Genomic DNA, 115,343 nt, shown 5'->3' on the forward strand with positions numbered 1-115,343 from the left:
AAGATCTGCCAATATTACTTAAAAGCACTGATTGACTATCTAAAAGTCCGTAAATCATTTGAGATATGAATTTAGTTTTAGGTTTTGATAAACCTTTTGATATTTTTTTAGAGAAATTACTTACTTTTCGTTTAATTTCATAGATTAATCTGGTATAATTAGTCACGGTGAAACAACTCCTTTTGGTGTTTTTTGTCTGCAAACTAATTATACCAAAAGAAGGAGCTTGTTTCACCTTTTTTACGTAATCTGTGGATAATCTATTTTAAGGGTTTCTAAGAGCTAATTATCCACAATTTTGACTGTTGATAACTTTGAGTTTTTGCTATTTTAAAAAATGGGGAAACTCATTTTAATTTTTTCTTGCATAGAACAATTTTATGAGATAGAATTATTATGTATGAAAAGAGGTGTTAATAATGGAAAAAGAATTAAAAAATGAACTTGGTAAGATTATAATTGATGAAGAAGTTATAGCTAAAACAGCAGGTATTGCTGTTATGGAGTGTTATGGCCTGGTTGGCATGTCTTCGCGGGGAATGCAGGATGGATTAGCTGACTTGTTAGGCTGGGATAATATAAGTAAGGGTGTAGGTGTAAATATTAATGGTGAAAAAGTTCATCTTGATTTAAATATTATAGTAGAATATGGTACTAATATTCATGAAGTAGCTCATAATGTAATGGACAGAGTCCGCTATACCCTCCAGAATAAAGTTGGAATAGAAGTTGTAACAATAGATGTAAATGTAAGGGGAGTGAGGGTTGGCGATGCCAATTAATAATCAAGAAAAGCTAACTAAAGTTAATTCAAAACAATTTATAGATATGATGAATACTGCTCTTTACTGGTTAAAAGAGCAGAAGTCATTTATTGATTCATTAAACGTATTTCCAGTTCCAGATGGTGATACAGGTACTAATATGTATTTAACTTTTAAAGAAGCCGTTTCTTCTTTAAAAGGGAAAGAAACAGCCAATGTTTCCCAATTAGCAGCAGCTTTATCTAAAGGTGCATTAATGGGAGCACGTGGTAATTCAGGAGTTATTCTTTCTCAGTTAATCAGAGGTCTTTCTCAGGCTTTAAAAGGCAGAGAAGATCTAGACAGCAGATCTTTAGCTGAAGCTCTTAAAAAAGCTTCAGAAGTGGCTTATCATGGAGTATTAAAGCCAGTTGAAGGAACAATTTTAACTGTTTCTAGAGAAGCAGCTGCTGAAGCAGAAAAAAAAGCAAAATCTGGCCAGGGTGTAGGAGAGCTGCTTGAAATAGTAATTAAAGAAGCTAAAGCTTCTCTAAAAAGAACACCTGATTTACTTGCTGCTCTAAAAGAGGCGGAGGTAGTTGACGCTGGAGGTCAGGGCTATGTAACTATTTTAGAAGGAATGTTAAAAGGACTGCGGGGAGAAGAAATTACTTCTGCTGAGGTTGAAGCTGAAAAAAATACTCAAAAAAAATCAGAGCCTGCTGCTGATATCAAATTCACTTATTGTACACAGCTTTTAATTGAAATTGATAGCAGAATTAATGATTTAGATACTGTAATTAATAAGACTAGAAAAGATCTGCAGGATTATGGTGACTCAATTATGGTAGTTGGTAGTGATGAAATTATTAAAATTCATGTGCATACTAATCATCCTGGTGTAGTGCTCGAATATGGTCTTAAAAAGGGTAAAGTCTTTGATATAAAAATAGATAATATGCGTAAACAAAATCAAGAAAAAGTTAGGCGAGAAAATGACGAGTTTTTTGATCATTCTCAATTTCATCCTAATCAGGCTGCTCATGATTCGGCTGAGTCACAGCAGGATAATGATTCTATAGCTAAAACATCTGATTCTGATCAAGAATCTGTTTCTAAACAAGCAAAAATTACAGTAGAAAAAAATACTGGTATTATCTCCGTAGCTAATGGAGAAGGTATAATTAATATTCTGCATGAATTGGGAGTTGATTATGTAATTGAAGGTGGTCAATCTATGAATCCTTCTACTAATGACTTCTTAGAAGCAGTCAAAAAGTTGAGCAGTAATCAAATTATAATTCTACCTAATAATAAAAATATAATTTCAGCGGCTAAACAAGTTGCTGAACTAACTGATAAAGCAGTTGCAATTGTTGAAACTAAATCTATTCCTCAGGCAATAACTGCAATGATGGCTTATAATGATGATTTGAAGCCAGTTGAACTAAAAGATGAAATGGAAGCTGAATTAACTTACGTAAAAACATTAGAAATTACTCGAGCTGTTAAAGATTCTAAGGTTAATGGAATGCAGATTAAGCAGGATAATTTTATTGGCCTTTGTGAGGGTAAAATAGTAGTTACTGCAACTAATGAAATAGAAACTATTCAGCAGCTGCTGCAGCAAACAGCAGCAGATGAAGAGTTAGTTACAATTTATTATGGAGAAGATGTTACAGCTGAGCAAGCAGCAGAAATCAAAGAAATTATTACTGCAGAATATGATTTTGATGAAGTTGAACTTTACTCTGGTGGTCAGCCATTATATCCGTTTATAATTTCTTTAGAATAAGGATGTGTTATTATGATTGCTCTAGTAACAGATAGCACCTGTGATTTGCCGACCGAAATTCTAGCTAAATATGAAATAGAAGTAGTTCCACTTACAGTTCAGGTTGGTGAGGATAGTTATTTTGATAAAGTTGATCTAACAGCTGATCGTTTTATTGAATTGATGGAGACTTCAAGGCAGTTGCCTACTACTTCACAACCAGCTGTGGGAGCTTTTTTACAGAAATATCAGGAGCTAGCTGCACAATATGAGCAGGTTATTTCTCTTCATATTTCGGCTGCTTTAAGTGGAACTTTCGAATCTGCTAAATTAGCAGCAAGTCAGGTTTCGGATCTAGAGATTTCAGTAATTGACTCTACCTCTACAAGTACTGGGCTCGGCTTTTTAGTTGTACTGGCAGCTAAATTAATTAAACAGGGCAAAAAATTAACTGAAATTGAAAAAGAAGTTATTGCTGCTCGTCAAAATTTACAGATTTATTTTACTGTAAATGAACTGACTTATCTTGAAAAAGGTGGCAGAATTGGTAAAGCACAGGCTTTTTTAGGAACAATTTTTAACTTTAATCCTATTTTAGAGCTGGCTAAAGAATCAGGTAAGATACTACCTAAAGATAAAGTAAGAGGTTATAAAAAGACCAATTTAAAATTAGTTGAATTAGTTAAAGATGCTGTTTCTGAACAGAGTAGAGTTAATTTAGCTTGTATATATGCTAAAAAAAGTGATAATTATCAGCAGTTTAAAGAACTATTAACTGCTGAACTGAATAATCAGGAGCAGCTTACTTATAAATTGTTTGAAAATAAGATTGGAAATGTATTGACTTCACATACAGGTCCACTCGTATATGGAATTGTGATTTATAAAGGAGAGTTATTAGACTAATGGCAGCTCAATTAGCAGATGAGGTACAATTTATTAAAGGCGTAGGTCCCAGGTGGTCTGAGCGCCTTGCTAATTTAGATATCAAAACTGTGGCTGATCTGCTTTATTATTTTCCCCGTGAATATGAAGATAGAAGTCAGATAACAGAAATCAGATTTGCCAGTCCAGGTCAAACAGCAACTTTTAAAGCTAAAGTAATTAAAATCGATTATCATCGAATTAGAAATAATTTTGATATTTTGAAAATAAGTTTTAGTGATGATACTGGTGTGATCAATGGCGTCTGGTTTAATCAGTCATATTTACGTGATAAATTTAACGAGGGTGAGTATTATTTATTAAGTGGTAAAATCAGCGAGAAAAATTGGCGTAAATATAAGAGCAAAGATATTAATAATCCAGTTTATGAGAAGTTAACTGACCAAAACTCAGTTTTAAATACTGGTAGAATAGTACCTGTTTATCCACTTACTGAAGGAATAAACCAGCGCCGTTTAAGAAAAGTAATTGCTAATGCACTAAAAAAATATCTACCATTGGTAAAAGAAATTTTGCCTGATTATATTTTAGAAAAACACAAATTTCCTGATCTTAAAACTGCAATTTTAGGGATGCATTATCCTAAAAATTTTACTCACCAAAATAGATCTCGCCAGAGATTGGCTTTTCAAGAATTTCTAATTTTTCAACTTTATTCTTTGGCTGAAAAGAAAGCAATGGCTGCCCAAACTGGAATTCAGCATAAATATCAGGAAAATCAGATCAATCAATTTTTAGCTGAATTAGATTTTGAGCTTACTTCTGCCCAAAAAAGAGTCTGGCAGGAGATTCGTCAAGATATGGAAAGCAATCGAATAATGGCAAGGCTGCTGCAGGGAGATGTTGGTTCAGGTAAGACTGTAATTGCAGCCCTTTCTTTATTAGAGACAGTTGCTAATGGCTATCAGGGGATTTTTATGGCTCCCACTGAGATTTTAGCAGAACAGCATTATCTTAATTTTAAGGAATTATTTAGTGATTTTGCAATAAATATTGAGCTAATTACTGGCAGCTTGAAAGCTGCGGCCCGGAAAGAAGTTGAGTCAGGTATTAAAGACTCTACTATTGATTTAATAATTGGTACACATGCCTTGTTTCAGGATAAGCTAGAGTATTATAATCCAGGCCTGGTTGTAATTGATGAACAGCATCGTTTTGGGGTAGAACAGCGCCATACTCTTAAGGAAAAAGGTAATAATCCAGATTTATTGATTATGACAGCAACTCCTATTCCACGCTCTATGGCGATGCTGCTGTATGGTGACCTTGATTTATCAATTATTGATGAACTTCCACCTGGACGTAAAAGAATAGCAACTTTCTGGAGGCGTAAAAATAGACGTAAAAAAATTTATCAATTTCTGTTAACTAAACTTGCGGCAGGGCGTCAGATTTATATAGTATGTCCGTTAATTGAACCTTCAGAAGAATTACCTGATTTAAAATCAGCTGAGCAATTATATCAAGAACTAGTTAAAGGTATCTTTAATGATTATCAAGTTGCTCTAATTCATAGTTCAATTAAGTCAGCAGAAAAAAAAGAAATTATGGAAAAATTTCGCCAGGGAAAAATTCAGGTTCTAATAGCAACAACTGTAATTGAAGTTGGGGTTGATGTAAGCAATGCTACAATTATGGTAATTGAAAATGCAGAAAGATTTGGTTTAGCCCAGCTTCATCAGCTAAGAGGTCGGGTTGGTAGAGGTAGTAAACAATCTTTTTGTATTTTGATTTCAGATGCTCAGGGACAAGAAGCTAAGCAGAGGCTTGATATAATGGTCAAAACAAATGATGGATTTAAGATTGCAGAAGCTGATCTAGAGTTAAGGGGTCCAGGAGAATTTTTTGGAACAAGACAGCATGGAATTGCAGATTTAAAAGTTGCTAATTTAATGACAGATCATGATTTGCTAGCTAAATCTAGGCAGGAAGCAGCTGCTTTGCTAGATAATAATAATTGGCAGAATAAATATCCCCGGCTTGCTGAGCGAGTTAAAAAATTGGAGGTAAAGGTATAATTAATTTTAAATTTGGAATTAATTGGAGGTAATTAATGCGTATTATAGCAGGAAAAGCGGGAGGAATTCCCCTTAAAAGTTTAAAAGGAAGAGATGTTAGACCTACTCTTGATAGAGTAAAAGAATCAATGTTTAATATTATTGCTTTTTATTTGCCGGGAGCAATAGTGCTTGATTTATTTGCTGGTTTTGGTAATTTAGGTATTGAAGCTTTAAGTAGAGGCGCTGTTAGCTGTCAATTTGTTGAAAAAAGCAGCTCTCATTTGCAAATAATTCGAGAAAATCTTGAAAAAAGCAAATTAATGACTGGAGCAAAATTAGAGCAGCAGGATGTATTTGCTTTTTTAAAACAAACACAGCAGAAATATGATCTTATCTTTATGGATCCTCCTTATCAGCAGGGACTGACTGAACAAGCAGTAGAGTTAATTCAGGCTCAAAAGTTACTTAACGAAAATGCGTTAATTATTTCAGAAAGATCTGCTGCAGAAAAAGCAGTTGAGTTTAGTGATCTAACTATAATTAAATCTAAAAAATACGGTAATTCATTATTAACAATCTATAAATCAAATTAATGTTATAAGAGGGAGTTAAGATGATGAAAAAAATTGTTTATCCAGGAAGTTTCGATCCAGTCACAAACGGCCATCTTGATCTTGTTAAAAGAGCTGCCAATATTTTTGATGAAGTAGTAATTTCAGTTTTTTGTAATCCTAATAAAAAACCAGTGTTTTCGATGTCAGAAAGAGTTGAAATGCTTGAACAGGCAACAGCTGATTTTAAAAATGTAACTGTAGATTCTTTTTCTGGTTTGACTACTAAATATGTGAAATCAATTGGTGCAGGCGCTATTTTACGTGGTTTGCGAGCTGTTTCTGATTTTGAAGGAGAATTTCAGATGGCTTCTATGAATAAACATCTTGATCAGGAAATAGAGACTATTTTTTTAATGACAGATACTAAATATGCTTTTTTAAGTTCCAGTGTAATTAAAGAAGCAGCTTATTTTGCTGGCGATATTAAAGAATTAGTGCCAGATTTTGTATATCAGAAATTAAAGATTAAATTTAAAAATGATTAAAATAATTTAAAAATTAATTTTATAGATTAAACTAACTAAATTTTATTTTATGGTGATAAAAATGACTCCTAAAGTTTTCTTAGAATTAGTTGAATTAAGAACTAAAATAGCAAGTATGACTCCATTTTTACTGGCCAATGCTTATGTACTTTATCATTATAAAGGTTTTAATTTGCTTAATTTTATTTTAATGTTGATCTCCTTATTGGCAGTTGATATGGCAACAACGGCTTTAAATAACTTTCAGGACTATTTAACTGCTAAAAAAAAGCATGGTTTTAATTATGAAGTTCATAATGCAGTAGTAAAATATAATCTAGCCAGTAGAACTGTTTTCATAACAATTATAATGCTTTTCTCAATAGCAGTAGTAAGTGGTTTGCTGCTTTATTTGCGAACTGATTTATTAATTATCTTATTAGGTGCATTATCATTTTTAGTTGGAATTTTATATACTTCAGGTCCAATTCCAATTTCCCGAACACCGTTCGGAGAAGTTTTTTCAGGTTTTTTTATGGGATTTGTAATTACTTTCTTAACAATTTATATTCAAAAATCTGATCTAATTAATTTAAGTTTAATTGGAGCAAAGCTTAATTTAACAATAATATACCCTGACTTAATTAGAATATTTATTTTTTCTTTTCCTCTTATTTTAGAAATAGCTGCCATTATGCTGGCTAATAACATTTGTGATATCAAAGATGACTTATCAAATAATAGATATACTTTAGCAACATATTTGGGTAAAGAAAAAAGTTTAACTATTTTTAGCTGGTTATATTATTTTAGCTATCTTAGTGTATTGGCTGCAATCTTATTAAATATTGTACCAGTTTATGCAATAATTGTTTTTATAAGTTGGCCCTATTTAAGAAAAAATATTAATATTTTTAAGCTAAAGCAGAACAAAAAAGAAACTTTTGTTTTAGCGGTTAAAAATTTTACAATCTTTAATTATCTTAATTTATTAGCTTTTTTACTGGCTTTTATTTTTTAATTATTTTAATTCTAATACCTTATTAATTAAATAAAATTAGCAGAGAGGTGTTGGCAAAGTGTTAATTGAAAACTGTGCTCTTGTCCTGGAAGGTGGTGGGATGAGAGGAGCTTTTACAGCTGGAATAATTGATTATTTTTTAAGTAATAATATTTATTTTAATTATACTATTGGTGTTTCTGCTGGTGCAAATAATGGTGCTAATTATACTAGTAGGCAGCGTCTTAGAAATAAAAAGATTTTTACAGAGTTAGTTACAGATGAAAGATATATGGGATTTAAAAATTTGATTAAAGATGGTAACTACTTCGGAATGGATTTTTTATTTCATGAACTACCGCATGAGATATTACCTTTTGATTATGATAATTTTAAAAAGTCAACAACTAAGTTAACTGTTGCAGCAACTGATTGTCAGAGTGGTGAAATTAAATATTTTAGTCCTCAGTCTGGCTCTAATTTAGATATAATAGATAAAACTTTTAAAGCTTCCAGCAGTCTTCCGCTTGTTTCCAGTCCAGTTCAAATTGGAGATAGACTTTACCTGGATGGTGGGATAAAAGACCCAATTCCGGTTAAGAAAGCTTTTAGTGATGGTTTCGAAAAAGCTGTTGTTATTTTAACTAGAGAAAGAGATTATCAAAAAGAAAAAGTTAAAGGTAAATTTTTATTAAATTTATTTTTACGCAATTATCCTAATTTAGTTGATGATATTTTACACAGACATCAAGTTTATAATAATACCTTAGAGCTAATTGAAGCTCAAGAAGCAGCTGGAAAAATTTTTGTTTTTCGGCCAGTCAACCTGGAAATTGACCGATTTAGCAAAGATGTTAAACAGCTGGAGAGACTTTATAATTCAGGCTTAAAAATAGCAGAGAATCAAGCTGCAGATTTATTAAATTGGCTGCATAATTAAATAAGGAGTAGGCTTAATGAAACTTTTTTTAAACAGTGAGTTAACTAATAAAGCAGTTAAAGCAATTGCTGAATTTGATTTAATTAAAGCTGGAGATCGAATAGCTGTCGGATTATCTGGGGGCAAAGATAGCAATTTCTTGCTTTATGTGTTGAGATTATTACAGCTTAATTTTAAAATAGATTTTAATTTAACAGCTATCCATGTTGAACCTGGTTTTAAAACAACTTTTCTTAATAAATTAAGTGATTTTTGCCAGCAGTTAGGTGTTGATTTAACAGTTATTGAAACTAAAATTGCTGAATATATTAATCAAACAACAGATAATAGTCCCTGTGCTAAGTGCTCTTATTTTAGAAAAGGGGCAATAATTAATCATTTAAATCAAAATAATTTTAATAAAGTAGCTTTTGGACATCATCTTGATGATGTTGTAGAAACTTTTTTGCTTAGTTTATTCTATTCTGGTCAACTTAAAACTTTACAACCTAATCGTTATCTGGATCAAAATCGGGTTAGTATTATCCGTCCTTTAATTTATTTAAGAGAAGAAGAGATTAAAACAGCTGTTAAAGCTAAAGGAATAGAAGTTTTAGCAAGTAATTGTCCCTATGATAAAAAAACTACTCGAGCTAATATTAGAAATGATTTTGCTAAGTATTTTACTGATCAGCTATTGTTTGCTAATCTAATTTCAGCAATGAGGAATAATCATAATTCAGAACTATGGCCTGAAGAAATGGATTATAATCTTTTAAAAACTAAGATGAATAATTATTGGCATTAATCTGCCGGGGGGTTCCAAAGATGTCAGCAAAAAGTAATGATTTTTTACTTAAAAAATTGAATTTTACTAAGAAAAGATTAAATTCTATTTATCAACAGTCACCACTTGCTTTTATCTCCTGGAATCGAGCAGGGGATATAATTGATTTAAATAATGCAGCAGTTAAACTTTTAGGCTGGCGAAAAAAAGAATTAATAAATAGAGACTTTATTTCAACTATCATTGCTGAAGAAGATCGTGATGTCTGGCGTAACTGGGAAAATGGTACCCTTGAACAGCTGCCAGCAGATTTAGTTAGTAAAGCAGTTCAAAAAAATGGTGAATTAATTACCTGTACCTGGAATAATGCCATTATTGAAGAAGATAATAATGTTGAGGAAGTTATTTCTATTGCTGAAAATCTGAGTAATGAACTGGAAAAAGAATTTAAAATGATGAAATTAGTTAAAGCAATTAATGAAACTGATAATTGGGTAGTCATTACTGATCAGAATGGAATAATTGAGTATGCAAATACAACTGTAAAAGATATAACTGGTTATGAAAATGAAGAGTTAATTGGTAAAAATCCTGTTGTTTTTAAATCGGGCAAGCATCAGCAGGAATTTTATGCTAATCTCTGGCAAACTATAAAAAGTGGTGAAGTCTTTAATGATGTAATTATCAATAAAAAGAAAAACGGGGAATTATTTTATTCTGAACAGACGATAACTCCGATCAAAGATCACAATAATAAAATTATCAATTATATTTCTGTGGGCAGGGATATAACTCAGAATGAAAAATTAAAAAGAAAGATTGAATATCTGGCTAATTATGATATTATTTTTAATATTCCCAATCGAAAAGCTCTTAATGAAAAAATTGATAATTTAATTACACTTAATAATGACTCTGAACATAAGTTAGCAGTACTTGTAGTCAATATTAATCGGATTAAATACTTAAATGATATTTATGGCCAGGAAGATGAAAAATGCTTAATTAGTTTAGTTACAAATTTGATGAATCAACAAATCAAAAAAGAAATTAATAGCATTAAACTAGATAACGATAATTATGTTTCTTATCTTGGCGGCGATAATTTTGCTATGCTGCTTAATGTAAATCGGAATGCTAATTTAATTTATAAGTTTGCTGAAACTATTTTAGGCCTTTTTGTTAATGCTCTTACTTGTAATAATGAACCATTTATGCTAAATGCTAAGATAGGGATTTCAATTTACCCTGATGATTGTATAAGTTCTAAAAGTCTGGTTTCAAATGCAGAGATAGCTCTAATTAATATTGAAGAAAATGATTATGCTTTTTTTGATGAAGAAATGAACCTTGAAATTAAGGCTTACACTAGATTAGAAGCCAAGCTGGATCGAGCAATTAAGAATGATGAATTCATAGTTTATTATCAGCCATATTATACTGGGAGTGGAAGGCTTTTTGCAATGGAGGCGCTTCTGCGCTGGCATGATCCTGAACGTGGGATTATTGCACCAGCTGAGTTTATGCCTATTTTAGAAAATTCTTTACTTATTAAAAGAGTTGGTTTAATAGTTATAAAGAAGGTTACTTTTGCAATTAAACAATGGCTGGAAAAAGGATTTCCAGTTGTTCCTGTTTCAATTAATCTTTCTACTAAGCAGCTGGAAGATTTAAATCATCTCCATAAAATTTATAAAATTATTAAAAAAAGTTTAATTAAAAATGAGCTGATAAAATTTGAAATAACTGAGTCTGGTGTAATGCGAGATGTAGATTACAGTTTAAAAATAATGGAACAAATGAAGCAGAAGGGTTTTGCTATTTCAATAGATGATTTTGGCACAGGATACTCTTCTTTTAGTTATTTACAAAAATTTCCGATAGATTACTTAAAAATTGATCTTAGTTTTATTAGAAATATGACTTTAAATACTGATAGTAAAAATATTGTAGAATCAATTATAAATATTGCTCATTTATTAAACTTAAAAACTATTGCTGAAGGTATAGAAAAGGAACTTGAATTAGAATTATTAAATAAAATGGGAAATGATTATATTCAGGGTTATTATTTTAATCCACCAGTAGCAGAAGCTAAGATAACTGAATTTTATCAGCAGAATAATTTTTAAATAAGTAAAATGTTATTTAATCAAACTTTAATCTGTTAAATTTTTAGTCGAATTTATAGAATAATTAAGCCTCTTCCAATTTTTAAAATTGGAAGAGGCTTTTAGATTTATATTATTATATTGTACAACTAGCTATGCTTCAGCTTTTTTACCAAAGAAATTAACTATTAAATAAAGAACTATAAGTGCAACTGGTAATGAATAAAAAGCAGGGACACCAAAACCAGCTGGGAGAAAGCCAAATAAAGCAGCAACTGCTCCTACAGTTAAAGCATAGGGCATTTGAGTAGTAACATGATCCATATGATCAACTGCTGAAGCAGTTGAAGACATAATAGTTGTATCAGAGATAGGCGAACAGTGATCACCCATTACTCCAGCAGTTAAAACTGCTGCAATAGTTGGCAGCATAGGAATTCCAATTGAATTAGCCAGAGGAATCGCCAATGGCATTACAATTGCTACTGTTCCCCAGGAACTACCGATAGTAAAGGCGATAAAGGAAGCCATTATAAAAAGGAGTGCCGGGACTATTTGGGGCATAATATTTCCCTGCAGCAGTGAAACTAAATAATTAGCAGTACCAAGATCATCAGTAACACTACCAATTGACCAGGCAAGAATTAAAATTAAACAGGCAATAAACATTGACTTTGCTCCATCAATCCAACCTGCAACTATTTCTTCAATTCCAATAATTCTTTTAATAAGAGCTAATCCACCAGCTAGGAAGCTCCCTATAATAGAAGCCCAGAGGAGAACAACACTAGCATCAGCATTACCATATGCATCCTGAATTGAAACACCGGTTTCCAGACCTCCTCCATTATACCAGAGACCGATAATTGTAACAGCAATTACCCCAAGAATTGGCACAAAAGAATTAAAGAAGCTAAAGCTTTTACCTTCCGGTTGCTCTATTTCTTCCATTTCTTTAGAAACCATTGGAGTAGAACCAGGACGTAATGTTTCTCCAGTTTGGCGAGCTCTTTTTTCTGCTGCAAGCATTGGGCCAAAATCTTTACCAGTAAAAATAATAATTAAGGCAAATCCCAGGGCAAGTATACTATAGAAACGAAAAGGTATTGTCTGTACAAAAGTAGAGTATGCACTTGCCTGAATTCCTAATGCATCAAACCCATCTTTAATTAAGCCAACTTCGAAAGCAATCCAGGTAGAAATTGGTACAATACTAGAAACAGCTGCAGCTGTTAGATCAACTATAAAAGCTAATTTTTCTCGAGAAATTTTCATTTTATCTGTAATAGGACGCATAGTATTGCCAACAATTAAAGTATTTGCATAATCATCAAAGAAAATTAAAACTCCCATAATCCAGGCTGCTAATTTTGTTTTAAGAACAGAGTTAGCGCGTTCAGCAACGTATTCTCCAATGGCAATAATGCCGCCGGATTTATTGATAATTCCAATCATACCTCCCATTGCAAGTAGGAAAAGAATTATACCTGCATTCCACGAATCAGCCAGTGAAGCCAATACATAATTATCCAGTGTGTGCATGAATGCAAGGATGGGGTTATAATGATTAATAACCAGTGCTCCTGAAAAAATACCTAAAAATAAAGACAAAACAACCTGTTTACTCCACCAGGCAAGTAAAATTGCCAGCAGAGGTGGTAAAAGTGAAATAAGACCGTAACTATCCATTAATTTATTACCTCCAAATTATTAATTCCAGACTAGATTACCATTTACAACAGTTCCAGCAACCTCAATATCTTTAATTTTTGTTTCGGATATTTTATATGGATTGCCTGCTAAAATAGTAAAGTCAGCCAGATAATCTTCTTTAATCTGACCAATTTCGTTTTCTTTAAAACAATTATAAGCTGCATTTTTAGTATATAATTTTAAAGCATCAGTAAGGGTAAGTTTTTGCCAGGGTAACCAACCTCCTTCAGGTTTATTATTTTTATCCTGCCTATTGACTGCACAGGAAATTCCCCAGAGAGGGGCAGGAGTTTCAATTGGGCAGTCAGATCCACCAGCAGCATTAATTCCTAAATCAAACATAGTTTTCCAGGCATAACTTAATATCTCGCGTTCTTTACCAACTCTCTTGGCAACTATTTGCCAGTCTGTTGCTGTAAAAGCAGGTTGAATATCTGCTGAAATATTTAATTCAGCCATTTTATTTAATAACTTATAGTCACTAATTTGACAGTGCACAATTCTATTCCTAAGCTGCTGATTAAATTTTGGCTGTAATTGACCAAGAATAGCTAAATAAACTTCTAAAGTACGATCACCGATTGCATGGCAGGCAACCTGTAAATTATTTTTAAAGGCTGTTTCAATCAAATTATACATCTCTTGATAACTATATGCCAGTTTTCCTTTGTTATTGGGTTGATCATGATAATTTTTTCTTAAAGCTGCTGTGCCAGCACCTAAAGAACCATCAGCTAAGATTTTTAAAGGACCAAGTGTTAAATAATCACTATATTTACTGAGTGAATTTTTGGATAAAAACTCTCTTATTTCAGCAGGTGTTTTAAGACGCAGCTGTAAGTTGAATTTAATCGGTAAATTATTTTCATCAGCTAGTTCATAATAAGCCTGCATAACTTTTTGATAACCGGCATTTGTACTGGCTAAATCGTCTGTCTGGACATGAGTAAGCCCCATTTTTCTGAGCTTTTTAGCAGCTTTTAATATGTGAGACTTAATTCCAGATACATCAAGATTATCGCGCCATTTATAAACTAACTCGAGAGCATTTTCAGCAAAGATACCAGTTAAAGAACCTGATTCATCTTTACCAATTTTACCACCAGTAACTTCTGTTTTAGCAGATATATCTAATAAATTTAAAGCTTTAGAGTTTACTACTGCAAGATGACCACAAGTTCGTGTAAGAACAATGGGAATCTGTTTACTTGCCTGATCAAGATCAAATCTATTTGGCATTCTTTTTTCTTTAAAAAGTTCTTGATTCCACCCCCAGCCAAAAACCCATTGCTCAGCTTTAACATCATTTTTAGCAAGATAGTTTTTGGTTAACTCTATTAACTCAGCAATTGAGCTAACACCATTTAAATCAATTATGTTGAGATTCATACCAAAATTAAGTACATGGAGATGACTATCATTAAAGCCAGGCAGCATTGTCTTACCAGCCAAGTTGATTAACTCAGCTTCTGGGGCTGATTCAACATTTAAAGCTATTATTTTGTTCGCTTCTATTAAAACATTATTGGCAATGGGCTGTTCAGCTGACATTGTATAAATATTTCCATTATAAAATAATTTTTTTTGCAATCTAATCATCCTTTTTTATGAGGGTCTAAATAATCTCTAATACCATCACCCATTAAATTTAGACCTAAAATTGTTAAAACAATTGCTATACCTGGATAAATCATAATCCAGGGGGCAGTCCAGATATAATCTTTTCCATTACTTAACATTGTACCCCAGCTTGGAGTAGGTGGTTGAGCACCAATCCCCAGAAAACTTAAACTTGACTCAATTAAAATAGCTGAAGCAACTCCAAAAGTTGCTATAACAAGGACTGGACCAATGATGTTAGGTAATATATGTTTGAAAATAATTCTTTTGTTAGAAGCTCCTAATGCTCTGGCAGCAGAGATAAATTCTTTTTCTTTAATAGCTAAAGTTTGAGCTCTAGTAACTCGACATGTGTAAGTCCAGAGAGTAAAACCAAGTGCAATAAAAATATTAATTAAACCCGGACCAAGGACTGCCATAATTGCCAAAGCAAGTATTAAAGACGGAATTGAAAGCATTAAGTTAGTAATATTCATAATTAGATCATCTATTTTTCCGCCAAAATAGCCAGCTATAAGCCCCATTAAAACTCCAACAAAAGTATTAATTATTTGAGTAACCAGACCAATTGTTAAAGAAATTCGTGCTCCATAAATTATACGACTAAAAATATCGCGTCCCTGTCTATCAGTTCCAAAGATAAACTGATCTCCTGGTTGCTCAAGACTATTAAGAAGATTGGCATCATCAATCGGATCATATGGCGCCAGTAGAGGAGCGAAAATAGCTGTTAGAATTACGGCTGCTGTGATAAAAACTCCTAAATATAATTGCGGATTCTGCTTAAACTTAATTGTTAAGACCTCCCTTATAAGTAGATTAACTAAATTTAATAGCTAGAGTTGAAATAAATTGCAAGATAAATTTAAGAATATGATATTCTGGGATCTAAAAAAGCATAAAGGAGATCAACAGTTAGATTAATTACAATAAAGCCAATTGCAAAAACTAGAATACAGCCCTGCATTGCTGGAATATCTCGTTTGAAAATAGAATTAACAACTAAAACACCAATTCCTGGCCAGGCAAAAACTTTTTCTACAACTACAGTATTAGCTAAAATTGTACCAAGCTGCAGACCAATTATTGTAATAATTGAAGTTAAGGCATTTCTTAATATATGTTTAAAGTTTACTTTTAATTGAGAAATTCCTTTTGCTTTAGCTGTTCTAACGTGATCATGATTTATTTCATCTAGTACAGCTGATCTAGTTGTTCTGGCAATAAGAGCTATCATTGGAATACTTAAAGTTAAAGCAGGTAAAATTAAATAAGTAAAAGCGCCATTACCAGTTCCAGCTGCAGGTAAAATATTTTTAATAACAGCAAAATAATACATTAACATTAGTCCTAACCAGAAACGAGGCATTGAAATACCTAATATTGCAATTACCATTAATATAATATCAAGTAGTTTGCCGCGATTTAAAGCTGCAATAAAACCAAGAGAAATTCCTACAATTACTGCTAATAAAAAGGCAATAAAGACTATTTTTAAAGTATTAATTAATTTAGGGAATAATAATTTAGTAACTGCTGTTGAAGTACGATATGAAGTTCCTAAGTCACCATGTAATAGATTTTTTATGTAAGTGAAATAACGAATTGCTAATGGCTGATCAAGTCCCCATTTAGCTCTAATATTAGCAATTACTGCTTCATTTTTAGCCATTCTTAAATCACCAGCCAGTAAAGCTGCATCACCGGGAAGGACATTCATGACAAAAAATAAGATTGTTAAGAGGACAAAAATTGTAATAATTGCCTGGATAATTCTTCTGCTAAAATACTTTAACATTTTAATTTCCAGAAACAGCCTTTAGGCTGTTTCTGGGATACACCTCCTATTTTCGGGGACTGGAACTGTTCAGCCAGATCTTTGCAAAAGGCTGATAAGTCATTTCTCTAGCGTTACCTACGATTCCATTAACCCATGGCTTTCTAATCATAACTGCTTTATTATAATTAAAAAACCAGGCAGCAGCATCATCAACTAAAACTTTTTCAGCTGCCTGAACATATTTTATTCTCTGTTCTAAGTCAACTGTATTCAAAGCTTTTTCAATTAGTCTATCAAATTCTTCATTTTTATAATTACCATAATTAGTAGCTGTTCTTGGTATTTCAGACCAGAAGAAAAGAGACATTTCTTTAATTGGCGAAGTTTCTCCTCCTAGTGAAAAGATAAAAGCATCAAAATCTCCTTGCCGAGCTCTGGTTGACCAGGTTGCCCCATCTACTACTTCAGTAGTTACTTTAAAACCAACATTTTTTAGATAAGGCATAGCTGCTTCAATAACAGGGATACCCCAGGCGGGATTATTAGTTCCAATGATATTAATTTCTAGAGGATTTTCTGGTGTATAACCTGCAGCCTGCATTAATTCTTTAGCTTTTTCAGGATTAAATTCATATCCTTTTAGCTCAGGATTATAAGCAATATTGCTGGGAGGAAGCCAGCCAGTTGCTGCAGTAGCTTTACCATTTAATAGTTTTTCTACAATTAATTTTTTATCAATTGCATAATTAAAAGCCTGTCGAACTCTTTTATCCTGAAATTTTTCTAAATCTAGATTAAAAATAACCGTTCTAACCCATACTTCAGGTACCTCTACCAGGAGATCTTTATACTGAGGATTATTTTTATATGTCTTATATTGAGCAGCAGAGACTAGATCAACATCGAGTTCATCTGATCGGAAAGAAGCTGTCCTTGTAGCTGCTTCTGGCATAACAATAAATTGAATTTTGTCTAGATAGGGACGTCCAGCATAATAATCTTTAAAAGCAGCCACTACTACTTTTTCATCCTGGCTTAATTCGACAAATTTAAAGGGACCAGTTCCAACTGGCTCCATACCAAAATCATTACCAACTTTTGTTACATAATCTTCAGGTAAAATTGCTGCTTTTTCATTGGCTATTAAATCTAGAAAGCCAACATCAAGACTGGCTAAAGTTATTTTTATTGTATAATCATCAATAATTTTTATGCCTGTTAAATGATCTGTTTTACCAGCTATGTAATCTGCTGCACCAGCAATATTTTGAGCAATTGGAGTAGCTACAGAAGCTTGTTTAGGATCTAATATTCTTTCAAAAGTAAAGCGAACATCTTCTGCTGTAAAAGCCTCTCCGTTATGAAAAGTAACTCCGTGTCTTAAGTTAAAGATGTAGTTTAAACCATCTTGACTAACCTGATAAGATTCGGCTAAATCAGGAACTATTTTACCACTTGCTTCATCTACTCTGACCAGGGTAGAAAAAATTGCTTTAGTTACAATACTCTGAGTTACATCATTTGATTGACCAGGCTCCAGGGTCGATATACTCTGTGGATAGGGTAAAGGATAATTTAAAGTCCCCCCATATTCAGCCTCTTCAGCTGCCAGAACACTAAAAGAACAGGCAGTTATTAATAAAAAGCCCAGACTCATAAAAAATACTAACTTACTCACTACTTTTTTCATTTCATCACTCCTAATTTTTATTAAATAATAAAATTTTGAACTACTATGGAGTTTTAGTAGTGAATTTTTGATAAATAAAAAAACCCTGGCGATAATTGCCAGGGTTACATGCAAAATCACCTCTACTAAAACTTTTAAGATAGCACAACATTATAATTAATAATTATAATGACAGTCCTGTATATATTTTATACAGACCCAGCAAATTATCCAGAAAACCAGCTGAACAATTGCTTCGGCGATAAAACCTTTCCTCATTAACTAAACTCTATAAAAGCAGCAATTTGGTTTTATTTCTATTATAATGATTACTAATTTTTACCGCACCTCTACCTCATCAGTTTAAGATGAGGCTTTTCTAGTCAAAGACTATATTCTATTATTTTTATTTGTTAAGAGTATATCATTAGTCCCTAATTTATGTCAAGGAATACATGTGTAATTTAGAGCTAAGTAATTTTTTGCATTTAACCATTAGTTTAAGATATAATATATTCGTTGTCCAGCATTCATTAGTCCGAAAATAAGCTGGTAAATTAATTATTTATTGAGCTTAAAAAATAATAAATTAAGGAAGATGATAATGAAACGTAAAAATCGCTCTCGATTAAGTTCAAAGTTAATTGGTATTATTTTTATTTTATTTGTTTTAAGTCATTTTATTCCAATCCCTTATCAGGTGATGGCGCCAGGAATTGCAGCTAGATTAGCGCCGATGGTAGAGGTAGAAGGAGCTAAACCTGCCGCTGGAGATTTCTTTTTAACAGCAGTTAGTACCAGACGAGCAGTTGCCTGGGATTTTATCGAAATTAAACTTTTTAAACCAGAAGATAAGGAACTTACTGCTGTCAGTGATCAGCTGCCTGAAGGAATGGATATGCAGCAGTATCTTGATATTATGGCAAAATTAATGGAAGAAAGTAAACTTCAGGCTCAGGCAGTAGCTTTTCGCAAAGCAGGCTACCAGGTTAAAATAACTGGTGAAGGAGTAGAGGTCGTTGAAGTAATGAAAGATGGTTCTGCACAAGGTAAGCTTAAGGCTGATGACTTGATTACAGCTATTGATGGACAAAAAGTAGAAATGGCAGCTGATGCAGTTAACTTGATTAAAGATAGAGAAATTGGTGATTTAGTTAAAATTACTGTTAAACGCGCTGATCAAACTTTAAATTTTGATTTGCCGACAGTTGAATTAGAAGGTAATAAAGGGAATCCTTCAATCGGAGTTTTGATTACTTCAAAAGGCTTGAATTATGATATCCCGAAAAAAGTTATCTTCCATACAGAAAATATTGTAGGCCCTTCGGCAGGAAGTATGTTTACAATGGAAATTTATAATCAGCTCACACAGCGTGATCTTACAGGTGGGCTTAAAATTGCTGGAACTGGAACCATAAACCTTGATGGTAAAATTGGCAGAATAGATGGAGTTAAATATAAAGTTATGGCAGCAAAGAAAGCGGGAGCTGATCTTTTTATAGTTCCAGTTGAAAATTATGACACAGCTGCCAAATATGCAGCTGGATTAAAACTATTAAAGGTTAAAACTATTGATGATATAATTAATTATCTAGCTCAGCAGAGAACTTAAACTTTAAGCAGAGGCTGGTGGTAGTCTTTTCTTGCCTGCTGCCAGCTGTGATTTTGATAAAGTAAGCAATAGAGATCACTAGCTAAAATATCATAGCTTAAAGCTAGCTGTAAAGGATCTCTATTATGATACGATGGTTCTCGCAGAAAAGCAGCAGGATTAGTAATTATAGGTAAAGAAGCCTGTTGGGTTAATTTTTTGAGTAGTTTTTCCTGGCCCTGTTTGATACCAATTACTCGCAGATAAGAAGGTCCATTTTTATCTAATAGTGATAATTTAGCTTCATTAAGTTCAAAATAAATTTGCAGTAAATTACGTTTTAATCTTGTTTCAGTATAATTCTTTGCTTTTAAATTTTGCATAAAATTATCATTTTTAGTATAAAGAGCTGTTTTTAAGAGGCGGCTAGCTAAATCCGTATTTATTTCAGGGTAAGCTGTTAATTCAGCAATTGTTTGCCGTCTGATTAAATCAAGTTGTTTAATTAAAAGTGATTTTTTACCGGAGTTGCCTACATAACGTCCCTGCTTAATTTCCTGCTCCAAAATTTGGTAGGCTGATTTGGGAACTAGCTCTTTGATATTCGTTTTATCTAATTGATTCTGGTTGAATATTTTTTCCCTCAGCAGAGAAGCGCTGGCAAATTCACCTGCTGTTTTTTGGCTGTGATAGCTGCTGCCTACTCTCTTAATTGTAAATGGCCTTAAATTTAAATTTAAGCGATCAATAGCTTTTAAATATTCAATAGCAAGAATATTATTCGGGGAGTTTAGAACATTTTTTATTTCAGTAGCTGAAAAATTTTTAAATTGTTTATATTTGTGATAAGATGCTAACAGTGCCTTTTCTCGAGCAAGGGGATAATTTAACCCCTGATTGAGATAGCTGCTCAAATTATTTTTGAAATGCTTGTTTTCATTGTTAAAGGCCTCAGCTACTGCCTGCAGCAATTTCAAATCACCTGATTCACTGCCGAAAACAATATTATCAATCAGCTGGCTTTTCTGGATACTCTGGACTGCAAAATAAGCAAAGTATTCAGCACTGCGAATATTATAGACGAAAGGTAATTCAAGAACAAGATCTGCACCACATTTTAGAGCCTGACTGGCCCGGGCCCATTTATTAAGTAAAGCAGGTTCTGCTCGCTGGGTAAAATTACCGCTCATAATTACAATTATATAGTCTGCTGATGTTAGTTTGCGGCTTTGTTCGAGATGATAAAGATGGCCATTGTGAAAAGGGTTATATTCTGTTATTAATGCTGTTATCTGCAAAAAAAACACCTCAATTTAAGCATAAATTATTAATTTTATTAAAAAGTTTTACTTTTCGAACTTCTTTAAATAATAAAGGAATAAAAGCTTTAATATAGTATTATAATAACAGAGAAATAAAAAAACAACAATAAATATCTAAAATTTCGGGGGAGGAATTAAAAATGGATGTCTTGAAAAATTTCAAAGAAAAAGCAGCAGCTGATTTAAAAAGGATTGTTTATGCTGAAGGATATGATGAAAGAATTGTTCAGGCAGCAGCCCAAGCTACAACAGAAAAAGTAGCTGCAGTAACAATTTTGGGTAAAGAAGCTGAAATAAAGGCTACTGCCAAAGAAACAGGAGTTGACTTAACTGGAGTAGAAATAATTGAACCGGAAAACTCTGCTTACATAACAGAATTTACCGATAAATTTTATGAGTTAAGAAAACATAAAGGAATTAGTAAAGCAGATGCTGAAAAAGCAATAAAAGATCCGCTTTATTTTGGAACAATGATGATTTATACTGATAAGGCTGATGGTATGGTAGCTGGAGCGGCTAATGCTACTGGCAATGTACTTCGTCCTGCTTTCCAAATTGTCAAAACTAAACCAGGTATTTCTACAGTTTCCAGTGCAATGATTATGGTCTTAAAGGATAAGTCTTTTGGTCAGGACGGTATTATGGTCTTTTCTGATTGTGCAGTTAATCCGGCTCCTAATTCAGAACAGCTGGCAGAAATTGCTGCTACAACAGCTGATACAGCAAGCACACTGGTTAATATTGACCCTCAGGTAGCAATGCTGTCTTTTTCAACCAAAGGTAGTGCTAGACATGATAATGTAGATAATGTTGTTCGGGCAGTTAAGCTGGCCCAGGAAAATAATCCTGACTTAAAGGTAGATGGAGAAATGCAGGCTGATGCAGCTTTAGTAGCTGCAGTGGCCCAGAAAAAAGCTCCTGGTAGTAAAGTTGCCGGTCAGGCAAATGTTTTAATATTCCCTGACTTACAGTCAGGAAATATTGGATATAAACTTGTTCAGAGGCTTGCTGGTGCAGAAGCTGTTGGGCCAATCTTACAGGGATTAGCAGCTCCTATTAATGACTTATCTCGGGGATGCTCAGTTGAAGATGTCGTTAATTTAACAGCAATTACAGCAGTGCAAGCACAAAATAAATAATATTTCTAGGAGGAAAAAAATGAAAATTCTTGTTATCAATAGTGGTAGTTCGTCAATCAAATATCAACTAATTGATATGACAGATGAATCAGTATTAGCAGTTGGTTTGGTAGAAAGAATTGGTATCGATGGAGCTCGTTTAGAACAGGAAGTCTCAGGACATGAATATGTGATTGAGCAGGCTATACCTGATCATGAAGTAGGGATGGAATTGGTTATTGCTGCCTTAACTGATGAAGAAAATGGTGTTATCAGCAGTGTTGATGAAATAGATGGTGTTGGTCATCGAGTAGTTCAGGGTGGTAAATTTTTTGATAAATCTGTTTTAGTTGATGATGATGTAAAAGCTAAAATTAAAGAGTGTGCTAAAATTGCCCCTCTACACAATCCAGCGCATTTAATGGGAATTAATGTTTGTGAAGAATTAATGCCTGAAACAAAACAGGTTGTTACTTTTGATTCTGCTTTCCATCAATCTATGCCAGAAGAAGCATATATGTATGCTCTTCCTTATAAATATTATGAAAAATATGATATTAGAAGATATGGAGCTCATGGTACTTCTCATAAATATGTAGCTCAATTAGCAGCTGAGCAGCTAGGTAAAGCTGTTGAAGAAACAAAAATAATTACTTGTCATCTTGGAAATGGGGCTAGTATTACAGCTGTCAAGAGTGGTAAATCTTATGATACAAGTATGGGTTTAACTCCTTTAGAAGGATTGGTAATGGGTACTCGTTGTGGAGATATTGATCCAGCCGCTATTCCTTATATCATGGAAAAAGAAGACCTTAGTCCTCAAGAAATGGACGATATTATGAATAATGAAAGTGGATTTTTAGGTATAACTGGTATCAGTAATGATACTCGTGATATTGAAGAAGCAGCTGAAGAAGGTAATCAAAAGGCTCAACTAGCTTTAAAAATGTTTTCTTATAGAGCTAAAAAATATATTGGCTCTTATGTAGCAGCTATGAACGGTGTTGACGCAGTAGTCTTTACAGCCGGAATTGGTGAGAACGGAATTGAAATGCGAGAAGATATTTGTCAGGATCTTGACTATCTCGGCATTAAAATTGATACTGAAAAAAATAACGTACGCGGTAAATTAACCGATATTACAGCAGCAGATTCAAAAGTTAAGGTTTATGTTATTCCTACAAATGAAGAATTAGTGATTGCACGGGACACTCTAGCGCTTGTTGCTGAATAAATTCTCCTTGACAGTTAAAGCTCCTTTCTGTATAATAAAACGTGGCTATTTACAGGGGTGATCTAATAAATTGTATATTAACCTCAGTGATTTAAAGGAAATCGGTGGTAAAAAAGAATTCAATCAGGAACTAGAACTCAACAGCTTAAAATTTGCAGAAAGAGAAATTGAAGTTGCTGACTTAATTGAAATTAATCTGGAAGTTTTTAATACAACTGATTCTTTTCTAGTTAAGGGAACAATAACAAGTAAGTTGAAATTAAACTGTAGCCGCTGTTTAAAAGAGTTTATAGAACCGATTGAATTAGCTATTTCTGAAGAAGTTTTAAAAGAGGAAATGGAAGATCAATCAGAACTATTTATTGATGAGATAATTATTGATAATATTATTTTATCTTTACCAATGAAAGTTCTTTGTTCTGATGATTGTAAGGGTTTATGTCCTCAATGTGGACAGAACTTAAATGAAGGTGAATGTGACTGTGAAATTGATACTATAGATCCTCGCCTGGCTAAGTTAAAGGAGTTTTATGATAAAAAAGATAGTTAAAGGAGGTGGAGAATGTGGCTGTACCAAAGAAACGGACTTCTAAAACACGTAAGCGTAAAAGACGTACCCATAAAAAATTAAGCACTCCGAATCTGGTAGAATGTTCTAACTGCCATGAAAAGATTTTACCTCATCATGTATGTCCTGAGTGTGGACATTATGATGGTAAAAAGGTGAGCGCTAATTAAATTATTGTCTTAAACAGAGATCTCTTTAATCGAGATTCTCTGTTTTTTTCTTGTCCTAAACTTGCATTTGACCGACGGTTGAGATATAATGTTTTGCAAATGATAGCTTATCTATATTTTTTTGTTTTTTTCTTTCTGGGAGGCGGCAATATTGGATAAAATAGCTGTTGATATAATGAGTGGAGAAAATACCCCTGCTGAGCTTTTAAAAGGGGTTATTAAGGCGATTAATCAGGATTCGAAGCTAGAATTGACCCTGATAGGGGAATATGATATTATAACTCAGGAGTTAGCTGAATTTAATTATAATCAGGCTCAAATTAAAGTCGAGAATGCTGATCAGGTGATTACAATGGAAGAGTCTCCTGTCAAGGCATTACGAAAAAAGAAAAATGCAACAGTTAATGTAGGAGCTAATCTATTAAAAACAGGTCAGGTAAATGCTTTTATTTCACCTGGTAATACTGGTTCAGTTCTGGCGGCTGCTTTATTAAGGGTAGGCAGAGTGAAGGGTGTTTTAAGACCCCCTATTGCTGCTAATTTCCCAGCTAGTAAGGGGAGTACTCTTGTCCTTGATAATGGAGCTAATACTGATTGCAGTCCGGAAAATTTACAGCAATTTGCTTTAATGGGACAATTATATGCAGAAAAAGTACTTAATATTAAACAACCCAGAATTGGTTTGCTTAATATTGGGTCTGAAAGTAATAAAGGAAATAAACTAGCTAAAGAAAGTTATCAAGTTTTAGCAGCTGATCAGAGAATTAAAAATTTTATTGGCAATGTTGAAGGCCGCGATATTTTTAATGATCGATGTGATATAATTGTGACTGATGGATTTATTGGAAATATAGTTTTAAAGACAACTGAAGGAGCTGCTTCTTTTTTTCTTGATTTACTAAAAGAGAGTTTTCGGGCTAATTTATTGACTAAGCTGGCGGCTTTAACTTTAAAACCTTACTTAAAAAAAGTTATGCAAAAAATTGATTACCGTCAGTATGGAGGTGCTCCTTTATTGGGAATTGATGGCATTGTTATTATAAGCCATGGTAGTTCTGATGCAACTGCTATCTATAATGCTATTAAAACAGCCCAGAAGGCCCTGCAAGAAGATATAGTTGACCAGATTAAACTGGAAATTGAAGCAGATGAGGAGTTGAAATAATTAATGGCCTTGAAAACTGAATTGTGTGATTTATTAAATATAGAAAAACCGATTATCCAGGGTGGTATGGCCTGGGTTGCAACTGGAGAGCTTGCGGCAGCAGTTTCTGCAGCTGGAGGATTGGGAATTATTGGAGCTGGGAATGCTCCTGCTGATGTAATAAAAAAAGAAATTGATAAAGTACGTAAGCTTACTGATAAACCATTCGGGCTAAATATTATGTTGTTGTCACCATTTGCCGAGGAAATAATTGAACTGGCAATTACAGAAAAAATTCCAGTTATTACTACTGGAGCAGGAAATCCTGGTAAACATGTCAAAAGGTTTCAGGCAGCTGGCAGTAAAGTTGTTCCTGTTGTACCTTCGGTTGCTTTAGCAAGAAGAATGGAAAGACTGAAGGTAGATGCAGTAATTGTTGAAGGAACTGAAGCTGGGGGACATATCGGTGAGCTGACTACAATGGCTTTAGTACCTCAGGTTATTGATGCAATTTCCATTCCGGTAATTGCTGCTGGAGGTATTGCAGATGGACGTGGTTTAGCTGCAGCTTTAACTTTAGGAGCAGCTGGTGTTCAGATGGGAACACGCTTTGTTTGTGCAGCAGAATGTACAGCAGCTGAGGAATTTAAAACAGCAATTTTAAAAGCTCGAGATCGAGATGCTGTTGTTACAGGAAGAAGTACTGGACATCCGGTGCGTAATTTAAAAAATACTTTAACTAAAAGGATTGCCAAGTTAGAGCAAGCAGGAACTGCTACTCCTGAAATAGAGGAGCTTGCTACAGGTAGATTGCGTGCAGCAGTTATTGAAGGTGATGTTACAGAGGGCAGTGTAATGGCAGGTCAGATTGCAGGATTGATTGCTGATATTTTACCTGCAGCTGAAATAATTGAAAATTTGATCCAGGATGCAGAGATTGTTATTAAAAATAATTGTAATAATTTACTGAATTGAAATCATTAAGTTAAATTTTGAGTTCAAAAGGAGGGCAAAGTTTGCTAAACCTTACTGATAAAAAAGTTTTGATTACAGGAAGTTCCCGGGGAATTGGAGCTGCAATAGCCAGAAAAATGGCGGCTTTAGGTGCAATTGTAACTTTAAATTATGCCAATTCAGAAACAAATGCTTTAGAATTACAAAATGAACTAGAAGCAAGTGGGAGCAGAGCATTTGTCATTCAGGCTGATGTTGGTGATTACAATGCAGCAGCTACTTTGGTTAAAGCAGCTTATCAAAAAATGTCAGGTTTAGATATCTTGATTAATAATGCCGGGATAACCAGAGATAAACTATTATTGAGGATGAAAGAATCCGACTGGGATCAAGTAATGAATATTAATCTAAAAGGTGTTTTTAATTGTACTAAAAACGCAGTTAGATATTTACTTAAATCTGAACAGGGAAGAATTATAAATATTTCTTCTGTGGTTGGAATTAATGGCAATGCTGGCCAGGCAAATTATTCAGCAGCAAAAGCAGGTATTATAGGATTTACTAAGTCTTTAGCTAAAGAATTAGCTGCCCGGGGAGTTTGTAGTAATGCGGTTGCACCTGGATTTATTACAACTGATATGACAGATGAGCTGACAGATCAGTTAAAAGAAGAGATCTTAAAGCAGATTCCACTTGCCAGGTTAGGCAAAGCAGAAGAAGTTGCTAATTTAGTAGCTTTTCTGGCTTCTGATCAAGCTGCCTACATAAATGGAGAAGTAATTAAAATTGATGGTGGAATGGGTGCTTAGCCAGCCTAGTGCGAAGGGCTCACTGCCCTAGTGCTAGGTCGACCACTGTGTTTATAAAAGAAGACAACTAGTGCGAAGGGCTCACTGCCCTAGTGCTAGGTCGACCATTGTGTTTATAAAAGAAGACAACTAGTGCGAAGGGCTCACTGCCCTAGTGCTAGGTCGACCACTGTGTTTATAAAAGAAGACCTAGTGAAAGGAGGTGAATGGAGTGGACAAGATTAAATCAAGAGTAATCGAAATTGTAGCAGAAGAGTTAGCTGTTGATGTTGATGAAATCAATGAGGACTCTTCATTTATAGATGATTTAGGAGCAGACTCTCTGGATGTTGTAGAATTAGTTATGGCATTTGAGGAAGAGTTTGATGTAGAAATTCCTGATGAGGATGCAGAGGACATTCGCACAGTTGATGATGCTGTAAATTATCTGGAAGATATTCTTTAATCTTTAAACAATAATCAGGATGAAGCTCCATTTGGGGCTTTCATCCGTTTTTATTTATCTGAATGGATGGTGATATAAAGAAGATGAGTCAGTTATTTAATCAAAGGAAATTAATGGAGTTTGAAAAAAGTCTGCTGCTTGATTTTAAAGATAAGCTGTTGATTCAACGGGCTTTAACTCATAAGTCTTTTCCTAATGAAAATAGACGTTTGCATTTGAAAGATAATGAAAGATTGGAATTTTTGGGAGATTCAGTTTTAAGCCTGGCCATTAGTACTTATTTATTTACCCGCTTTTCTAATTTGCCAGAAGGAGATCTTGCTAAAATGCGAGCAGTAATAGTAAGCGCTCCTATTTTAGCTGGTGCAGCTAAAAGAATTGAATTAGGTCAATTCTTATTCCTGGGTAAAGGTGAAGAAATGACTGGAGGCAGGGAAAGAGATTCTATTCTTGCAGATACTATGGAAGCAATTTTTGGTGCTTTATATCTTGATCAGGGATTTGAAACAGCAAGCGAACTTATTTTAAGATTACTTAAACCAGATATTATTGATGTTGTGGAAGGTAATCATATTCAGGACTACAAGACTATGCTTCAGGAAGTAATTCAAGAGAATGGCAACATTCGACCAGAATATGAAGTTATTGGAGAAGAAGGTCCTGACCATAATAAAACATTTAAGGTTGCTGTTAAGTTAAAAGAAGATAATCTTGGTTCTGGTTGTGGATCAAGTAAAAAAGAAGCTGAACAGGAAGCAGCAAAAGTTGCTTTAGATAAACTTAATAAATTAAATTAAGCTGGAGGGAAATTGAATGTACGCACTGCGCGGAGCGATTAGCGTTGAAAATAACAAAGCAGAAGATATTCGAATTGCTACACAAGAACTCATGCAGGATCTTATGCAGGCAAATGAGCTTAATGAATCTGAATTGATCAGTATTATTAGTTCTGCTACTAATGATCTAGATCAACTTTATCCTGGCAAAGCTATTCGTGAGCTTGGATATCAAAATACGCCTATTTTATGTCTTCAAGAAATGAAAGTTGAAAATAGTAGTCCTAAAATGATAAGATTATTAATACATGTAGATGGTTCAAAAGAATCAGCTTTATTAAAACATAGTTATTTAAAAAGAGCTAAAAATTTAAGACCAGATCTTATCAAATAATTTTTGAAGGTGATGTGAGCTTAATGAAAAACGTAGTAGCAATTGATGGCCCAGGTGGTGCTGGTAAAAGTACTATTGCCCGTTTATTAGCTGAAAAATTAAATTATCTGCATCTAGATACAGGGGCTATGTATCGAGCTGTTACTCTTGCAGCTTTAAATAAAGAGATTGATTTTGATAATAAAACTAAACTGGTTGAATTAGCTAAAGAAATTAAAATTGAATTTGATTTAACTGGTAAAGTCTTTTTAGATGGGGAAGATGTTAGTCAGGAAATAAGATCAGAAAAAGTAAATGAATTTGTTTCCAAAACTGCAGCTGTTAAAGGGGTACGGGAAGTTTTAGTAAAAAAACAGCAGCAAATAGCAGCCGTAAATAAAGTAGTTATGGATGGACGTGATATTACTACAGTTGTTTTGCCGGATGCTGAATATAAATTTTTCTTAACTGCATCTCTAACTGAAAGAGCTAAGCGCCGATATGAACAATTAAAAAAACAGAATAAAGAGGCTAATTTGGATGAAATAAAAGCAAGTATAGCCAGAAGGGATAAATTTGACAGTGAGCGGGAACATTCCCCTCTCACAATAGCTGATGATGCTGTAGTTATTGATACAACGAAACTTGATATCCCTAATGTGATTTCTGAAATTTTGAAAATTATGTCAGGTGATAAATAATGAAAGATATTATCTATCAGGTAATTAGAGTAATTCTCTTAGCTGTTTTTAAGCTGTTTTTAGGCATAGAAGTGAAGGGAAAAGAAAATATTCCAGCTCAAGGAGGAGCAATTATAATGTCTAACCATATTAGTGCTCTTGATCCTCCATTATTGGCAGCAATTTTCCCCCGCCCCGTTAGATTTATGGCTAAAAAGGAACTTTTTGATAACATCTTGCTGCGGTTTGTGCTTTTTCTAGCTGGATCTTTTCCAGTTGATAGGGGGAAAGTTGATATTAGTGCCGTTAAAAATGCGCTTCAAGTTATTAAAGATGATCAAATCTTAGGCATTTTTCCGGAAGGAACTCGTCGTCCAGAAGGAAAACCTGGACTGCCTAAAGCTGGCTCTGTCATGCTGGCAATTAAAAGTAAAAGTCCGATTTTGCCAGTCGGGATTAAAAATATTAATCGGGCAGGTAGAGTTACGGTTAGTATTGGGCAGCCATTTACAATGGAAGAGTTTACTGATCATAAATTAACTTCTGCTGAGAAAAAAGCTGCAGCTAAATATATTAAAGATAAAATTGTAGCACAAATAAATTTATAGTAATTCATTCCTTTTTTATAAAAAATCTAGTTTTTTTAAAATTTTTTTGGATATAAAGAAGGAATTCAAAGATTAATAGAGAAAAAAGTTTAAGAGGTACCCTTTTATTTTTGATGGGTGCCGTGTATTTGTTGGTGTTGTTCTGGAAGGAGGTGAAGGTTCTGGAGGTTATTACTGCAGAAGAAGCTGGGTTTTGTTTTGGGGTAGAAAGAGCTCTTGATATGGTTTTAAAAGCAGCCAAAGATAATGAAGGGCTTACCGTTTATACCCTGGGACCATTAATTCATAACCCACAGGTTGTGCAGAATTTAGAAGCAAAGAATGTTAAAGTTGCTTCTTCGCTTGCTGAAATTGATTCTGGAATTGTAGTTATTCGCTCTCATGGAGTGTCTCCAGATATTTTAGAACAAGCAAAAGACAAGGATCTTATAATTATAGATGCTACTTGTCCATTTGTAAAAAATGCTCAAAAATATGCTCGTAGGTTGGTCGAAGATGGTTATCAAACTTTTATTTATGGTGACTACGATCATCCAGAAGTTAAAGGAATTTATGGAGCGAGTTTACAAAAGGCAACTATAATTAAGCAAAAATCTGATCTCGCTAATATTAAATTGCGGGCTAAGGTTGGCTTTGTAGCACAAACTACTAAATCTCCTGAGTCTTTTCGGGAAATAATAGCTTCAGTAATAACTGAAGTCAAAGAATTAAAAGTTTATAACACTATTTGTAATACTACAGATATTAGACAATCATCAGCAAGAAAGCTGGCTGAGGATGTAGATGTTATGTTTGTAATAGGGGGTCATAATAGTGCTAATACTACAAGGCTGGCAGAAATATGTTCAGCCACAAATACCCCTACTCATCATATAGAAACAGCCACTGAAATTGATAAAAAATGGCTGCATGGAAAAAATAAAGTTGGAATTACAGCTGGAGCATCAACTCCAGACTGGTTAATAAGGGAGGTTGTTCAGTTAATGAACGAAGAAAACAAAGATGTAAATGTTGAGTCAACTGAAAATTTAGAGGAAAGTGAAGAAAAGGTAGTAGAGGAGGTAGAAGAGACAGCAGCAGAAGCTGCAACTGAAGCTGAAAACAACGAGGAAGAGGCTGAAGCTACTGAAGCAGAAGCTGAATTTAAATATAGCGATAATGATATTGCTGATTTAAGAAAAGGACAAAAGGTTACAGGTACTGTAGTTGAAATCAATGATAATGGTGTCTATGTTGATGTCAATTACAAAACTGATGGCTTTATTCCTTTGCGTCATCTCAGTCATCGTCAGGTAGAAGATGCTAATGAAATTGTTAGCTTAGATGAAGAAGTTGAGGTTGTTATCTTGACTTTAGAAGACGATGAAGGTAATATGATTTTATCTAAAAAACAGGCAGATTATGAAAAAGCCTGGGAAAAAATTGTAGAAGCTTATGAAAATGAAGAAATTATTGAAGCTGAAGTTACTAAAGAAGTTAAAGGCGGACTTGTTGTAGATGTTGGAGTAAGAGGATTTATTCCTGCTTCTCATGTTGCAATTGGTTATGTAGATGACTTAAGCGAATATGTTGGACAAACTTTACGTTTAAAAATCATCGAAGTCGAAAGAGATAATAATAATGTTGTTTTATCAGCTAAAAAAGTTCTGGAAAAAGAAAGAGAAGCTAAGAAATCAGAAACTCTCGCTTCTTTAGAAGAAGGCCAGACAGTAAAAGGTAAAGTAACAAAATTAGTTGATTTTGGTGCTTTCATTGATCTAGGTGGAATAGAAGGTTTACTCCATATTTCTGAAATGTCATGGGGCAGAATTGAAAGCCCGGCAGAAGTTCTTGCTGAAGGTGAAGAAGTAGAAGTTAAAGTTTTAGGTGTTAACAAAGATGAAGAAAGAATTTCTCTTGGCCTAAAACAATTACTACCAGATCCCTGGGAAGAATTTGCTGAAAAGCATTATGAAGGCGAAATTATTGAAGGTAAAATTACAAAATTAGTTGATTTTGGTGCCTTTATGGAAGTTGAAAAAGGAATTGAAGGTTTAATTCATATTTCTCAACTTTCTCACAGACATGTAAAAACTGCTGACGAAGTAGTTAGTGTTGGTGAAGTTAGAGAAGCTAAAATTATTAATATTGATGCTGATCAGGAAAGAGTTGGCTTAAGCTTGAAAGAGTTAGAAGAAAAGCCTGAACCAAGACCTGAAAGCAGCAAAAAATCTAATAATAACAATAGTAAATCACAAAATAAATCAGAAGATAATTCTTCTTCTGGTGGAGCAACTATTGGAGAAATTGTTGGAGATATTTTTGGCAAGGGTGAATAATTAAAAAAGCACCCGCTGTCCTTTTCAGGACGGCGGGTTTTTTTAATGTTAGCAGGCTGGATTATATACTATCTTTTTAAGCTATTATTTTATTGCTTAGTTATTTTAAATATGATATTATCAAGCTGGCAGGGGGCTGGTAACTATGATTAAAATTAAAAACATAATTTCTGGTTCAACTGCAGATAAAGCAGGCATTAAAGCTGATGATAAAATTGTTAAAATTAATGGACAGGAAATTAAAGACTATATTGATTATTTATATGAAATATCTGAGCCTTTTATTTCTCTACAGTTAAAAAGAAATAATGGACAGATTGAAGAAATAGAGATTGAGCGTGAACTAGGTAAAGAATTAGGGATTGAATTTAAAGAAATTATTTTTGATGGACTAAAACAGTGTGCTAATAACTGCATTTTCTGTTTTGTTAAACAGCAGCCTCAAAATTTAAGAGCTTCCTTAAACCAAAAAGATGATGATTATCGTTTTTCTTTTTTACAGGGAAGTTTTATAACTCTAACAAATTTGAAAACTGCTGAAATTGAAAGAATAATTACTCAAAATTTAAGCCCACTTAATATTTCAGTTCACACCACTAATCCTGAACTGAGAGTTGCAATGATGAAAAACCCCCGGGCAGCTGAAATAAAAAAATTGCTTACTATTTTAGCTGAAAATGGAATTGAGTTTCATACTCAGATTGTCTTATGTCCTGGTTATAATGATCAAAAAGAATTAGATAAGACTTTATCTGATCTGCTTAATTATTACCCGGCATTACTTTCTATAGGAATTGTTCCAGTAGGTTTAACCTGCCATCGTCAGGGACTGGCCGATTTAAGAATACTAACTAAGCAGGAAAAAAGAGCAGCTCTAAAGCAAATAAAATATTGGCAGAATAAAGCCCGGACCAGGTATGGTGAGAACTTAATTTATGCGGCTGATGAATTTTATCTAGAAACAGAAACTAAGCTGCCTGGCCTTGCTGAATATAATGGATTTCCACAGCTGGAAAATGGGATTGGGTTAACAGCTCTTTTAGAAAGTCAATTTGCAAAACTTAATTTGCCCAACAATCTTACTGCTAATTTAGATACTTTACTGTTAACATCTAAATTAGGGAAAAAATCAATTATTAATATAGTCAATAAATTAAATGAAATTAATAATTTTAAGCTTGAATTGGCGGTAATTAGCAATAGATTTTTTGGTGATACAGTTACTGTAACTGGTCTTTTAACAGCGCAAGATATAAAAAATAAATTGCTAAAAATTGATCCTCAAAAATATGATAAAATATTTATACCTGCGAAAGTTTTAAATGATGATCAGAAGTTTTTAGATGGAGTTACTAAAGCAGATTTTTTAACTGAATTAGCTGACTATCAGCTTAAGTTTATTAATAATTTTGAAGAATTAGTGGAGGTGATAAAAAATGGCTAAAACAACTGTGGCAATTGTGGGGCGACCTAATGTTGGAAAATCAACTCTTTTTAATCGTTTAGTTGGCGGTAGAAGAGCTATTGTTGAGGGTGAGCCTAATGTTACCCGAGATCGGATTTATGGTGAATCAGAATGGACAGGCAGAAAATTTAATGTAATTGATACTGGTGGAATAGTTTTGCATGATCAGGATAAAATAAAAAACCAAATTAAATATCAAGCTGAATTAGCTATGGAAGAAGCTGATGTTATTTTATTTGTAGTTGATGCTAGAGATGGTTTAACTGGTGTCGATGAAGAAATTGCTCAATTATTATATAGAACAAATAAAGAAGTTATTCTGGTAGTAAATAAAGTTGAAGATTTTTCTCATCAGGAGGAAATTAGTTGGGAATTTTATTCACTTGGTTTTGGAGATCCAATTCCTATTTCAGCTGAGCATGGTAAAAATACTGGTGAATTACTTGATGTTCTAGTTAGTAAATTACCAGAGGTTGAAACTGTAGAAGAAGATTCTGATCAAATAAAGGTAGCTGTAATTGGTAAACCAAATGCAGGAAAGTCAAGTTTAATTAATTATCTATTGGGCCAGGAGAGAGTTATTGTTAGTGATATGCCTGGTACTACCAGAGATGCAGTTGATACTTTGATCGAATGGAAAGAAAATAAATTTAACTTCATTGATACAGCTGGTCTGCGCAGAAAATCAAGAGTAAAAGAAGATATTGAATATTACAGTAATTTAAGAGCATTACGCTCTATTGACAGAGCAGATGCTGTTTTAATGATGATTGATGCTGAAAAAGGTGTTACAGATCAGGATAAAAAAATTGCTGGTTATGCGCATGATGAAGGTAAAGCAATGGTAATAGCGGTTAACAAATGGGATTTAATGGATAAGAATTCTAAAACAATGCAGAATTATACTGATGAGGTATATTTCCAGCTTAAATTTTTAAACTATGTTCCGGTAACTTATATTTCTGCTCTAACAGGTGAAAGGATTGAAGAATTATTATCTTTAGTTGAATTTGTAGTAGATCAAAGTAATTTAAGAATTAAAACTGGTATTTTAAATGAGGTAATCTCCGAAGCAGTTCAGCTGAGAGAACCACCAAGTCGTAAAGGTAAAAGGCTTAAAATTTATTATGGAAGCCAGGTTGGAATTAAGCCTCCAACATTTGTCTTCTTTGTTAACGATCCTAATCTAATGCATTTTGCCTATCAAAGATATCTTGAAAATGTTTTAAGAGAGGCTTTTGGATATGTTGGAAATCCAATGCTATTTAAATTAAAACAAAGAAATTAAGGAGGTTAAAATGAGTTTTATTTTTGCCGTACTTTTAAGTTATCTGATTGGTTCAATTCCATCTGGTTTTTTATTAACTAAATATTTAATGAAAAAAGATGTACGTAAATATGGTAGTGGTAATATAGGAGCAACTAATGTGGCGCGAGTAATGGGCCTGAAATCTGGTATTATTGTGGCTGTTTTTGATATTCTAAAAGGATATTTAGGTGTATTAGCTGCTCAGTTAATTCTAGCTAATTCAGCTCCAATCTGGGTTTTAATAGCTGCTGTAGCTGCCATAGCGGGTCATAATTGGTCAGTTTTCCTCGGCTTTTCTGGTGGTAAAGGAGTTGCTACTACTTTTGGAGTTATTTTAAGACTTTATCCGCTAGCTTTTTTGATTTATGGTTTAATCTGGCTGGCTTTTGTTTTGAAAACAAGATATGTTTCATTAGGTTCGATAATTGGCGCTATTTCTCTTCCTTTTACACTTTATTTTAGTGGTTTTGCAGCTCAAGACATAATTTTTGCCTGTCTTTTAGCTCTATTTGTAATATATACTCATCGCGAAAATATTAAGCGCTTACTGCATGGTAAAGAGAATAGAATGGATCCAGATAAATTAGGAAAGAGTGGTAAAAAATAATGAAATTTAAGATTGCAGTAATTGGGGCAGGCAGCTGGGGAACAGCTTTAGCTAATTTATTAGCTGAGAATGGTCATCAAGTTAATATATATGCCCGTAATCAAAAAATTGCCGCTTCTATTAATAATCAACATCTTAATCATAAATATTTCCCCAACTATATTTTAGCAAAAAATATTAAAGCTTACTCTGATTTGGCTGAGACTGTGGCAGAAGCTGAACTGATAGTTATTTCTGTGCCTACCCAGGCAGTTGCTGAGCTTAGTAACAAATTAAATGATTTGCTACCAGATGAGACCATAGTTGTTTCTACAGCAAAGGGAATTTCGGAATTTGATTTTAAAACTAATTCACAATTAATTGCTGGAGCAGGTTTTACAAATATAGTTGCTTTATCAGGGCCTACTCATGCAGAAGAAGTTATGGAAAAATTACCAACAGCAATTGTGGCTGCATCCCAAAATAAATCTGCAGCTGAACAGGTTCAATCCATTTTTATGTCAAAATATTTTAGAGTTTATACTAACCCAGATCTGCGGGGAGTAGAGCTTGGTGGTGCTTTAAAGAATGTTATTGCTCTGGCCAGTGGTATTTGTGATGGTCTTAATTTTGGCGATAATACACGAGCTGCTTTAATTACCAGAGCTTTAATGGAAATGAATCGTTTTGTTGAGTACCAGGGTGGTAAGATAATTACTCTGGCTGGTCTGGCGGGTATGGGTGATCTTGTTGTAACCTGTACCAGCATGCATAGCCGCAATCGTCGTTTTGGGATTGAAATTGGTAAAGGAAAAACTTTAGAAGAGGCTAAACGAGAGGTAAAACAAGTTGTAGAAGGAGTTAAAACTTGCCGGGCCATTTATAATTGGCTTAAAGATAATAAAATTAATTTGGAGATGCCGATTACAGAAAAAGTTTATCAGGTCTTATTTAATGGGGAAGATCCTTATCAGGCTGTTGAAGAGCTAATGCTGAGAAGCAAAAAACATGAGATGGAAGAAATTGTTGATAATTCACTCTGGGCTCAAGAATAAATTTGATATTTTTTCGTTTAAAAAGCAGGAAATCGCTGTTATAGCGAGAATAATAAATAATGACCGACAAAGCCTACAGTTTAAAGGGGGTGAATTTTCATGACAAAGAATGAACTTATTGATGCTGTTGCAGAAAAAACAGGTGTCACTAAAAAAGATACAGGTGATGTAATTAATGAGACTATCGAAACAATTATGGCTCACTTAAAAGCAGAGGCCAAAAAAGATGAAGCTAAAAGAGACAATGTTCAGCTAATCGGTTTTGGTACCTTTGAAGTTAAAGATAGAAGTTCAAGAAAAGGCCGTAATCCTCAAACAGGTGAAGAAATTCAGATACCAGCACGTAAAGTGCCTGTCTTTAGAAGTGGTAAATCTTTTAAAGAAACAGTTGATATTTAAATTTTATCCTGTAACATATGTTATTTTGAAGAACTGGTTAATCCCGGTTCTTCTTTTTTTATACCTAAAAAAGCTCGAAATAAAGTTATTTAGCTGCTATTTTAAATATAAATTAAACATACTTAAAAGCAGGAAATAAACTAAAGAGACAGAAATTAATAATTAACTAGCGGTTTAATAGCTAAGATTACTATTAATTAATCTAAATAAGGAGGAAAAAAATTGAATCAAATTACTGAAGGTTTGCAGGCGACTATTGCTAATTATGGAATGAAATTAATCTTATCGTTAATTTTACTAATTATTGGTTTGTGGATTATAAAGTTTATTATAAAGGTATTAGAAAAAAATATTAGAAATAGATTTGAAAAAACTTTAAGTGGTTTTTTGCTTTCGATTACCAGAGCAGCTCTGCTTGTTTTATTGTTTATTTCTACTGCTTCAACTCTGGGTATTGAAGTAGCTTCCTTTGTAGCTGTTTTAGGAGCAGTTGGTTTTGCAGTTGGCTTTGCTCTTCAGGGAAGTTTATCAAATTTTGCCGGTGGAGTTCTCCTGCTTATTTTTCGTCCATTTACAGCTGGTGATGTTATAGAAGTAGCTGGCTATAAGGGGAAAGTACAAGAGATAGAAATTTTATATACTATTTTAACTACTTTTGATAATAAAAAAATATATATTCCAAATAGCAGTATCTCTACTAATAGTATTGTTAATTATTCAGCTATGGAAACAAGAAGAGTGGATTTAACATTTGGTATTGGTTATGATGATGATATTCATCAGGCAAAAGAAGTGTTAAATCAAGTAGTTAAGGAACATCAATTAATTTTAAAGGAGCCCGAGCCTTTGATTAGATTAGCTGAGCATGGTGGAAGTTCCCTGAACTTTGCAGTTAAAGTATGGGTAAAAGGTGAAGACTACTGGACTGTTTACTATGATCTGCATGAAAATGTAAAAGATGCCTTCGACCAGGCAGGAATTGGAATTCCATTTCCACAATTGGACATTCACTTTGATCAAGGAACAAAACTTTGTTAGTTAATAAAAAAAGAATTCATCAGGTTAATCAGGCAGAAGTTAAGCGAAATTCATATGTGGCTTATTGGATGCAGTCTGCTCAGCGCTTAGAATATAATCAGGCACTTGGATTTGCAATTGAAAAAGCTAATCAGTTAAAGCAGCCTTTATTAATATTCTTCTTAGTTGATCTAGATTATCCAGAAGCTGAATTTGGCCATTTTGAATTTATGTTCACAGGCCTAAAAGAGTTACAAAAAAAATTAAAGCAGGCTGATTTTAATTTTTATATATTATCTTATCATAAGCCTGAACAGTTAAAAAAAATTCTGGATGATGCCTCGCTTTTAGTAAGTGAAAAAAGTTATTTGAAAAATTTACAAAGCTGGAAAAAAAGCATTGCTGATTTACTGACAGTTCCTTTTTATCTAATTGAAACTAATTTAATTTGTCCAATAGGTGAAGTTAGTTCTAAAGAAGAATATGCAGCTTATACAATTAGAAAAAAGATCAATGCTGTTAAAGCTGAATTTTTACAAAAATATCAGCTGCCAGAACTCCTTAATAAAACGAAAGTTAAAACAACTGCTTTTAATGATTTAATAATTGCTGATCTTGATCAAATTCTAAGAGAACATGACTGGCATGAGCAAAATAGTTATAGTAAATTTTTTAAAGGTGGATATCAGTCGGCCCGGAGCAGATTGGATAACTTTATTGATAATAAACTGGCAGACTATGCTGAAAAACGTAATCAACCTGAATTGAATTATCAATCTAATTTGAGTCCCTATCTTCATTTTGGGCAGATTTCTGCACTTGAAGTTGCTCTAGCAGCATTAGATTCTAATCATGATGCTGCTGATTTTTTGGAAGAATTAATTGTTAGAAGAGAATTAGCATTTAATTTTGTTTATTACAATCAGAAATATGCTACCAGTCTAAAAGATATTTTACCAGATTGGGCCTATCAAACATTGTTAGATCATAGAAGTGATCAGCGCAGCTATAATTATTCTCTGCAAGAACTAGCTGCTGCTGAAACCCATGATGAATATTGGAATGCTGCTCAGCAAGAACTTTTAATAACTGGTAAGATGCATAATTATCTGAGAATGTATTGGGGAAAGAAAATATTAGAATGGACTTCTGATCCTGAAGCGGCCTATCAGACTGCTTTAAAACTTAATAATACTTATTCCCTAGATGGACGTGATGCAAATAGTTATGCAGGTGTAGCCTGGTGTTTTGGCAAACATGATCGAGCCTGGCAGGAAAGAGAGATATTTGGTAAAGTAAGATATATGAATTCAAATGGTCTGGAACGTAAATTTGATATGCAGGCTTATTTTGATAAAATTAATAGCTTTAGAGAGCGCTAAGTCAGTTAATTCGGCTTAATAAACTGACTAGGAAGTGCATTTTTTAGATTTAACTTGTTAATTTTAATGCAGGATATTAGCTCTAATTGTTGAATAATTAATAAAGAAAGGGATAAATTTTAACAATTCACAGGAGGTAGATAGTTATGTTGAATGAAAAACTTGAAGAAGCGCTAAATGAACAGATAAATGCAGAACTTTACTCAGCTTATTTATATCAAGCAATGGGTGCTTATTTTGCTAATAAAGGTCTGGCAGGATTTGCTACCTGGATGGATCTGCAGACAGATGAAGAAATGACTCATGCCCGTAAAATTTATGATTATGTTAATGAAAGAGGTGGCAGAGTTATTTTAGAAGCTATCGATAAGCCAAAATCTGACTGGGAATCTAACCTGGAAGTATTTGAAGAGGCTCTAGCTCATGAAGAAAAAATAACTGCTAAAATAAATGACTTAGTAACTTTAGCCAATGAAGAGCAGGATTATGCTACTAATTCCTTTTTACAGTGGTTTGTGGATGAACAAGTTGAAGAAGAAGATTCTGTAGGGGATGTAGTTGATAAGCTGCGTATGGTAGGCGAATCAACTCAGGGAATTTTTATGATGGACGAAAAATTAGGTTCTAGAACAGCTGCTGCTGATACAACAGCTGAGTAGTCTAGTCTATTTAATAAAAGTTTAAAGATATGCCAAAAAAGTGCATATCTTTAAACTATTTAACTTTTTAGATTTTCTAACTAAAGGAGGCTTGCTGGTAATGGGTTTACTGGCTACACTTAAAAATATTTTTATGGGCTCTAATAATAATGGCGGTAATTTAATTACTATTTATGTTAAAGATAATAAATGTGGTAATAAAATGAAATTGTTATTTAGAAAAAGTTATGATATTCAAAAAGTTTATGAAGATGAACGTGATGCTGCTTTTGAAATAAAAAAAGTAATTGTATGTGATAATTGTTATAATAAGCTGCAGCTTGAGCTTGAATTTGATCGTAAATATAATATAATTAAACAAAAATTAGAAAATGGTGAAATTATCACTGAAGAAGAATATCAAGAAATTTAGTCCTGGAGTGATTAATTTGTTTACTATCCCGAACTATATAACATTTTTAAGAATTATTTTAATTCCTTTTTATTTATTTTTTTTCACTCAGGGAGATATTTTTACTGCAGCTGTTTTATTTTCTATTTCAGCTTTGACTGATTTTCTGGATGGCTTTATTGCACGTAAATATAAATTACAGTCTAGTTTTGGCAAACTGCTTGATCCTCTAGCAGATAAATTGACAATTGTTAGTATTTTATTTGTTTTAATTCATTTAAAACTTATTTCAGGAGCAATTGCTTATATAATTTTGGCCCGCGAACTTTTTATTTTATTTTCGGGAATTATTACTTATATTTTTGGACTTAATTTTATCAACCCTACTTTAATCGGTAAACTATCAATTGCTTTATTATATCTAGCTATTTCATTACGGGTATTAAGGGTAGATTATTTTGGTGATGCTTTTTTCTATCTGGTTATTCCAGTAACTATTATTTCAGCTATTGATTATTCGTTTAAAGCCTATAAGAAAATTTTTAAGTAGTTATAATCTATTTAGTTAAATTATTTTTAAATGATTTAAATTAAATTTAGAGATTATTTTTGAAATTTTATTTAATGTCCGGCAGAAAGGATGTTAGTTTTGAAAACTTTAATTAAAAATATTGCTGAACTATATACTGGTCAGCAGGCTGAATCACAAAAAAGTCAATTTATACTTATTGATGACAATTATATAGAAAAGATTGCTCCAATGGCAGAATTAACTTTAGCAGATGAGTATGATCGGGTTATCGATGCAGCTGGGAAAATGGTTCTGCCCGGTTTAATTAATACCCATACCCATTCTGCAATGACTTTATTAAGGGGCTATGCTGATGATATGCCGCTTGATAGTTGGCTGCAGGATAAAATATGGCCATTTGAAAGTGAAGTTAGTGCAGATGATATTTATTGGGGAACTGCTCTGGCAGCAATTGAAATGATTAAAACAGGAACTACTACTTTTTCTGATATGTACTTTGCTATGCCGCAAGTTGCAGAATTAGTAGCAGATAGTGGTATGAGAGCTGTTTTAGCAGAAGGGTTAATTGAAGCAAATGACGGCCAGGCCGGTCTGGAAAAAGCACTTGAGTTTGCCTGTGAGTATAATAATACTGCTGAGGGAAGAATAACAACTATGCTTGCTCCCCATGCTCCTTATACCTGCAGTGAAGAATATTTAGCTCAAATAACTGATCTGGCTGCAGCAAATGATCTAGCTGTACATATTCATATTTCAGAAAGTAAAAAAGAGTTAGCTAACTTTCAAAAAGATCAGCAGCGATCCCCGATTAAATTTTTAGCTGATATTAATTTTTTTAAAAATCATGTAGTAGCTGCTCATTGTGTTCATTTAGCTCCAGGTGATCTGGAAATTTTCCGCAAGAATAAAGTCAATGTATCACATAATCCGATGAGCAATGCCAAATTGGCTAATGGAATTGCTCCAGTCGTAGATTATTTAAAAAATGAAATTAATGTTGGTCTGGGAACCGATGGTGTATCTAGTAATAATTCATTGGATTTAATTAAAGAAGCTAGAATGGCTGCTTATCTGCAAAAAATTAAATATTCAGATCCAACTGTGTTGCCGACTGACCAGTTGCTAGCAATGCTAACTCAGCATGGTGCCCGGGCTTTAAATTTAAATAATGTTGGGGAACTAGCGGCAGGGAAATTGGCTGATCTAATTATAATTAATATTGATCAAACAAGTTTTTCAATTCCACGTCATAATAATTTATCTAATCTGTTTTATGCTGCTGATAGCCAGGTTATAGAATCAGTTATGATAAATGGCAGATTAGTTTTAGATTCTGGAGAATTAAAAACACTCGATCAAGAAAAAATATTTTATGAAGTTGAAAAAAGAGCATTTAAAATAGCAGATAAATTGAAAGGGGTTTCGAATGAGTAAAACAATTAAACTTTTGCTTTCAATTTTAGGTATAGCAATTGTTGGATTTTCTATTTTAATATTGGCAGGAACTAATATTTACACAGATTGGTCCTGGTTTCAAGAGCTTGGACTTACCAAAACATTTACTATCATGTTCATTTCTAATTTTATTCTCAGGTTAATTATTGGAGTAGTTTTTGCTGCTTTAATTTATTTAAATCTTCATTTTACTAAAAAACCAATTTTAAACTTTATTAACATTAATTCTGATAACCGTGTAGAAAGTTTATTTGGTGATGAAAAAAGCCAGATTTTTAACTGGTTAAATAAGAAAAGATTGAACTTGATTTATCTTGCCAGCAGTTTGATTTTTGGTTTTTTGTTTAGCTCAGTTTCTAATGACAGTTGGAAGATGGTACTTAAATTTATCCACCGAACTCCTTTTAATAAAGTTGATCCTATTTTTAATCATGATATTGCTTTTTATGTTTTCACTCTGCCATTTTTAAGCTTTGTTAGAGAAATGCTGATGGTAATTGTAGTACTTGCTTTAATCATCGTTGGAGCAATTTATATTATGTTTACAGGTGTTCGCTCTATAAATGAATTTTCAGTTAAATTAAGCAGTAGAGCTAAAAAACATATGGCAGTTTTAGTATTTGCATTTCTTTTATTAAAAGCCTGGGATTATCGCCTAAAAATGTATAATATTTTATTTTCTCCAACGGGAGTAGTTTTTGGAGCAGGATATACTGATGTCCATGCTAATTTATTGGGATATAAAATTTTATTTGGAGTTGTTCTTTTTGTTGCACTAGCAGTTCTTTATAGCCTGTTTAAACGTAATTATAAGCCACTTGTCTGGGGGATTTCTGCCTGGATAGTCCTGGTTATTATTTTTACAGGTGTTTATCCAGCTTACATTCAAAAGTTTAGTGTTGAACCAAATGAAATAAATCGTGAAAAACAATATATCAAAAATAATATTAATTTAACTCAACAGGCATATAAATTAGATAATGTAGAAACAAGAGATTTTGAAATTTCAAATGATAGATTAAGTTATAATGATTTAATGGAATATAAAACTGTAGTTGATAATGTTAGACTCTGGGATTATCGACCTTTACAGCAAACCTATTCTCAGTTGCAGGCACTTAGACAATATTATACTTTTCCTGATATAGATGTTGATCGTTACCAATTAGGAGATAGTTATACTCAAGTTATGTTAGGAGCAAGAGAACTTGATCAATCTGCTCTGGCCCAGCAGGCTCAGACCTGGGTTAATAAAACTTTAAAATATACTCATGGGCTGGGAATAACTATGAGTCCAACTGGCAAAATTAAAGAAAATGGCCAGCCAGAGTTTATTGTTCAGGATATTCCGCCTCGGGTTAATAATGACAATTTACAGCTGGCTAATAATTCAATTTACTATGGAGAAAAAACTAATAATTATGTAATTGTTAACACTGCTGAAACTGAATTCCATTATCCAATGGGATCAGAAAATATTTATACTCAGTATGAGGGTACAGGTGGAGTAAAGATGAATAATTTATTAAAAAAGATTATTTACTCACTGCACTTTAATACTACTAAGATTTTGCTTTCAGATGATATTAATAATGAAAGTAGAATTATGTATAATCGTAATATTCATCGCCGGGTTAGAAAAGCAGCTCCATTCTTAAAATATGATAGTGATCCTTATATGATTACTGCTCAGGGAAAGTTATATTGGATTTATGATGCTTATACAACTACTAATCTTTATCCATACTCACAACCATATAATGGTCGTGATAATTATCTGCGCAATTCTATTAAAGTAGTAGTTGATGCCTATAACGGAACAATGGATTATTATATAGTTGATCAGAATGATCCAATTGCAGTTACTTACAGCAAAATTTTTACTGATTTATTTAAACCGTTTACTGAAATGCCAGCAGCAATTAAGGCTCATTTACGTTATCCTCAAGACTTATTTAAAATTCAAGCACAGATTTATAGTACCTATCATATGCAGGATCCAGTAGTTTATTACAATAGAGAAGATGTCTGGAATATTCCAACTGAAAATTATCAGGGATCAACTATTGAAATGGAACCTTATTATATTATTAATAATCTTCCTGATGAAGAAAAGGCAGAATTTATTTTAATGACTCCTTTTACTCCGGCTAATAGAAATAATATGGTAGCCTGGATGGCAGCTCGTAATGATGGAGAACATTATGGAGAATTATTTACTTATCAATTCTCTAAAGATCAGCTTGTTTATGGTCCTAATCAGATTGAATCAAGAATTGATCAGGAATCAAAAATATCACAGCTTTTATCACTCTGGAGTCAGCGTGGTTCCCGGGTAATTAGAGGTAATTTGCTGGTTATTCCAATTAAAAATAGTGTTATTTATGTAGAACCAATCTTTTTACAGGCAGAAACAGGTGGAATTCCTGAACTAAGAAGAGTTATCGTAGCTTATAAAAGTGATATTGTAATGAGAGATAATTTAGCAGAAGCTCTGCAGGCGATGTTTCAAGAAGAAGCAGAACAAGCTGTGCCAGAATTGGATAATCAAAATTTAAATCAAGATAGCAGCCAGGATAGTATTTTAGGAGAATTATCAGAACAACAATCTCAAGAAAATAGTTCAGCTGCTGAAGCAGAATCTTCTGCGCTGGATAATCTAGCTCAAAGTGAATTGATAAATCGAGCTAGTCAAACTTATCAGCGGGCACAACAGGCTTTACAAAACGGTGATTTTAGCATCTATGGTAGATTAATTACAGAATTAGGCGATATTTTAGACCAATTAACAAAGACAGGGGAGTAATTTTTGATGAATGAACAGCAGTTTAGTAATATTGATGGTCGTTTTAATTTACACTATTTAGCAACTGATAAATTTAAGACAAATTTAGTTCAGATCTATTTCATGCTGCCTCTACGAACTGAAAAAGAGGCAGCAATGAATGCTCTGATACCTGCTATTTTAAGAAGAGGTTCAGAAAACTATCCCGACAATCAGTTAATTAAAACAGAGCTAGAAAATTTATATGGTTCAGCAATTAACTTTAATATTTTAAAAAGAGGAGAAAATCAGCTGTTAAGATTTTCTCTAGAAATGGTAAATGAAAAATTTCTAAGTCATCGTAGTGATTTGACTAAAAAAGCTTTTCAATTGTTAAATGATTTAATTTTCCGTCCAGTTCTAGAGAATAATAAGTTTAAGCAGAAATATTTTGAGCAGGAAAAAGAAGTATTAAAAAATAATATTGAAGCCCTTATCAATGATAAATATAGTTATACCATTGAAAATTGTATAAAAAAAATGTGCAGCCGGGAAAAATATGGGATTTATAAGCTTGGTTCTATAGAAGAACTGGCTAAAATTGAAAACGAAGAACTTTTCGCTCATTATAAAAAAATTATTAAGCAGGCAAAAATGTCATTATTTTTAGTCGGTAATTTTAAACGCAAATTTATTGATGATATTTTTGAACAAAGTCTTCTACCTGCTAGTAGTGAAATTGTTGATGATAATACAGAATTACTTTATCGAGAAAAAGAAGCAGAATATTATCAAACCGAGTTAAAATTAAATCAAGCTCGTTTATCTATGGGGTATAGAACTGGAATAACTAGAAATTCAACTGCTTATTATGCTTTGTTGGTTTTCAATAGTTTATTAGGTGGTTCAACCCATTCAAAACTTTTTCAGGAAGTTAGAGAAAAAAGAAGTTTAGCTTATTATGTAAGTTCTTCTATTGAAACTACCAAAGGTTTACTGTTTATTAATAGTGGTATTAATTCAGCTAACAGTAAAAAAGTAGAAAACTTAACTCAAGAACAGCTAGCAAAAATAGCAGCTGGTGATTTTAGTGAAGAAGAATTTAGTCGATCTAAAAAAAGCATTATTAATAGTCTGAAACAGGATCTTGATAGCAATAAGGCACTGGCAGCTCATTTTCTGCTTAGTTTAATTAATAATAAAGAAGAGTCGATTAATGCGACTATTAAACAGGTAGAACAGATTAAAAGAAGTGATTTAATTAAAGTAGCAAAAAAATTAAGACTTGATACAATATATTTATTAAAAGGTAAGGATGATTAATTTGGAGACTATCTATAATCAGAATATGGATGAAACATTAGTTAAGGCACAGTTAGATAATGGCTTAAATGTCTATATTTTTACCAAGCCAGATTATGTTAAACAATATGCAATGTTATCAGTAAATTTTGGCTCAAATGATTTTGAATTTATTGATGTTAAAAATGGTCGTAAAAGATTAATGCCGCTGGGAGTTGCTCATTTTCTGGAACATCAGTTGTTTGAAGATAAGGAAACCAGTATTTTTGACAAATTTGCTGATTTAGGTGCTTCGGCAAATGCTTATACAAATTTTGATAGTACTAATTATCTTTTTTCCAGTACCAGTAATTTTGAAGAATCTTTAATTAATCTAATTGAATTTGTACAGGAACCATATTTTAGTGATGAAAATGTAGAAAAAGAAAAAGGAATTATTATTCAAGAGATTAAGATGTATCAAGATAATCCTTACTGGAGATCATATTTTAATCTCTTATCTGCTTTATATATTAATCATCCTGTTAAAAATGATATTGCAGGAACTGAAGCTAGTGTAAATGCAATTACACCAGAAGACTTATATATTTGCTATTATAATTTTTATTTACCTTCTAATATGGATTTGATTTTAATCGGTGATCTGGAAGCTGAAAAAATAATTAGTTTACTGAAAGATCATCAGGCATCTAAACATTTTCCTGAATTTAAAAATCCAGTTAGAATTAGAAAAGATGAGCCAGCAGCTGTTGCTAAAAAAATAGTTAAAGAAGAAATGGATATTTCTCGACCAATGGTTCAGATTGCTTTTAAAGATCCAGCTGTAAGTGAATTGCCTGCCGAAACTATTCGCAGAGAATATCTAATTAATATTTTACTTGATATAATTTTTGGTCGAAGCAGTAAAAATTATAATCAACTTTATGATCAAGGTATAATTGATAATAGCTTTTCTTGCTCTTATCATAAGAAACCTGATTATGCTTATGTCCATTTATATGGAGAAAGTAATAAGCCTGATTTAATGCGAGAAAAAGTAAAACAAAAACTGGTGAATATTGATCAGGCAGAAATAGAAGCCAATTTTGAAAGGATTAAACGCAAATATCAAGGAAGTTTTATTAGATTATTTAATAATTTTGATCATCTGGCAGCTGAATTTATTGAGTATCGTCGGCTGGGAATAGATATTTTTGATCTGGCAGAAATAATAAATAATATTTCCTTAACAGATTTACTCAGCTACTCGGATAAAATATTTAATAAAGATCTGATGGTTGAATCAATTATTCTTAATAAGGACTGATTCTTTTGACCTTTAAACTATATAACTTCATTTTTTATATCTCGATGGCTGCTTATGGGTATTTCAATATATTTTTTAGGGAAGCTGGTCTGGATTCTTTTCAAATAGGACTGGTTAATTCTATACCGAGAGTATTTGCTTTACTCTTATTACCAATCTGGGGTTTTTTAACTGATTATTTTCAGGAAAATAAAAAAGTGTTAGCTATTACAATTACTGGAAGTTTTCTTACTGTTATAGCCTTTCCGTTTGCAGCTTCAATGAAGTTATTAATGGTTTTAATGTTTTCTTATACCCTTTTTCAAAATCCAATTATTCCACTTTCAGATAGTCTGCTGCTTGATCATCTTGGTGATAGAGCCTATCTTTATGGTAAATATCGACTCTGGGGTTCAGCAGGATATATGACTTTTGTTTCTTTAATTGGGCTTTTTCTGGAAAAGACTGAACCAGCTAATTTATTTTATATTTATGCAGTAGTTTTATTATTAACTTTAATTTTACTTAAATTCTTGCCGCAAGGAGAAAGAAAAATTAAAGTTATTGCAACTTCAGACTTTAAAAAGATATTTCAAAAAAAGTCACTACTATTTTTCCTCTGTTTTGTTTTTATATTGCAGAGTTCAATGAATGCTAATTATGGCTATTTCCCCCTTTATATAGTTGACCATGGTGGTGGAGAATTTTTATTAGGGATTGCTTTAACTATAGCTTCCGCTAGTGAATTAGCAGCATTTTTCTTTTCTGATAAAATAATCAATAGTAATAAATTCAGTCGATTGACTTTATTAATTAGTTTTGCTTTTACTTGTCGCTGGCTATTGCTTGCTTTTTTTCCGCATCGAATAATTATTTTACTAGCTCAAGCTTTACATAGTCTAACTTTTGGTCTCTTTTTTGCAGTAGGTGTAAATTATGTCAACAAAATTAGTGGTGAAAAATTTAGAGCAACTGGTCAGAATATTTATGCTGCTGTTTTTACTGGTATGAGTGCAATTTTTGGTAATCTAATTGGTGGTAAACTTTATCAAATGTTAGGAGGAGAAAGAATGTATTTTTTACTGGCGATTGCTACTATCTTAACTGGTTTAATTTATAGTTTTTATTTATCATTAGAGGAGAGGGAATTAAAAAGAATTGTTGAAAAATAAAATCATTAAAAATGTTGCCTATCAAAATGGGTTAGATATTTGTAGAATTACAGATGGAAATGAATTAATAGCAGCCAGAGAAAAGTTACAGGCCAGAGCTGAGACTGAATATTGGCCTCAACCACTTGCAAATCAGAATATTACTGAGCTTACAACTCCTTCACTTTTCCTGACTAATTTAAAGTCAATTATTGTGCTGGGAGTTAATTATTATAATCAGGGAGTTTTTAATCAAAAATTATCTTCTTATATTACAGCAGTAGATTATCATAATTATTTACAAAACAAATTAGAAAAATTAGTTGAACAGTTAAAGCTAAAATTTAACTTCGATTTTAGCTATAAAATATTTGTTGATACAGCACCTTTTTTAGAAAGAGAAGTTGCTCGTAAAGCTGGAGTGGGTTTTATAGGCAAAAATACAATGTTAATTAATCCCCAATATGGATCTTACCTTTTTTTAGCAGAAATTTTGACTGATTTAGAAATTGAAATAGATTATCCCCTGACGAATAATTGCGGCAGCTGTCAGATTTGTCTTAATAATTGTGAGGGAGGCGCTTTAAAAGAAGAATATTTACTGGCCGGAAAAGATTGTATCTCTTATTTAACTCAAAAAAAAGGAATGTTAACTGAAGCAGCAAGAAAAAAAATTGGTACTCATTTTTGGGGGTGTGATATTTGCCAGCAAAAGTGTCCTTATAATCAGCAGCTTAGTTATAACAAGCAGGCAGAATTACAATTTTTTGCTAAAGATTTAAGTTATTTTTTAGAGTTAGAACGAAATAATTTACCAGCAGAATTAGAGAAAACTGCTCTTAGCTGGCGGGGAGCTAGAATTTTGCAGCGTAATGCATTGATTGTGGCAGCTAATTTGCAAGAAGAAAAATATTTTGAGCTTATTCGCAAATACTTAACGGATAATTCACCAATTATTCGCTGTTATGCTGTCTGGGCTTTAAGCAAACTAGATTATGCTAGATCAGTAGATTTACTTCAGAAGCAATTAGTAAAGGAAAATGATAGGCTGGTAAAAAAGGAAATAAAAGCAATTTTATTTAATGGAGGAGACAGAATAAATGAATATTCTAATTGATCAGGAAGAATTAAAAATTATCGAAAAAAGTACGATTGAAGAGATAATTGCTGCCAGTAGTATTGAAAATAAAAAAGATGTAATGGCGGTCATTATAGATAATCAAGTTTATGATTTAAGTGAGGAAATTGATGAAGATGCAGTTATTAAGACTATCCAGATCAAATCTGAACCAGGAAATAGAATCTATCGCCGCAGTCTCTTTTTAGTAATGGCTAAAGCTGTATATGAACTTTTTCCAGAAACAACTTTAAGAATAGAAATTTCGATTAGTAATGGAATTTATTGTGAGCTGGTTAATAAAAAAAGTCTCAGTCAGCTTGATCTGGTTAAGATTAAGAAAAGAATGCAGGAAATAATTGCTGCAGATTTAAAAATTGTTAAGCATAAATTTAAACGGGCTGAAGCTAAAGCAATTATTAATTCCCAAAATTGTTGTTTTCGGTCTGATTTAATTGATGAGCAGGATAAAGATTATTATACTCTTTATGAACTAGATGGCTATTATGATTATTTTTATTATAATATGGTGCCAGCAACCTCATATTTAAAAGAGTTTGAGCTTCACTTAAGAATTCCAGGATTTGTCCTTTTAGTACCTAAATTTTTTGGCAATAAAAAATTACCCAAATTTATTGAGCAGCCAAAACTGGCTAATGTTTTTCTTGATTATGAACGATTTGGCGAAATAATTGGAGTTAATAATGTTTCTGATTTGAATAAAGTAGTTAGAGAAAAAAAGCAGGGAGAATTAATTAGAATTGCTGAAGCATTACATGAAAAGAAAATAGCCCAGATTGCTGATCAAATCAAGGGAGGAATGCCCAGAAATAAAATAATTTTAATTGCAGGACCATCTTCTTCTGGTAAAACAACTTTTACTCATCGTCTTGCAACTCAGCTTAAAATTAATGATCTGCGTCCAATTCAAATTTCTACTGATAATTATTTTGTTAACCGGGAAGATACACCTCTAGATGGAGATGGTGAGCCAGATTTTGAATCTATTGAAGCAATTAATCTGGATTTATTTAATGAACATTTATTAAATTTAATTCAGGGGGAAGAAGTTGAACTTGTTAAATTTAATTTTGCTCAGGGAAAAAGAGAAAAAACCGGTAAGACTCTGCAGTTAGAAGAAGATCAACCTATTTTAATTGAGGGAATTCATGGACTTAACAATCATTTAACAGAAACTATCCCACATAACTTAAAATTTAAAATTTATATTAGTGCTTTGACTCAGCTAAATATTGATTGCCATAATAGGATTCCTACTACAGATACCAGATTAATTAGAAGAATTGTTAGAGATAATCAATATCGAAATTTGCCAGCAGCTACTACTTTAGATATGTGGACGGGGGTTAGAAGAGGAGAAGAAAAAAACATTTTTCCTTATCAGGAAAATGCAGATGTAATGTTTAATTCAGCTCTTGTCTATGAACTGTCTGTTTTAAAAAATTATGTAGAACCATTGCTAAAACAAATTGATAGAACAAATAAAAACTATTATCAGGCACAGCGTTTACTGGAAATCCTCAGCAACTTTAGAGCTATACCTGATAATGAAGTACCTTTTACTTCAATTTTAAGAGAGTTTACCGGACATAGTGTATTCCGCGAGGAATAATTCTATCTGTTTGGTTATTTCCGACCAGTTATTAACTCTTTTAATTTTAGCTGTTGTTTTAAAATCAAAGTTATGATATTGGTTAACCAGCAGGACTGGAATTCCTGCTGCTGCCAGGCTAAGAGCATTTTCTTTATTATCATCAATAAATAAGTCTATATTTTTAGTGAGAGCTAAAGGAGCTTTGTCATGTTCATGATAAAGCTCATGATAAGGAATTTTATTTTCTGCTAGCCAATTTTCAGTTAAGTGACGAAACTTTTTATCACGAGCTGTAATTAAAATTAGTTTATGGCCTTGCTCTTTTAGATTTAATAAAGTAGAAGCAGCCTCTGCAGCAGGAACTGCATTTTTATAAACATCAGGTAACTTTTTTTCTATAAATCCAATTAATTCATCTTCAGTTAGTCCAAAAGCCTGCTGTAGATTATAAGTGAATTCCTGAAGTTCTACCTTACGATCTAAATAACTGCTTATATTTTTCTGCCAGACGCTGTCTGTATGTGGACCTTCGTCTGTTAAAACACCATCAATATCTATACCAAGATTTAATTTCATTTTAACACCTCACATTTTATAATAAACTGAATTGCTGACTTAAAATTTAAAGTGTTCCAAGCCAGCTTTTAGCTAATAGTATCATTTTTTTGAAATTAAGTCCAGAATTTAGCTCTGAGTAAATCTACCCTTTATTTTTTGATTGATATCAAGTAAAATAAAATTAAGCATTATTTAATTGGGAGGTTTTCACTTGTCAACCAAGAAAATGTCAAAAGAGGATAAAGTATCAGCCTTGCTTAAACTTTTTGCTGAATATTATCCTAATCCAAAAACATCATTAAATTTTAAAACACCATTTGAATTATTAATTGCAACTATTTTATCGGCTCAGACGACTGATATTCAGGTTAATAAAGTAACAGCTGAATTATTTAAGAAATATAATACACCAGCTGCTATTTTAAAATTAAGTCAATCTGAATTAGAAGAAAAAATTAATAGTATCGGTCTTTATCATAACAAAGCTAAATATATTTTAAAGACTTGTCAGATTTTGCTTGATCAATTTGAAGGACAGGTACCTGAAACAAGAAAAGATCTATTAAAACTATCTGGGGTTGGCAGAAAAACAGCCAATGTTGTTCTGGCTAATGCTTTTTTTAAAGCTGCCTTTCCTGTTGACACCCATGTTTTTAGAGTTTCAGCTCGTCTGGGCTTGAGTAGTGGAAAAAATGTCAGTAAAACTGAGCAGGAATTAACTGAAATATTGCCTCGTGATTGCTGGATCGATTTTCATCACTGGTTGATTGAACACGGGCGAGCAATCTGTAAAGCTCAGAATCCTGATTGTGAAAATTGTTTTGCTAGTTATCTTTGTGATTATTTTCAAGCTTAAAAATTATTCAGAAAGAAGGCAGGAATAAAAATGGCTAAAAAATTAACGAAGTATGACGTAAAGAATACTTATTTGTTAAGACTGGATAAAGGTGACGATCTGTTGGAGACTTTAACTGAAATTGTAAGAGAAAATGAAATCAAATTAGCTACAATTAGTGGCTTAGGTGCAGTTTCTAAAATTGTTTTTGGCTATTATGATCAAGTTGATTGGGAATATAATTTTATAGAAAGAGAAGGTCAATTTGAAATTTTAAGTTTAAATGGTAATGTTTCATTAAAAGATGGTAAACCAATGATTCATGCTCATATTATGTTAGCTGATGATACTGGTGATGCTTTTGGTGGCCATCTTGCTGAAGGAACCAAGGTTTTTGCTTCTGAAATTGAAATTCAGGAACTTACTGAAGCAGATAAAGTTAGAAAATATGATGAAGATACAGGCTTAACACTCTGGTAAAAAATAAGCTTTATAGGAGGCAATAGAGTTGAAAAAAATATTTGTTCTAGATACAAATGTACTCTTAAATAATCCTTATGCTATTTACACTTTTGAAGATAATGAGGTAATAATCCCACTGGCCGTTCTGGAAGAAATTGACAGCTTAAAAACTAAAAATTCTGATCTTGGTTTTAATGCCCGGGAAACATCACGAATTTTAGAAGAAGTTAGAACTCAAGGCAATCTTCACGATGGGGTTAAGCTTGAGAATGGTGGAATTATAAAGATATTTATTAATGGTAAATTGCGTTTACCTGAAGGTCTTAGTTCCAGTAAAATGGATAATAGAATAGTTTCAACTGCTCTTCATATCAAAGATGAAAATCCAGCTAAAGAAGTCATTATGATTTCAGATGATATTAATTTACGATTGATCTGTGATGCCTATGAACTTAAAGCTGAAGAGCATAATTCTACCCGCTTAAAAGAAGAAGATATTTATTCTGGATTCAAAGAACAATTTTTACCAGCTGAATTAATTGATTTATTTTATCAGAATGATCATTTAACTGCTGCTGATTTAGCAGATTCAAAATTAGATTTTGAACAATTATATGTTAATGAGTTTTTACAGTTAACAGCATCAGATCAGAATAAAAAAACAGCTTTAGCTCGTTATGATGGCAAAGAACTTGTTAAGCTGCGTTATAATGAACAGCAGCCGGCTAAAATTAGAGCTCTTAATCGAGAACAGCAATTTGCTTTTGAGCTTTTACTTGATGATGAAATAAAATTGGTTACAATTTCTGGCCAGGCTGGAACAGGTAAAACCTTAATTGCTCTGGCTGCTGGGTTAAATAAAGTTGTTGATCAGGGTAATTATTCTAAACTTTTAGTTGCGCGCCCGATAATTCCAATGGGCAAAGAATTAGGATTTTTGCCCGGTGATTTAGAAGAAAAAATGGCTCCCTGGATGCAGCCCATTTTTGATAATCTTGATTTTATTGTACATCGTAATAAGGACAGTAGATTTGCTTATCAAAATCTACTTAATTCAGAATTAATTCAAATTGAAGCTCTGACTTATATTCGGGGACGTTCGATTCCAGATCAATTTATTGTTATTGATGAAGCTCAAAATCTTTCTTTACACGAAGTTAAAACTATTGTTACTAGAGCTGGGGAAGGAACTAAGCTGATTTTTACTGGTGATCCTAATCAAATTGATAATCCTTATTTAAATTTGCATAAAAATGGACTAAATTATCTGGCACATAAATTTCATGAACAGAAAATTGCCGGTCATATCACTTTAAAAGAAGGAGAAAGATCGGAGCTTGCAGAAGTTGCAAGTCAACTGCTTTAGATCAGGAGTTGTATTAGATGAAAAAATTTTTTCGAGTAATTATACTGGCAGCATTATTATTAGGTTTAATGCTGCCAGTATTTGACCATTATTTAGTAGAAAATAAATCGACTGAAATCTCTGTTGCTCAAGAAAGTAAGACGAGAAATATTCAGGAATTATTTAAATTAGCCAGAGAATCTTTTTATCAAGCTAATTATCAATCAGCAGAAAATTATTATCTGGAAATTATTAAGCTGGCACCATTCAATTTAGAAAGCAGAAGAAATTTAGCTGCTTTATATACAGATAATAACCAGCTTGCTGCTAAAAGTGAGATATTAGTCAAAACTGCGATTTTAAGTGCTGATCAAAATGATTATCTTGCTCTGGCTGTTAATCTTTATAATCTGCACAAATACAGGAGTTCTAACTATATACTCCAGAATTTAGTTAGCGCTGAGTTGAGGCAGCCAGAAAATTTATTTCAGCGTTATTATTATTTAGTAAAAAACAGCTTAAAATTGGGACAATTTAATCTGGCAGAAGAGTATTTGATGAAGATTACTAATTTAAAATCAAATCAGGCTCAAGTATATTTATTAAGTGCTGAGCTAAATCAGGCTCAGGCAAATTATTTGCAGGCTTTTAATGATTATCAGAGTTCTTATCAGAAAAATCGAACTCAGACTTTTTTATTTAAAGATATGGCTTTAATGTTAGAAAAAGCTGGCCAGGAGATAAAAGCTTATAATTATTGGCAAAAAACCCTTGCTTATGGCTGGTTTGAAGAACTTGCATATCAAAAAATTAATTTTTATCAGCAAAAGCATCCAGAACTAAAGCCAGAACCAGCCTCTCAAACAGAGCCGGATCAGATTAATCCGTTTACTTTGACAGCTGATTGGCAAAAAATAGAGGAGCTTGATACAGTAGAGAATAATAAAAAATTGAGAATTGGGTTGCAGGAAAAGAATCAACATTTATTATTTCAATATGCTGATTCGTTTGCTATTATTAAAGCAGGTAAAATAATTTTCCGTGGTCAAGCAAAGAAAAATTATTTGCTGCAGCTAGAATCAAACCGGCTTATGATAAGAAGTTCTACCCAAAAAATTTATTTAGGTGCAGCTGATGCTGAATATGAATTTAATAGCACAAGTAATCTTCCTTCATTTTATGTTTTTAATATAAAGTATGGTCAGGGCTATTTCTGGCAGGGAAGTGCCGATCGACAATATCGGGGAGAGATGATTATTCATGGCACAGGTCAAGATTTCACCTTAATTAATCAAGTTGGTCTGGCTTCCTATTTGATTTCTGTTGTTCCTTCTGAAATCTATGCTAGTTGGCCAGTAGAGGCCTTAAAAGCACAAACTATTGCTGCACGCAGTTATACTCTAAGTAATCTAGATAGGCATAGTAAAGCAGGGTATGATCTTTGTTCCAGTGTCCACTGTGCTGCTTATAATGGTGTTGGCAGTGAAAATAATAAAACTACGCAAGCAGTACTGGCTACTGCAGAGGAAGCTGCTTATTTTGACAATAAAATTATCGAAGCTGTATTTAGCAGTAATAGTGGTGGTTTTACTGAAAGAAGTGATCAAATTTGGACAGCTGATCTCTTTTATCTTAGAGGGGCTAATCAGATGAAAACAGATGATTATGAATTCCCACTTCCTCCCGGCAAGCTTTATAATTGGATATTCCTCAGTGCTCCTTCTTATTCTAAAGATTATGGTCAAAATAATTACCGTTGGCAGGTTACAATTCCAGCTTCAGTAATTAGTTATCAAAGTGAATTGGGGAAAATAACTAGAGTTGAGGTGCTTGCAAGAGCACAAGGAGGTACAATAACTTCTCTGCGCCTGGTAGGAGAAAAAGGTAAAAAAGAATATAATAGTTCCCGAATCAGAAGAGTTTTAGGTGGTCTTAAAAGCAGTCGTTTTACTTTTAGCAGTAGTTATGATGAAAATGGATTTTTAGAAGAACTTTATATTTATGGTAGTGGTTGGGGCCATAATTTAGGAATGGATCAATCTGCAGCAGCAGGAATGGCAGCTGATAATTGGAACTATCGTGATATAATAGAGCATTTTTATCCAGGAGTAATAATTAAAGACTATAACTAAAAAACTTGCTTTTTTAGTTATGATTATTTATAATATAATTAACAAACTAATAGATTATCTTCAGGGTATGGTGAGTTATCAAGTTTGATAATAAATCCAGACCGGTGGTAAAAGTCCACGAGCTCAAGCTGAACTGGTGTAATTCCAGTACCGACGGTAAAGTCCGGATAAAGAAGATCGTAAATTAAAGGCCCTGTTCAACAGGGCCTTTTTTTATACCCTGTAAATTCAAAAAAGGAGAGTTAAAATGGATACACGAAAAATTACTAATATTGCAGTTTTAGCGGCTATTGCTCTAATTTTAATGATTTTAATTCAAATTCAATTTGCTTTTTTAACCTATGAACCAGGCGATATTCCAATTTTAATTATTGCTTTTTTATATGGACCGGCTGCTGCAATTGGAGCAAGCTTTATTCTATCATTTTTAATGGCAATTTTTACTGGCCTGGGAGGTCCATTTGGTGCTTTTATGCATTTTCTAGCTACAGGTGTTTTTACTGGCTTAGCTGGTTATTTTTATCACAAAAATCACAGTAAAATTGGGGCAGCAAAAGGATTAATTATTGGGTCGTTGGCGATGACAATTATTATGGTTATTGCTAATTTATTATTGGATCCTATTTTTTATGGAATTCCCCGGGCTCAGGTAATGAACTTTTTGTTTCCAGTTATAATCCCTTTTAATTTAACTAAAGGCTTGTTGAATTCTGCAATTACAGTTTTAGTTTATAAAAAATTGGCTAATTTTTTACGAGCAAAATCATTAATTAGCTCCCAGAAGACTATTTAAATATGTTTGACAAAACACCTCTCCTGAGATAAAATTTTGAATGAAGGGAGAGGTTTTCTTGCAGATTACATTTTTGGGGACAGGAACTTCACATGGGATTCCTGTAATCGCCTGTGATTGTAGTACTTGTCGGTCAAATAATCCAAAAAATAAAAGAAATAGAACTTCTATTTATGTTGAAACAGCAGGCTATCATATTTTAATTGATACACCTCCCGAAATGAGACTGGAACTGCTTAAAAATAATATAAAAGAAGTTGATCTCATTTTAATGACACATGCTCATGCAGACCATTTAATGGGATTTGATGATATTAGAGCTTTAAACTGGTATCAGGGTAAAGAGATGCCCGTTTATGCAAATAGTGATACAATTTCACATATTAAAAGAGTATTTCCTTATATTTTTGCTAAAAATAATCCAGGTGGGGGCGTTCCGCAGGTTATTCTAAGGGAGAGCAAATCTAAAATAAAGTTAGCTAATCTTACTATAACGCCGATTCCAATTTATCATGGTAATAATTTAATTTTAGGATATCGAATTGGAAAATTTGCTTATCTTACTGACTGCAGTAAGATTCCGGCTGCTTCTTATCCATTATTGGATGGGGTAGAGTATGCTGCAGTTGATGCACTTCGTTATCGAGAGCATCCTACTCATATGAACGTTGAGCAGGCTGTAAATTTAATTAAAAAATTACAGCTTAAACACGGCTATTTAACTCATCTTTCTCATCGTTTAGAGCATGAGAGACTTAGTAATTCTTTACCTGACAATATTTCAGTAGCTTATGATAATCTAGTCATAAATATATAGTCTAATTAAATTAATTCTAGTAAGTTAGACTAAATAAAAGTAATTATTTTTAAAAATATGTTGGACGATAAAATCTAAAATTAGTAAAGGTGATTTGATTGAATATTGTACTTGTTGAACCAGAAATACCGCAAAATACAGGCAATATTGCTCGAACCTGTGCTGTAACTGATTCTAGTTTACATTTAGTGAGACCACTTGGCTTTTCTACTTCTGATAAATATTTAAAAAGAGCTGGCTTGGATTATTGGGATAAACTTGATATTTATTATTATGATAATTTGGATGATTTCTTTAGGAAAAATGAAGGTGCTAATTTTTTCTATTCTACAACTAAGGGAGCCAATACTTACTCTGATTTTGAATATCAGCCAGATGACTTTTTTCTCTTTGGTAAAGAAACTGCAGGTTTGCCCGAAGAGTTATTAGCAGATAACTTAAAAAAATGTATTAGAATTCCAATGAAGGAAAGTTTACGCTCTTTAAATCTGGCAAATTCAGTTGCTATTGTAGTTTATGAAGCTCTCCGACAAAATAATTTTCTGAATTTGAATGAAAAAGGTAATTTAACAAAGGAATTTTAACTTTAATCTTGAATTATATATATTAGAACAAGATATAGAAAGGAGGGGAGATATGGAGAAAAAGCACCACCTGGGAATATTTATTCTTGTAATTACACTTCTTTTGACAATGCTTACTCCAAGTGCTCTAGCTTTTCAGGTTAAGTTACATGATCGGGGTCACAATGTTATTGAAGTCCAGAAATATCTGGCTGGTCTGGGTTATCGTGTTTCAGCAGACGGAATTTTTGGCAAAGAAACTGAAGATATGATTAAAGATTTTCAACAGCAAAATAAGCTGAAAGTTGATGGCATTGTTGGAGAAACTACTTTTCAACTAATGAAAAAATTGATTTCTGAAAAAGTGTCTTATGAATTATACATAGTTGATAAAGGAGATACTCTGTCAGGAATTGCGAAAAGCAGAGGCATAAGTGTCAGGGCAATTAAAAACTTTAATCATTTAGGATCAAGCAGAATTAGAGTTGGTCAGGATCTCAAAATTCCCCGGCAAGAATCTGCTCAAAATGTTAAAACTTCTTCTCCAGAAGTTACTAAAGTAGAGAAGATTTATTATAAAGTTAAAATTGGAGATACTCTTTCTGGAATAGCTGCTAAAAGAAATTTACCGGTTGAAGAAATTATGAATGCAAATCAGATGAGTTCTGATTTTATTAAAGCTGGTCAGGAAATTGTGCTGCCAATTACTAATTTCAAAGAAAAAGCAGTTAGCAGTAAAAATTCTGCTTCTGGCAGCAAGCAGAGTAATAAAGCCAGTGATAAAAAAGAAAAAGTAGTTTATCAGGTGCGTAGAGGCGATGCTTTGAGTACTATTGCCAGAATGTATGGAACTGATGTTGATACAATTAGAAGAAATAATAATATTCAGGGTGATAAAATATTTGCTGGTGATAAATTAATTATTACAAATTACAGCAGAGGACCATTTAGTCTGCAAAAAAATTCTTTAAGTTGGCCTGTACGTGGAAGAATAACTTCACCTTTTGGTTGGAGAAAGCATCCAATAAAAAATAAAAGACTTTTTCATAATGGTATTGATATTGCTGTCCCTAAGGGTACATCTGTTACAGCAGCAGCGGCTGGTAAAGTTACCTATAGTGGCTGGATGAATGGCTTTGGTTATACTGTAATTATTGATCATGGCCAGGGTATCGAAACTCTTTATGGACATAATTCTCGTGTACTGGTTAAAAAAGGAGTTACAGTACAGCGTGGTCAAAAAGTGGCTCTTTCTGGTAGTACTGGTTTAAGTACTGGCCCACATCTTCATTTTGGTGTGTTAAAAAATGAAAAACCACTTAATCCCATGAATTTTTTACCATAGTTTTAAACATATTTATTTTAAATTAGTCTGTAAAAAAATTGAATAGACTAGTTATTTTAGTAGAAAGAATTAATTTAGTTAATAAATATGATTTAATTAAGAGTAGATTGAGAAATCTACTCTTTTTTTATTATTTTCCTTGACAAAGTGTTGAATTGTTGATATTATAGAAAACGTCGCAAGGAAATGGGCCATTAGCTCAGGTGGTAGAGCACCTGACTTTTAATCAGGTTGTCGGAGGTTCGAATCCTCCATGGCTCACCATTTTAACGCGGGGTAGAGCAGTCCGGTAGCTCGTCAGGCTCATAACCTGGAGGTCATCGGTTCGAATCCGGTCCCCGCAACCATTTTTAATTTACATATTAGGTGGGATAGCTCAGTCGGTAGAGCAGAGGATTGAAAATCCTCGTGTCGACAGTTCGATTCTGTCTCCCACCACCACTAAAGGAATTAAGCCAGGCAGTAGCCTGGCTTTTTTTATTTTTCTTCCACTGGTTATTTAATTGTTAAATTATTTTTAATTAAAGATTTGGTCAGCTTCGTTTAGGATATTGGCTGGTATTGCTAAACCAATTTTTTCAGCAGTTTTTTGATTGAGATATAGTTTAAGATCCTGGGAGGATTGAATAGCCATTCCAGATGGATCTTTTCCTTTGAGTACTTCAACTGCCATACGAGCTGTTTGACGACCTAATTGATAATAATCTATGCCCAGAGTAGCTATTGCCCCCTGTTCCACTGAGTTATTCTCAGAGGAAAAAACCGGTATTTTTTTAGCAGATGCAATTTGCAAAACTGTTGGCATAGCTGAGACAATAATATTATCTGTTGGGACATAAATTGCAGCAACTTTGTCTACTAGAGAAGCCGCTGCTAAGCTTACCTCGCTGCTGTTGCTAACAGTAGCTTCTACTAGATTAATTCCCATTTTTTTAGTTTTTGCTTTGACTAAATCAATCTGAACTACTGAATTTACTTCACCTGAATTATACAATACTCCTAGATTTTTTATATCTGGTAAGATTTCTTTGATTAACTCTAATTGTTTAGCAACTGGATTCATATCAGTTGTTCCTGAAACATTGCGGCCTGGTTCTTCCAGACTGGCTGCTAAACCAGCGGCAACTGGATCTGTTACAGCTGTAATTAAGATTGGCGTATTTTTAATTATATTAGCAGCAGTTTGAGCAGATGGAGTTGCAATGGCAAGAACTAAATCAGGTTGACTTTGCTTTATTTTTTGAGCAATAGTTTGAGCTGTAGCAAAATCTGCCTGTGCATTCTGAAAGTCGATTGTTAAATTTTCTCCCTTTTTATAACCTAGTTGAGCTAACTGATCAATAAAGCCTTGCCGTGCTTTATCAAGTGAAGGATGCTCTACAAATTGTGAGATTGCAATTTCATAATCAGCAGCTTTTCCCACCCCACTTAAGATTAAAATAATTAATAAACACCCTGTAATAAAAATAGCTAAGCTAGTGCTAGTTAAACTTTTTTTCATTTAATCCTTCTCCCTTCTTTTTGAAGCCTAAATTAATTTTAATTAATTATATAATCAATTGCTTTTAGCTGTCAATTACTTGAACTAATTAGCTGTAGTTAAGTTTGATTAGTTTAATTTATCTTAAATTAAGTTGATTAGTTTAATCCTAAAGAAATAAAGGGCCTTAAATTTGTATTTTTAGCTTTAATTTAATATAATTAAGGAAGTGAAAATCTAATTATTTAAGGAGAGGTGTTTTAATGAGTAAAAATCCAGAAGTAACAATTACAATGACTACTGGTGAAGAAATTAAAATTGAATTATTGCCAGAAAAGGCAGAGAATACAGTCCGTAATTTTATTGAGTTAGCAGAAGCCGGTTATTATGATGGGCTTAAATTTCATCGGGTTATTCCTGGCTTTATGGTTCAGGGAGGTTGCCCAGATGGTACTGGGATGGGTAATCCAGGTTATGCAATTAAGGGTGAATTTAGCAGTAATGGATATGATAACGATCTCGCTCATCAAAGAGGAATAATATCAATGGCTAGAAGTGCACAGCCAGATTCAGCTGGTTCTCAGTTTTTTATAATGCATCAAGATGCACCACATCTTGATGGCCAGTATGCTGCTTTTGGTCAGGTTATTTCTGGGCTGGAAGTTGTAGATCAAATTGCTGCTGTAGAAACTGACCATAGAGATATGCCTAAAATAGATCAAATTATGGAAACTGTGACAGTAGAAACTTTTGATCAAGAATATGAACCAGCTGCTAAAATTAATTAGTTTAATAGATAACTGAAGCCGGCAGCTTACCGCCGGCTTTTTATTTTATTTAATAAATTATTTCAGAGAGGAAAATGATTATGGAACCATTATATCGTAATAAATTATCTTCTCCTAGATTGGAGCTGCGAGTGCTTAAACCTGCTCAAGCGGACTTAGTTCTAGATTATTACCAGAGAAATAAATTATTTCTAAAAAAATGGTCAGCAGAAAGAGAAGCTTCTTTTTATACTATTACTGAACAGCAGAATCAGCTGGCCGCTGATTTAACTTCTATTAGAAGAGGTCAGTTATATAGAGTCTGGATTTTTAAAAAGGCAGATCCAGCAAAAGTTATTGGGAGCATTTCATTTAGTAATATTGTGCGCGGCTGTTTTCATTCCTGTTTTTTAGGTTACCAGCTGTCTCAATCAGAAGTTAAGCAGGGTTATATGACTGAAGCTTTGAAAACAGCTATAAATTATGCTTTTTCTGATTTAAGGTTGCATAGAATAGAGGCTAATATTATGCCTGAGAATAAAGCATCTCTGCGAGTTGTAGAAAAATTAGGTTTTTATTGTGAGGGGTTGGCTAAAAACTATTTAAAGATTAATGGCAGTTGGCAAGACCATTTACATTTAGTTTTACTAAATCATAATGTAGAATAATCAGATAATTAAAAGAAAATATATTAGTAATTTGCCAAAAAAAGGGATTGGACAATGGCTGCACAAATTCTTGTTGATAGTGCCTGTGACTTACCAGATAGTCTTGTAGCTGATTAGTCCAGAAGAATTTATAAATAGTTTTATTACAAGTGCTGCTAAAGGTGAAGCCTGTCTTTATCTTAGTTTTTCTTCGCAAATGTCAGGTGCTTATCAAACTGGTTGACCATCTATTTATGCTGGATAATTTGAAGGCTCTGCAAAAGGGAGGTCGAATTAGTAAGACTAAATATCTGTTAGGTAATGTTTTACAGATAAAGCCAGTTTTAGATGTAGAAGCAGGAAAGATTGAAGTTATCGAGAAAATACCGGGTTCTAAAAAGGCTATTAATATAATGACCGAACTATTTAAAGAAAAGAAGTTATAATTTAGATAAATAGCTAATTGCTATTACTCATGCAAATGATAGAGAAAAGGCTGAGGATTTAAAGCAAGAAATTGAGGCATCAGGTGGTCAAGTGTTTTTGGTTAAGCTAATTAGCAGTGTTTTGGTTAGCCATCTTGGTCAGGGTGGAATTAGAATATTTTTTTGAAGCAGTATCTTTTTTAAACTTAAAAACCCCCAAGAAACCTGAATTACCAGGGTAAACTTGGGGGTAAATTATCTTATTAAATTTAAATGGTGCCGAGGGCGGGATTCGAACCCGCACGGTCTAAGCGACCACTAGCCCCTCAAGCTAACGCGTCTGCCAGTTCCGCCACCTCGGCATCACAATTATAAATTATACCATAAAAAATAATTTTGTCAATATTTTTCTTTAATTATCTTTTTAAATCAAAAAATAAGAAAAAGAATTAAATTTATTTTAATTGCTTATCCTCTAAATTACTCTTTCTTTTGCAGGAATTGCAATTATAATCAAGAATATAAATTTAGAGAGGGAAATAGGGGAGGCAAATACAGTGTCAGAAGAAAATACTAATGATTCTAAAAAAGGTTATAAATGGATTGGGGCTATTTTAATTGTCCTGCTTTTAATTTTTATTGGTATTGCCGGTTTTTATCTGGAACATGATTTTGGCAGAGTTAATAAAAATTCAGTTGAGCAAAGTGAAATAATTCAGCAGGGAGATCAAGAAACTGAAAATCAAAGTGAGCAGTCTGGAGCAGATAGCGGTGAGTCAATTTTAAATGATAATTCTGCAGTTCAATCTCAATCTGATTTAAATCTAAATAAAAATTCAGCTAATGACGTAATTAAAACAGATACAAGTACCAATGAAATAGAATCTGAAAATAGTAAAGATATTACATCAGCAGCAAAAGATGTTAAAAAAGAAAAACTGGCTGAAATAATTGAGCAGAATGAAGCTGGAAGCTTAGAGAGTGAAATTCTAAATCCAGAAAAAGTTAAATTAAAAGAAGATTTACAGAATAAAGATTATGAAATTCAGCATTCTTCGAATCAATCTGATCAGGAAACAGATAATCAAAGTGAAAAATCAGTAAATAATTCTGATCTTGTTGAAAATAATAAAACTGAAGTTAAACAATCATTATTTGATCGTTTAATGAGTATAATTGGTTTAAATGAAGCAGAATTTGAACAAAATTTAAATATTCTATTTGTTGGGTTTGATGATGAAGCAAGTGTTTCGCTAGGCACTGTAGAGGCTGATTCGATTATGCTTGCTTACTTGCGACCTAATGAGCATAAAATATTTTTAAAAAATATTGATCAAGATTTAATCTATCAAAAAAGAGCTTTAAAAGATTATCCAGAATCTGAGCTTAAAGAAGTGGTTAGAAATAATTTTGAATCTGAATTAAATAATTATGTTTATGTAAATTACCAGGGATTTGAAAAAGTAATAGATGAACTTGGTGGAATAGAGTTAAAATTAGCTGAGCCTTTGAAAATATCAGCGCTAGGACTTAATTTAAAAGCTGGTTCTAATATGTTATCAGGCAAGGAAGCTTTAAACTTTACCCGCTGGAAGGGAGGTAGTAAGTCAGATCGTTTAGCAAGGCAGAAAAAGGTAATTAATGCCGTGCTAGCAAAGTTAAGATCTAATAGTGTCTTATTTAACGTTAAAGATCTTTATAATACTATAGTTAATAGTTATAATTCTGTTGAGACTGACATTGATCCAGTTCTGGCAGCCGAAATTTTTAACTATATTCATAAAAATAGTGATTTAAAGCTTGAATATATTGAATAAGCTGGCGAATAAAGCTTGTTAAGAAAAAAATAACTGCAGTTGATTTTAGAAGTATTTGTGAGGATTAAGAATTTAAATTAGCTTAATAACTGATATCAACTAATATTTGTTTTTGACTTCAAGCAGCATTTTATATATACTAGTTATTGCTGACGCGGTAATTATAAATTTAATTTACTGCAGAGGGCGAATAGCTCAGTTGGGAGAGCACCTGCCTTACAAGCAGGGGGTCACAGGTTCGAGCCCTGTTTCGCCCACCATTTTATTTAAGTCAGTTACAGTTACATATGGAAGTATTAGTAACTTCCCAGGAAAGTGGAGGTGTAGCGTAGCGGTTTAACGCGCCGGCCTGTCAAGCCGGAGATCGCGAGTTCAAATCTCGTCTCCTCCGCCATTATGGTGGGATAGCTCAGTCGGTAGAGCAGAGGATTGAAAATCCTCGTGTCGACAGTTCGATTCTGTCTCCCACCACCATTTTTTGCGGGAATAGCTCAGTGGTAGAGCATCACGTTGCCAACGTGAGGGTCGCGAGTTCAAATCTCGTTTCCCGCTCCATTTTTTTATTTGCAGCCTGGGCGGCATAGCCAAGTGGTAAGGCAGAGGACTGCAAATCCTTTATTCATCGGTTCAAATCCGATTGCCGCCTCCATAATACTTCGTGATCTAACAGCCATTTGGGCTGTTTTTTGTATTTTGGGGTAATTATTTTTAGAGATTTTTAGTTCTGTATTGATATAAGTTTTAACTTAGTAGATTGTTAAATTAATGTTAAAGACTAATTTAAGGCTTGACTGGACTAACTTTTAAAGCTATTATATGATTATAATCGAATATAATAATATAAGGATGAAAATAATGGATCTAATGAAAGTTTTAAAAGCATTATCTCATCAAAATAGAATTAGGATTTTAAACTTATTACAGAAACAGCAGCTTTGTGTCTGTGAAATAGAGAATATTATGCAGATAAATCAGTCAAATGCTTCTCGCCATCTTAATAAGCTAAAGCAGGCTGGGCTTATTTATAGTAACCAGGCAGCACATTGGGTATATTATTATTTAAACAATAAATTAATAGCAGAGCATACGTTTCTTAATAATTTATTTACTGAAGAAACTCTTAATTTAGAAATTTGTCAATTAGATGAACTTCGTTTACAAAAATATAATAAAAGTAACTTAACTTGTGTTAATTTAAGTAATGATACTTCTATTTTAGATAAAATATAGAAAATAATGTTTTAGCTTATACTCAATAAATATTTTAAAGGATCAGATAAGAGGAGTGATAAATAATGAAATATAAAGTAGCTTTTGTTTGTATTGGTAATTCTTGTCGTAGTCAAATGGCAGAAGGCTTTGCTAGGCATTATGGTAGTGATGTTTTAGAAGTTTACAGTGCAGGTACAGACCCAGCAGATCAGGTAAAAGAAAATGCTATTAAAGCAATGGCAGAAGTGAATATTAATATTAATAATCAATATCCAAAATTATTGGCTGATATACCAGATGAACTTGATATTTTAATTACTATGGGTTGTGGAGTAGAATGTCCTTATATTCCTTGTAAAATAAGAGAAGATTGGGGCTTAGATGATCCAGCTGGTAAGCCAATTGAAGTATTTAGAGAAACAAGGGATGTAATTAAAGAAAAAGTAAAAAAATTAATTGCTCAGGCCAGACAAGAAGATATCTAGACTATAAAAATATATTTTAATTTTTGCTTGCCATTTACTATTTTTTATGATATATTTATTTATGGCTCAACAAACTGAGCTTTTATTTATGCTTTGTTTTTTTGCTGTTTGCAGAAAAATATTGTTATCGTAGACCATTAGCTCAATTGGCTAGAGCACCTGACTCTTAATCAGGGGGTTCAGGGTTCGAGTCCCTGATGGTCTACCATTTCAACAAGCTTTTGGCGATAAATTTGTGCTTGACAAAGTATTGGACGATTGATATAATACAAAATGTCGCAACAAAAACTTTATTTTATACCAGGCCGGGGTGGCGGAATTGGCAGACGCATCGGACTTAAAATCCGGTGGGAATTTATTCCCGTGTCGGTTCGAGCCCGACCCCCGGCACCACTTTCCACATTTTTAGTGTGGTTTTTTTATATTAAAAATTAAACTAAAAAATATTTGACATTTAAGCTGAATAAGACTATAATTATAAAAAATAATAATTAAATGCATTGAGGGAGAAGAGTAAATTTAGTAGATAGTTAACAGAGAACTGTGCCGGCGGCTGAAAGCACATAACCAATCACTGAATTGAAAACCACTCCTGAGCAGGCAGAAGGAACCAAGTATTTCTGCCCGGATAAACCGTTACCTTATCATTAAGTGAATAATAGAGTTGAAATTTAATTAAATTTTCTGTAGTAATTATTTTAATTTTATTATTAACTAGAGTGGAACCACGATATCCTTCGTCTCTATATTTTGAGATGAGGGATTTTTTGATTTTTTATAGTTTGTGTACTTAAAAGTTTAATTAATTTAAATAATTTAGCATAATCTTAATAGGAGGGAAATACAATGGAAAAAGTAAAAGTTACTCTGCCTGATGGTTCAGTTAAGGAATATGAGGCTGGTACTACAATCGAAGAAGTTGCTTATTCAATCGGTAAAGGGTTGGGAAGAGATGCTATTGCAGGTGTAGTTGATGGCAAACAGGTTGATGTTTATTATCCAATTGAAAAAAATATTGAACTGGCGATCATTACAATTGATAGTGATGAAGCTCTGGAAATAATTCGTCATACTACTTCTCATGTAATGGCGCAAGCTGTTAAAAGAGTCTATGATGATGTACAGGTTGCAATTGGTCCAGCAATAGATGATGGTTTTTATTATGACTTTGATTTAGCTGAGACAATCAATGAAGATTCTCTGGTTGAGATTGAAGCTGAAATGGATAAAATTATTAAAGCAGATCTTGAAATTAGACGTAGAGAATTACCACGAGCTGAAGCAGTTGAATTAATGAAGCAGAGAAATGAAAAATATAAATTAGAATTAATTTCTGAACTTGATGATGAAATGATTAGTCTTTATTTTCAAGATGATTTTGTAGATCTTTGTCGGGGCCCACATCTGCCTTCAACTGGTTATATTAAAGCTTTTAAACTGCTTAATGTAGCTGGCGCTTATTGGCGGGGAGACGAAAATAATGAAATGCTGCAGAGAATTTATGGTACAGCTTTTGCCTCTCAAAAAGAGCTAGATAAATATTTGGCCAGAATTGAAGAGGCTAAGAAAAGAGATCATCGTAAAATTGGTAAAGAGCTAGATTTATTTAGTTTACAAGATGAAGGTAAGGGCTTTCCTTTCTTCCATCCTAAAGGAATGGCTATTAGAAATGAACTGGTTAATTTCTGGCAGGAAGAACATCGTAAAGCTGGTTATCAAGAAATTAAAACACCAATTATTTTAGATGAATCGCTCTGGCACCGCTCTGGTCACTGGGATCATTATAAGGATAACATGTACTTTACTACTATTGATGATGAAGCACATGCGGTTAAACCAATGAACTGTCCTGGTGGTATTTTAGTTTATAAAAATTCTATGCATAGTTATCGTGAAATGCCAATTAGAATGGCCGAAATGGGTCTAGTTCATCGACATGAAATGTCAGGAGTTCTGCATGGCTTAATGAGGGTCAGGAGTTTTACCCAAGATGATGCTCATATATATTGCCTGCCCGAACAAATTGAGGAAGAATTAATTGGAGTAATGGACTTAGTTGATACGATTTATAGTACTTTTGGTTTTAAATATAAAGTTGAACTAAGTACAAAACCAGAAAAAGCAATGGGATCTGATGAGCTCTGGGATCAAGCCACTGCTGCTCTTAAAAATGCAATCGATAAAAATGGACTTGAATATGAGATTAATGAAGGTGATGGTGCTTTTTATGGTCCTAAAATTGATTTTCACCTCGAAGATTGTCTTGGTCGGACCTGGCAGTGTGGAACAATTCAGCTTGATTTCCAGATGCCGGAAAGATTTGAAATGACATACATTGGTCAAGATGGCGAAGAACACCGTCCAGTAATGATTCACCGGGCTATCTATGGTAGTCTGGAAAGATTTATGGGGATTTTAATTGAGCATTTTGCTGGTGCTTTTCCAACCTGGCTGGCTCCTGTTCAAGTTGAAGTTATTCCTGTTTCTGATGATCAGCTTGACTATGCTTTTAAAGTCAAAGCAGCTCTCAGTGAAGCTAAATTGAGAGTAGAGGTAGATGCCCGGCCTGAAAAAGTAGGCTATAAAATTAGAGATGCTCAAGTTAAACAAGTTCCATATATGTTGATTGTTGGCAGTCGAGAAGAAGAGGACAATACTGTTTCAGTTAGAGAGAGAAGGGAAGGCGATCTTGGGACAAGTACAGTCGCTGAATTTAAAAATAAAATTATTGATGAAATCGCTAATAAAGAATTTACAGTAGAAGATACTTTGAGCTAATTAAAATCATTCTGAAAAAATTATTGACAGCTAGTCTGACATATGCTATACTTATTTAGAAAAAGAAAGTAGAGACACCTGTTTCTCACCAGTTAAGACTGGTTAATATCAGTTTATTCTGCTGTTGCTTAGTTGGCAGAATTTAATCGCTATCTATTTATGTCTATTGAATAGATAGGCTGTTGTACTGATTAATTTGATTTCAAACGGGTGGTTTCTACCATCCGTTTTTTGTTTTTTCTATATCACTCAGGAGGTGCATAAATATCGTTAATGAGTTAAGAACTAATGATCGGATTAGAGCAAGAGAGGTTCGTCTGATCGATCAAGATGGAGAGCAAATTGGTATTAGGTCGCTGAATGAAGCTTTAGATAGGGCTGTTGAGCAGGGAATGGACTTAGTAGAGGTTGCTCCCCAGGCTAATCCACCTGTATGCAGAATTATGGATTACGGAAAATATAAGTATGAACAGGCCAAGAAAGAAAAAGAAGCCAAAAAGAACCAGAATGTTATGAATGTAAAAGAGGTTCAAATGGGCGTTAAAATTGAAGATCATGATTTTAATGTAAAACTAAAACAGGCACGGAGGTTTCTCAACAATAAAGATAAAGTAAAAGTTAGGATTCGCTTTAGAGGTAGAGAAATGATGCATAAAGAACTTGGTTATGATCTTATGGACCGTTTAATTGAAGGTACTGAAGATATTGGTAAGGTTGAAAGTAAAGCTAAAATGGAAGGTAGAAATATGATGATGTTTCTAACTCCGGAAAGTGATAAGTAATTACAGCAGTTGAATTATTTTAAATAGACATTATTTAACTGGCAAAAACAATTATAAGTAGTAGGAGGTTAAATCATGCCAAAACTTAAAACACATAAAGGAATTGCTAAAAGAGTTAAGACTACTTCTAAAGGCAAACTTAAACATCACAAAGGTTTTCACAGCCATATTTTAACTAAAAAAAGTGGTAAAAGAAAAAGAGATTTAAGAAAAGCTAAATTATTAAGTAAATCATATCAAAAAAAATATAAAAAATTATTAAATAGATAAAAAAATAACAGACTTTTAAATTTTTGGAAGGAGTGTCATTTGAGATGCCACGTGTAAAAAGAGGAAATAAGGCGCGCAAGCGTAGAAAAAAAGTATTGAAGCTGGCTAAAGGTTACTTTGGCTCCCGGAGTAAGTTATATCGCCCTGCTAATCAGGCGGTAATGAAATCTTTACATTATGCTTATCGTGATCGGAGAAATAAAAAACGTGAATTCCGCAAACTGTGGATTACCCGGATTAATGCTGCAGCAAGACAGGAAGGCTTATCTTACAGCCGTTTTATTAATGGTTTAAGACAGGCAGAGGTAGAAATTGATCGTAAAATGTTAGCTGATCTGGCTGTAAATGATCAGTCTGCTTTTGCTGATTTAGTTACCTTAGCTAAAGCTCAGTTAGGAAATTAAATAATGGAAGTTATCAGCAGTTCTCAAAATGATAAGGTTAAGTATTTAAATAAACTTTATCGAAGTCGGACAAGACGTCAGGAAGGACTCTTTATTCTGGAAGGAAAGAGACTTATTGAGGCTGCAGCAGCAGGAGGAGCAGATTTTAAACAAGTCTTTCTCACTCCTGCTTTTTTTGAGACAGCTGCTCATGAGCAGCTGTTAAATATTTTAAAAAATAGTGCTGAGCTAATTCTTATTACACCAGAATTATTAGCTGATTTAGCTTCTACAGTTAATCCTCAGGGAATACTGGCAACTGTCAAAGAAAATGTATTAACTGAAGATAAATTTTATCAGTCAGCAGCTAAAATATTACTGCTGGATAGGATTCAGGATCCTGGTAATATGGGGACAATGATCAGAACTGCTGTTGCAGCAGGCTTCTCAGGTATTATTACTCTCAAAGGATCAGTTGATATTTATAACCAAAAGGTTATTCGTTCAACAATGGGAGCAATTTTTTCGATTCCTATTAGACAGCGGGTTAAACAGCAGAATTTTTTGACTGAATTAAATAATTCAGCTAGCCAGCACGAATTATTAGCTGCAGATCTAACAGCAGCTGAATATCATTTTGAACATCAATATCAAACTAAGCTTATTTTAATGATCGGTAATGAAGCAAATGGACTGGCACCAGAATTACTTACAGCTGCAGATAGCCGCCTAAAAATTCCACTTGCTGGTCAAATTGAATCTCTTAATGCTGCTGTAGCAGCTTCTGTAATTGCTTTTGAGATTTTGAGTAGGTCACTGCAAAATAAATAGCAAAAGCAAGTTAGTTACTCAAAAGAGGCTTGTTAGAGTTTGATATTTATGGTATAATCAAAAGAAAAATATTTTAGAAAAGCTAAGAAAGAGAAAGTAGCTAAAGGTAATTATGACAGGGAATAACTGGCCAGACTGAAACCAGTTTAATAATTTAATTTAGTGAAGTTCACTCTGGAGCTGAGAGCTGAAAATAAGTAGGCTTTTCCGGAAGCAGCAGCTTTCGTTAAGAAAAAAGTGATTCCACTGTTTTACAGTTGGGATAATCAGGGTGGTTATACGGTAATCTCGTCCCTTAGGGACGGGATTTTTTCTATTTTAAAGATAGTTAATTTATTCAAATTAATTTGGAGGTGTTAGTTTTGGATTTATTGAAAGATCTAAAAAAAATTGAAGAAGAAGCAGCTGCCGAGTTAAGCTCAGTTGCTGATTTAGCTGAACTAGAAGAACTTAGAATTAAATATCTAGGTAAAAAAGGTGCTGTACAGTCAGTATTTGCACAAATGGGTAAAATATCTGCTGAAGAAAGACCAGTGGTTGGTAAAGAAGCCAATTTACTCAAAAACAAAATTCAGAACTGGATAGGTGAACATAAAGAAAAACTAACAGCTGAAGCAGCTGAGCAGAGATTTGCAGCTGAAAAAATTGATGTAACTCTGCCAGGAGCTCAGATTAAAACAGGAAGAACTCATCCTTTAAGTTTAATTCGCCAGGAATTAGAAGAAATATTTATTGGAATGGGTTATAAAATAGCTGAAGGTCCAGAAATCGAGAGCGAATATTATAATTTTGAAGCGTTAAATATTCCAGAACATCATCCAGCTCGTGATCTGCAGGATACTTTATATATTGATGATAATTACCTGCTGCGAACTCATACTTCTCCCGTTCAGGTCAGGACTATGGAAGCTCAGGAACCTCCTGTTAGAATTATTGCCCCAGGTCGAGTTTATCGTTCTGATGAATTAGATGCTTCTCATTCGCCTATTTTTCATCAGGCAGAAGGTCTGGTAATTGATCGAGATATTTCTTTTAGTGATTTAAAAGGGACAATAGAATTAATTGTAGAAGCTTTATTCGGTAAAAATAGAGAAGTAAGGTTTAGACCTAGCTATTTCCCTTTTACTGAGCCAAGTGCGGAAGTTGATGTTTCCTGTATTGTCTGCGGAGGTGAGGGATGTCCTCTTTGCTCAAGAACCGGCTGGTTAGAAATTATGGGTTCTGGAATGGTTCATCCTAATGTCTTAGAAATGTCTGGTTATGACAAAGATTATTATAGTGGTTTTGCTTTTGGAATTGGGCTTGATCGGTTAGCTTTATTAAAATATGGGATTGATGATATTCGTGTGCTTTATGAGAATGATCAGCGCTTTTTACATCAATTTTAGTTAATAAATTTATTTTAACGATTTACTTTAAAGTTTATTAAAGATTAAAGAAAGGATGATTATTTTGCAGATATCTTATAATTGGTTAAAAAAATATCTTGAGCTTAATTTTACTCCGCAAGATCTGGCCGAAAAAATGACAATGGCTGGTTTAGAAGTAGAAGGAGTTGAATATCTTGGTGAGGGATTAGAGGATATAATTATTGCTAAAATTGAAAGAATAGATCCTCATCCTGATGCCGATAAATTGGTAATCTGTCAGGTGAGAACCTCTGCTGAGCAAGATCTTTTTCCTGTTGTTACAGGAGCACCTAATGTAAAAGCAGGTCAGATGGTACCACTAGCTAAAGTTGGCGCTAGTTTACCAGGAGGAATCCAGATTGAAGAAGTAAAACTAAGAGGTGAGTTATCTCAGGGAATGCTTTGTTCTGCAGATGAACTGGGTCTGCAGGAAGACAGGGCAGCTGGTATAATGATTTTAAGTGAAGATGCACCCCTTGGCGGTAGTTTCCTGCGCTATAAGAATTTAGATGACTATATCTTTAAACTTGATCTAACGCCTAATTATGCTCGCTGTTTAGGGATGATTGGAGTTGCAAGAGAACTTAAATCATTGTATGCTCCTGAAAAAGAATTAGTTAAACCAGAAATATCTTTTACAGAATCAAACTCTGAAGAAGAAATTAGTAAGCAGGTTAAAATAACTATTCAGGATCCAGATCTTTGTCCGAGATATACAGCACGTCTAGTTAAAAATCTTGAAATAAAAGATTCACCAGATTGGCTGCAACGTCGTCTCCGGGCAGCAGGAATTAGGCCGATTAATAATGTAGTTGATATCAGTAATTTTGTTTTAATGGAATATAATCAGCCATTACACACTTTTGATTTTGATAAAATTGAATCAGGTCAAGTGATAGTTAGAAGAGCAGATCAAGCTGAAAAAATGCAGACCCTTGATGATCAAGAACGCCAGCTGACAGATGATATGCTTGTAATTGCTGATCCCGAAAAAGCAATAGCAGTTGCTGGAGTTATGGGCGGATTAAATAGTGAAGTGACAGCTGAGACAACTAATGTTTTAATAGAATCAGCTTATTTTAATCCAATTAGTATTCGTAAAACAGCTAAAAAACTAGGTATGCATTCTGATGCCTCTCATCGTTTTGAAAGAGGTATAGATATTGAAAAAGTTATTGAAGCTAACAATAGAGCCTGCCAGCTTCTGGAGAAATACGCTGGTGGAGAAGTTGTACCAGGAGTTATTGATCAATATCCAATTCATTTCGAAGCACCTGTAATTGAGTTAAGGACCGCACGAGTTAATCAGCTATTGGGAATTGAACTTAAAAGTGAAGAAATTGCTGCTGGCTTAACCAGGTTAGGCTTCACAGTTGAAACTAAACAAAATGATTTTCTGGTAACTGTACCTTCTTATCGAACTGATGTCAGTCAGGCGGCAGATTTAGTAGAAGAGGTAGCTCGAATTTATGGTTATAATAAAATACCGTCTACCAGACCTGTTGCTACTCAGAGAGGAAGACGCAGTCCACAGCAAAAATTTGAATTGCGAGTTAAGCAATTACTGCAGTCTGCTGGACTAGATCAAGTAATAACTTATAGTCTGCAGGATAAAAAAGACTATCAAAAATTAGCTTTACTCCAAAATCAGGAATACAAAGATTTTGTCAGCATTAAAAATCCTTTAAGTGAAGCTTTTGCAATTTTAAGGACTACTCTTTTTCCAGGTCTGCTTAATGTTTTATCTAGTAACTCTCGCCGCCAGATAGAAGAAATGGCAATTTTTGAGACTGGAACAGTTTTCCTTAATCAAGGTCAGAATAAACGTCCTGTCGAGTTGCATAAACTTGGAGCTGCTGTTTTTGGTAATAAACATAATTATTGGCAGCAGGGAGCACCTAATTTTTATAAACTAAAAGGTATTTTAGAAATGTTGTTTAACAGAACAGCTCTAAAAGAAGTTGAATTTATTCCAGCTGCAGATGAAGAACAGAAATTTATGCATCCAGGTAGAAAAGCAGAAATTAAGTCGGGAACTACTACACTTGGTTATTTAGGTGAAATTCATCCTGAACTTGCTGCCGAAAATGATTTACCAGTTGGAACTGCAGTTTTTGAAATTGATCTCGATTTATTATTTAAACTAACTAAAGCTGAAAAGTATCATTACCAAAAATTAGTTAAATATCCTGTCTTAGCACGTGATCTGGCAATTGTAATTGCAGCTGACCTACCAATAGGTAAAATTTATCAGGCAATTAAAAGCCAGGGAGGTAAAATGCTTAAAAATCTGCAGTTATTTGATATTTATCAGGGAGATCAGATAAAATCAGGTTATAAAAGTGCAGCTTTTGAACTTAAATTTCAGGCAGAAGATCGTACTTTAACTGATCAAGAAGTAAATCAGCGTTTTAATAAGATAGTAGAGCATCTGGCAGCTGAATATTCAGCAGAAATTCGAGGAAATTAGAATTCCAGGCAGGAATTTGCCTTTTTGTAATGAATATATTATATTAGACTACTATAGCTGGAGATGTTGCTAATGATTGCAAAAAAGCAGGATAAAAATAAATTTAAATTGAATATTTTAGGTGATCAGTTTACTGTAACTGGAGATTTTGATGAGGACTATATAGCTAAATTGGCTGATTATGTTGAAAAGACTGGTTTAGAGATTCGTAATGCTTATCCTAAACTGCCTTTTCGGAGACTTTCTAATCTGACAATGATTAATCTGGCTGATGAATATTTTAAATTGCGCAGTCAGTGCATAGAACTAAGTAAAGAAAAAGAAAGATTGCGGGAAGCAAATCAAAGCCTGCATCAAGAATTAAAAAAGCTCAGACAAGAAAACGAAGAACTCAATACACTACTTGAGGAGGTAGAATAATTGGATATTATTAATTTCCTTGATGTTATTATCCTGGTTATTCTGCTCTTTTTTGCCTACAATGGTTTTCGAAGAGGCTTTATCGACCAAACAAGCACTATTTTAGGATTGCTGGCTGCTTTATTTGTTGCAGTTAGGCAGTATGAGTATTTTCAGCAGTTTTTAGAACCATATTTAGATTTATCGACTTCTTTAATTCAGTTTATTAGTTTTGCGATTATCTTTGTTGTTGTAAATATAGTTATCCATGTGCTGGGAATTACTTTGAAAAAAATTGTTGATGCTATATTTTTACAGCCAGTTGATCGGGCTGCTGGATTTTTATTGGGAGTTGTTAAAGCAGGAATTATTATTTATCTTTTAATTTTAATTCTGGCTCAGATTCCTTATCAGAAGGTGCATCAGGTATTAAATAATTCATTTTTAGCCCAAAGAATAATTGAAGCATCTCCTTATATTCAATCTAAAATAGAGGAATTTTTACGGCCATGATATTTTTCATGGCCTTTTCAATATTTCAGTGAGGTGATTTAAAATGCAGGAATTAACTAATAAAGAAATCGCCAGAGTCTTGACAGAATTTGCTGATTTACTGGCAATTAAAGGGGAAAATGATTTTAAAATAAGGGCCTACACTAATGCTGCTCGAAAAATAGAATCATATCCAGAAAAGATTAAAGAATTGGCAGCAGAGGATAAGTTAAAAGAAATCAAAGGAATCGGTAGTGGTATTGGTGAGTCAATTAAGGAACTGCTTAATGATGGCCAAATAGCTGAAATGGCAGCTATTAAAGCGGAACTACCAGCTGGAGTAATTGCTATGACTGATATCCAGGGTTTAGGTCCCAAGACAGCGCATCGTTTTTATTATGAGCTTGAAATTGAAGATTTAACAAGTCTTGAAGCTGCTTTAAGTGATGGTAAAATAAGAAAGTTAAAAGGTTTTGGTAAAAAATCAGAAGAAAAATTACTGCAGGCTTTACAAAATCATACTAAATATGTTAATAAAATAACTCTTGCTAAAGCTTTAAAAACAGCAGCAGAAATTATTAAGGAAATAAAAACTAGTCTTACTGATGATTTGTACAGTCAGCTTGAAATTTGTGGCAGCAGTAGGCGCAAAAAAGAATTGATTGGTGATCTTGATATTTTAATTGCTACAGCTAAGCCAGCAGAATTATCTGCTAAATTAAAAAATCTTGATTTTACTGCTGAAGTCATTGGAGCTGGAGATACAAAAGTTAGCATTAGAACTGAGGCGGGAGTTCAGACAGATTTCCGTCTGGTCAGTCAGGCAGAATTTCCGTCTGCACTGCATTATTTTACAGGATCACAGGCTCATAATGTTAGAATGAGACAGCTGGCTAAACAACATGATTTAAAGCTAAGTGAGTATGGACTTTTTAAAACTGATGGCAGTAAAGAAGAAATTAAAAGCGAGCAGGATATTTTTAAGCTTTTAGGGCTGGCCTATATTATTCCAGAACTACGGGAAGATCAAGGAGAAATTGAGGCTGCCCAAACTGGTAATTTACCGGAGAGTATTGCAGAAAAAGATTATCAGGGAGATCTGCATCTGCATTCCAATTATAGTGATGGTGCATTTTCTATTGCAGAGATGGCAGCAGAAGCTCAAAAAAGAGGATATCAGTATATAGCTGTAACTGACCATTCTCAAGCTTTAACTGTTGCAAATGGAATGAGTGAACAAGCTTTAAAAAAGCAGATTAAAGAGATTGATGAACTTAATCAAAAATTTACTGATTTCAAAATTTTAAAGGGAGTAGAAGTAGATATTTTAAAGTCAGGGGAACTTTATTTTTCAGTTGAATTATTAGATCAGCTTGATTTTGTAATTGCTTCTGTACACAGCTATTTTAACTTAACTGAGTTAGAAATGACAGAACGACTCTGTAAAGCGGCTGCTAATCCTCAGGTGAATTTAATAGCACATCCAACTGGTAGAATTTTAGGAGGAAGATCAGCCTATCAAATTAATTTTGCTAAGCTGTTAGAGATTTGTGCAGCTAATAATACTGCTCTAGAAATTAACGCTTCTCCAACTCGCCTTGATCTTAATGCAGAAAAAGCACGTCAGGCCAGAAAAGCTGGCGTTAAGATTGCGATTAATACTGATGCTCATCACTATCGAGAATATGATGATATTAAATTGGGAATAGCAACTGCTCGAAGGGGTTGGCTGGAAAAAGCAGATGTGATTAATACTTTTAGTCAGCAGGAATTACTTGCTTTTTTACAGGTAGATTAACAATTATCATACTGGAGGTAGCTAAAGTTGAAAGAACACAGTCTTGATGTTTTAGAATATAAGAAGATAATTAAATTAACTGCTGATAGATCAGCAACTAAGATTGGTAAAGAAATTGTTTTAAATATGGAGCCAGTTGCCAATAAAGGCTATATTCAAAATAGGCTGGCTGAAGTAACAGCTTTAAAAACAATGATTGAAGATTATTCTGCTCTGCCCTTTGGAGGAGTTAGGGATATTAGGGAGGCACTGCAAAAGTCTGCTAAGGGAGCTGTGCTTGCAACTAATGAGATTAGTGAGGTTAGATCAACTCTACGCGGTATAAAAGAGTTACATCAATATCTGGCTAAAATAGAAAAAGAACTTGACCCCCGCCTTATTGAGCGGGAATATCAAGTCATTTATGATTTAAGTGCTGAGCTGAGAACAAGACCAGCGCTGGCCCGTGAGATAGATCGCTGTTTAAATGATTATGGCGAAATAGCAGATGATGCCAGTCCAAGACTGCACTCTCTGCGTTCAAAGATGACAGCTCTAGAAAATGATATTCGTGATCGGCTTGATTCAATTGTCAAAAGCAAACATTATCAAAATATGCTGCAGGAAAGTATTGTTACTAGACGGGAGAATCGTTATGTAGTACCAGTTAAACAAGAACAGCGCAGTAATTTTGATGGAATTGTACATGGTCAATCAGCTAGTGGTTTAACTTTATTTATGGAGCCAATGGCAGTTGTAAAGTTAAATAATGAATTAAGAGAAGTAAAAGCTAGGGAAAGTGCTGAAATTCAAAGAATATTACAGATGTTGAGTGCTAAGATTGCTCAAGAAGAAGAAATCTTAAAAACTGATTTAATGATTATTTCCCGGCTGGACAGTATTTCAGCTGCAGCAAAATTTAGTCTTGACTTTAAATGTAATCCACCTCAAGTTAATGAAACTGGTTTAATTGAATTAAATCAGGCCCGGCATCCGCTTTTGAAAGAAAAACCTGTTCCGATTGATCTTAAATTAGGAAATAAAATTTCTACTCTTGTTATAACTGGTCCTAATACAGGAGGTAAGACTGTTGCTTTAAAAACAGTAGGGCTTTTAACTTTAATGGCTCAAACTGGTTTTCATATCCCGGCTGCTGTTAATTCTACAGTAGCAGTTTTCCAACAAATATATGCTGATATTGGAGATGAACAAAGTATTGAGCAAAATTTGAGTACTTTTTCTTCTCATATGCACCGGATAAGGGAATTTCTGGCTTCTGCTGATAAATCGACTCTTGTTTTAATGGATGAGTTAGGAGTTGGGACTGATCCAGAAGAAGGAGCTGCGCTTGGTATTTCAATCTTAGAATCATTACAGCAAAAAAATGCAATTACTATTGCAACTACTCATTATAGCCAGCTAAAAAGTTATGCCTATACAACTGAGAAAGTTGAAAATGCTTCGGTTGAATTTGATATTGAAACTTTAAAACCTACTTATAATTTAATTATGGGAGTACCTGGTGGATCTAATGCTTTTGAAATAGCACTTAGATTAGGAATTCCTGAGTCGATTATTAGGCGGGCCAGATCACTGCTCAGTGAAGATGAAATAAAAGTTGAAACTATAATTAAAGAATTAAATCAGGAACGAAATCGCTATCAAAATTTGCGGCAGGAAATGGAAAGCTATCATCAGCGGGAAAAAGAATTAAAAGAAAAATATGAGCGTTTAATCGTTGAACAGCAGGAGAAGCATCAGACTGAAATGGAGCAGGCTCGTGAAGAAGCTGCTGAGATTGTTCAGGAAGCTAAAAAAGAAGCACGTCGAATTATTAGTGAATTAAAAGATAAAGATTATCTCCAGCGTTCTGAAGTTGATCGGGCACAAAGTTCAGCTAATCAAGATTTAAAAGATTTAAGGCAATCTTTTGATCAACCAGCTGCTCAGCAGGCTGAGCAGGAAATTAAAAGTGATTTTGAAGTTGGTGACCAGGTTAGAGTCCGCAGCATTGGACGTAAAGGTGAAATTATCGAGATTGATTGGGATAAAAAAGAGGCCCGCATTCAGGCTGGAATTATGAAAATAACAGCTTCATTAACTGAATTGGTTAAAGTTGAACTTCCAGAGCCAGAAGAAGAAGAGCAGTTGCAAAAATATCGAGTTAAAAAAGCAAGTAAGGTAGCAAATAAATTAGATCTAAGAGGTGAAAGATACGAAGCTGCTCAGTATAAGGTTGATAAATATCTTGATGATGCTTTCCTAGCCGGTTTAAAAGAAGTAGAAATAGTACATGGTAAAGGTACTGGTGCTCTGCGTGAAGCAGTTGAAGATGTATTGCAGAGAAATGAACATGTAGAAAAATTTAGACTTGGTATTCAGCGTGAAGGTGGAACCGGTGTAACTATTGTAAGACTTAAATAGTATATTTAATAATAATTTATTTGTTTAAAATAAAAGCTGGCCAGTCTGGCCAGCTTTTATTATTTAGCATAATTTTAAGTTGAAACTTTAGCTGTTTAATCACTACCAAAAATATCGAAAATACTGCGTCCAGAATCCTGCTGATTATCCTCTGTTTGATTCTGGTTATTATCTGTCTGATCATCAGCTGTTTGATTACCATTATTTGAATTAGAATCATTTTCTTCAGAAGAATTATCTGAATTAAAATTGAATCCATTATCAGGGTGGAGATTACATGTTCTAGTTGGTTTTAATTCATAGTGTGGCTTGCCATTTCTTCTTAATTTAGGAATACCATATTCAGAATCAATTTGCTGAACTGGTTCTCCAACACCAACTACATAAAGACCTCTTACTAAGTCTTTTGCTTTTTTATTAGCATTATTTTCGCGAAAACTTTTTTGAGTTGGTCCAATTCTAATTCCAGAGTCAACTAGATAGTGTCTTTCTTCAATTTGATCAGCCGGACAATTAGCAGTTGCAATTAAGCCACTGCGTTTATCAACTTTAATAGTTTCAACAGGACCATGTAATTTTTCAGTTTGTAGAGGTTCAGTTCCCTTTTTAAAAGGCAGAACATCTATTCTTGGGGAATAATCATTAGGACGCAGTCCTGTATATGGATCGACAGCTACTTCAATTATACCATCTGGTTTCTGAAAATCAATTATTGGCATATCTTTTACTGCAGCTCGCATATACTCTCCCCAGATTTGAGCTGCTTCTCCACTGCCAACTGTTTTAACATCATACTCCATTGAACGCCGGGTATCTTCTCCAATCCAGACACTGGTTGCTATTTGAGATGTAAAGCCAACAAACCAGGCATCAGTATAATCATTAGTTGTCCCTGTTTTACCAGCAACATCACGATTTTTCATTTGCGCCCGGTGACCAGTTCCATTTTCAACAACACTTTTTAGCATAGAAGTAATTAAATAGCTATTAGCTTCTGACATTATCATTTTACTAGCTGGTTGAGCTTGATAGATTAAATTATCATTTTTATCGTAAACTTTATTAATAGCATGTGGTTCTGTATAGATTCCTTTATTAGCAAAAACACTATAAGCAGCAGCCATTTCCAGCGGGGTTACACCTCGATTAAGCCCTCCCAGAGCTAGTGAATAATGATCATCATAATAATCATCTTTAGTAAAAGTAGAAATACCAAGTTTAGTAGTAAAATCAAGTACATTTTTTACGCCCACATTTTTAATTAGCTTAACAGCAGCTATGTTAACTGAATGAGTTAAAGCAGTGTTAAGATTAATTAGTCCACGATATTTATTACCATAATCTTTTGGCCAGATCGAAAGATTCTTTTTATTACTTTCTGAAGCTAACATTGGTAAATCATTAATTACTGTAGCTGTGGTATAATCTCCTTTAATTAAGGCAGTCGAATAGACAAAGGGCTTAAAAGCTGATCCTGGCTGGCGTACTGCCTGATAAGCTCGATTAAACTGATCTGTTCCTCTCCCGCCAATCATAGCTTTGATTGCTCCATTATTTACATCAAGACTAACTAAAGAGAGCTGTGGCTGTAAATTGCCATTTTGGCCTGACTGAAAAGAAGGAATAAAACCATTTTCTATTTTATTTTTTATAGTGTTTTCGGCAAGATGTTGCATTGTTGGATCAAGAGTTGTATAAACTTTTAACCCACCATTATAAACAAGTGAAGCACCAAATTTATCAATTAATTTATCTCTGACATATAAAATGAAATAATGGGCAATTTCTTGTTTTTTTGAACCGCCCTGGGCCAGATGTAGTTTTTCTGCCTGAGCTTGATTGCGCTGCTTTTTAGTAATATAACCGAGTTCATACATTCTATCTAAAACGACATTACGTCTTTTAATTGCGAGTTCAGGATTGCGCAGTGGAGAATAATTATTAGGAGATTGAGGCAAACCAGCGATTAAAGCTGACTCTGCTAAATCAAGTTCCCAGACATGTTTATCAAAATACTGCAGAGAAGCAGTTTCTACTCCATAAGCACTGTGTCCTAAGAAAATTTCATTTAAATACATTTCAAGAATTTCTGACTTGGTATACATTCTTTCAAATTGAATTGCCAAATAAGCTTCTTGAATTTTACGATAATAAGTTTTATTTAAAGTTAAAAAAGCATTACGAGCTAACTGCTGGGTAATTGTACTTGCTCCCTGATCCAGCAGATCACCTTTCATAATATTATTAACCATGGCCCGGGCGATTCCCCAGAAATCAATTCCATGGTGAACATAAAATTTAGTATCCTCAATAGCTATAATTGCATTTTTTAAATTTTCCGGCATTTTTTCCAGCGGTACATAGACTCTATTTTCTTTAAAAAGTTTAGTTAAAAGCTCGCCATTTGCATCATAGATCATTGTGGCCTGACTTGAACCTTTATAATCTGTTATATCTGGGGTATCCTGGATAATCCAGGTGATAGCACCTAAAACAGCACCCGTTCCCAGGGCGAATATTATTAAAAAGGTAATTAAAATTATTGCCTTTGTCTTTTTCTTCATTACTCAACCTCCCGTTCAAATAAATATTATAACATAAAACAACTGTTTATGGTACCCCTTGTTAGTAATTAATCTATCTGTTATAATTAAATGACAAAGGATACAGGAGGTGAACTGCCTGTCGCCCGATAATTGGGACAGGTGTTTTTTATGGAAATTAATGAACAACTAGAGATATTAAAGCGGGGAGTAAGTGACCTTATTTCTGAGCAGGAATTAAAAGATAAATTAATTAAAGCTGAAAAAGAAGGTCGTCCGTTGAAAGTTAAACTTGGTCTTGATCCAACTGCACCAGATATTCATTTAGGTCATACAGTAGTTTTACGTAAATTGAAGCAGTTCCAGGATTTAGGACATGAAGTCTATTTAGTAATTGGAGATTTTACTGGAATGATAGGTGATCCAACTGGAAAATCTGAAACTAGAAAACAATTAACAGAGGCTGAAGTTAAAGAAAATGCTCGTACATATCAGGAACAGTTCTCTAAAGTACTTGACCCAGAGAAAACAAAAGTTGTTTTTAATGGTGATTGGTTAGGGGAAATGAACTTTGCTGATGTTTTAGAACTGTCAGCTTATTATACTGTAGCTAGAATGCTGGAAAGAGATGATTTTTCTAAACGTTATCAGGCTGAAAAACCAATTGGAATTCACGAGTTTTTCTATCCTTTAATGCAAGGTTATGATTCCGTTGCAATTGAAGCTGATGTCGAATTAGGAGGAACTGATCAGCGTTTTAACTTATTAGTCGGTCGTAATCTACAAAAAGAATATGGTCAGGAAGCACAGGTTGTTGTTATGATGCCTCTTTTAGAAGGTTTAGATGGGGTTAATAAGATGAGTAAAAGTCTGGATAATTATATTGGAGTTTATGATGAACCAGCTGATATGTACGGAAAAGTGATGTCAATTCCTGATAATATGATCTTGCGTTATTTTGAACTCTTAACTGATATTTCTGCGAGCAGATTAAGTGAAATTAAAGCAAAACTTGCTAATGATGATTTTAATCCAATGCAGTTAAAAAAAGAACTAGCAGCAGAAATTGTAAAGATATATCATAATGATGATGCAGCCAGTCAGGCAGCAGCAGAATTTGCTAATGTTTTTTCAGAAGGTAATTTACCCGAAGATATTCCAGAAGTAGAAATTAAAAGTACTGATCTAAAAGCAGGGGAACTCTGGATTGTTAAATTAGTGGCAGCCACTGGTCTGGTAGATTCTAATAGTGAAGCCAGAAGAATGATTAAACAAGGTGCTGTAACTATTAATGATCAAAAATATGAAAAAATTAATCTTGATCTCAAGGTTGAAGATAATATGATTATTCAGATTGGTAAAAGACGGTTTGCTAAAATAAAATTAGTTTAGACTGCTTATTTAAGTCTTGTTTTTTTATTATATATAATGTAAGTAAAATTCATTTCAGATTATACAGCTGATTTTAAATCAATAATAATTTGATTTTAAATAATAGAAATAAACTATTAATTAATTTAAGGAAGGAAGGTTTCAATGATAAAAAGTGGAGATGAAATACGACAGGCTTATCTTGATTTTTTTGCGTCAAAAGGACACTTAGTTTTAGATAGTGCACCTTTGATTCCAAAAAATGATCCTAGCCTGCTCTGGATAAATGCTGGTATGGCTCCCTTTAAATCTTATTTTGATGGCAGCCTTGAGCCACCAAAACACAGAATTACTACCAGCCAAAAATGTATTAGAACAAATGATATCGAGAATGTTGGAAAAACTGCTCGTCATCATACTTATTTCGAAATGCTGGGCAATTTTTCTTTCGGTGATTATTTTAAAGCAGAAGCAATTAACTGGGCCTGGGAATTTGTAACTGAAGTTTTGCAGCTTGATACTGATAAACTCTGGATTACAATTTATGAAGATGATGAAGAAGCTTTTGAAATCTGGCATGATGAGGTTGGCCTGGCAGAAGAAAGAATTATTAGAATGGGTAAAAAGGAAAATTTCTGGCAGATTGGAACTGGTCCTTGTGGTCCCTGTTCTGAAATTCATTATGACCGTGGTGAAGCTGCTGGCAACTCAGCTGAAGATGTTATTGGGGGAGAAGGAGATCGCTTTCTAGAAATCTGGAATCTTGTTTTTACTCAATATAATTATACGGAAGCGGGCGAGTATTTAGAATTACCAAATAAAAATATAGATACCGGTATGGGTCTGGAAAGAGTGGCTTCTATTTTACAGGAGACGGAAACAAATTTTGAAACAGATTTAATTAAGCCGCTAATTGACCAGGTAGTAGAAATGACAGGAATTCCTTATCGTAAGGATCAAACAACAATAACTGCTTATCGAGTAATCGCTGATCATATTCGCTCAGTAGCAGTTGCTATTTCTGATGGAGCTTTACCAGCTAATGAGGGCCGGGGTTATGTAATTCGACGTTTAATTAGACGGGCTGCTCGTTATGGTCGCAAATTAGGTTTTGAAAATCCCTTTTTATATAAACTAGTTGCTAAAACAGCCGAAATTGTAGAGGCTGTTGCTCCAGAACTTAAAAACCAGCTAGAACATGTAGAGAACGTAGTCAAATCAGAAGAAAAAAGCTTCTTACAGACACTGGCTCAAGGTCTCAGTATTTTAGAAGAACTTCTGCTTGAACTTGAAGCAGAAAACAAAAATTTGATTAGTGGCCAGGATGCTTTTAAACTATATGATACTTATGGATTCCCATTTGATTTGACAGAAGAAATTGCTGCTGAGTCAGGCTTTAAAGTTGATCAACAGGGCTTTGATCAGGAGATGGAACTGCAGCGTCAGCGAGCTCGAGAAGCAAGAGAAGAGACTAACTTTAGTCGCGGAGAGCTGGAGAAAACTTATGCGGAGTTCAAGACAGAATTAGCAGCAGAACCATTTACTGGCTATAATTCTTTAGAGGAAAAAGCCAAAGTGGTTGCTCTTTTAAAAGAACAGCAGCAAGTTGATTCTCTGTCAGAAGGAGAAGTAGGAGAAGTAATTTTGGATAAAACTCCTTTTTATGCTGAAAGTGGAGGTCAAGTTGGTGATGAAGGCTTAATTACTGGTGATGAATTTAAAGCTGAAGTACAGGATACTTCTAAAATAGCTGGAGTTGTTGTCCACCAGATAAAGGTTAAATCAGGTCTGTTTAAATCAAAGCAGGCGGTAAAAGCGGCTGTTTATCCTGATCGCAGAAAGGCTACTGCACGGCACCACTCGGCAACTCACTTGCTGCAAAAAGCTTTGCAAAAAGTTCTGGGAGATCATGTTAATCAATCAGGCTCTTTAGTAGCTCCAGATAGACTTCGTTTTGATTTTACTCATTTTGCAGCTCTTACAGAAAAAGAGCTAAAAGAGGTTGAATATCTGGTTAATCAGGCTATTATGGCTAATTATCCAGTGACTACTTTGAATAAATCTCTGGCAGAAGCTAAAGCAATGGGAGCTATGGCTCTTTTTGGAGAAAAATATGGCTCTGAAGTTAGGGTAGTTAAAATGGGAGATTATAGTCTTGAACTCTGTGGTGGAACTCATGTTAATGCAACAGGAGATATTGGTTCTTTTAAAATCATTGCAGAAAGTGGTATTGCAGCTGGAGTAAGAAGAATTGAAGCTGTCACAGGAGAATTTGCTCTTGATTATTTTAATCAGAAACTTAATATTTTAAATACTGCAGCAGCTGAATTAAAGACTGAAGCTGATAATTTACCGCTCAGAATTGAACAATTACAGCAACAGAATAAAAATTTGAATAAAGAAATTGCTGACCTGAAGCAAAAATTAGCTGGTTCTAAAAAAGATGATCTGCTTGCTCAGCTGCAAAAAAAGCAGGGAGTTAATTTTTTAACAGCAGATTTAACTGGTTTTGATAGTCAAAGTTTAAGAGATTTAGTAGATCAATTGAAAGACCAGCTTGATTCAGCTATAATTGTTCTGGCCAGTAAAGCCGAAAATAAAGTTATTTTTGTAGCTGCTGTGACCAAAGACTTAATTGAACAGGGTTTTAAAGCTGGTCAGATAATTGCTCGAGTTGCTAAAATTGCTGGTGGTGGCGGTGGAGGAAGACCTGATATGGCACAGGCCGGAGGATCTCAACCAGCTAAAACTGCTCAAGCATTGGCAGAAGTCGAGGCAATAATTACTGAAACGGTAGGCTAATTTATTTTACAAAAAACAAGGTATTTGTAGGCGGCTGCCGAATTAGATAAATAGGGCAAATAAAATGACAGGATGTGATAGCATGGCTGCAGATGATTTTAATGATAAAACAATGCGCTTTAAAATTAATAAAGAAGATTTAAGTGAAGCTGGTTTTGTACTCAAAAAAGTCTCTAATGCTCTTGAGGAAAAAGGCTATAATCCTATTAATCAAATTGTAGGCTATTTACTTTCTGGTGATCCTGCTTATATTACCAGCTATAAAGATGCAAGAACAATGATCAGAACTATTGATCGCGATGAGATTATAGAAGAGTTATTGAAATCCTACCTAAATTATTAACTAATTCTTAAATTTAATAGAGCTTTGAAAACTTCTACCTTTTGCCGGGGGTAGAAGTTTTTTATAATTATTTTAAATAAACAGAAATATTTAACTATAAATCAAAAAAAGTTGAAAATAACTTTATTATAGCAATAAATGTCTTGTTATTAATCTTTTTTTTATATAAAATTCACTTAGATTAAATTAAATCTAAGGAGGAATAAATGATGAGATATGCAATTATAGGTACAGGATCCCGTGCCGCTATGTACTATGAGGCACTAGTTAAAAATGAAAAAATTGCAGCTGAAAACGAATTAGTTGCTTTACTAGATTTAAATCAGACTAGAATGGATTATGTAAATCAGCAACTAGAACTTAGTCTGCCTACATATAAACCACATCAATTTGAAGAAATGATAGCTAAAGAGAATATTGAAGGAATAGTAGTTACTACTAAAGATGCCCATCATCATGAATATATTATTAAAGGATTAGAAAAAGATCTTAAAGTTATTACCGAAAAACCAATGACTACTAATGAAGAAAAAAATCAGGCTATTTTAGATACTATGGCAGCAACTGGCAATGATTTAACTGTTACTTTCAATTATAGATATTCTCCCTATCGTTCTAAATTAAAAGAACTGCTGCAATCTGGAGTAATTGGTCAGATTACAATGGTTGAGTTTCACTGGTATCTTGATACTACTCATGGAGCAGATTATTATCGCCGCTGGCACGGTGAGAAAAGAAATTCTGGTTCACTGTGGGTGCATAAGGCAACCCATCATTTTGATTTAGTCAACTGGTGGCTTGATTCGGCTCCGGCAGAAGTTTTTGCATTTGGTGAAAAAAGATTTTATCAACCAGAAACATTCCCTTATCGGATGCGCTGTCATAACTGTGATGCAAAAAAAGAATGCAAATTCTATCTTGACCTCAGTGCTTCCGAAAAGCTAACCGGACTTTATCTAGAAGCTGAAAAAGAAGATGGTTACTTTAGAGATCGCTGTGTTTTTTCGCCAGAAATTAATATTTGGGATACCAGGACTTTAACTGTTAAATATCAAAATAGAGCTTTATTAAGTTATTCACTTAATAACTATGCTCCTTATGAAGGCTACAAAGTTGCTTTTATTGGAACTAAAGGTAGAATAGAACAGGATGTTGTAGAGGCTTCCTATATCAGTGGTCATGATGGTAAACTAGAAAGACAGACTTCTGAAAATAATATTCGTATGGAAGTTTTTCCTCTTTTTAAGGAATCATATCTAATTGAAACCGAAGTAGAATCAGAGGGTCATGGTGGTGGAGATAAACGTCTCCTGGAAGATATTTTTCTGGAAAATCCTGCTGCAGATCCGCTGCATCGGCAAGCTGGGGGCTATGATGGTGCAATGTCAATCCTGACTGGAATTGCTGCCCGCCGTTCAATTGAAAAAGAACAGCCAATTAAAATTTCAGCTTTAGTAGATTTTCCAGCTGAATTTGAATTAAAATAATTTTATTAACAAAAACTTATAGATCAGGCTTCTGAAATATTTCAGAAGCCTTTTGCTCTATCGGCAGTGTTTTGTAATTCTGCAAAAGTTGAATTTAGGAGGAATATTAAATTGAGTTCATTTAAAAGGTTTTTAGCTTATGTAAAGCCTTATTGGTACTATATTTTATTTGCAGCTTTTGGTGGTATGATAAAATTTGTTTTGCCGATGATATTTCCCCAATTAATGCGTTATTTTATGGATGAATTTTTAGTTAATGCTGCAGTAATAAATGATACACTTAGAAGTGAATATGTCAGTAAAATAAGTTATTATTCTGCAGTTTTAATTGCAGTCTATTTTTTTATCTGGATTCCTGGAGTTTACATTCGACATAAATATTCTGGTAAGCTGGCCCAGAGTGTTATTTTTGATTTGCGTTATAACCTTTATCGTCATATTCAGCGGATGTCTGCTTCCTATTTCGATCATAACAAATCAGGTGGAATAGTAACTAGATTAATTAGTGATATTCAGATGTGTCAAAATATGCTGGGCAATGCAATGACTAATATCTGGATTGATGGGTCTATTTTACTATTTTTGTTAGTAATAATGTTTAAAATGGATGTCGTTTTAACTTTGATTAGTTTAGCAATTTTGCCCTTTTATATCATAATAATAAAAACAATCGGGCAGCGGGTTAAAAGATCAAGTTTACTTGTGCAAAATGAAATTGAAGATATGCAGGGAGATATTCAGGAAAAAATTTCGGGAGCAAATGTAATTAGAGCTTTTACAATGGAAAAACAGGAAGCAGATCGTTTTGCACAAAAATCTAGAAAATTATTTGACTTTAATATGACGAGAGTTAAGCTCTCGGCAGCTAATAATGCTTTAAATGGATTTCTAATTAAAATTGCTCCAGTGATTATTGTCTGGTTTGCTTCCTTAAGTGTTCTTAATGGACGATTAACCATCGGAGAAATGACAGCTTTTTATGCTTATCTTGGTATGTTTTATATGCCGATTGAAAGATTTTCTCAACTAAATGTTGTTTTTTCTAACTCAATGGCAGCAATAGAACGAGTATTTGAAGTTTTTGATCAGACTCCTGATGTTCAGGAAAGTAATTCAGCTGGTAAATTAGAAAATGTAAAAGGAGCTGTTGAATTTAGAAACGTTTCCTTTGCTTATAATGAAAATGAAAAAATTTTAACTGATATTAATTTAAAAGTTGAGCCTGGTGAAAAGATTGCTTTTGTTGGAGCAAGCGGAGCAGGGAAATCTTCTCTAGTTAATTTAATTCCCCGTTTTTATGATGTTTCTGCTGGAGAAATTTTAATTGATAATCAGGATATTAGAGATTTTACTTTAAAGTCTCTACGAGAAAATATTGGGATTGTGTTACAGGAAGCCATTCTTTTTAGTGGAAGTCTAAAAGAAAATATTTTGTATGGCAAAAAAGATGCAACTGCTGATGAGATAATAAAAGCTGCTCAAGCAGCAAATGCCTATGATTTTATTATGGAATTTGAAGCAGGTTTTGAAACAGAAGTTGGAGAACGCGGTTCAATGCTATCTGGAGGACAAAAGCAGCGCTTAACAATTACCAGAGCATTTTTAAGTGATCCAGCTATTTTAATTTTAGATGAAGCAACTTCAGCACTTGATTCTCGCTCCGAAAATTTGATTCAGGAATCACTAGAAAAGTTAATGGAAGGTCGAACTACTTTTATTATAGCTCATCGGCTCTCTACAATAATGAATGTAGATAAAATAGTTGTTTTAGAAAATGGCAAAATCAAAGAAGTTGGTACTCATCAGCAATTACTGCAGCAAAATGGTATTTATACTCAATATTTTAAAGAACAATTTCAGGAAGCAATAAAATATTCAACAGAAGAGTTAAGCGATTAAAACTAAATTTGCTTAAGTTTTCTATATTCCAGAGGAGAAAGTTTAGTATAAGACTTAAAAATACGTCCAAAGTGGGTAATATTATTATAGCCAACTTGACTGGCGATTTCAGTAATACTCAGTTGAGTTTGCTGTAATAACTTACCGGCTTCTTTAATTCTGACATTATTTTTATATTCGACAAAATTAAAGCCAGTTACTTCTTTAAAAGCTCTACTCAGGTAAGCAGGACTATAATTAAATTGTTTAGCTAGTCTGGTTAAACTTAGTTTTTCAGTAAAATTCTGACTAATATAAGTAGCAATTTGGGAAATATTCTCATGCTTTTGGTCGGGATGAATAATATTCTCTTTAACTAAACTCCCAGCAATACGTTTGATAAATATTAAAATTTCGATAAATTTAATTAAAAGAGAGAGTTTGTGTTCAGCTTTGTTATTTTGGTATTTTTCATTTAAGAGCAGAAATAGTTTTTCTTCTAGCCAGAGCTGCTGTTCAGGATTTAAATTTAAAACACTTTTATTTGCTTTAAAAATAGAAAAAAGTTGTGCAGTTTTCATTTCAGACTTTAAGTTATTAAAAGAATTTTCTTCAAACTGCAGTAAAATTCGCTCATGAGCTGGATTTTTTTTATTAATTGTAGTTGTTTTATGAAGAATATTTTTGTCTATTAAAATTAGATCTCCCTTTTTAACATGATAACTTCGCTTGTCAATAAAATAATTTCTTTCTCCAGTTAAAAGATAATAAATTTCATATTGTTCATGGTAATGCTTTTCTTCCATATTAAAAGAACCTTTTTCCCGTTTAACATGGGTTATTGTTAGATCCTGCATAGTCTTCCTCCCTAAAATAGCAATTGATTTGCTTATTTACTAAAATAATTATATAATAATTAACTGAAGAAATAAAATTGGAGGCAAAATCTTTGCGAATTTTAGGAATTGATTATGGTAATAAAAGAGTTGGAATAGCAGTTAGTGACGAACTTGGCTGGACTGCTCAGCCAGTAACAACTCTTGCTATGCATGGGCATCAGGAATTGTTAACAGAGCTAAGGTCTTATCTGGAGAAGTATCAGATCGAGCAAGTAGTAGTTGGTATGCCATATAATCTGGATGGCTCACTTGGTAAAAGAGGTGAAATTACTCAAGCTTTTATTAATTTTTTGCAAAAGAACTTAACTATTCCAGTTGTGATTCAAGATGAGCGTTTGACAACCAGTCAGGCTAATAGAATTCTGCTTGCAGCTGATGTAAGCAGAAAAGGCAGAAAAAAAGTTGTTGATAAACTGGCTGCTGTCTTAATTTTACAGGCTTTTTTAGATAAAGAGATAAATTAAGTTAGAAATTAATTAGAGTTTAAAAATATTTAAGGAGGAATAAATTATGGCTGCAGGAGAATTTTGGATTGATGAAGCAGAAAAAGAACTTGTCTTAGTTGATCAGGATCAAGAAAGTAGATTTGTAATTGAGGATGATCTAGTCGTTGATGGTGTGAAATATCTAATTATCATTGCTGCTGATGCTGCTGAAGATGAAGCTGCAACAGTAGTGAAAATTTCTCATGATAATGGAGAAGAGATTATTATACCAGTTGAAGCTGAAGCAGAATTTAATAAAGTTCAGCAGGCATATCTTGATGCTTAATCAGCATTAGAAAATAATACAATCATTTTATAAATTAAGCAATTATTGTGACTGGCAAGAAATGAGGTAATCTGTGAAAAAAACAGCTTTTATATTTCTAATCTTTATCATTTTACTTGGCTTTTCCCTAAAATGTTATTCTTTGATTGGACCGGTTGATCAGGGAAATCCTGAGCAGGTTATGGTTGAAATAAAAAAAGGGATGACTGGTAAAGATATTTCGCAGCTTTTAGAAAAGAAGGGACTTATAAAATCAAGTTCTGTCTTTTATGTTTTACTAAGATTAAAAGGGATTAATAATCTCAAGGCAGGTTATTACAAATTTTTGAGCACTGATTCCCTTTTTATTATTTTGACTAAAATAAGACAGGGGCAGGAAGAAATTTTTCAATTAACAATTCCAGAGGGATTTACAGTTGCTGAAGTTATTAAGCGGTTTAATGAACTTGATTTTCCTGATTATAAAGCAAGCTTACTGCAAAAAGAGTTAAGCCGACAAGCTGCAGCAGCTAAATTGTTTCAACTTGATTTTTTACAGAGTGGGGATCTCATAGAACCAGCTGAAGGACTTATAATTCCTGATACTTATAATTTCCCGTTAAGTTATACTGAAAAACAGTTGGCAGCAGCTTTAATTGGTGATTTTAAAACAAAACGTCTGCCAGAATTAAAACAGGCAGCTTTAAATAGTGAGTATTCAGCTTATCAAATATTAATCATTGCCTCTTTGATTGAAGCAGAAGGTAAAATTGCTGCTGAAAGAAAAATAATTGCTTCGGTTATTTATAATCGTCTTGCTCTGGGAATGCCTTTACAATTGGATGCAACTGTTCAATATTTACTGCCAGAACGCAAAACAAGAATTTTATATAGTGATCTTGAGGTTAAATCACCTTATAATACTTATCAGATAAAAGGACTGCCGCCTGCTCCAATTTCTAATCCAGGAGATTCGGCTCTGCAGGCTGCTTTTAAGCCAGCGGCAACAGATTATTTATTCTATTTTGCTAAAAAAGATGGGAGCCATGTTTTTAGTAAAAATTATCAGGAACACCTGCAGAAGCAGCAGGATATTAATTAAATTTAAGGAAGTTAATTATGAAACTTACAGATCTTAATAATAAATTTTCTCAACAGAAATGGATTGTAGAAGAACTTAAAGAACTTGAGCTGCGCTGTCAAGAAGACCATATTCCGCTTTTAGATCGTGATGCGGCTGATTTTCTTAAATTACAGCTTAAAATTAAACAGCCAGTAAAAATTCTGGAAATTGGTACAGCTTATGGATTTTCTACTTTGCTGATGGCTAAATATTCTGCAGCTAAAGCTAAAATAACAACTGTTGAGCTGGAGCCAGAGTTAGTTGAAATTGCCCGACAAAATTTTATTAAATATGATTATAATGATAAAATTAATCTAAAGGCAGGAGATGCCTTTGATGTTTTATTGTATCTGCAGGATAAATTTGATTTTATTTTGCTTGATGCTGCTAAGGGACAGTATTTATATTTATTAGAATATGTGTTTGATTTACTTAAGCCTGGTGGTATTTTGCTGACTGATAATGTACTCTATAAAGGTCTTGTTTTAAAACAGGGCCCAATAAGACATAAAGTTAGAACAATAGTTAATAATTTAAGCGATTTTTTAAAATTGATTATGAATCATCCTGAACTTGATAGTACAATTATTACGGCTGGAGATGGAATGGCTTTAAGCAGGAGGAAGATTTTAAATGAAGAAAGTTGAATTACTGGCACCAGCAGGCAGTTTAGCAAAATTAAAAACTGCCATTTTCTTTGGAGCTGATGCTGTTTATTGTGGTGGCTTGAATTTTGGTTTACGCGCAGGAGCAGATAATTTTACTATTGCTGAATTAAAAGCAGGAATTGAATTTGCACATCAAAAAGATAAAAAGGTTTATATGACTCTGAATATGATTCCTCATAATCAGGAATTAGCTAAATTACCTGATTATTTAAATCAGATTAAAGAGCTGCAGCTTGATGCTTTAATTATTTCTGATCCAGGGGTATTAAGCCTGGTAAAGAAATCAATGCCTGAAATGGAGATCCATATCAGTACTCAGGCTAATAATGTTAACTGGGCAGCGGCTCTTTTCTGGGCAGAACAGGGTGCTGATCGAATTATTCTGGCCCGGGAACTTGGCAAAACTGAGATAAATGAAATAACAGCTAAAACTAAAAATCAGGCTGAAATAGAAGTTTTTGTTCATGGTGCAATGTGTATTTCCTATTCTGGACGCTGTTTGTTAAGTAATTATCTAGTCGGACGTGACGCTAACAAAGGAGATTGTGCCCAATCATGCCGCTGGCAATATCATTTAGTTGAAGCAAAAAGGCCGGGAGAATACTATCCAATTGTTGAGAATGAACAGGGAACTTTTATTATGAATTCCAGGGATTTAAATTTAGCGGAAGAAATCCCAGAACTAATTGAAGCAGGGGTAAGTAGTTTAAAGATTGAAGGACGCATGAAAAGCATTCATTATACTGCAACTGTTGTTAATACTTATCGCCAGTTGATTGATGGCTATTATGCAGACCCAGCTCATTATCAACCGGATCCAGATTTGCTGGCAGAATTAACTAAGATCAGTCATCGTGATTATACTAAAGGCTTTTACTATGGTAAACCTGGTTCTGATGGACAGCGCTATCAGAGTTCATCTTATGTCAGAAGTTATGATTTTATGGGAGTTATTCGAGATTATGACCTAAAAAAAGCTGAAATTTTGGTTGAGGTTAGAAATAAAATTTTCACAGGTGATCAGCTTGAAATAATTACTCCAGGTAGAAAATCATTTACAATAAGAGTAGATTACTTAATTGATCAAGCAAGTGATCAGCAGATCGAAACAGCTCCTCATCCTAAACAGCTGGTCCGGATACCTGCTCCTGATTTTATAAAACCAGGCTCACTTTTACGCAGAATAAAGGAAGATCAATAATGGCTAAAACTACAGAAAAGTTATTTTATCAAGTTGATCCTGTTCAGATAAATTTTATTGATATGATAATTAAAGCTTACGAAGGTATTGGGATTGTTAATGTTGACCATCAAAATAAGGGCCGGATCTGGATTGAAGTTACTGCTGGTACAAAGTTAGAAGTGAAAGAAGTAATGAGAGATTTAGGTCAGCAGTTTGAGGTCGAATATCTAGGAGAAAATAGAGCAGACTAATTTTTTTATTGAATTTGTCCGGGCTGATTAAAGAAAATAATGAATATTTAATGTAAAATAAGAACATTTGACAAGCCGACTTTTATTGTTTATTATTAATATGATAATTAAAAGTAATTATTAATAAGTATTAATTTAATCTTTTAAGTGATGTTCTTAGTTTATATTTTAACTTGTTTTATGATAAGGAGGTAATTTAAATGCTGAGCAGAGCTAAAATTTTAGCTTCAGTAATGCTACTCCTGTTGATGATTTCTTTTGTCAGTCTGGAAAAAGTAGAAGCTTTAGATATGTATGAGTTTGGGACAAGAGTGATTCGCCAGGGAGAAGAAGGAATAGATGTTGCAGTGTTACAGCATAAACTAAAAAAAATAGGTTACTATCAGGGTCATGTTGATGGTTTGTATGGAAAAGGTACGGTAGCAGCAGTGAAAAAATTCCAGCAAGCAAATGGATTACAGGTAGATGGTGTTTTTGGGAAAAGTTCTTTCGCTGTCCTGCCTAAATTGAATGTTGAACTTGAATATAATATTTCGCGAGATGATATCTTACTGTTGGCCCGGGTAATTAACGGTGAAGCCAGAGGAGAAGATTTTAAAGGCAAGGTTGCTGTAGGTTCCGTAATTTTAAATAGAATTAAAGATAATAAATTTCCGAACACTATTCGGGGAGTTATCTTACAAAAAGGTCAGTTTAGTAGTTTGATGGATGGTCAGGCTAATTATTATCCAGGTGAGGAAGAATTGCAGGCTGCTCGAGCGGCTTTATTGGGTTATGATCCGACTAGAGGGTCTATTTATTTTTATAATCCTGATGTAGCTACAAATACTGGTTGGGTATCTCGCCAAAGTTATGTTACTCGAATTGGCGGACATGTATTTATGAGATAAAAAAAATAGCACCAATAAGGTGCTATTTTTTTAGTCAATTAATATCCATTTTTTAGAATAAATGTATTATTTTTTATCCTGTTGTAGTTCCTGCATATTTCCCATGCATTCACCACAGATAGTTCTACCTTTATATTCAATAGTGTCATCTGCACTACCGCAGAAAATGCAGGCTGGTTCATATTTTTTTAAAATTATTTTTTCCTCATCAACAAATATTTCCATGGGGTCTTTTTTATTAATATTCATAGTTTTCCTCAATTCAATAGGAATTACCATTCTACCCAAATCGTCAATTTTGCGGACAATACCAGTAGATTTCATGTTAATTCTCCTTTCTTAACAAATTTCGACAAAATATTCTTATTTATTACATTATACATTTATTCATACTCTTAGTCAATAGTAAAAAGTTATTTTTCGAAGTAAAATATGGTATTTAAAAACAATAATTCGAAAAAATTATTAATTTTTTTGAAAATCTATGATAAAATAAGATTAGTCTTCAATAAAGAGGTGTTGTTAATGGAAAACTTAAGAGAAAAATTTAAGTTGAGATTGGCTGAGAACAACTATAAACTAACTAGACAGCGAGAAATAATTCTAGAAACTATTCTGGAAAATAAGCAGTGGCACTTTACTGCAGAGGAATTATTTTCTGAAGTTAGAAAAAAAGAAAAAGAGATCGGTATGGCAACTATTTATAGAACTTTAGAATTAATGAGTAAGCTTGATATTCTTAATGTACTGGAATTTAATGATGATTCCCGGAAATATGAGTTATATCTTAAAGAATCTCACCATCACCATTTGATCTGCAAAAATTGCGGTAAATTGATTGAATTTAACGATCAAGATATAGATTATTTTGAGAGTGAGTTAGAAGAAAAATATAATTTTAAAATAACAGAACATAAACTGCGGTTTTATGGCTATTGTGAAAAATGCAGTCAGGAAATTAATTGAATAACAAGGATTTTTAACTCGGAGGGAGAATACTATAAAGTAAGAGAGGTAGGTTGAATATGGAAGAAACCAAACAATGTTTAAAAGACTTAACTGTATTCCAGAACCTGGATCACGAAGAATTAGAAATGTTTTGTCAGAACTCTTATGCCAGGATATATGAAAAAGAAGAAGTTATATTTTTTGAAAATGACAGTGTAAAAAAACTTTATTTACTTGTTAAAGGTAAAGTTAAATTATCTATGCTTTCGGCAGAAGGAAAAGAAAAAGTCTTAACTATTTTGCAGGAAGGAGATATTTTTGGTGAGCTTTCTTTATTTGATGAAGATCCTCATCCTTTAACTGCTGAAGTTATGGAAACAGCAAGATTGTTAGTTATTCCCTGGCATGAATTAGAAAAGATGATTATCCAGAAGCCGAGTCTAGCAATTAAAATTATTGAAGCTCTAGCTAAAAAAACCAGACTTTTAACCAGTCAAGTTCGCGAGTTGGTTTTTCAGGATGCGGCAGGACGACTGGCTAGCTTATTATCCAGGTTAGCTGAAGATTTTGGAAGAAAAATAGAGGATGGAACTGTAATTGATTTGGTTTTAACTCATCAGGAAATTGCGAATTTAATTGGCTCCTCCCGAGTGACAGTAACTAAATTGATTAATCGTTTTATTGATGAAGGTTTAATGACAATTAAAAAACGTAAAATTATTATTTTAGATTTTGAATCACTGGGCGAAAGACTGCAGACTGTCTTTTAAAAGGAGATTCAATTATTTAAAGATAAATTTTACATAAATATACACGCTGGTTTTACCGGCGTGTTTTAGTTTTTATTATTTTGTAATTTACTGGAGGTAAATAAAGATGAGTATTTTTGTACCTGACACTGAAACAAAACTATATGGTTTATTAGGAAAAACACTGGGGCATTCAATTTCTCCTGTCCTGCATAACCAGGCCTTTCATGATTTAAAACTTAATGCACTTTATTTAATGCTGGAAACTGGCGAGCAGGATTTAGGTGAGTATGTGCAATCTTTAAAAAATATTGGTTTCTTAGGCTGGAATGTTACTATTCCACATAAAGAGACTATTATCCCTTATTTAAGTGGACTTTCTTCTTTAGCACGGGATGCAGGAGCTGTTAATACTGTTTTAAATAGAAGAGGCCGTTTAACTGGTTATAATACAGATGTGATTGGTTTTCAGCGTCAGGTAGAAGAGACTGGCTTTATAGTAAAAGATAAGCAGGCTGTTGTGTTGGGAGCTGGCGGTTCAGCCCGGGCAGTTATTGCTGCTCTAATTCAACTTGATCTGGCTAAAATAACTGTAGTTAATCGTACATTAGCTCATGCAGAAGAAGTAATAACTATTTTTCAGGAAAAAGCTCCAGCTGTTGAATTTGAATTCTGCGAATTAGAAGAAGAAAAATATGCGGCTTACATAAAAGATGCAGATTTAATTATTAATACAACTCCAGTAGGAATGTATCATGCTCAGGCTGAAACCAAGCTAGTTATTAACCCTGAATATTTTCATGATCAGCAGCTGGTACTTGATTTAATCTATAATCCTTTACCAACTGAGCTTCTCAAAGCAGCTCAGGCCAAAGGAGCACAAATTGGTAATGGTTTACCGACTCTTATCTATCAAGCAGAAGCTTCTTTTAAACTCTGGACTAAGAAAATGCCTGATCGTAGTAATTGGCTTAAGCTTGGTCAAAAAGCAGTTGCAGAGATTAATCAGCAGTAAAAATATTGTTATTTAGCTGCTCAATTTATTTGCCTGACATTAATTTTTTGATTATTAAATTTTTCACTGTACATTAAAAATAAATTAAGGTATAATTGGATTAGATTTTATAACTCAGGCTATTCTGGGTTTTAATCAACAATTTTAATTAAAAAGATAATATTTTATAAAAAGCAAAATAATTGAAAAATTATTACGCAAAGAGATAAGTCTAAGGAAGTAATTCTATGATTGTTATTTCTGCCTCAGGTCAAATTGCCAGTGATATAATTATGGCAATTTTTCTTTTATAAAATTATAGATAAATAATTATTAAATAAAGATTTGTTAAAGGTGGTGATTTTTTGGCTCCAAAAAAGCGTAAAAGATTAGGGGAATTACTGGTTGATCATCAATATATTACTAAAAAACAGCTTACAGATGCTTTAAATGTCAGCCAAAAGAGCAGTAAAAAGTTAGGAGAGATACTGGTTGAACTTGGCTATGTTAAAGAAAGAGATTTAATTGAAGTTTTAGAGTTTCAACGGGGAATTCCCCATGCTGATTTAGATAAATATTTTTATGATCCCAGCTTATCAGATACAATTCCTGAAAATATTGCTCGCCGTTATTTAGCCTTTCCACTTGAAAAAAATGAAGATGGCCAGTTAAAAGTTGTTATGGCTGATCCGACTGATATTGTTGCAATTGATGATCTAGAAATGCTGACCAATTATCAAATTAAGCCCCTCTATGGAGCACCAACTAAGATTAGAAAAGCACTTGATAATTTGTATGGTAGTGATAATCTGGATGTAGCTGATATTTTTGACGATTTAAAGTTAAATGAACTTGAGCTTAATGCTGATAATCAAAAAAGTGAAGCTGAGCTTCAGGAAGAAGAATTACGAGAAATGCTCGATGAAGCGCCAATTATTAAGCTTGCTAACTATATAATCAGCAATGCTTACCATAAAAAGGCCAGTGATATTCATATAGAACCAGAAGAAAATTCAATTAGAATTCGTTATCGAATTGATGGTGTTCTGCAGACAGAAATGCGTGCACCTAAAAACTCCCACCGGGCACTAGTTTCGCGGATAAAAATAATAGCTGATCTTGATATTACAGAAAGTAGAGTACCTCAGGATGGTAGGATCAAGATGGTTTTTCAGGGAGAAAAACTTGATCTTAGAGTATCAACTCTACCGACTATTAGGGGAGAAAAGGTCGTAATTAGACTCTTAACTCAAGATACCAATCTATTGGAATTAAACAATCTTGGTCTGTCAGCTGAAAATGAAACTAAATTTGAGAATTTAATTAAAAAAAGTAATGGAATTGTTTTATTAACTGGACCGACTGGCAGTGGTAAAACAACAACTCTTTTTGCTGCTTTAAATAAACTTAATCGAGCAGAAGTTAATTTGATTACAATTGAAGATCCAGTTGAGTATCAATTAGATGGAGTTTATCAGGTTCAGGCTCAGCCAAAAGCAGGCTTAACTTTTGCGCGGACATTACGTTCTATTCTGCGTCAGGATCCAGATATTATTATGGTAGGAGAAATGCGAGATGAAGAAACAGCCGAAATAGCTGTGCGGGCAGCCTTAACAGGTCATTTAGTTTTTAGTACTCTGCATACTAATGATGCAGTTTCTTCGCTAACTAGATTAATTGATATGGGTCTGGCTCCTTATCTAGTAGCAGCCGCGATTAATGGTGTTGTTGCTCAACGTTTATTGCGTAAATTATGTCCTCACTGTAAAGAGAAACGAGACCTATCACCAGAAGATAATTATTATTCTGGAGCTAAAGATCTTCAAGCAGCTTATTTTGCAGTTGGCTGTCCTGATTGTAATAATACTGGTTATCAGGGGCGAATTGCTATTCAGGAAATATTTGTACTAGATAATAAGATTAAAGAAATGATTGTTAATAATCAAAGCAAAGAACAAATCGAAGCCTATGCACGCCAGCAGGGTATGTTATCTTTAAAAGAAGATGGCTTAAAAAAAGTTGCCAGTGGAGAAACTGATCTGGCAGAATTGCAGAGAATAATTTTTTAAAAACTGTCAGGTTAGGAGTGATAAATTTGGATTTTGCTGAATTACTAAAAATAGTTTCAAATGATGATCAGATTTCTGATCTACATTTAACTGTATTTTCTCCTCCTTATATCCGGGTTAATGGAGATTTACAGCCTTATCTTAAATATAAGGAGAAGTTAACACCGGAAGATACAGAACGTCTGGCCCGGGAAATGATGACTGAAAGGCAGTATAAAGAGTTTAATGAGCTGGGAGAGATTGATTTTTCTTATCGTCTGCCAGGAATTTCCCGTTTCCGGGTTAATGCCTATCATCAGCGAGGAAGTGTCGGGATTGCCCTCCGGATAATTCCGAATCAGGTGCCAACTATCGAGCAGATGGGACTGCCAGATGTTTTAAAAAGTCTTGCTATGCAAAGAATGGGGTTAATTTTAAGTACAGGACCAACAGGTAGTGGGAAGTCAACTACACAGGCTGCAATTATTAATGAAATTAATCAGCATAAAAAATCGCATATTTTGACTTTAGAAGATCCAATTGAGTATCTGCATAAGCATAATAAAAGTCTAGTTCATCAGCGAGAAATTGGCAGTGATACCAGTAACTTTAAGCGTGGCTTACGGGCCTGCTTAAGGCAGGATCCTGATGTTATTTTAGTAGGTGAAATGCGTGATTTAGAAACAATTAAAATAGCTCTGGAAGCAGCTGAAACAGGTCACTTAGTACTGGCAACTCTGCATACTAATAGTGCACCAGCAACTATAGACAGGATTATTGATGCTTTTCCTGCTGGTCAGCAGGAACAGATTAAGATTCAACTTGCTTCCGTACTCAGTGCAATTATTGCACAGCAGTTAATTTCTAAAGCTGATAATAGCGGTCGTATTGCCGCCTTTGAAATAATGATTGCAACTTCAGCAATTAGAAATATCATCCGGGAAGGTAAGACAAATCAAATTTATTCAGCAATTCAGACTGGTGGCCGTTATAATATGATTACTATGGATAGCTATCTGCTTAATCTTTATAATGCTGGCCAGGTTAGTAAAAAAGAGGTTCTTCATCATTGTAATGATGTTAAATATGTTCAGGATAAATTGCGCTAGGGAGGTGCAGTATGGCAACCACTTTTTTTTATAAGGCCCGGGGCAGTGCAGGCCAAATTTTAGAAGGGATGATAGAGGCAGGTAGTAGAGAAGAAGTAGCTGGTCAGTTGCGTGATAAAAATCTTTATGCAATTAAAATTGAAGCTCAAGATCAGGCAGCAGCTAGTGCAGCTGGAAAAACCAGTCTACTCAATTTTGATTTAGCTGAATTATCATTATTTGCTAAAGGCTATAAAATTGCTGAATTAGCTAATTTTGCCCAGCGGCTGTCAGTCTTGATTGCAGCAGGAATTCCTCTGGTTAGATCAATTAATATTATTAAAAAACAGTCAAATGTTAAGCATGAACAGCAGATGTTAACTGAAGTACTGACAGATATTGAAGCAGGAGCAACTCTTTCTAACACATTACAGAAATTTCCCCGTTATTTTCCCACTTTATTTGTGCAGTTGATTAAGGCAGGTGAAACTGGTGGTGTTCTCGATAGTGTATTGGCTGAGTTAGTCGAATATTATCGTAATCGAGATCGGATTAATAAAGAAGTTAAGTCAGCTCTTTATTATCCAGTTGTAATTGTAATTGTAGCAATTGCAGCAGTTTTTATCTTGATGGGCTTTGTTTTACCAAATATCTTAAATATGCTGCTCAGTTTTGGGGGTGAAATTCCACTGCCAACTAAAATTTTGATGGCAGTCAGTAATTTTATTGCTGGCTATTGGTGGCTTATTTTATTAACAGTGATTGGGGCCGGAATTTTAATCAGGAATTATTTCAAATCACCAGTTGGGAAACATTTTCGTGATCAAGTTTTGCTTAAAATACCTGTTCTAGGTGATTTAATTCGTAAAGTAGCAGTGTCACGTTTTGCCAGCACTCTATCTCTGCTGCTGCAGAGTGGGGTTAATATTGTAAATGCTTTACCAGTGGTAGAAGAGGTAGTAGGTAATGAAGTTTTTGCAGATGTTTTATTGGAAACTAGATTAAGAATTAGAGAAGGGACAACTTTATCTGAACCAATTCAGAAAAGTGGCGAATTTCCTCCTATGGTAGTTCAGATGCTAAAAGTAGGGGAAGAAAGTGGTAATATTGAAGATATGCTTAACAAGGTTTCTGATTACTATGATTTAGAGGTTGCTAATGCAATTGAAGGTAGTATTTCTTTAATTGAACCAGCAATGATTATTATTTTAGCAGTGATTGTAGGAGGAATAGTTGCCGCAACTATTTTACCTTTATTTGCTGTTTATCAGAGTATTTAATTAACTAAATTTAAAATAATTTTAAATTAATGATGGTAAAAGTTTTAATCTTATGATAAAATATGATAAATAATATATATTTAGAAATTGGAGGCTGAGATTGTCGGTTGTTTTTACTGGGTACCCTTTGTACCGACAGGAGCCATTGGTACAACCGACCAGAATTAATTTTGGTCGGTTTTTTTATTTTAAATTTATTTTGAGGAGGTGGTCAGCACCTTGTAGGGGAGAATTTTATTTGTTTTAGTACAATTTTAAACAAAAGAGCTGTCTTTAACAGCTCAAAAATATTTTCACCTGGCTTTGATAAATATTTCTTAGAGTAGAGTTAGCAATTAGCTTAAATAATTTATCAGGCCAAAAACTTAAGGAGGAAAAAAATGAAAAATATCAGAAAAGTATTTAAAAGAAATGAAGGTTTTACATTAATCGAATTATTAATTGTAATTGTTATTTTAGGTATCCTGGCAGCAATTGCTGTACCTAACCTGGCTGGTTTAACTGACACAGCAGACAAAGCAGCTGTTCAGGCTAATATGCGGACTCTAATGACAGAGATTGAAGCTTTTAAGGCTCAGCACCCTAATTCAACTATAACAGTATCTACAACTGATGGTTTAGATATTTCATTTACTAATGCTGGTGGGGATACTTTTGATAGTAGTGCCGTCACTTCTTTGAATGATCAAAATGTGACTTTAACTACTCCGGAAAATGCTGATGCTGACTATAGTATTAAAGCGAGTATTGATAATTGGAGCGTTACAATAACTGATAGTGGAATCACTACCAGTGGTGAATAAATTAAATTAAATTTAAGGAGGGATTGACTTTGCAGCTAAATTAAACTGATTTAAAAAAGATCAATCTCTTCTTTTTAACTTTAGTTATTACTTTGCTGCCTGTTATTATGCATTTGAAACTGATTATTTTTGATTCATCTGCAGCAAAGTTGTGGGGTAGTTTTATTTATCTTGATTTTTATTCTTATTATAAAATGATTTTTTTATTAACTATCTCAGCCCTGATTTTAGTTATTTTTTTACTGTATTTACGAACCGAAGATTTGCTTATAACTAAGTATTATTTTCCGATGATTATTTATGCCATATTTATTTTACTGGCAGCAGTTTTTACTGAATACAGTGAAATTGTAATTAAAGGTTTTCCAGATCGTTTTGAAAATAGCTATGTGTTGTTGGCTTATCTAGTGCTGACTGTAGTTAGTCTTAATTTAGTAGCAGAAAAAGAATCAGTATTCTTTTTGCTAAAGGGGCTTTTAGTTGCCTCTGCCTTACTTTCCATACAGGGGATTTTTCAGTTTTATAATCTTGATTTATTAACAACTAGTTTTGGTAAACATCTAGTTACCCCATCCGGATTAGAATTTTTTACTAATCAACTTAGTTTTATCGGGAAAAAAGTTATTTATAGTACTCTTTACAATCCTAATTATGTTGGCAGTTATGCGGTTATGGTGCTGGCACTAGCTTTAACCTTTTTTATGCTGGCTAAAAGAAAAAGAGAATTATGGGTTTGGGGATTTTTAACTTTATTGTATTATAGTTTTTTAGTAGGTTCTCGTTCCCGGGCAGGATTTTTATCTTTTTTGGCAGTTATGGTGCTTTTAATTATAATTTTAGGCCGGCAGCTTAAAAAAAATTATTGCCGATTAATTGTAATTTTATTTTTATTTTGCCTAATCTTTGCTATAATGGGAGCAAGGAGTGTAGATAGCATTTTTAGTGATATTTTATTTCCACTTTCTGAATCAGAATTAGCTAAAGAAGCTTTGATTTTACCTCCCATTACTCAGGTTGATTTTAATTCGAAAAAGCATATTTTAACACTGTTTACTACTGAAGCTAAATTTAAATTTATTTTGCAAGATTCTCAATTTAAATTACTACAGCCAGATTCAGCATTAACAATAGTAAAGAGAAATAGTTCTGGCGTTGAATATGACTTTTTGCAATTTAATTTGAGCAAACATCAATTTTTAGCTAATTATAAATCTACTCTGAAGTGGAATTATGGTAGTAAAAAAGCAGTGTTTGTTTACCAGGATTCTAAACTTTATCTTAAAGGTATTCAGGGACATTTATTTCCTTTGACTAAAGTTGAGCATTGGGGATTTAGCGGCTATGAGCGGCTTGGTTCTTCCCGGCTTTATATTTGGTCTCGAACAATCCCTTTATTAAAAAAGACATTTTTTATTGGACATGGTGCAGATAGTTTTGCAATGTACTTTCCCCAACAGGATGTAGTAGGTAAACTAAAATATTTTAATGATCCAGCTATTTTAGTTGATAAACCACATAATCTTTATTTGCAAATTGCAATTAATACAGGAGTTTTATCTTTATTAGCACTATTAGTCCTATGGCTGAGTTATTTAGCTCAGAGTATAAATTTATATTTTAAAGCTAGTTTTAATTGCTGGGAGCAGAAAACTGGTCTGGCAGTTATGCTAGCAATTGCAGCCTATTTAATGGCTGGTTTTTTTAATGATAGCGTAGTTTCGGCAGCACCGATATTTTGGATTTTATTGGGAATTGGCATTAGAATTAATTTAAAGCAGTTAGACTAACCTGATTGCTAAAAAAATGGAGGCTTAGTTATGGAGAGACAACGGTCATTTAAATTGACTGAGCAGGGGTTTACCCTGATTGAACTTTTGATAGTAATTGTTATTTTAGGAATTTTAGCTTCAATTGCAATCCCCAATTTAAGTGGGATTACAGAAAAAGCAAGAGAAGAAGCCCTTACTTTTAATGTAAGAACTTTACAAACAGAAATTAGTGTTTATAAATTTAAGCATGACAATTATCCTGCTGCAGCTGATACAGCAGCTTTTATTAATAATTATCAAGCTGAATTTAATGCTCTAAAAAGTATTGTAGGAGAAGTTGGTACTGCTAATTTAGCAACTGATTATTATTATGCTAGTAATGGTAGTGACTATGTTTTTTCAGTTAAGTTAACTGATGATTTGTTTATTGGGATTTCCAACCAGAGTGGTCTGGAGACTGATTTAACAGGACATCTCAGTCTAGATTAATAAAACTAAGAAGATTGGATGGCGATCAGATGCTTATTTTTATCTTTATTTTAGGACTTTTAATCGGCAGTTTCTTAAATGTGGTAATTTATCGACTTCCCCGGGGCGAATCAATTGTTTTTCCTGCCTCACATTGTCCAGAATGTGGCCATCAGCTGGGAGCACTAGAATTAATACCAGTAGTAAGCTATCTTTTTTTACAGGGGAAGTGTCGTGCCTGTGCTAGTAAAATAGCAGTAACTTATCCACTGATTGAGTTAACAACTGCTTTAATTTTTGTGCTTAACTATTTATATCTGGAAAATTTAACTGTGCTGTTAGCTGGTTTAATTTTTTCTTCCTTATTAATTGCTCTAACAGTGATTGATTATCAAAAACAGATTCTGCCCGATAAATTAACTCTGGGCGGCTTAATAGTAGGACTTTTTTTAGCTTTTTTTAGAAGTGATTTAGCTATGGGACAGGCAATTTTGGGTCTTTTAGCAGGGGGAGGATTTCTATTAATTCTGGCTTACTTAAGTAAAGGTGGTATTGGTGGTGGTGATATTAAGATGATGGCTATGGTAGGTAGTTTTGCTGGCCCTGTAATTGCCGTTACAGCAATTTTTTTAGCAGCTGTGCTGGCACTTTTATTTGCTTTACCAGGAATTTTCAAGGGTAAATTACAATTAAAAAGCAAATTACCTTTTGGACCTTTCTTAGCTGCAGCCTCACTTTTACTCTGGTTCTGGGAAGATATCTTCTTTCATTTTTATTTGAATTTGTTTATTTAGCCAGGGAGGTATTTAATGAATATATTTAGAGAACAGGCAGGGATAACACTTATTGAAACAGTTATAACCTTGTTTTTAATAGTGCTGTTAATTACTGCTTTTGCGGCAGCCTTGATTACAGGTGTGCATACTCAGGCTCAATCAGCTAATCGTAAACAGGCGATTAATCTGGCAGCTGATCTAGCTGAGCTGCTGCACAGTAAAAACGAATCTGGTCAGAATCTGTTAACTCAAATTATAAAAGGTGAAAATCTTAGTTATGATTCAGCTAGTTTTAATTTAACTAATGAGTTATTAAGTAACTATACAAGCGATTTTAATTTAATTGGCAATGATCAGCAAGTTCAGATTAAATACAATACTTTCGGTGATTGGCATGATTTGTTAAACCTTACTATTCAGGTTAACTGGCAGGATAGACATAGTTATCAGGAGAGCTTAAAAACTTTATTGGCAGTTGGTCTATCATGATTAAATTAATAAAGCATTTTAATGGCTCAGGTTTTACTTTACTGGAGATAATTCTGACTTTAATTATTTTTTTATTAATTTCTTTGATTGTTACGCCAATTTTAATCTCAAGTTTTGATATTTTAGATAGCAGTAGTACTGAAATGAGCCAGGATCAATTATTAGCTCTTGCTCAGCAAAAATTGGCTGCTTATCTTAGAACAGCAATTGCTGATTCGACTAATCAATTTGGACAAGGGAGAAATAACTGGACGTTTTCTGGTTATAGCTCAGCTGTTGATGAAAATAAATATCGACTTAATTTAATTAATGATACTTTATATCTTCAGATTAATAGTCAGCCTCAGCAAATTATTTTGCAGAATGTAAGTGGCTTCTATATTAGACAATTGACGACTAAAAATAGATTTTTGATTTATTTAGAAACTAATGTTGAAGGTAAAACAGAACAGCAGCGAGAATTTGTAGTTTCGCGAAACTACAACTAGAAAGGAGAGTATAGAATGAATTATATTAAGAATAAACAGGGTATAGCTTTAATATTTTTATTAATAATTTTAATTGTAGTTGCTACTTTAGTTTTTGCTCTCCTCAAATCTGATTTATTTGATTTACATTTTAAAGATGAGATGATCAGTCAGCAAAAAGCTTTTTATCTGGCAGATGCTGGTGCAGAAAGACTTATTTTTTTATTTAGGAAATCAGGCAAAAAAATATTTTTAGAAGATTATGAAGATTTAACTAGTGATGATACTGATTTTATCAAGGGTAAAAAAAGACAGCTGGCTGATTATGAGGGCTTTTATCAGATTACTAATCCTGATTATTCGATCGAAGATGATCAGGTTTCAGTTGATATTTTAGGCAGTTATTCAGGTTTAGATAAAAAAATTGGCTTAACCTTTGACTTAACATCTTCTAATGAAGGCGGCCCTTTTAATAATGCTTTATTTGCTGCTTCTAGTAGTGGTGGAGGTTCGGAACCTGTTATTGCCATGTCTGGTAGTGCCAAAATAGACGGTGACATTAAGACAAATGCTACTGCCTATAATGAAGTTAGTGTAGATCCAGCTGCTCAAATAGATGGTAATTTAGACCTTGATTATAGTGAAGAAGCAGTTACAGAAGCTGATGTTAAAGTGGCTAAAAAGCCTGGTGATCAGGTCTGGTCAGCTGCGCACGGAGCCTATCGTCCTTCAGATGGAATTATCTGGTATAATGGCTTTTATTATAAGGCTAAATATTATACTACTTCAGCTCCAGATGCAGATAGTTCCTGGTCACGTCAAATCCCGGCGGGAGACGCCTGGCCCTGGTTTAAAAATCAGACTTATAATACTGGAGATGAGGTCTGGTATAATGAGCAAAAATATGTAGCAAAATATAATACTACCAATGATAAACCTGCAGACTCTGCTGCCTGGGAGCGAATGGTTAGAAATGTTAGTGGTTCTATTAATAATTTAGAGCATCAGGATTATCCAGATCCTGAATTTCCTGATTTCCCAGATGATTTATCTCTGCGGAGTGATTTTACAACTCCATGGACAGAATCTGGTGTTTATACTATTGCGGAAGATGGTCAATATAATAATATTTCTGTAACTTCTGATCGAACTTTAACCATTGATTTAAACAACAGTACACGAATAATTAGAGTAAACAACCTTAATCTAAATCAGGGTCATATTGTTTTGACAAACAAAGGAGAAAATGGGCGGCTGATTTTATATGTTGGTGATGAGTTTACAATGACTGGCAGCAGTGATATCAATTATCTGTCAAGTAATAATTCAACAGAGCCAAATCAAATTGATGATGTAATGTTATACTATGCTGGTGATCAGGCTGTTAATCTTGGCGGATCTACTCATTATTATGGGAATATATTTATTGAAAAAGCTGACTTAAATATTGGTGGTGGTAGTGGTGTTATGGGGAATATTATTAGTCGAGGTTCAGCAATTAATATTTCTGGAGGAACTTCAGTTGATACTAGAATAATTTATGCTCTAGATTCTAAAGTAGATATTTCGGGTGGTGCATATGTAGAGGGAACTGTAATGGCAAATAGCTTTAATATTTCGGGAGGAACCACTTTAAAATATGAGCCCAGCAATTTAGATAGTTTTCCCTTTGCTGATCTTTTTACTCCTGAAGAAGAAGAGGAACTTAAGGGAGGTGGGACAGCTCAAGATAATTTAGTTAAATGGTATAATAATTAACCTTTTTAAGGGGGAAGAAGGTTATGTTAAAAATTACTCAAAACAGGGGTTTTACTTTGCTAGAAGTTTTGCTGGCTTTAATTATAGTTGTAGTTTTAATAACTGCTTTTACTGGTGCTATGCTGGCTGGATTTAGAAGTGAGACTAGTGTTAATAATTCTGACTGCATAGTTAATTTTTCTGCCAGTATAATGGATTATTTATCTGATCCAGCAGTATTTAGGCTTTTAGTAAAAAAACATCTGGCAAATAAGCTAGCTGCCGGAAGTTATCAGCAAAATATTGCAGAATTTATTGATAATGATTTAAAAGAAATGGGAAGTTCTGATTTAGTCGGAGAAACTCTTGATATCAAATCTGATTTAACTGAATTATATAGTAAATATGAATTAATTGATGATTTTCAACTTACTGAGCAGTCTAAAATTAAAATTAGTGATCAGTCAGCAATTATTGCGGGTTTATATAAGGTTGAATTAGATATGAACTGGCTAAATAAAAATCAACCAGGTCAGTATAATCTGGCAACTTTTCTGGGGGTTGATTAAAATGCTGAAAAATAATTCTGGTTTAACTTTACTCGAACTGTTACTTTCCATTGTTATATTTAGTGTAATAATGACAATAATTGCTTTAATTCTTTTTCAATCTTTTACTTTTTTAGATGATTCTAGTCAGCGAATAGCCAAAAATCGTCTAGATGAAGTTATGTTAGAAAATATTAGTCGATTCTTACGTAAAACAGTCCAATATGAAGAAAAAATTGAAGCAGGTGAAAATACTAAATATATTTATTATATTTATCAAAATTTAAATGAAGATGGGCAGCCAATTGATTTAGTAAAATTAACTTATGATAAAGCAGCTCAAACTTTAGAACTGCTAGAGTCAGACAAGTTAGTCCAAAAACTTAATAATGTAGCTAGTTTTAATCTCACTACTTTAATTACTGATCAAAAAAGTGACTTTAGAATTGAATTAAGTACAATTACTAATGGCATAAGAAAAGATAAGATAAAAACTGTTTATTCAAGAAATCTGGCAGTCTTAGCAGAGGAGGAATAGCCAATGTTGGATAATAGAGGGTCAGCAATTATTATGTCAATTTTTCTGCTGCTTATAGTTGGTACTTTGTCCACTGCTTTTTTAATAGTTAATAATTCTAACCTCAGGTTAAGTTCTAATTCAGCAGCAGCTACTCAGGCTTTTTATGCAGCTGAAGGGGGAAGTAATTTTTTAGATCTTTATTTAAATAAGTTTTATCATGATAAAATTGCTGGGAAAAGTATTTTCTCTGCTGATGAGATTAAACCTGAACTTGATCTGATGCTAGCTGAATTAAATCAAAAAAATTTAACTCTGGATAATTATAATTTAAGTTATAGTTATCAGCCAGATGAAAACTATCAGAAAAATAACCTTTACCTTTTTAAAGTAAATGCTAAACATGGTTTGCGTTCAAAAACAATTTCTATTCAATATAAAATAGATCATTTAATTGATTATTTTAGATTTTCTCGTTTTGCTAATAAAATAAATATTAGTAATTCATATTTTCAGGATGTTGATCGACATTCATTTGGAACAGCCGAAAAACGTTATTATAACTGGTCACCTTATAGTAATTATAGTCTGGGAGATTTAGTAGTTTATAATAATCAAGTTTATATTAGTAATTCAGACTATAATCCTGGTGAAGCTGTAGAGCCTGGGCAGCAAGATTGGCAGAAAAATTGGACACTTGATATTAGCTATCAGCCCTGGGATAGAGAGCAAAGTTATGCTAAAGATCAAATTGTAATTAGGAATAATGATCTCTATTTGAGCTTAAGTAATAATAATCAAAGTACACCTGGGAGAAGCAGCAGCTGGCAATTAGCTCAACCAGATCTAGTAACAGAAACTAATTTAAGTAGAGACAATGTTGAATATGGATTAACTTCATTACCAAATAAAGATGATTATGATTATCAGGAAAAAATAGTGGCTGAGTTTAAAACAAGATTGGCTAGTGAAGGCGGTTATACTTATCAAGACACAGAGCCAGATACTACTAAATATAATACCTGGAGCAATAAAGTATATAGAACAGGTAGTGAAGTTATTAATAATGGTAAAGTTTATAAAGCGATTAGAGAAAAATGGAGTTTATTTTGGAGAGTTGCCCAGCCAGAGCCAGGTGTAGGGTCAAATTGGGGCTATTATTGGCAGTTAGAAGATGCGGTTTATAATTTCTTTAATGATGATACTGATTATGAAGCTAATTATATTTTAATCGATGGAGATTTTAATCCTACTGAATCTGAAATTAAATATTTTGATAAACCAAATGATCAAGTGTTGCATATTTTAATTGATGGTGAAATAAAACCAGCAGCAGAAGTATCTTTGCGTGGTAGGGCTAATATAATTATTTATACTACAGCAGATCTTGTTTCTTTCGAAGCTGGTCACATTACAATGCCCTGGGAATCTGAGATTAATCTAGCCTATTTTGCTCCTTTTGCTACTTACACAAGTAATAATTTTAGAGGAGGATATGCTTCATCTATGGTTTTTAATGAAATTAATTTAAATAATGAACGGATAAGTAGTGTCACTACTTATTCTGATGATAATCCTCTGCGCGGTAGTATTGATCCTGGTATAGCAGAATTAACTAGAATCCATGGTAATCCTAATTTTGAAATTGATAAAACTGGTCCAGTTAGATTAATCTGGAATGATTAAATTTGGTGCAAGGAGATGATAAAATGGCGATAAGTCCATTTAGCTTAATTAGGGGAGTTGAATATACAGCAGTTGATTTTGGTCATAATAGTATTAAATTTTTAAATTGTCGGGTCAAAAATAATAAAATAAATTTTCAGTCTGCTCTTAAAAGAGAAATTCCTACTGGCAGTATTCAGGATGGAGAAATAAAAGATAAACATTTATTAAGAAAAATAATAACTGATATTTTTAAGACAAATAATTTTAGTTCTGGAATTCTTTTAATGACCCCCGCTGCTGGCAAAACCTTTGTCCGCAGGCTTAATTTGCCTAAAATGCCAGAAACAGAGCTTAAAGAAGCACTGAAGTGGGAAGTACAGGAAATATTAGATTTAGGGCTGGATAATATAGCATTAGATTATATTATTCTCTCAGAAAATGAAAATGAACTAGAGCTGCTATTAACAGTAATGCCTCAGGATATTCTGGCTGATTACCTTGAACTTTTTACTGAAAATTTGTTAAAAGTAAAAGTTGTTAATTTAGCAGAAATGGCAATGATTTCATTATTACGGGCAAATTATCAGCCTGAGCAGCCTGCTTTACTGCTTGATATTGGATCCAATAAATCTAAAATAATAGTGGCAGATAGCAGTAATTTTTATTTGAGTCGGGAAATTGAAATTGCTGGTAATAGTTTCAGCAAATTATTTTTGACTGAAGAAAATAGTTTTGAAGAGGCTGAAATAGCCAAAAAAACTTATCAGTTTGAAATTGATGCTGAAGAGGAGGAAGAAATAATAGATCTTGATTTATTAATGACTGGAGTAGAAGATAATAGTTCGGTTCAGACAGGAATTAAAAATTTACTGGCTAATTTAATTAATGAACTTAATCGATCAATTGATTATCATAATGAAAGAAATAAAGAGAATCTAATTAATAATATTTATTTAACTGGTGGAGGATTGCTTTTAAAAGGTCTGGTAGAATATCTACAGGCAGAAATTGATCTGCCGGTAGCTGCACTGGATCCCTGGCTTAAATTTAATAATACTGAGTCTGCTGAAGTTAACAAAACTATGATCGCTATAGCAGCTGGCACAGTGTTAAGTGAGGTGGAATATCATGCGGGTTAATCTGCTGGAAAAAGATGAAAGTTACAAAATAAACTGGACAGAGATTATTTATATAATAATAATAATTGCTGTTTTGGCAATTCCAGCTGTTAATTATTATGTAAATAGATTAGAATTAAAAACTTTGCAATCTAATAAGCTGAGCTGGCAGCAGCAGCTAACTGCTATTCAGCCTCAATTTGAGTATTATCAGAAATTAAATCAGGAAGTAAGTAATTTTAAATTACCTGTTAAAA

The 115,343-nt window shown here is 33.4% G+C and carries 107 protein-coding genes, 11 tRNA genes, 3 riboswitches and 2 other annotated features (1 of these 123 running past the window's edge); of the genes, 106 read left to right on the forward strand and 12 right to left on the reverse strand.

Annotated features, from left to right (window positions below; all coding sequences use genetic code 11):
• Positions 1 to 419 precede the first annotated feature (419 nt).
• From BMZ74_RS00005 to BMZ74_RS00050, 10 genes are all read left to right on the forward strand, one after another.
• Positions 420 to 782, forward strand: coding sequence for an Asp23/Gls24 family envelope stress response protein (locus tag BMZ74_RS00005; RefSeq protein ID WP_089857734.1), 363 nt, complete (start codon positions 420 to 422; stop codon positions 780 to 782).
• On the forward strand, positions 772 to 2,538 hold the full coding sequence (locus BMZ74_RS00010; RefSeq protein WP_089857737.1) for a DAK2 domain-containing protein: 1,767 nt from the start codon (positions 772 to 774) through the stop codon (positions 2,536 to 2,538). The genes BMZ74_RS00005 and BMZ74_RS00010 overlap by 11 nt, the downstream gene beginning before the upstream one ends.
• Positions 2,539 to 2,550: 12 nt before the next feature.
• A complete protein-coding gene (locus tag BMZ74_RS00015; RefSeq protein WP_089857739.1) occupies positions 2,551 to 3,423 on the forward strand; it encodes a DegV family protein in 873 nt (290 codons plus the stop codon).
• Complete coding sequence (recG, locus tag BMZ74_RS00020) at positions 3,423 to 5,480, forward strand: ATP-dependent DNA helicase RecG (protein WP_089857742.1); 2,058 nt, start codon at positions 3,423 to 3,425, stop codon at positions 5,478 to 5,480. The genes BMZ74_RS00015 and recG overlap by 1 nt, the downstream gene beginning before the upstream one ends.
• A gap of 35 nt (positions 5,481 to 5,515) precedes the next feature.
• Positions 5,516 to 6,055: a 16S rRNA (guanine(966)-N(2))-methyltransferase RsmD gene (gene rsmD, locus BMZ74_RS00025; RefSeq protein WP_089857745.1), complete on the forward strand. Its 540-nt coding sequence runs from the start codon at positions 5,516 to 5,518 to the stop codon at positions 6,053 to 6,055.
• A gap of 23 nt (positions 6,056 to 6,078) precedes the next feature.
• Entirely contained in the window at positions 6,079 to 6,561 is a 483-nt protein-coding gene (gene coaD, locus BMZ74_RS00030) for a pantetheine-phosphate adenylyltransferase (protein ID WP_089857748.1), read from the forward strand.
• Between the two features lie 61 nt (positions 6,562 to 6,622).
• Complete coding sequence (locus BMZ74_RS00035; protein ID WP_089857751.1) at positions 6,623 to 7,561, forward strand: 1,4-dihydroxy-2-naphthoate polyprenyltransferase; 939 nt, start codon at positions 6,623 to 6,625, stop codon at positions 7,559 to 7,561.
• A gap of 58 nt (positions 7,562 to 7,619) precedes the next feature.
• Complete coding sequence (locus tag BMZ74_RS00040; RefSeq protein ID WP_089857754.1) at positions 7,620 to 8,480, forward strand: patatin-like phospholipase family protein; 861 nt, start codon at positions 7,620 to 7,622, stop codon at positions 8,478 to 8,480.
• Between the two features lie 16 nt (positions 8,481 to 8,496).
• Positions 8,497 to 9,267: a tRNA lysidine(34) synthetase gene (locus BMZ74_RS00045; RefSeq protein WP_089857757.1), complete on the forward strand. Its 771-nt coding sequence runs from the start codon at positions 8,497 to 8,499 to the stop codon at positions 9,265 to 9,267.
• A gap of 20 nt (positions 9,268 to 9,287) precedes the next feature.
• On the forward strand, positions 9,288 to 11,378 hold the full coding sequence (locus BMZ74_RS00050) for a bifunctional diguanylate cyclase/phosphodiesterase (protein WP_089857760.1): 2,091 nt from the start codon (positions 9,288 to 9,290) through the stop codon (positions 11,376 to 11,378).
• 132 nt (positions 11,379 to 11,510) lie between these two features.
• Here BMZ74_RS00050 and BMZ74_RS00055 read toward each other — a convergent pair whose 3' ends face one another.
• From BMZ74_RS00055 to BMZ74_RS00075, 5 genes are all read right to left on the reverse strand, one after another.
• On the reverse strand, positions 11,511 to 13,046 hold the full coding sequence (locus tag BMZ74_RS00055; RefSeq protein ID WP_089857763.1) for a Na+/H+ antiporter NhaC family protein: 1,536 nt from the start codon (positions 13,044 to 13,046) through the stop codon (positions 11,511 to 11,513).
• A gap of 21 nt (positions 13,047 to 13,067) precedes the next feature.
• A complete protein-coding gene (locus BMZ74_RS00060; RefSeq protein ID WP_245750763.1) occupies positions 13,068 to 14,660 on the reverse strand; it encodes an amidohydrolase in 1,593 nt (530 codons plus the stop codon).
• A gap of 5 nt (positions 14,661 to 14,665) precedes the next feature.
• Complete coding sequence (locus BMZ74_RS00065; RefSeq protein WP_089857770.1) at positions 14,666 to 15,484, reverse strand: ABC transporter permease subunit; 819 nt, start codon at positions 15,482 to 15,484, stop codon at positions 14,666 to 14,668.
• Between the two features lie 71 nt (positions 15,485 to 15,555).
• Positions 15,556 to 16,488, reverse strand: coding sequence for an ABC transporter permease (locus tag BMZ74_RS00070; protein ID WP_089857773.1), 933 nt, complete (start codon positions 16,486 to 16,488; stop codon positions 15,556 to 15,558).
• A 46-nt stretch (positions 16,489 to 16,534) separates the two neighbouring features.
• Positions 16,535 to 18,160 (reverse strand): ABC transporter substrate-binding protein, encoded by a 1,626-nt coding sequence (locus BMZ74_RS00075; RefSeq protein WP_089857775.1) that lies wholly within the window; start codon positions 18,158 to 18,160, stop codon positions 16,535 to 16,537.
• A 132-nt stretch (positions 18,161 to 18,292) separates the two neighbouring features.
• Positions 18,293 to 18,500: riboswitch (Lysine riboswitch) on the reverse strand.
• A gap of 243 nt (positions 18,501 to 18,743) precedes the next feature.
• Between BMZ74_RS00075 and BMZ74_RS00080 the strand changes: the two genes are divergently transcribed.
• Positions 18,744 to 19,751, forward strand: coding sequence for a YlbL family protein (locus BMZ74_RS00080; RefSeq protein WP_089857779.1), 1,008 nt, complete (start codon positions 18,744 to 18,746; stop codon positions 19,749 to 19,751).
• Here BMZ74_RS00080 and BMZ74_RS00085 read toward each other — a convergent pair.
• Positions 19,748 to 21,028, reverse strand: coding sequence for a tRNA(Met) cytidine acetate ligase (locus BMZ74_RS00085; protein WP_089857782.1), 1,281 nt, complete (start codon positions 21,026 to 21,028; stop codon positions 19,748 to 19,750). The genes BMZ74_RS00080 and BMZ74_RS00085 overlap by 4 nt on opposite strands.
• A gap of 164 nt (positions 21,029 to 21,192) precedes the next feature.
• Between BMZ74_RS00085 and pta the strand changes: the two genes are divergently transcribed.
• The 30 genes from pta to BMZ74_RS00235 all read left to right on the forward strand — a co-directional run bounded on the left by pta (position 21,193) and on the right by BMZ74_RS00235 (position 51,751).
• Entirely contained in the window at positions 21,193 to 22,191 is a 999-nt protein-coding gene (pta, locus tag BMZ74_RS00090; protein WP_089857784.1) for a phosphate acetyltransferase, read from the forward strand.
• A 19-nt stretch (positions 22,192 to 22,210) separates the two neighbouring features.
• Positions 22,211 to 23,404, forward strand: a complete 1,194-nt coding sequence (locus BMZ74_RS00095) for an acetate/propionate family kinase (RefSeq protein ID WP_089857786.1) — start codon at positions 22,211 to 22,213, stop codon at positions 23,402 to 23,404.
• 70 nt (positions 23,405 to 23,474) lie between these two features.
• Positions 23,475 to 23,954: a YceD family protein gene (locus BMZ74_RS00100; RefSeq protein WP_089857789.1), complete on the forward strand. Its 480-nt coding sequence runs from the start codon at positions 23,475 to 23,477 to the stop codon at positions 23,952 to 23,954.
• A 14-nt stretch (positions 23,955 to 23,968) separates the two neighbouring features.
• Positions 23,969 to 24,142, forward strand: a complete 174-nt coding sequence (rpmF, locus tag BMZ74_RS00105) for a 50S ribosomal protein L32 (RefSeq protein ID WP_089857792.1) — start codon at positions 23,969 to 23,971, stop codon at positions 24,140 to 24,142.
• Positions 24,143 to 24,293: 151 nt separating this feature from the next.
• The gene (plsX, locus tag BMZ74_RS00110) at positions 24,294 to 25,307 is read left to right on the forward strand and encodes a phosphate acyltransferase PlsX (protein ID WP_089857795.1); all 1,014 of its coding nucleotides are present in this window, start codon (positions 24,294 to 24,296) and stop codon (positions 25,305 to 25,307) included.
• A 3-nt stretch (positions 25,308 to 25,310) separates the two neighbouring features.
• Positions 25,311 to 26,261 (forward strand): enoyl-[acyl-carrier-protein] reductase FabK, encoded by a 951-nt coding sequence (gene fabK / locus BMZ74_RS00115; RefSeq protein WP_089857798.1) that lies wholly within the window; start codon positions 25,311 to 25,313, stop codon positions 26,259 to 26,261.
• A gap of 41 nt (positions 26,262 to 26,302) precedes the next feature.
• Positions 26,303 to 27,049: a 3-oxoacyl-[acyl-carrier-protein] reductase gene (gene fabG / locus BMZ74_RS00120; protein ID WP_089857800.1), complete on the forward strand. Its 747-nt coding sequence runs from the start codon at positions 26,303 to 26,305 to the stop codon at positions 27,047 to 27,049.
• Between the two features lie 220 nt (positions 27,050 to 27,269).
• On the forward strand, positions 27,270 to 27,494 hold the full coding sequence (locus BMZ74_RS00125; protein ID WP_425432335.1) for an acyl carrier protein: 225 nt from the start codon (positions 27,270 to 27,272) through the stop codon (positions 27,492 to 27,494).
• 83 nt (positions 27,495 to 27,577) lie between these two features.
• A complete protein-coding gene (gene rnc / locus BMZ74_RS00130) occupies positions 27,578 to 28,291 on the forward strand; it encodes a ribonuclease III (RefSeq protein WP_089857806.1) in 714 nt (237 codons plus the stop codon).
• A 16-nt stretch (positions 28,292 to 28,307) separates the two neighbouring features.
• Positions 28,308 to 28,664 (forward strand): chorismate mutase, encoded by a 357-nt coding sequence (gene aroH / locus BMZ74_RS00135; RefSeq protein ID WP_089857809.1) that lies wholly within the window; start codon positions 28,308 to 28,310, stop codon positions 28,662 to 28,664.
• Positions 28,665 to 28,687: 23 nt separating this feature from the next.
• Positions 28,688 to 29,344 (forward strand): (d)CMP kinase, encoded by a 657-nt coding sequence (cmk, locus tag BMZ74_RS00140; RefSeq protein WP_089857812.1) that lies wholly within the window; start codon positions 28,688 to 28,690, stop codon positions 29,342 to 29,344.
• The gene (locus tag BMZ74_RS00145) at positions 29,344 to 29,931 is read left to right on the forward strand and encodes a lysophospholipid acyltransferase family protein (protein WP_089857815.1); all 588 of its coding nucleotides are present in this window, start codon (positions 29,344 to 29,346) and stop codon (positions 29,929 to 29,931) included. The genes cmk and BMZ74_RS00145 overlap by 1 nt, the downstream gene beginning before the upstream one ends.
• A 152-nt stretch (positions 29,932 to 30,083) precedes the next feature.
• A complete protein-coding gene (locus BMZ74_RS00150; protein WP_089857818.1) occupies positions 30,084 to 32,249 on the forward strand; it encodes a bifunctional 4-hydroxy-3-methylbut-2-enyl diphosphate reductase/30S ribosomal protein S1 in 2,166 nt (721 codons plus the stop codon).
• Positions 32,250 to 32,394: 145 nt separating this feature from the next.
• Positions 32,395 to 33,693: a DUF512 domain-containing protein gene (locus BMZ74_RS00155; protein ID WP_089857822.1), complete on the forward strand. Its 1,299-nt coding sequence runs from the start codon at positions 32,395 to 32,397 to the stop codon at positions 33,691 to 33,693.
• A complete protein-coding gene (gene der, locus BMZ74_RS00160) occupies positions 33,686 to 35,002 on the forward strand; it encodes a ribosome biogenesis GTPase Der (RefSeq protein WP_089857828.1) in 1,317 nt (438 codons plus the stop codon). The genes BMZ74_RS00155 and der overlap by 8 nt, the downstream gene beginning before the upstream one ends.
• 10 nt (positions 35,003 to 35,012) lie before the next feature.
• Positions 35,013 to 35,630: a glycerol-3-phosphate 1-O-acyltransferase PlsY gene (gene plsY, locus BMZ74_RS00165; protein ID WP_089857831.1), complete on the forward strand. Its 618-nt coding sequence runs from the start codon at positions 35,013 to 35,015 to the stop codon at positions 35,628 to 35,630.
• A complete protein-coding gene (locus BMZ74_RS00170) occupies positions 35,630 to 36,664 on the forward strand; it encodes an NAD(P)H-dependent glycerol-3-phosphate dehydrogenase (RefSeq protein WP_089857834.1) in 1,035 nt (344 codons plus the stop codon). The genes plsY and BMZ74_RS00170 overlap by 1 nt, the downstream gene beginning before the upstream one ends.
• A 99-nt stretch (positions 36,665 to 36,763) precedes the next feature.
• Entirely contained in the window at positions 36,764 to 37,063 is a 300-nt protein-coding gene (locus BMZ74_RS00175; protein ID WP_089857837.1) for an HU family DNA-binding protein, read from the forward strand.
• A gap of 222 nt (positions 37,064 to 37,285) precedes the next feature.
• Positions 37,286 to 38,101, forward strand: coding sequence for a mechanosensitive ion channel family protein (locus BMZ74_RS00180; RefSeq protein WP_089857840.1), 816 nt, complete (start codon positions 37,286 to 37,288; stop codon positions 38,099 to 38,101).
• Positions 38,095 to 39,462, forward strand: a complete 1,368-nt coding sequence (locus tag BMZ74_RS00185) for a deoxyribodipyrimidine photo-lyase (protein WP_089857844.1) — start codon at positions 38,095 to 38,097, stop codon at positions 39,460 to 39,462. Before BMZ74_RS00180 ends, BMZ74_RS00185 begins: the two co-directional genes overlap by 7 nt.
• A gap of 146 nt (positions 39,463 to 39,608) precedes the next feature.
• Positions 39,609 to 40,121 (forward strand): ferritin, encoded by a 513-nt coding sequence (locus BMZ74_RS00190; RefSeq protein ID WP_089857848.1) that lies wholly within the window; start codon positions 39,609 to 39,611, stop codon positions 40,119 to 40,121.
• 100 nt (positions 40,122 to 40,221) lie between these two features.
• Positions 40,222 to 40,533: a hypothetical protein gene (locus BMZ74_RS00195; RefSeq protein ID WP_089857851.1), complete on the forward strand. Its 312-nt coding sequence runs from the start codon at positions 40,222 to 40,224 to the stop codon at positions 40,531 to 40,533.
• A gap of 7 nt (positions 40,534 to 40,540) precedes the next feature.
• Positions 40,541 to 41,062 (forward strand): CDP-alcohol phosphatidyltransferase family protein, encoded by a 522-nt coding sequence (locus BMZ74_RS00200; RefSeq protein WP_245750764.1) that lies wholly within the window; start codon positions 40,541 to 40,543, stop codon positions 41,060 to 41,062.
• Between the two features lie 99 nt (positions 41,063 to 41,161).
• Entirely contained in the window at positions 41,162 to 42,478 is a 1,317-nt protein-coding gene (locus BMZ74_RS00205; RefSeq protein ID WP_089857856.1) for an amidohydrolase, read from the forward strand.
• A complete protein-coding gene (locus BMZ74_RS00210; protein WP_089857858.1) occupies positions 42,471 to 45,305 on the forward strand; it encodes a UPF0182 family membrane protein in 2,835 nt (944 codons plus the stop codon). The genes BMZ74_RS00205 and BMZ74_RS00210 overlap by 8 nt, the downstream gene beginning before the upstream one ends.
• A gap of 6 nt (positions 45,306 to 45,311) precedes the next feature.
• Positions 45,312 to 46,586 (forward strand): EF-P 5-aminopentanol modification-associated protein YfmF, encoded by a 1,275-nt coding sequence (gene yfmF, locus BMZ74_RS00215; RefSeq protein WP_089857861.1) that lies wholly within the window; start codon positions 45,312 to 45,314, stop codon positions 46,584 to 46,586.
• A complete protein-coding gene (gene yfmH, locus BMZ74_RS00220; protein ID WP_245750765.1) occupies positions 46,579 to 47,871 on the forward strand; it encodes an EF-P 5-aminopentanol modification-associated protein YfmH in 1,293 nt (430 codons plus the stop codon). Before yfmF ends, yfmH begins: the two co-directional genes overlap by 8 nt.
• Positions 47,872 to 47,876: 5 nt before the next feature.
• On the forward strand, positions 47,877 to 49,022 hold the full coding sequence (locus BMZ74_RS00225; protein WP_089857867.1) for an MFS transporter: 1,146 nt from the start codon (positions 47,877 to 47,879) through the stop codon (positions 49,020 to 49,022).
• A complete protein-coding gene (gene queG / locus BMZ74_RS00230; protein WP_245750767.1) occupies positions 49,012 to 50,118 on the forward strand; it encodes a tRNA epoxyqueuosine(34) reductase QueG in 1,107 nt (368 codons plus the stop codon). The genes BMZ74_RS00225 and queG overlap by 11 nt, the downstream gene beginning before the upstream one ends.
• Positions 50,102 to 51,751 (forward strand): nucleoside kinase, encoded by a 1,650-nt coding sequence (locus BMZ74_RS00235; protein WP_089857874.1) that lies wholly within the window; start codon positions 50,102 to 50,104, stop codon positions 51,749 to 51,751. The genes queG and BMZ74_RS00235 overlap by 17 nt, the downstream gene beginning before the upstream one ends.
• On the opposite strand, the gene BMZ74_RS00240 is transcribed toward BMZ74_RS00235, so the two are convergent.
• Positions 51,710 to 52,309 (reverse strand): 5' nucleotidase, NT5C type, encoded by a 600-nt coding sequence (locus BMZ74_RS00240; protein WP_089857877.1) that lies wholly within the window; start codon positions 52,307 to 52,309, stop codon positions 51,710 to 51,712. The genes BMZ74_RS00235 and BMZ74_RS00240 overlap by 42 nt on opposite strands.
• A gap of 208 nt (positions 52,310 to 52,517) precedes the next feature.
• Here BMZ74_RS00240 and nth point away from each other — a divergent pair, with 208 nt between their 5' ends.
• The 11 genes from nth to BMZ74_RS00295 all read left to right on the forward strand — a co-directional run bounded on the left by nth (position 52,518) and on the right by BMZ74_RS00295 (position 61,024).
• A complete protein-coding gene (nth, locus tag BMZ74_RS00245) occupies positions 52,518 to 53,147 on the forward strand; it encodes an endonuclease III (RefSeq protein WP_089858243.1) in 630 nt (209 codons plus the stop codon).
• A gap of 30 nt (positions 53,148 to 53,177) precedes the next feature.
• On the forward strand, positions 53,178 to 53,606 hold the full coding sequence (locus BMZ74_RS00250; protein WP_089857880.1) for a PPC domain-containing DNA-binding protein: 429 nt from the start codon (positions 53,178 to 53,180) through the stop codon (positions 53,604 to 53,606).
• A 28-nt stretch (positions 53,607 to 53,634) separates the two neighbouring features.
• Positions 53,635 to 54,954: a PhoH family protein gene (locus BMZ74_RS00255; protein WP_089857882.1), complete on the forward strand. Its 1,320-nt coding sequence runs from the start codon at positions 53,635 to 53,637 to the stop codon at positions 54,952 to 54,954.
• Positions 54,955 to 54,971: 17 nt separating this feature from the next.
• Positions 54,972 to 57,065 (forward strand): SpoIID/LytB domain-containing protein, encoded by a 2,094-nt coding sequence (locus tag BMZ74_RS00260; protein WP_089857885.1) that lies wholly within the window; start codon positions 54,972 to 54,974, stop codon positions 57,063 to 57,065.
• A gap of 52 nt (positions 57,066 to 57,117) precedes the next feature.
• A riboswitch (FMN riboswitch) is annotated at positions 57,118 to 57,247 on the forward strand.
• A 65-nt stretch (positions 57,248 to 57,312) separates the two neighbouring features.
• Entirely contained in the window at positions 57,313 to 57,858 is a 546-nt protein-coding gene (locus BMZ74_RS00265) for an ECF transporter S component (protein ID WP_089857888.1), read from the forward strand.
• A 58-nt stretch (positions 57,859 to 57,916) separates the two neighbouring features.
• On the forward strand, positions 57,917 to 58,675 hold the full coding sequence (locus tag BMZ74_RS00270; protein WP_089857892.1) for an MBL fold metallo-hydrolase: 759 nt from the start codon (positions 57,917 to 57,919) through the stop codon (positions 58,673 to 58,675).
• Positions 58,676 to 58,773: 98 nt separating this feature from the next.
• Complete coding sequence (gene trmL, locus BMZ74_RS00275; protein WP_089857895.1) at positions 58,774 to 59,259, forward strand: tRNA (uridine(34)/cytosine(34)/5-carboxymethylaminomethyluridine(34)-2'-O)-methyltransferase TrmL; 486 nt, start codon at positions 58,774 to 58,776, stop codon at positions 59,257 to 59,259.
• A 52-nt stretch (positions 59,260 to 59,311) separates the two neighbouring features.
• Complete coding sequence (locus BMZ74_RS00280; RefSeq protein WP_089857898.1) at positions 59,312 to 60,583, forward strand: LysM peptidoglycan-binding domain-containing protein; 1,272 nt, start codon at positions 59,312 to 59,314, stop codon at positions 60,581 to 60,583.
• Between the two features lie 188 nt (positions 60,584 to 60,771).
• Positions 60,772 to 60,847, forward strand: a tRNA-Lys gene (locus BMZ74_RS00285).
• Between the two features lie 6 nt (positions 60,848 to 60,853).
• Positions 60,854 to 60,930, forward strand: a tRNA-Met gene (locus tag BMZ74_RS00290).
• Between the two features lie 18 nt (positions 60,931 to 60,948).
• Positions 60,949 to 61,024, forward strand: a tRNA-Phe gene (locus BMZ74_RS00295).
• Positions 61,025 to 61,100: 76 nt separating this feature from the next.
• Here BMZ74_RS00295 and BMZ74_RS00300 read toward each other — a convergent pair.
• Complete coding sequence (locus BMZ74_RS00300) at positions 61,101 to 62,084, reverse strand: ABC transporter substrate-binding protein (protein WP_089857902.1); 984 nt, start codon at positions 62,082 to 62,084, stop codon at positions 61,101 to 61,103.
• A 242-nt stretch (positions 62,085 to 62,326) separates the two neighbouring features.
• Between BMZ74_RS00300 and BMZ74_RS00305 the strand changes: the two genes are divergently transcribed.
• The 3 genes from BMZ74_RS00305 (at position 62,327) to BMZ74_RS00315 (ending at position 63,923) form a co-directional block, all read left to right on the forward strand.
• Positions 62,327 to 62,851 (forward strand): peptidylprolyl isomerase, encoded by a 525-nt coding sequence (locus BMZ74_RS00305; RefSeq protein ID WP_089857905.1) that lies wholly within the window; start codon positions 62,327 to 62,329, stop codon positions 62,849 to 62,851.
• Positions 62,852 to 62,931: 80 nt separating this feature from the next.
• Positions 62,932 to 63,498 carry a GNAT family N-acetyltransferase gene (locus BMZ74_RS00310; protein ID WP_089857908.1) on the forward strand — a complete coding sequence of 189 codons (567 nt, stop codon included), beginning with the start codon at positions 62,932 to 62,934 and terminating at the stop codon, positions 63,496 to 63,498.
• A gap of 161 nt (positions 63,499 to 63,659) precedes the next feature.
• Entirely contained in the window at positions 63,660 to 63,923 is a 264-nt protein-coding gene (locus BMZ74_RS00315) for a DegV family protein (RefSeq protein ID WP_089857911.1), read from the forward strand.
• A gap of 253 nt (positions 63,924 to 64,176) precedes the next feature.
• On the opposite strand, the gene BMZ74_RS00320 is transcribed toward BMZ74_RS00315, so the two are convergent.
• Positions 64,177 to 64,264 (reverse strand) — tRNA-Leu (locus tag BMZ74_RS00320).
• A 195-nt stretch (positions 64,265 to 64,459) separates the two neighbouring features.
• Between BMZ74_RS00320 and BMZ74_RS00325 the strand changes: the two genes are divergently transcribed.
• The 21 genes from BMZ74_RS00325 to BMZ74_RS00425 all read left to right on the forward strand — a co-directional run bounded on the left by BMZ74_RS00325 (position 64,460) and on the right by BMZ74_RS00425 (position 81,431).
• Positions 64,460 to 65,719 carry an LCP family protein gene (locus tag BMZ74_RS00325; protein WP_089857914.1) on the forward strand — a complete coding sequence of 420 codons (1,260 nt, stop codon included), beginning with the start codon at positions 64,460 to 64,462 and terminating at the stop codon, positions 65,717 to 65,719.
• 184 nt (positions 65,720 to 65,903) lie between these two features.
• Positions 65,904 to 65,979 (forward strand) — tRNA-Val (locus BMZ74_RS00330).
• A gap of 57 nt (positions 65,980 to 66,036) precedes the next feature.
• Positions 66,037 to 66,113 (forward strand) — tRNA-Asp (locus tag BMZ74_RS00335).
• Between the two features lie 4 nt (positions 66,114 to 66,117).
• Positions 66,118 to 66,193 (forward strand) — tRNA-Phe (locus BMZ74_RS00340).
• A 6-nt stretch (positions 66,194 to 66,199) separates the two neighbouring features.
• Positions 66,200 to 66,274, forward strand: a tRNA-Gly gene (locus tag BMZ74_RS00345).
• A gap of 19 nt (positions 66,275 to 66,293) precedes the next feature.
• A tRNA-Cys gene (locus BMZ74_RS00350) sits at positions 66,294 to 66,368 on the forward strand.
• A gap of 206 nt (positions 66,369 to 66,574) precedes the next feature.
• Positions 66,575 to 66,949, forward strand: a complete 375-nt coding sequence (locus tag BMZ74_RS00355; protein ID WP_089857917.1) for an ArsR/SmtB family transcription factor — start codon at positions 66,575 to 66,577, stop codon at positions 66,947 to 66,949.
• A gap of 65 nt (positions 66,950 to 67,014) precedes the next feature.
• Complete coding sequence (locus BMZ74_RS00360; RefSeq protein ID WP_089857920.1) at positions 67,015 to 67,416, forward strand: arsenate reductase ArsC; 402 nt, start codon at positions 67,015 to 67,017, stop codon at positions 67,414 to 67,416.
• Between the two features lie 131 nt (positions 67,417 to 67,547).
• A tRNA-Lys gene (locus BMZ74_RS00365) sits at positions 67,548 to 67,624 on the forward strand.
• A gap of 96 nt (positions 67,625 to 67,720) precedes the next feature.
• Positions 67,721 to 67,809: transfer RNA gene (locus BMZ74_RS00370), tRNA-Leu, on the forward strand.
• Positions 67,810 to 67,907: 98 nt separating this feature from the next.
• Positions 67,908 to 68,164: a binding site (T-box leader), on the forward strand.
• A 98-nt stretch (positions 68,165 to 68,262) separates the two neighbouring features.
• Positions 68,263 to 70,194, forward strand: a complete 1,932-nt coding sequence (gene thrS / locus BMZ74_RS00375) for a threonine--tRNA ligase (protein WP_089857923.1) — start codon at positions 68,263 to 68,265, stop codon at positions 70,192 to 70,194.
• A gap of 320 nt (positions 70,195 to 70,514) precedes the next feature.
• Positions 70,515 to 70,976: a translation initiation factor IF-3 gene (gene infC, locus BMZ74_RS00380; protein WP_425432336.1), complete on the forward strand. Its 462-nt coding sequence runs from the start codon at positions 70,515 to 70,517 to the stop codon at positions 70,974 to 70,976.
• Between the two features lie 75 nt (positions 70,977 to 71,051).
• A complete protein-coding gene (gene rpmI / locus BMZ74_RS00385) occupies positions 71,052 to 71,246 on the forward strand; it encodes a 50S ribosomal protein L35 (protein ID WP_089857929.1) in 195 nt (64 codons plus the stop codon).
• A gap of 44 nt (positions 71,247 to 71,290) precedes the next feature.
• Complete coding sequence (rplT, locus tag BMZ74_RS00390) at positions 71,291 to 71,650, forward strand: 50S ribosomal protein L20 (RefSeq protein WP_089857932.1); 360 nt, start codon at positions 71,291 to 71,293, stop codon at positions 71,648 to 71,650.
• A 3-nt stretch (positions 71,651 to 71,653) separates the two neighbouring features.
• Positions 71,654 to 72,460 (forward strand): TrmH family RNA methyltransferase, encoded by an 807-nt coding sequence (locus tag BMZ74_RS00395; protein WP_089857935.1) that lies wholly within the window; start codon positions 71,654 to 71,656, stop codon positions 72,458 to 72,460.
• 75 nt (positions 72,461 to 72,535) lie between these two features.
• Positions 72,536 to 72,759, forward strand: a binding site (T-box leader).
• A 63-nt stretch (positions 72,760 to 72,822) separates the two neighbouring features.
• Positions 72,823 to 73,848: a phenylalanine--tRNA ligase subunit alpha gene (gene pheS / locus BMZ74_RS00400; RefSeq protein ID WP_089857938.1), complete on the forward strand. Its 1,026-nt coding sequence runs from the start codon at positions 72,823 to 72,825 to the stop codon at positions 73,846 to 73,848.
• Between the two features lie 55 nt (positions 73,849 to 73,903).
• Positions 73,904 to 76,339 (forward strand): phenylalanine--tRNA ligase subunit beta, encoded by a 2,436-nt coding sequence (gene pheT / locus BMZ74_RS00405; RefSeq protein ID WP_245750768.1) that lies wholly within the window; start codon positions 73,904 to 73,906, stop codon positions 76,337 to 76,339.
• Positions 76,340 to 76,411: 72 nt separating this feature from the next.
• Positions 76,412 to 76,759, forward strand: coding sequence for a cell division protein ZapA (locus BMZ74_RS00410; protein ID WP_245750769.1), 348 nt, complete (start codon positions 76,412 to 76,414; stop codon positions 76,757 to 76,759).
• Positions 76,760 to 77,251, forward strand: a complete 492-nt coding sequence (locus BMZ74_RS00415) for a CvpA family protein (protein WP_089857948.1) — start codon at positions 76,760 to 76,762, stop codon at positions 77,249 to 77,251.
• Positions 77,252 to 77,294: 43 nt separating this feature from the next.
• Entirely contained in the window at positions 77,295 to 79,028 is a 1,734-nt protein-coding gene (gene polX / locus BMZ74_RS00420) for a DNA polymerase/3'-5' exonuclease PolX (RefSeq protein WP_089857951.1), read from the forward strand.
• Positions 79,029 to 79,055: 27 nt separating this feature from the next.
• Positions 79,056 to 81,431 carry an endonuclease MutS2 gene (locus BMZ74_RS00425; RefSeq protein WP_089857954.1) on the forward strand — a complete coding sequence of 792 codons (2,376 nt, stop codon included), beginning with the start codon at positions 79,056 to 79,058 and terminating at the stop codon, positions 81,429 to 81,431.
• A 95-nt stretch (positions 81,432 to 81,526) separates the two neighbouring features.
• On the opposite strand, the gene BMZ74_RS00430 is transcribed toward BMZ74_RS00425, so the two are convergent.
• Positions 81,527 to 83,995, reverse strand: coding sequence for a penicillin-binding protein 1A (locus tag BMZ74_RS00430; RefSeq protein WP_089857957.1), 2,469 nt, complete (start codon positions 83,993 to 83,995; stop codon positions 81,527 to 81,529).
• A 150-nt stretch (positions 83,996 to 84,145) separates the two neighbouring features.
• On the opposite strand from BMZ74_RS00430, the gene tyrS reads away from it, so the two are divergent.
• From tyrS to BMZ74_RS00455, 5 genes are all read left to right on the forward strand, one after another.
• Complete coding sequence (gene tyrS / locus BMZ74_RS00435; RefSeq protein WP_089857960.1) at positions 84,146 to 85,366, forward strand: tyrosine--tRNA ligase; 1,221 nt, start codon at positions 84,146 to 84,148, stop codon at positions 85,364 to 85,366.
• A 144-nt stretch (positions 85,367 to 85,510) separates the two neighbouring features.
• Positions 85,511 to 88,147, forward strand: a complete 2,637-nt coding sequence (alaS, locus tag BMZ74_RS00440; protein ID WP_089857963.1) for an alanine--tRNA ligase — start codon at positions 85,511 to 85,513, stop codon at positions 88,145 to 88,147.
• A gap of 82 nt (positions 88,148 to 88,229) precedes the next feature.
• Positions 88,230 to 88,490: an IreB family regulatory phosphoprotein gene (locus BMZ74_RS00445; protein WP_089857967.1), complete on the forward strand. Its 261-nt coding sequence runs from the start codon at positions 88,230 to 88,232 to the stop codon at positions 88,488 to 88,490.
• A 206-nt stretch (positions 88,491 to 88,696) separates the two neighbouring features.
• On the forward strand, positions 88,697 to 89,977 hold the full coding sequence (locus BMZ74_RS00450; RefSeq protein ID WP_089857969.1) for a Gfo/Idh/MocA family protein: 1,281 nt from the start codon (positions 88,697 to 88,699) through the stop codon (positions 89,975 to 89,977).
• 111 nt (positions 89,978 to 90,088) lie between these two features.
• Positions 90,089 to 91,876 carry an ABC transporter ATP-binding protein gene (locus tag BMZ74_RS00455; RefSeq protein ID WP_089857971.1) on the forward strand — a complete coding sequence of 596 codons (1,788 nt, stop codon included), beginning with the start codon at positions 90,089 to 90,091 and terminating at the stop codon, positions 91,874 to 91,876.
• A gap of 2 nt (positions 91,877 to 91,878) precedes the next feature.
• On the opposite strand, the gene BMZ74_RS00460 is transcribed toward BMZ74_RS00455, so the two are convergent.
• Positions 91,879 to 92,712: an AraC family transcriptional regulator gene (locus BMZ74_RS00460; protein WP_089857973.1), complete on the reverse strand. Its 834-nt coding sequence runs from the start codon at positions 92,710 to 92,712 to the stop codon at positions 91,879 to 91,881.
• Positions 92,713 to 92,804: 92 nt separating this feature from the next.
• On the opposite strand from BMZ74_RS00460, the gene ruvX reads away from it, so the two are divergent.
• The 7 genes from ruvX (at position 92,805) to BMZ74_RS00495 (ending at position 97,619) form a co-directional block, all read left to right on the forward strand.
• Complete coding sequence (gene ruvX / locus BMZ74_RS00465) at positions 92,805 to 93,218, forward strand: Holliday junction resolvase RuvX (protein ID WP_089857976.1); 414 nt, start codon at positions 92,805 to 92,807, stop codon at positions 93,216 to 93,218.
• Positions 93,219 to 93,264: 46 nt separating this feature from the next.
• Positions 93,265 to 93,525 carry a DUF1292 domain-containing protein gene (locus tag BMZ74_RS00470; protein ID WP_089857979.1) on the forward strand — a complete coding sequence of 87 codons (261 nt, stop codon included), beginning with the start codon at positions 93,265 to 93,267 and terminating at the stop codon, positions 93,523 to 93,525.
• A gap of 73 nt (positions 93,526 to 93,598) precedes the next feature.
• Positions 93,599 to 94,606: an endolytic transglycosylase MltG gene (mltG, locus tag BMZ74_RS00475; RefSeq protein WP_089857982.1), complete on the forward strand. Its 1,008-nt coding sequence runs from the start codon at positions 93,599 to 93,601 to the stop codon at positions 94,604 to 94,606.
• 17 nt (positions 94,607 to 94,623) lie between these two features.
• Entirely contained in the window at positions 94,624 to 95,274 is a 651-nt protein-coding gene (locus BMZ74_RS00480) for an O-methyltransferase (protein WP_089857984.1), read from the forward strand.
• The gene (locus BMZ74_RS00485; RefSeq protein ID WP_089857987.1) at positions 95,261 to 96,496 is read left to right on the forward strand and encodes a peptidase U32 family protein; all 1,236 of its coding nucleotides are present in this window, start codon (positions 95,261 to 95,263) and stop codon (positions 96,494 to 96,496) included. Before BMZ74_RS00480 ends, BMZ74_RS00485 begins: the two co-directional genes overlap by 14 nt.
• Entirely contained in the window at positions 96,496 to 96,729 is a 234-nt protein-coding gene (locus BMZ74_RS00490) for a DUF4911 domain-containing protein (RefSeq protein ID WP_089857990.1), read from the forward strand. The genes BMZ74_RS00485 and BMZ74_RS00490 overlap by 1 nt, the downstream gene beginning before the upstream one ends.
• 200 nt (positions 96,730 to 96,929) lie before the next feature.
• Positions 96,930 to 97,619 (forward strand): cell wall hydrolase, encoded by a 690-nt coding sequence (locus tag BMZ74_RS00495; RefSeq protein ID WP_089857992.1) that lies wholly within the window; start codon positions 96,930 to 96,932, stop codon positions 97,617 to 97,619.
• Positions 97,620 to 97,685: 66 nt separating this feature from the next.
• Here BMZ74_RS00495 and BMZ74_RS00500 read toward each other — a convergent pair whose 3' ends face one another.
• Entirely contained in the window at positions 97,686 to 97,943 is a 258-nt protein-coding gene (locus BMZ74_RS00500; RefSeq protein ID WP_089857994.1) for an AbrB/MazE/SpoVT family DNA-binding domain-containing protein, read from the reverse strand.
• Between the two features lie 201 nt (positions 97,944 to 98,144).
• On the opposite strand from BMZ74_RS00500, the gene BMZ74_RS00505 reads away from it, so the two are divergent.
• From BMZ74_RS00505 to BMZ74_RS00590, 18 genes are all read left to right on the forward strand, one after another.
• Positions 98,145 to 98,585 carry a Fur family transcriptional regulator gene (locus BMZ74_RS00505; RefSeq protein ID WP_089857998.1) on the forward strand — a complete coding sequence of 147 codons (441 nt, stop codon included), beginning with the start codon at positions 98,145 to 98,147 and terminating at the stop codon, positions 98,583 to 98,585.
• 59 nt (positions 98,586 to 98,644) lie between these two features.
• Complete coding sequence (locus BMZ74_RS00510) at positions 98,645 to 99,337, forward strand: Crp/Fnr family transcriptional regulator (protein WP_089858001.1); 693 nt, start codon at positions 98,645 to 98,647, stop codon at positions 99,335 to 99,337.
• Positions 99,338 to 99,443: 106 nt separating this feature from the next.
• Positions 99,444 to 100,331, forward strand: a complete 888-nt coding sequence (gene aroE, locus BMZ74_RS00515; protein WP_089858004.1) for a shikimate dehydrogenase — start codon at positions 99,444 to 99,446, stop codon at positions 100,329 to 100,331.
• 162 nt (positions 100,332 to 100,493) lie between these two features.
• Positions 100,494 to 100,579, forward strand: a riboswitch (cyclic di-GMP riboswitch).
• 96 nt (positions 100,580 to 100,675) lie between these two features.
• Positions 100,676 to 102,379, forward strand: a complete 1,704-nt coding sequence (locus BMZ74_RS00520; RefSeq protein ID WP_089858008.1) for a GspE/PulE family protein — start codon at positions 100,676 to 100,678, stop codon at positions 102,377 to 102,379.
• Positions 102,380 to 102,405: 26 nt separating this feature from the next.
• Positions 102,406 to 103,467: a type IV pilus twitching motility protein PilT gene (locus BMZ74_RS00525; protein WP_089858011.1), complete on the forward strand. Its 1,062-nt coding sequence runs from the start codon at positions 102,406 to 102,408 to the stop codon at positions 103,465 to 103,467.
• An 11-nt stretch (positions 103,468 to 103,478) separates the two neighbouring features.
• Positions 103,479 to 104,726 (forward strand): type II secretion system F family protein, encoded by a 1,248-nt coding sequence (locus tag BMZ74_RS00530; RefSeq protein WP_089858014.1) that lies wholly within the window; start codon positions 103,479 to 103,481, stop codon positions 104,724 to 104,726.
• A 380-nt stretch (positions 104,727 to 105,106) separates the two neighbouring features.
• Positions 105,107 to 105,529: a competence type IV pilus major pilin ComGC gene (locus BMZ74_RS14730; RefSeq protein WP_089858017.1), complete on the forward strand. Its 423-nt coding sequence runs from the start codon at positions 105,107 to 105,109 to the stop codon at positions 105,527 to 105,529.
• 107 nt (positions 105,530 to 105,636) lie between these two features.
• On the forward strand, positions 105,637 to 107,316 hold the full coding sequence (locus BMZ74_RS00540) for an O-antigen ligase family protein (protein ID WP_089858020.1): 1,680 nt from the start codon (positions 105,637 to 105,639) through the stop codon (positions 107,314 to 107,316).
• A 30-nt stretch (positions 107,317 to 107,346) separates the two neighbouring features.
• Positions 107,347 to 107,787 carry a type II secretion system protein gene (locus BMZ74_RS00545; protein WP_089858023.1) on the forward strand — a complete coding sequence of 147 codons (441 nt, stop codon included), beginning with the start codon at positions 107,347 to 107,349 and terminating at the stop codon, positions 107,785 to 107,787.
• A gap of 29 nt (positions 107,788 to 107,816) precedes the next feature.
• On the forward strand, positions 107,817 to 108,560 hold the full coding sequence (locus BMZ74_RS00550) for a prepilin peptidase (protein WP_089858026.1): 744 nt from the start codon (positions 107,817 to 107,819) through the stop codon (positions 108,558 to 108,560).
• Between the two features lie 15 nt (positions 108,561 to 108,575).
• Entirely contained in the window at positions 108,576 to 109,031 is a 456-nt protein-coding gene (locus BMZ74_RS00555; RefSeq protein WP_089858030.1) for a PilV family protein, read from the forward strand.
• Entirely contained in the window at positions 109,028 to 109,519 is a 492-nt protein-coding gene (locus BMZ74_RS00560) for a prepilin-type N-terminal cleavage/methylation domain-containing protein (protein WP_089858033.1), read from the forward strand. Before BMZ74_RS00555 ends, BMZ74_RS00560 begins: the two co-directional genes overlap by 4 nt.
• Positions 109,520 to 109,534: 15 nt before the next feature.
• The gene (locus BMZ74_RS00565) at positions 109,535 to 111,256 is read left to right on the forward strand and encodes a hypothetical protein (protein WP_089858037.1); all 1,722 of its coding nucleotides are present in this window, start codon (positions 109,535 to 109,537) and stop codon (positions 111,254 to 111,256) included.
• A gap of 23 nt (positions 111,257 to 111,279) precedes the next feature.
• Complete coding sequence (locus BMZ74_RS00570; RefSeq protein WP_089858040.1) at positions 111,280 to 111,804, forward strand: PulJ/GspJ family protein; 525 nt, start codon at positions 111,280 to 111,282, stop codon at positions 111,802 to 111,804.
• 1 nt (position 111,805) lies between these two features.
• A complete protein-coding gene (locus tag BMZ74_RS00575; RefSeq protein ID WP_089858043.1) occupies positions 111,806 to 112,321 on the forward strand; it encodes a prepilin-type N-terminal cleavage/methylation domain-containing protein in 516 nt (171 codons plus the stop codon).
• A 3-nt stretch (positions 112,322 to 112,324) separates the two neighbouring features.
• Positions 112,325 to 113,986, forward strand: coding sequence for a hypothetical protein (locus tag BMZ74_RS00580; protein WP_089858046.1), 1,662 nt, complete (start codon positions 112,325 to 112,327; stop codon positions 113,984 to 113,986).
• Between the two features lie 23 nt (positions 113,987 to 114,009).
• The gene (gene pilM, locus BMZ74_RS00585; protein WP_089858049.1) at positions 114,010 to 115,107 is read left to right on the forward strand and encodes a pilus assembly protein PilM; all 1,098 of its coding nucleotides are present in this window, start codon (positions 114,010 to 114,012) and stop codon (positions 115,105 to 115,107) included.
• A protein-coding gene (locus tag BMZ74_RS00590; protein WP_089858052.1) for a PilN domain-containing protein crosses the window boundary here: on the forward strand, positions 115,097 to 115,343 show its beginning. 278 nt of this gene lie beyond the right edge of the window; only the first 247 of its 525 coding nucleotides appear in the window; its start codon is at positions 115,097 to 115,099; its stop codon lies beyond the right edge, outside the window. The genes pilM and BMZ74_RS00590 overlap by 11 nt, the downstream gene beginning before the upstream one ends.

Origin of the sequence: Halanaerobium salsuginis (assembly GCF_900114545.1) — a bacterium.
GTDB lineage: Bacteria > Bacillota > Halanaerobiia > Halanaerobiales > Halanaerobiaceae > Halanaerobium > Halanaerobium salsuginis.

Excerpts from the sequence above, each read along its gene's own strand:
- plsY (WP_089857831.1), top strand. The coding sequence starts at position 35,013 with ATGAGTTTTATTTTTGCCGTACTTTTAAGTTATCTGATTGGTTCAATT.
- der (WP_089857828.1), top strand. The coding sequence starts at position 33,686 with ATGGCTAAAACAACTGTGGCAATTGTGGGGCGACCTAATGTTGGAAAA.
- BMZ74_RS00055 (WP_089857763.1), bottom strand. The coding sequence starts at position 13,046 with ATGGATAGTTACGGTCTTATTTCACTTTTACCACCTCTGCTGGCAATT.
- thrS (WP_089857923.1), top strand. The coding sequence starts at position 68,263 with ATGGAAAAAGTAAAAGTTACTCTGCCTGATGGTTCAGTTAAGGAATAT.
- BMZ74_RS00310 (WP_089857908.1), top strand. The coding sequence starts at position 62,932 with ATGGAACCATTATATCGTAATAAATTATCTTCTCCTAGATTGGAGCTG.
- coaD (WP_089857748.1), top strand. The coding sequence starts at position 6,079 with ATGAAAAAAATTGTTTATCCAGGAAGTTTCGATCCAGTCACAAACGGC.
- BMZ74_RS00260 (WP_089857885.1), top strand. The coding sequence starts at position 54,972 with ATGAAAAAATTTTTTCGAGTAATTATACTGGCAGCATTATTATTAGGT.
- BMZ74_RS00280 (WP_089857898.1), top strand. The coding sequence starts at position 59,312 with ATGGAGAAAAAGCACCACCTGGGAATATTTATTCTTGTAATTACACTT.
- nth (WP_089858243.1), top strand. The coding sequence starts at position 52,518 with ATGTCAAAAGAGGATAAAGTATCAGCCTTGCTTAAACTTTTTGCTGAA.
- rsmD (WP_089857745.1), top strand. The coding sequence starts at position 5,516 with ATGCGTATTATAGCAGGAAAAGCGGGAGGAATTCCCCTTAAAAGTTTA.
- BMZ74_RS00175 (WP_089857837.1), top strand. The coding sequence starts at position 36,764 with ATGACAAAGAATGAACTTATTGATGCTGTTGCAGAAAAAACAGGTGTC.
- BMZ74_RS00550 (WP_089858026.1), top strand. The coding sequence starts at position 107,817 with ATGCTTATTTTTATCTTTATTTTAGGACTTTTAATCGGCAGTTTCTTA.
- BMZ74_RS00505 (WP_089857998.1), top strand. The coding sequence starts at position 98,145 with ATGGAAAACTTAAGAGAAAAATTTAAGTTGAGATTGGCTGAGAACAAC.
- BMZ74_RS00555 (WP_089858030.1), top strand. The coding sequence starts at position 108,576 with ATGAATATATTTAGAGAACAGGCAGGGATAACACTTATTGAAACAGTT.
- BMZ74_RS14730 (WP_089858017.1), top strand. The coding sequence starts at position 105,107 with ATGAAAAATATCAGAAAAGTATTTAAAAGAAATGAAGGTTTTACATTA.
- BMZ74_RS00540 (WP_089858020.1), top strand. The coding sequence starts at position 105,637 with ATGCATTTGAAACTGATTATTTTTGATTCATCTGCAGCAAAGTTGTGG.
- BMZ74_RS00490 (WP_089857990.1), top strand. The coding sequence starts at position 96,496 with ATGGCTAAAACTACAGAAAAGTTATTTTATCAAGTTGATCCTGTTCAG.
- BMZ74_RS00075 (WP_089857775.1), bottom strand. The coding sequence starts at position 18,160 with ATGAAAAAAGTAGTGAGTAAGTTAGTATTTTTTATGAGTCTGGGCTTT.
- tyrS (WP_089857960.1), top strand. The coding sequence starts at position 84,146 with ATGGAAATTAATGAACAACTAGAGATATTAAAGCGGGGAGTAAGTGAC.
- BMZ74_RS00195 (WP_089857851.1), top strand. The coding sequence starts at position 40,222 with ATGGGTTTACTGGCTACACTTAAAAATATTTTTATGGGCTCTAATAAT.
- alaS (WP_089857963.1), top strand. The coding sequence starts at position 85,511 with ATGATAAAAAGTGGAGATGAAATACGACAGGCTTATCTTGATTTTTTT.
- BMZ74_RS00080 (WP_089857779.1), top strand. The coding sequence starts at position 18,744 with ATGAAACGTAAAAATCGCTCTCGATTAAGTTCAAAGTTAATTGGTATT.
- BMZ74_RS00495 (WP_089857992.1), top strand. The coding sequence starts at position 96,930 with ATGCTGAGCAGAGCTAAAATTTTAGCTTCAGTAATGCTACTCCTGTTG.
- BMZ74_RS00410 (WP_245750769.1), top strand. The coding sequence starts at position 76,412 with ATGATTGCAAAAAAGCAGGATAAAAATAAATTTAAATTGAATATTTTA.
- BMZ74_RS00210 (WP_089857858.1), top strand. The coding sequence starts at position 42,471 with ATGAGTAAAACAATTAAACTTTTGCTTTCAATTTTAGGTATAGCAATT.
- BMZ74_RS00510 (WP_089858001.1), top strand. The coding sequence starts at position 98,645 with ATGGAAGAAACCAAACAATGTTTAAAAGACTTAACTGTATTCCAGAAC.
- BMZ74_RS00560 (WP_089858033.1), top strand. The coding sequence starts at position 109,028 with ATGATTAAATTAATAAAGCATTTTAATGGCTCAGGTTTTACTTTACTG.
- BMZ74_RS00070 (WP_089857773.1), bottom strand. The coding sequence starts at position 16,488 with ATGTTAAAGTATTTTAGCAGAAGAATTATCCAGGCAATTATTACAATT.
- pilM (WP_089858049.1), top strand. The coding sequence starts at position 114,010 with ATGGCGATAAGTCCATTTAGCTTAATTAGGGGAGTTGAATATACAGCA.
- BMZ74_RS00570 (WP_089858040.1), top strand. The coding sequence starts at position 111,280 with ATGTTAAAAATTACTCAAAACAGGGGTTTTACTTTGCTAGAAGTTTTG.
- BMZ74_RS00155 (WP_089857822.1), top strand. The coding sequence starts at position 32,395 with ATGATTAAAATTAAAAACATAATTTCTGGTTCAACTGCAGATAAAGCA.
- BMZ74_RS00460 (WP_089857973.1), bottom strand. The coding sequence starts at position 92,712 with ATGCAGGATCTAACAATAACCCATGTTAAACGGGAAAAAGGTTCTTTT.
- BMZ74_RS00240 (WP_089857877.1), bottom strand. The coding sequence starts at position 52,309 with ATGAAATTAAATCTTGGTATAGATATTGATGGTGTTTTAACAGACGAA.
- polX (WP_089857951.1), top strand. The coding sequence starts at position 77,295 with ATGCAGGAATTAACTAATAAAGAAATCGCCAGAGTCTTGACAGAATTT.
- BMZ74_RS00265 (WP_089857888.1), top strand. The coding sequence starts at position 57,313 with ATGGATACACGAAAAATTACTAATATTGCAGTTTTAGCGGCTATTGCT.
- BMZ74_RS00095 (WP_089857786.1), top strand. The coding sequence starts at position 22,211 with ATGAAAATTCTTGTTATCAATAGTGGTAGTTCGTCAATCAAATATCAA.
- BMZ74_RS00250 (WP_089857880.1), top strand. The coding sequence starts at position 53,178 with ATGGCTAAAAAATTAACGAAGTATGACGTAAAGAATACTTATTTGTTA.
- BMZ74_RS00500 (WP_089857994.1), bottom strand. The coding sequence starts at position 97,943 with ATGAAATCTACTGGTATTGTCCGCAAAATTGACGATTTGGGTAGAATG.
- rpmI (WP_089857929.1), top strand. The coding sequence starts at position 71,052 with ATGCCAAAACTTAAAACACATAAAGGAATTGCTAAAAGAGTTAAGACT.
- BMZ74_RS00395 (WP_089857935.1), top strand. The coding sequence starts at position 71,654 with ATGGAAGTTATCAGCAGTTCTCAAAATGATAAGGTTAAGTATTTAAAT.
- rplT (WP_089857932.1), top strand. The coding sequence starts at position 71,291 with ATGCCACGTGTAAAAAGAGGAAATAAGGCGCGCAAGCGTAGAAAAAAA.
- BMZ74_RS00005 (WP_089857734.1), top strand. The coding sequence starts at position 420 with ATGGAAAAAGAATTAAAAAATGAACTTGGTAAGATTATAATTGATGAA.
- BMZ74_RS00235 (WP_089857874.1), top strand. The coding sequence starts at position 50,102 with ATGAATATTCTAATTGATCAGGAAGAATTAAAAATTATCGAAAAAAGT.
- BMZ74_RS00360 (WP_089857920.1), top strand. The coding sequence starts at position 67,015 with ATGAAATATAAAGTAGCTTTTGTTTGTATTGGTAATTCTTGTCGTAGT.
- BMZ74_RS00430 (WP_089857957.1), bottom strand. The coding sequence starts at position 83,995 with ATGAAGAAAAAGACAAAGGCAATAATTTTAATTACCTTTTTAATAATA.
- BMZ74_RS00355 (WP_089857917.1), top strand. The coding sequence starts at position 66,575 with ATGGATCTAATGAAAGTTTTAAAAGCATTATCTCATCAAAATAGAATT.
- aroE (WP_089858004.1), top strand. The coding sequence starts at position 99,444 with ATGAGTATTTTTGTACCTGACACTGAAACAAAACTATATGGTTTATTA.
- BMZ74_RS00300 (WP_089857902.1), bottom strand. The coding sequence starts at position 62,084 with ATGAAAAAAAGTTTAACTAGCACTAGCTTAGCTATTTTTATTACAGGG.
- fabK (WP_089857798.1), top strand. The coding sequence starts at position 25,311 with ATGGCCTTGAAAACTGAATTGTGTGATTTATTAAATATAGAAAAACCG.
- BMZ74_RS00145 (WP_089857815.1), top strand. The coding sequence starts at position 29,344 with ATGAAAGATATTATCTATCAGGTAATTAGAGTAATTCTCTTAGCTGTT.
- BMZ74_RS00190 (WP_089857848.1), top strand. The coding sequence starts at position 39,609 with ATGTTGAATGAAAAACTTGAAGAAGCGCTAAATGAACAGATAAATGCA.
- cmk (WP_089857812.1), top strand. The coding sequence starts at position 28,688 with ATGAAAAACGTAGTAGCAATTGATGGCCCAGGTGGTGCTGGTAAAAGT.
- BMZ74_RS00485 (WP_089857987.1), top strand. The coding sequence starts at position 95,261 with ATGAAGAAAGTTGAATTACTGGCACCAGCAGGCAGTTTAGCAAAATTA.
- rnc (WP_089857806.1), top strand. The coding sequence starts at position 27,578 with ATGAGTCAGTTATTTAATCAAAGGAAATTAATGGAGTTTGAAAAAAGT.
- recG (WP_089857742.1), top strand. The coding sequence starts at position 3,423 with ATGGCAGCTCAATTAGCAGATGAGGTACAATTTATTAAAGGCGTAGGT.
- BMZ74_RS00470 (WP_089857979.1), top strand. The coding sequence starts at position 93,265 with ATGGCTGCAGGAGAATTTTGGATTGATGAAGCAGAAAAAGAACTTGTC.
- BMZ74_RS00445 (WP_089857967.1), top strand. The coding sequence starts at position 88,230 with ATGGCTGCAGATGATTTTAATGATAAAACAATGCGCTTTAAAATTAAT.
- pheT (WP_245750768.1), top strand. The coding sequence starts at position 73,904 with ATGATTATTTTGCAGATATCTTATAATTGGTTAAAAAAATATCTTGAG.
- BMZ74_RS00565 (WP_089858037.1), top strand. The coding sequence starts at position 109,535 with ATGAATTATATTAAGAATAAACAGGGTATAGCTTTAATATTTTTATTA.
- yfmF (WP_089857861.1), top strand. The coding sequence starts at position 45,312 with ATGAATGAACAGCAGTTTAGTAATATTGATGGTCGTTTTAATTTACAC.
- BMZ74_RS00530 (WP_089858014.1), top strand. The coding sequence starts at position 103,479 with ATGGCAACCACTTTTTTTTATAAGGCCCGGGGCAGTGCAGGCCAAATT.
- BMZ74_RS00580 (WP_089858046.1), top strand. The coding sequence starts at position 112,325 with ATGTTGGATAATAGAGGGTCAGCAATTATTATGTCAATTTTTCTGCTG.
- BMZ74_RS00015 (WP_089857739.1), top strand. The coding sequence starts at position 2,551 with ATGATTGCTCTAGTAACAGATAGCACCTGTGATTTGCCGACCGAAATT.
- pta (WP_089857784.1), top strand. The coding sequence starts at position 21,193 with ATGGATGTCTTGAAAAATTTCAAAGAAAAAGCAGCAGCTGATTTAAAA.
- BMZ74_RS00010 (WP_089857737.1), top strand. The coding sequence starts at position 772 with ATGCCAATTAATAATCAAGAAAAGCTAACTAAAGTTAATTCAAAACAA.
- BMZ74_RS00575 (WP_089858043.1), top strand. The coding sequence starts at position 111,806 with ATGCTGAAAAATAATTCTGGTTTAACTTTACTCGAACTGTTACTTTCC.
- BMZ74_RS00035 (WP_089857751.1), top strand. The coding sequence starts at position 6,623 with ATGACTCCTAAAGTTTTCTTAGAATTAGTTGAATTAAGAACTAAAATA.
- yfmH (WP_245750765.1), top strand. The coding sequence starts at position 46,579 with ATGATTAATTTGGAGACTATCTATAATCAGAATATGGATGAAACATTA.
- BMZ74_RS00305 (WP_089857905.1), top strand. The coding sequence starts at position 62,327 with ATGAGTAAAAATCCAGAAGTAACAATTACAATGACTACTGGTGAAGAA.
- BMZ74_RS00050 (WP_089857760.1), top strand. The coding sequence starts at position 9,288 with ATGTCAGCAAAAAGTAATGATTTTTTACTTAAAAAATTGAATTTTACT.
- BMZ74_RS00170 (WP_089857834.1), top strand. The coding sequence starts at position 35,630 with ATGAAATTTAAGATTGCAGTAATTGGGGCAGGCAGCTGGGGAACAGCT.
- BMZ74_RS00545 (WP_089858023.1), top strand. The coding sequence starts at position 107,347 with ATGGAGAGACAACGGTCATTTAAATTGACTGAGCAGGGGTTTACCCTG.
- aroH (WP_089857809.1), top strand. The coding sequence starts at position 28,308 with ATGTACGCACTGCGCGGAGCGATTAGCGTTGAAAATAACAAAGCAGAA.
- BMZ74_RS00045 (WP_089857757.1), top strand. The coding sequence starts at position 8,497 with ATGAAACTTTTTTTAAACAGTGAGTTAACTAATAAAGCAGTTAAAGCA.
- BMZ74_RS00450 (WP_089857969.1), top strand. The coding sequence starts at position 88,697 with ATGATGAGATATGCAATTATAGGTACAGGATCCCGTGCCGCTATGTAC.
- BMZ74_RS00480 (WP_089857984.1), top strand. The coding sequence starts at position 94,624 with ATGAAACTTACAGATCTTAATAATAAATTTTCTCAACAGAAATGGATT.